The following is a 112,449-nucleotide window of genomic DNA, read 5'->3' on the forward strand; positions in this document are numbered from 1 at the left end:
ACCGGGTTTCCACGTTAGGTCAGCCTAACCGCCAGGGGGCGTGGGGCCGCTCACAATGGGGTGGCAGGTATCCTGGGTGAGGTCCGCGTGTGACCAGAGCCGGTCACGGATGCCTGAACGGCTTGCGCGGCCACCCACCCCTTGAAGTTCAGGAGTTCTCGCGTGCCCGCAGCCAGCGCTACCGTCGAAACCGGCCGGCCGACCGGTAAGACCCGGCCCGACCTGCGCAACGTCGCGATCGTCGCCCACGTCGACCACGGCAAGACCACGCTCGTGGACGCGATGCTGCGCCAGTCCGGCGCCTTCGCCGAGCGGGCCGAGGTCGTCGACCGCGTCATGGACTCCGGTGAGCTCGAGCGGGAAAAGGGCATCACCATCCTCGCGAAGAACACCTCGATCCACCGCCAGACGCCCGAGGGCCAGGTGACGATCAACGTCATCGACACCCCCGGCCACGCCGACTTCGGCGGCGAGGTCGAGCGCGGCCTGGCCATGGTCGACGGCGTCGTCCTGCTGGTCGACGCGTCCGAGGGCCCGCTCCCGCAGACCCGTTTCGTACTGCGTAAGACGCTCGAGGCCGGCCTGCCGGTGATCCTGCTGGTCAACAAGACCGACCGCCCGGACGCCCGGATCGCCGAGGTCGTCGAGGAGACCCACGACCTGCTGCTCGAGCTGGCCAGCGACATCGAGGACGCCGACCACGACGCGATCCTCGACCTCCCGGTCGTCTACGCCTCCGCGCGCGCCGGCAAGGCGAGCCTGGAGCAGCCCGCCGACGGCGAGATCCCCGAGAGCGAGAACCTCGACCCGCTGTTCGACACGCTGCTGCGCCACGTCCCGCCGCCCGCGGCCGACCTCGACGCGCCGCTGCAGGCGCTGGTCACCAACCTCGACGCGTCGAACTTCCTCGGCCGCATCGCGCTGATCCGCATCCACGCCGGCAAGCTGCGCAAGGGCCAGACCGTCGCCTGGATGCGCGAAGACGGCACGACGCAGAACGTCCGCATCTCCGAGCTGCTGGTCACCGAGGCGCTCACCCGCGTCCCGGCGACCGAGGCCAGCGCGGGCGAGCTCGTCGCCATCGCCGGCATCCCGGACATCACGATCGGCGACACCCTCGCCGACTCCGACAACCCGGTGGCGCTGCCCCGGATCACCGTCGACGAGCCCGCGATCTCGATGACCATCGGCGTCAACACCTCGCCGCTCGCCGGGCGCAACGGCGGCGACAAGGTCACCGCGCGGCTGGTCAAGGCCCGCCTCGACCAGGAGCTGATCGGTAACGTCAGCATCCGCGTCCTGCCGACCGAGCGCCCCGACACGTGGGAGGTCCAGGGCCGCGGCGAGCTGGCGCTGGCCATCCTCGTCGAGCAGATGCGCCGCGAGGGCTTCGAGCTGACCGTCGGCAAGCCGCAGGTGGTCCTGCGCACGATCGACGGCAAGCTGCACGAGCCGTTCGAGCGCCTCTACATCGACTCGCCGGAGGAACACCTCGGCGCGATCACCCAGCTCCTGGCCGCCCGCAAGGGCCGCATGGAGGACATGAGCGGCAACGGCACCGGCCGGATCAAGCTGGAGTACGTGCTCCCGTCGCGCGGCCTGATCAGCTTCCGCACCGACTTCCTCACCGAGACCCGCGGCACCGGCATCGCGAACCACGTGTTCGAGGGCTACTTCCCGTGGGCGGGCGAGATCCGCACCCGCCACAGCGGCTCCTTGGTCGCCGACCGCACCGGCCCGGTCACCGCGTACGCGATGATCCAGCTGGCCGACCGCGGCACGTTCTTCGTCGAGCCGGGCGCCGAGGTGTACGAGGGCATGGTCGTGGGCGAGAACCCGCGCTTCGAGGACCTCGACATCAACATCACCAAGGAGAAGAAGCTGACCAACATGCGTCAGTCCTCCGCCGACGTGATGGAGACGCTGGCCCGCCCGCGCAAGATGGGCCTCGAAGAGGCGCTGGAGTTCTGCTCCGTCGACGAGTGCGTCGAGGTCGCGCCGGAGGTCGTCCGCGTCCGGAAGGTGACTTTGGACGTCAATACCCGTGCGAAGGAGCGTTCGCGCGCGAAGAGCCGCGACAACGCCTGACCGTCGAATAGCGTAAGAACCTCCCGGTGTTCCCCACCGGGAGGTTTTTTCGTTGCCCATCCGTCACGGTGGGTGGAGAATAGGCCGACGGGACGTCACGAATTCCGCCGTTCTTCTCCTTATATCTTTATAGGGGTCGGGGGCTGGTGTTCACCACCGCGTGAATCCCGGACCGTGTCCGGCGCGTGTTCGTTCCGCCGTTCCGGAACGGTCCGGGAACCCGGACGGTGCTCCGCGCGTCCTTTCCCATAGCGGCACCCAGGGGTGCCGGACCCGGCCGATCCGGGTGTGGGAATCTCGGTTCCGGCCGCGGACGCGGCCGTGGGAGCATGGCTGACCCGATCGGCGGAATCTGGGGAGGAACGGGGCGTGCGGGTGAATCGCAAGGCGGTGCCGGTGCTGGCGCTCGCGACCGTGCTGGTCACCGCCTGCTCGAACACCCCGCCGCCACCGGTGGTGTCGTCGTCGGTGCCGCCGGCCTCGACCACCGGCAAGACGCCGTCGCAGATCGTCGTCGGGGTCGACGACGTGCTCGGCGGGTACAACCCGCACAACCTGGCCGACTCCTCGCAGGTCACCTCGGCGCTGTCGCAGCTGCTGCTGCCCTCGGTGTTCCGCCAGAAGGACGACGGCAGCACCCAGCTCGACAAGAACCTGATGAAGTCCGCCGAGGTGGTCTCCCAGCAGCCGTTCGTGGTCGCCTACGAGATCCGGCCGGACGCGTCCTGGTCCGACGGCGCGCCCATCGCCGCGGAGGACTTCGACTACCTGCGCACCCAGATGCGCGACCAGCCCGGCGTGATCGAGCCCGCCGGCTACCGGCAGATCACCGACCTGCAGTCCCGCGAAGGCGGCAAGCGCGTCGAGGTCACCTTCGCCAAGCCGTACCCCGGCTGGCAGACGCTGTTCTCCGACCTGCTGCCCGCCCACCTGCTCAAGGACGCGCCCGACGGCTGGCGCGGGGCGCTCGCGTCGAACTTCCCGGCCATCGCCGGCCCGTTCTCGATCAAGAGCCTCGACACCGCCCGCGGCGAAGTCATCCTCGAGCGCAACGAGCGCTACTGGGAGAAGCCCGCCGCGATCGACCGGATCGTGCTGCGCCGCTCGGACCCGCAGACCCTGCTGGCCGCGCTGCAGAGCGGCAACGACCAGTTCGCGCTGGCCAGGACGACCGGCGACCAGCTCAAGCGGCTCGGCGACCTCGGCCCGGCCGTCAAGCTGCACACCGTGGCCCGGCCGCTGGTCGCCGACGTGCTGCTGCGCCCGGTCAGCGCCACCCTGCAGGACGCCCAGGTGCGGGCCGGGATCGCCGCGCTGATCGACCGGACCAAGCTGATCACCGAAGGCGTCAACGGCGGCCCGTCGTCGCAGCTGCATGCCGACGCGCAGGTGACGGCGCCGTCGGTGAAGGGCTACGCGGCCACCATCCCGCCCGGCCCGCCGACCGCGCCCGACGTCGCGAAGGCCGAGCAGTCGCTGACGGCGGCGGGCTACGCCAAGACCGCGGGCACCTGGCGCAAGAACGGCAAGGCGCTCTCGCTGGTCGTCGCCTCGCCGGGCACCCAGGAGCCGTACGCGACGATCGCCAAGGAGCTCACCGGCCAGCTGGCCGCGCAGGGCGTCGAGGTCAACGCGATCACGCCGCAGCCGCGCGACCTGTTCAGCGGCCTGCTCGCGATGCCGGTCGTCTCCGGGGTCCAGCAGCCGACCGGCGACTCGGCGGGCAACGTCGGGGTCGACATCGCGGTCGTGCCGCAGGCGGTCGGCGGCGACACGGCGTCGGTGCTCGCCTCGACCTTCGGCTGCCGCCCCGAGCAGACCGCCACCGGCGTCGACCGGACGAAACCCGTCGTTCCGGGCAATTCGGCGGGTTTCTGCGATCCGGCGCTGCAGCCGTCGATCGACGCGGCGCTCTCCGGTTCGACGCCGATCACCGAGGCGCTCACCACCCTTGAGCCTGAACTTTGGCGGCAGAACGTGGTGATTCCGCTGTTCCAATCGGCTGACACCCTGGCGATCGGTTCGGGCATCTCGGGCGTGACACCCGGTCCACCGATGGTGGGCCCGTTCGGGTCGGCCGTGAACTGGACTCGCGGCCCGAAGTAATCGTTCGGGTACGCATTCAGTACTACCGGGTGATCTTGACGCACGCCTTCGAGTGGGACCCGATGAATCCGTGAGGTAACCGTCGTATTTCTGGATGTCGGCTGGAAGTCACCCTTTGGTCACGATCGACCCTGAACTGGTGACTGTCGGTGCTTTTCCTTTCTAGCGTGCACCCGCAGTGCGCCAGTTGAGTGTCGCTTGGCGTGTCGTAGGCTCCGGCACCAAACCGGAGCGGTGTGGGTCCTTGTCACAATTCAGGGACTCAGTGCTAGGAGGGCACACTTCATGAGGAGAACCAAAGCAGTCTCCGCCTTGTCGCTCGTCGCAGGCGCCTCGCTGCTGCTGAGCGCCTGCAGCGGTGGCGACTCGGGCTCGGGCAGCACCGACCAGAACGGGTCGTCGACCGACGTCAAGTCCATGGCGGTCGGCAAGGCCGAGCAGGGTGACACGTTCAAGCTCGCGGACGTCAAGGGCTGGGACGGCACGGTCACGGTCGGGATCGACGACGGGTACTCCGGGTACAACAACAACACCCCGGACACCAACAGCTCGTACAACACCTACATCTTGACCGCCGTCCTCGAAGACTCCTTCGTCCTCGACGGCAACAACAAGATCCTGCTCAACAAGGACATGTTCGACTCGGTCGACGTGACCTCCAAGGACCCGCAGGTCGTCACCTACAAGATCCGGCCGAACCTCAAGTGGTCGGACAACGAGGCCTTCGACTGCAAGGACCTGTACCTGAACTGGCTGTCGCAGAGCGGCCAGGCGAAGGGCACGGACGGCAAGAACCCGTTCAACGCCGCTTCGACCACCGGTTACGACAAGATCAAGACCGCGACCTGCAAGGACAACCTGACCTTCGAGACGGACTACAGCGAGCCGTACCTCGACTACAAGGGCCTGTTCTCCGGCGTCTCGATCCTGCCGGCGCACGTCCTCGAGAAGCAGACCGGCATCCCGGACATCACCAAGCTGGCGCCGACCGGCGACCCGGCCCTGCTGTCCAAGGCCGGCGACTTCTGGACGAACAAGTGGAAGGGCTTCGACAAGGCCCTCATGCCGGCTTCCGGGCCGTACATGATCGACTCGTTCGACGCCAACCAGAAGTCCGTCACGCTGGTGAAGAACCCGAACTGGGCGGGCGGCAAGGGCGGCCCGGCCAAGATCGTGGTCCGCGCCATGGAAGACACCAAGGCCATGGCGACCGCGCTGCAGAACGGTGAGATCGACGTCGCGGCGTCGACCCAGCCGGACGCCACCGCGGCCAACACGATGAAGGGCCTCTCGGCGCAGGGCGTGACCTACGGTTCGGCTCCGCAGTTGACCTACGAGCACCTCGACCTGCAGTTCAACCGCATGTTCAAAGACGACGCGCTCCGCAAGGCGTTCTTCGAGGTCGTCGACCGCAAGGCGATCACCGACAAGCTGCTCAAGGAAGTCCAGGCCGACGCGGCCCCGCTGAACTCGATCGTGTTCTTCCAGGGTGAAGAGGGCTACACCGACCTGTACGGCAGCAAGGCCGGCCTGGGTGCCGAGGCGGCGGCGAAGACGCTGACCGACGCGGGCTGGGCGAAGGGTGCCGACGGCATCTTCGCCAAGGGTGGCCAGCGGGCTTCGTTCAAGATCACGCACAACCAGAACGCCCGCCGCAGCCAGACCGTCGAGATCATCATCTCGCAGGCCAAGGCGGCCGGTATCGAGGTCAAGGACGAGACCGACGCCAACTTCCTCAAGGGTGGCCGCGTTTCGACCGGTGACTACGACATCGCGCTGTTCGGCTGGTCGTCGGCTCCGTACAAGTCGCAGTCGCGCTCGATCTACGTCTGCCCGACCAACGGTGGCGACCAGAACTACCAGAACCTGTGCGACCCGAAGATCGACGCGGCCTTCACCGAGGCCGTGAAGGCGACGGACGAGCAGGTCAAGCTCCAGAGCTACCAGGCCGCCGACAAGGCCATCGCGGACAAGTACGCGACGCTCCCGCTGTTCCAGACGCCGAGCATGTGGGCGTTCAAGGGCATCGACCGCGTGTACATGCAGTCCTACAACGGTGTCCTGTGGAACGCCGGCGAGTGGGAGCAGAAGAAGTAGGGCTCGCCCCGCGTCTTCTTTCCCCTCGTTCCAGATGACCTGGGAGGTACCGGGGTCCGGCCACGAGCCGGGCCCCGGTACCCACCGGAAGTAGCTGTTGACCGTAGGGTTACCCCCACTACGGTAGACAACCGGGTAGCGGTCCAGCGCACTTCTGACGACCAGGCCCGGATGAGGAGCAGTTCGTTGAACCTGGTGATCTACATCCTTCGCCGTCTGGCGATATCGATTCCCGTCCTGCTGGTCGGGACCTTTTTGTCGTTCGTGATGGTCGCCGCCACCGGTGACCCGCTCGGCGAGCTCCGCAACAACCCGCAGCTGAGCAAGGACGCGATCGACGCGCTCTCCCACAAGCTGGGCCTGGACCAGGGTGTCGTGCCGCGGTACTTCAGCTGGCTCGGGGACTTCCTCCAGGGCGACTGGGGCACGTCCATCGCGCAGGGCAACGCGCTGCAGCCGGTCGCGCCGAAGGTGATGGCGGCGTTCGGCGTCACGTTCAAGCTGGTCGTCGGAGCCGAGATCCTCGCGCTGATCATCGGCATCATCGTCGGCGTCCTCGCCGCGGTGAAGCAGTACTCGATCGTCGACTACCTGGCCACCACGCTGGCCTTCCTGCTGTTCTCGATGCCGATCTTCTGCATCGCGATCGTGCTGAAGAACTACGCGATCGAGATCAACGGCTGGGTCCGCGACCTCGGCCTGCAGGACGTCCTCGGCAATCCATGGCTACGCACGACGAGCCCGGAACAGCTGAAAACGGACGGCGTCGGGGACTTCATAACGAGCACCATCGGCGCCTACCTGCTCCCGACGCTGTCGATCATGGCGATCAGCTTCGCCGCGTACAGCCGGTTCCAGCGGGCGTCGATGCTCGAGGTGATGGGCTCGGACTACGTGCGCACCGCGCGGGCCAAGGGCCTCGCGAACGGCCGGGTCATCTTCCGGCACGCGTTCCGCAACGCCCTGATCCCCGTCACGACGCTGTTCTCGGTGAACTTCGGCTCGGTCCTCGCCGGCGCGATCATCACCGAGACGGTGTTCAACTGGCACGGTATGGGCACGTTGCTGGTGGAAGCCGTCAACAAGAACGACACTCAGGTGATGATGGGCTGGCTCGTGGTCATCGCCACCAGCGTGATCATCGCCAACCTGATCGCCGACCTGGTGTACGGCATCCTGGACCCGAGGATTCGCGTTGGCTGACTTGAACTCCCTCCTCGCGAGCGAAACCGCCACCAAGGACGGCACGCTCCCGCCGGAAGCGCTGCCCGAACCCCGGAGCCAGGGCAAGCTGGTGCTCCGGAAGTTCCTGCACCACAAGCTGGCCATGGCGTCGACCGCGGTGCTGGTGCTGATCGTGCTGCTCAGCATCATCCTGCCGATCTTCTGGAAGCACAGCTACGAGGACAGCTCCTTCCCGTCCTTCGCGAAGCCGAGCGGCGACTTCCCGCTGGGCACCACGCAGGTCGGCAAGGACATGGTGTCGCAGATCCTGCGCGGCACCCAGTTCTCGCTGCTCATCGCGCTCACGGTGTCGATCCTGTCGACCGTGGTCGGCGTCGTGCTGGGTGCGCTGGCGGGCTACCTGCGCAGCTTCACCGACTCGGCGGTCTCGCGGGTGACGGACCTGTTCCTGATCATCCCGCAGATCGCCGCGGCGGCGATCCTGGCGAAGGTGTTCGGGAGCGGCTCCTGGTACATCGTCGCGCTGGTGCTGGCGGCGTTCGGCTGGATGCAGATCGCCCGGATCACCCGCGCCGAAGCGATGTCGCTGTCCCAGCGCGAGTTCGTCGACGCGGCGCGCGCTTCGGGTGCCGGCACGTTCCGGATCATCTTCAAGCACCTGGTGCCGAACATGGTCGGCAGCATCACGGTCAACGCGACCCTCGCGGTCGCGCAGGCCGTGCTGGCGGAAGCCGCGCTGTCGTTCATCGGCCTGGGTGTCCAGCTGCCCGACACCTCGCTGGGCCGCGTCATCCTGGAGAACTACGCCCAGCTGCAGACGCGGCCGGCGTTGTTCTTCGGGCCGTTCATCGTGCTCGTGCTGATTTCACTGACGATCAACTTCATCGGTGACGGTCTTCGCGACGCCTTCGACCCGCGGCAGCGGAGAATGAAGGCCTGAACGCCGACGCGGGGGTGACCGGTTCCGGTCGCCCCCGCGTCCGTTTTCGCGCGTGGATCGCCGGACCTGGGGGTTTCGGATGAATCTCGTGCTCTACGTGCTCCGCAGGCTGGCCATCTCCGTCCCGGTCCTGCTGATCGGCACGTTCCTCTGCTTCGTCATGGTGGCCAACACCGGCGACCCGCTCGGCGAGCTGCGCAGCAAGCCGGGGATCAACCTCCAGGCGATCGCCGACACCGAGCACAGGCTCGGCCTGGACCAGGGCGTCGTCGCGCGGTACTTCACCTGGCTCGGCCACTTCCTCACGGGCGACTGGGGCATCTCGATCGCCCAGGGCAACGCGCTCCAGCCGGTGGCGCCGAAGGTGATGGCGGCCTTCAAGGTGACGCTCGAGCTGGTCCTCGCCGCGTCGATCCTGGCGTTGATCTTCGGGGTGCTGGTCGGGGTGCTCGCGGCCGTCAAGCAGTACTCGATCTGGGACTACCTGGCGACGACGCTGGCGTTCCTGATGTTCTCGATGCCGATCTTCTGCATCGCGATCGTCCTCAAGGGCTACGCGATCCGCCTGAACGGCTGGGTGCGCCAGCTGGGCCTGTCCGACGTCCTCGGAGACCCGTGGCTGCGCACGACGAGCCCGGAGAGCCTCACCGCGACCGGCGTGGGCGACGCGCTCGCGAAGTACGTCGGCGCGTTCCTGCTGCCGACGCTGTCGATCATGGCCATCACGTTCGCCGCGTACAGCCGGTTCCAGCGGGCGTCGATGCTGGAGGTCCTGGGCGCGGACTACGTCCGCACAGCGCGGGCGAAGGGCGTCTCGAACAGCCGCGTGATCTGGCGCCACGCGTTCCGCAACGCGCTGATCCCGGTGATGACGCTGTTCTCGGTCAACTTCGGCGCCACGGTGACGGGCGCGATCATCACGGAGACGGTCTTCAACTGGCACGGCATGGGCACGCTGCTGGTGGAGGCGGTCAACAAGAACGACCCCCAGGTGCTGATGGGCTGGCTGGTGGTGATCGCGGCGAGCGTGGTGATCGCGAACCTGGTGGCCGACTTGCTGTACGGCATCCTGGACCCCCGCATCCGCGTCGGCTGAAGGGCACCTTCGTCACGTCAGACGCAGCGAAGGGGCCCTTCCTCGCATCGGATGCGAGGAAGGGCCCCTTCAGCGCTTGTCAGTCGGCGACGGGGGCCAGCTTGCCGGCCTCCCAAGCCGCACGGCGCTCGGCCTGCAGCACCGGGTCCGCCACCGGGGCCGCCGACAGCAGGCGGCGCGTGTAGTCCTGCTGGGGCGAGTGCAGCACCTGGTCGCGCGTGCCGACCTCGACGAGCTTGCCGTGCTGCATCACCGCGACGCGGTCGGCCAGCAGGTCGACCACCGCGAGGTCGTGGCTGATGAACAGGCACGCGAACTGCAGCGACTGCTGCAGGTCCAGGAACAGGTCCAGCACGCGGGCCTGCACCGACACGTCCAGCGCCGACGTCGGCTCGTCCGCGATCAGCAGCGCCGGGTCGAGCGACAGGGCGCGGGCGATCGCCACGCGCTGGCGCTGGCCGCCGGACAGCTCGTGCGGGTAGCGGTTCATGTAGTGCCCGCCCAGCTCGACCTTGTCGAGCAGCGAGCGCACGCGCGCCGACAGCTCCTTGCCGGACAGCACCTTGTGCAGCACCATCGGCTCGGCGATCGACTCGCCGATCGTCATCTTCGGGTCCAGAGTGGACGCCGGGTCCTGGAACACGATGGAGAAGAACCGGCGAAGGGGGCGGATCTCCTTCGCGGACATCTTCGTGATGTCCTTGCCGGCGATCGCGATGGTGCCCTGGGTGGCCTGGAGCAGGCCGACCGCGCAACGCCCGACCGTCGTCTTGCCCGAGCCGGACTCGCCCACCAGGCCGACGATCTCGCCCTTGGCGATGGTCAGCGAGACGTCGTCGACCGCGCGGTTCTTGCCCTGACCGCGGCGGCCCGGGTACTCGAGCACCAGGTTCTTGATCTCGAGGGCCGGCGCGGCCTCCTCGATGACAGCCTCGAGCTCTTCGTCCGCCAGCCGGATCTCCTCGGCGATCTTGGCCGCCTCGGTGCTGTCGGTGGCGATCCCGGCGTCGTCGAGCAGGCGGCGGCCCTCGGGACGCTGGCCGAGCACCGGCACCGCGGCGAGCAGCCGCCGGGTGTAGTCCTCCTTCGGCGACGCGAACAGCTCGCGCACCGGCGCCTCTTCGACGATCTCGCCCTGGTACATCACGATGACGCGGTCGGCCATGTCGGCGACGACGCCCATGTCGTGCGTGATCAGCACGATCGCGGTGTCGAGGGTGTCGCGCAGCTTGCGCAGCAGGCCCAGGATCTCCGCCTGGACGGTGACGTCGAGCGCGGTGGTCGGCTCGTCGGCGATGATGACCTTCGGGTCGCAGGCGATCGCCATCGCGATGACGACGCGCTGGCGCAGCCCGCCCGAGAGCTGGTGCGGGTACTGCTTGAACCGCAGCGGCGGGTTCGGGATGCCGACCATGTCCAGCAGCTCGACCGCGCGCTTGTCCGCGGCGGCCTTGGAGATGTCCAGGTGCGAGCGCAGGGCCTCGCGCAGCTGCCAGCCGACCGTGTAGACCGGGTTCAGCGCCGTCATCGGCTCCTGGAAGATCATCGCGACCTGGTTGCCGCGGATCTTCTGCATGTCCTTCTCTTTGAGATCCGCCAGGTTGCGCTCGCCGAGGCGCAGCTCGCCGGCGATCTTGCTGGTCTTGGGCAGCAGGCCCAGCACCGACATCGACGTGACGGACTTGCCGGATCCCGATTCCCCGACCACGGCGACGATCTCGCCGGGCTTGACGTCGAAGCCGATGCCCTTGACGGCGTTCACGACGCCGTCTTCGGTCCGGAACGACACGCTGAGATCGGAGATCGACAGAACGGATCCGGACACGCCGGCGACGTCCGCCGAAGTTGCTTCAGTGCTCACCAAGATGCCCTTCGTGGGGGTACAGACGATCGCGACGCGGCGGTCGCGACTCGCGCGAGGATAACCGAGGGTGTCCCCGACGAAGGTCGGACCACGGGAATTACGCTCAACCCGTGATCTCCCCGGTACCGCGCAGGCTGCTGCTCGTCCACGCCCATCCCGACGACGAGAGCATCACCACCGGCGCCACGATCGCACGATACGCCGCCGAAGGCGCCGAGGTGACCGTGGTGACCTGCACGCTCGGTGAGGAGGGCGAGGTCATGGCCGGCCTGCCCGAGCTGGCGGGCCTTGGCGCCTGGGCGGCGGACCAGCTGGGCGGCTACCGCGTCGCCGAGCTGAAGGCCGCGTGCGCCGCGCTGGGGGTGTCACGACATCGTTATCTGGGCGGGATCGGCCGGTGGCGCGATTCGGGCATGGCGGGCACGCCGTCGGCGTCGCACCCGCGGGCCTTCACCGGCGGCAGCGCCGAGGAGCAGGCCGCGCAGCTGGCCGAGGTCCTCGACGAGGTCCGGCCCCAGGTCGTCGTCACCTACGACGCCTTCGGCGGCTACGGCCACCCCGACCACATCCGCGCCCACGAGATCACGATGGCCGCGGCGCCGCGGGCGGAGTCGGTGGCGCGGGTGTTCCACACGGTCACCTCGCGTGACGCCGTCCGCGCCGGACTGGCCGCGTTGCGTTCCCTCGGCGAGACGGTGTTCGCCGTGCCGCCGGACGACGAGCTGCCCACGACCCCGGACGACGAGATCACGACGACGCTCGACGTCGCCGCGTACGTCCCGGCGAAGCTGGCGGCGCTGCGCGCGCACGCGACGCAGCTGACCGTGGTCGACGGCGACGTCCCGTACTTCGCGTTGACGAACGAGGTCGCCCAGCCGATCCCGGCGCACGATTCCTTCGTCCTGGCGAACGGGCCGGCCGAGGGCGCGGCGGACGACCTGTTCGGCGGGCTGTGACCGTGCCGGACGCGTTGACCTGGGACCAGCGGCTGCTGCTGGCGCTGCTCGTCCTCGACACGGTGCTGCTGGCCGTGCTGGAGCTGTTCTTCCTGCCGCTGCGGATCGGCGCCGTGCCGCTGCCGGTGACGGTCGTCGTCGGCGCCGTCACCACGCCGTGGCTGGTGTCGACGACGGCGAAGCTGGTGCGGCCCGCGCTTTCGTGGGTACCCCTCGCGGTGTGGGTGGTCGTCGTGTTCGGGCTCGGCCTGCTGGGCCCGGGCGGCGACCTGGTGCTGATCCAGGACTGGCGGGCCCTGGTGCTGCTCGGCGCGAGCGCGCTGCCGGGCGCGCTGGTCCTCGGCGGCGGGCTGGGCCAGGCGGCGGGAAGGAAACCGGGACGTGGCTGAGGCGATCTCCGACAAGCAGGTCGTGGCGGTGCTGCGGCCGTTCGTGCGGGCGTGCGGGCCGATGCTCGACGCGCTGCGCGAGTCCGACCCGTTCGGCCTGCAGGCGCGGGCGAAGGAAGATCTCGCGGAGGTCGAGTCCGGCCTGAAGGCGAAGCTCATCCACGGCGTCACGTCGGTGAAGGTCCCCGGCACGGCGGCGTGGGCGCGGATGACGGGCTACGACCGGTCGAGCTGGTGGATGAACCGCGTCGGCCGCTTCACGGCGCTGCTGACGTCGATCCCCGGCCTGGGCGGCGCGCTGGCCGACCGGCTCCCGGTGCAGGACACGCTGGGGGCGGCGTCGCAGGGGCTGCTGCTGTGCGCGATCGCGGGCGAGTACGGCGTGACGGACGTCGGCACCCGGGTCCGGCTCATCGCGTGGGTGCTGTTCGAGCGCGACATCGACGCGGACCTCGCGGCGGGCAAGCACCCGGAGCACGACGAAGCGGCGGAGGCGGACGAAGCGGCTCGCCTGACCGAAGACCTGACGGCGTCGGAGAAGAAGCACGGCAAGGCGACGGTCAAGGCGGCGGGCCGGACGCTGTGGCGGCTGGGCCGGGGACTGCTGGGGATCACGGAAGAGCTGGAGAAGCGGCCGCGGGGAAACCTCTTCCACCGGGCGCTGGGCATGCTGCCGGTCGTGGGCGCGGCGGGGGACTACCTCGGCGAGCGGTCGGGGTTGCGGGAGGTCTGGAAACGGGCGCACGTCTGGCTGACCGAGCACCGCACGTGATCTTCCCGCGCGGTGCCCGGCCCAAACCTCAGTTCCAGAACTGGAAGACGCTGAACCCGATCTGCGCGCCGTCCACGTAGCCGCCGAAGGCGCCGAAGATCGAGTACGAGGCCTCCCACAGGGCCGTGTTCGCCGGGCGGAAGAACCACAGGATCGCGAACAGGATGATCGGCGCCCACGGACGCACCTTGGCGCCGATCTCGCGCGCCTGCGGGGGCAGGTACGGCTCGATCGCGCCCCAGCCGTCGAGGCCCGGGATCGGGAGGATGTTCAACAGGAACGTCACGATCTGCAGCAGCGCCAGGTACGACATCGCGATCACCAGGCCGCCCGCCATCGGGACCAGCGACACCACCAGCGCGAGCGCCGCGCCGACCGCGAGGTTGCTCAGCGGCCCGGCCAGCGACACCCACGACGACGTCGCGCGGTTGCGCAGCGCGCCGCGGTTGATCCAGACCGCGCCGCCCGGGAGCGGGATGCCGCCGATGATCAGGAAGATCAACGGCAGGATGATCGACAGGACCGGGTCGGTGTACTTCCGGACGTCGAGCGTCAGGTAACCCTTGTGGGCGACGCTGTAGTCACCGCCGCGGTAGGCGACCATCGCGTGGCCGAACTCGTGCAGCGACAGCGACGCCACCCAGCCGGCGGCGACGAAGATCACGACGCCGGCGATGAGCAGCGGATCGCGGTCGCGGACGAAAACGGTGTTGATGTCACCGAACGCGGCCATCGCACCGCCGGCGACGGTGAGCGCGAGGATGCCGAGGAAGACCGGGCTGGGACGCACTGCTGACTTCTGCACGCTTCCAGTCTTCCGTATGCCCGGTGTGAAGTTACCGGCGTGTCCCCTTGCGCGATCGGGCCCGAACGTCCCCCGAACTCGCTACTCCGCTTGACCTGACCGCACTACACGGGTGTAATCACAGTGATGTCATTCGCCGCCTAGAGGGGACGGCGGGTGTCGTTTCACCACCGCCAGCCTGGGGAGTGCTAGGGAGCGAGGAGGCGGACGTGCGGTTGGAAGCCGATGGGAAGGAATGGGGGCACGTCATGAGTTGGGGCGAGATCCCGGAGCAGGCTCTGGGAGATCTCACCGAGCTCATCGATGCCACCGAAGAAGAGCAGGATTGGCAGGAACGCGCCCTGTGCGCGCAGACGGACCCGGAGGCGTTCTTCCCCGAGAAGGGCGGTTCCACCCGCGAAGCCAAGCGGATCTGCCTGGGCTGCGAGGTCAAGGACGAGTGCCTTGAGTACGCGCTGGCCCACGACGAGCGCTTCGGCATCTGGGGCGGTCTGTCCGAGCGGGAGCGCCGGAAGCTCAAGAAACGAGCCATCTAGAGGGGGAGTCACCGGTGATGCGTGGCGTCACCGGTGATTCCACGTGGTGAACACGCGTGGGTTCACCACCGGGTGACGGACCGGGGCCGTAGGGTGGCCGCACCGACTCCCCGCCTGAACCGGAGTGTTCGTTGCCCCGCACCGCCGCGCCGCCCGTCCTGCGCACCGCGCCCGTTCTGGCCATTGTGGTCTGTCACAACGGCGAAAACTGGTTACCGCTGGCGCTTTCTTCGTTGCGCCGCAGCACGGTCCGGCCGCGGCACGTGCTCGCCGTCGACACCGGATCCACCGACGCCACCCCGCGGCTGCTCGCCGAAGCGGCCGACGATCCCGGCCCGGATTCTTCTCCCGTGCTCTCCGGGGTCATCACACTTTCGAGCGAAACCGGCTTCGCCGCCGCGATCGCCGAAGCCGTCGCGCACGCCACCGAGCGCTGGGGCGACCCCGGCTCGTGGCTCTGGCTGCTCCACGACGACTGCGCCCCCGAGCCCGACTGCCTCGACGAACTCCTGCGCGTCGCCACCAAAAACCCGTCCGCGACCGTGCTCGGCTCGCTCGGCCTCGACTGGACCGACCCGCGGCTGATCGTCGAAGCGGGCCTGTCCACCGACGCCTCCGGCCACCGCCAGCAGATCGCCGCCCTCGGCGAGGAACCCGCCGAGGTGCTCGCCGTGCCCAGCGCCGGCTCGCTCGTGCGCCGCGACGCCTGGGACGACCTCGGCGGCTTCGATCCCGAATTCCCGTTGCTGCGCGAGGATCTCGACTTCGGCTGGCGCGCGAACGCCGCCGGCGGGCTCGTCCTCTCCGTGCCGACCGCGCGGGTGCGGCACGCCCGCGCCGTCACCACCGGGCAGCGCGCGGCCGGCGCCGTCGCCACCCCGCTCGCGGCCGCGAACCGCGCCCACGGGCTGCGCGTGTTCCTCGTGAACTGCTCGCCGTTTTCCTTCTGGCTGGGCATGATCCGGCTCCCGCTGCTCTCCCTGCTGCGCGCGCTCGCGTTCGTCCTGCTGCGACGCACGGGCGAAGCACGCGCGGAGTTCGCCGCGGCGACGTACCTCCTCAGTGGACGCGGCGGATTGCGCGCCGCCCGCGCCCGGCGACGGCGGAATCCGCGGCCCGGCTCGGTTCGCGGGCTCTTCACCGGACGTTGGACGCGCTTGCGCAACGCCGTGCGCGCCGGCGTAGTCGGGTTGGTGCGCCGCGGTGTCGAGGAAGACGTCGCGCTCGGGCGTGTTCCCGAGACCGTCGAAACCGAGTCGGCGTGGGTGACGCCGGAAGCGCTCGACGCACGGGAGACCCGGCCGGTCGGGCCGGACGCACTGCCGGCGGGCGCGTTGCGCGGGCTCAGCTCGCGCGGGTCCGGGCTGCGCAAGCCGGGCACGCTCGTCGCCGTCGCGCTGCCGGAAACCCCGGCGCCCGAAGCGGCCGTCGAAACCGAAGACGCGCCGGCTGTCGCCGAAGAGCCCGAGATCGTCTTCGTCGAAGTGAACCGGCGGCGCGTGCTCGCGGCGACGATCTTCGCGCCGCCGGTCGTGCTGCTCGTCGTCCTGACCGCGCTGGGCCTGGTCGTCAACCGGGCCCGGCTCGGCCTCGACCTCTTCGGCGGCAAGCTGCTGCCGGTCGGCGGGCTGGGCGAACTGTGGACGTCGTACCTGACGCCGTGGCACGCGGTCGCGGGCGGCACGGGCGCGCCCGCGTCGGCGACGCTCCCGGTGCTCGGCGCGCTCGGCGCCGTGTTCGCACCCATCGGCGGGCCGGCCGCGCTCGTCGCGATCCTGCTCCTCGGGGACATCCCTCTATCGGCGATAGGGGCGTATGTCGCGACCCGGCGTCTGCGCGTGCGCCGGTGGGTCCGTGCGGTCGTCGCCGCGACGTACGCGCTGCTGCCCGCCGCGACCGCCGGTGTCGCGCAGGGCCGGCTCGACGTCGTCGTGGTGCACCTCGCGCTGCCGCTGGTGGCCGCGGGCATCGCCGGGCTGCTGGTCCGCGCGGACACGCGCTGGCTGCACGTCGCCGCTCTATCGGCGATAGGGGTGGCGGTGCTCGGCGCGTTCTCCCCGCTCGCGCACGGGCTCGCGCTCGCCGGGCTGCTGATCGGCTTCGTCGTGCTGCCGGCGCCGACCGGGCTCGCGCGGCGGATCGCGTCGGTCGGCATCGTGGTGCTGCTGCCGCTGGCGCTGCTGCTGCCGTGGCCGACGGTTCTGCTGCGGCACCCGGAACTGCTCGTGCAGGGACTCGGCGGCGCGGCCGCGACGGTGTCCGGCACCGACCTGGCCGGCCTCGACCCCGGCGGCCCGGGTGCGTGGCCGATCGGCGTCGCGGTGATCGCGGCGGCGCTGATCGCGATCGTCGTCCGCCCGACGAAGCTCGCCGCGGGCGGGCTCGCGCTGGCCGCGCTGGGCGCGGGCGGCCTGGTCCTGGTGCGGCTGGTGACGGCGACCCCGATGCAGGGTGGCTCGCCGGCGCACGGCTACGCGGGCGTGCCGCTGCTGATCGTCGGCGCCGGGCTGCTGTGGGTCGTGCTCGGTTCGTGGCAGCGCGGCGGCTCGGCTGGGGTGCCGTCGCCGTGGCTGCCGAAGGTGTTCGCGGTCGCGGGGGTCGTGGTGTTCCTCGCGCTGGCGGCGGGCGCGGTGGTGGTCGGCGGCCAGGGACCGCTGCGCGCCGGCGAACGTCCTTCGCTCGCGCCGGAGGTTTCGGCCGAGCTCGCGGCTTCCGGCCGGTCGATCCTCGACGTGGAGACCGACGCGACCCGCCAGATCGGCGGCCGCCTGCCCCACTACGGCGACGACGAGCTGGCCCCGACCCCCGGCACCCCGGCCCGCCTGGCGGCGTGGCGCCGTGACCTCGGCCAGGGCGACGCGGCGGCGGTCCAGGGCACGTTCGCCGCCGCGGCGGCCGCGGGGGTGCAGTTCGTGGTCCTCCCGGCAGGCGTCGACCCGCAGGCGTACCCACCGCTGGCGAAGGAGCTGGTCTCGGTGGCCGCACCGACATCGGACGGTCGCGGAGTGCTCCGGCTGCTCCCACCGGCCGGCCAGGTGATCCTGATCTCGCCGGAGCAGGCGAAGGCGGCGGTAACGGGCGGCGGCGCGCCTGGGAACGCGCCGGGCGTGGCGCCGGTCCAGGCGGGGCTGCCGGACGTCCGGGTCCGGGTGTCCGACGGCCCGACCGGCCGCCTGCTGGTCCTCGCGGCGGAGCAGGAGGCGGGCTGGAAGGCCTCGGTGGGCGGCAAGGGCGTGCCGATCGTGCCGGCGTGGGGGCACCAGGTGGCGGTGTCGGTGCCGCCGACGTCGTCGGAGGTGACGGTGGAGTTCCCGGGGACCGAGCGGAACTTGCTGCTGCTGGCCCAGCTGGCGGCGGTGCTGTTCACGCTGCTGACGGCGGTCCCGGCCCGGCGCCGCTTGCCCCAGTGACCGCTTGCCCCAGTGAAGGAGCGAGGTGGTCATCCCGTCGCCTGAGGCCGGTAAATCACTTTGAGCCGGGCCCGCAACCCACAGCGCAACGAGACACAACAACGCAACCTTGCGGGCCCGGCTCAAAGTGATAGGCCTCGTTCAGGCGACGGGATGACCACCCCGCGGCCCACTTACCAAGGTGAGGGGACAGCGGCGGCCATCCCAGAGCCTGCCCGTCCGGCGAGGACATTCTTTTTCTTCTAAGCCGTGGCAGACTTGCGACTTGACGTCCGAGGGGCAGAAGTCTTCCGCGGCTCAGCTCTTCCGCGGCTCAGCGGGTCCGACCTCCCCCGCCCCTCCGGTGGGATTTTCAGTCGGGGGGGGGGGGGGGGGGGGGGGGGGGGGGGGGGGGGGGCGGCCCCCCCCCCCCCCGCGGGGGGGGGGGGGGGGGGGGGGGGGGGGGGGGGGGGGGGGCGGGGGGGGTGGGTGTGGTGGGGGGGTGTGTGTCGCCGCCCGCCCGCCCGCCCCCCCCCCCCCCCCCCCCCCCCCCCGACTGAAGGGACGGCTGGGATGAGGGGCGGGGGAGGTCTGGTGACGTTGTTGGCCGGCTTGCGTTGCCGGCTGCCGGTTCGCAGCGAGTGGCCGGCTACTCGCCTTCGATGACGTCCGGCTCCACGCCGAGATACCCCGCCACCTGCTCCACCAGCACGTCGTGCACCAAATCCGCCAGCTCCGACGGATCCTTCGCCCGCGCCTCCAACGGCCGCCGGTACAGCACGATCCGGGCCCGCGTCGGCAACCCCGTCCGGTCCACCCCCGCCGGGACCAGGCGCGACAACGGCACCGCCCCGTCGTGCAGCACCCCGTCCGACGGCGCACGGCCGTTCTCGCGCACTTCCGGCACGTCGTCGACCGCCACGTCCAGCTTCGTCAGCTCGTGGCGCCAGCGGGCTTCGATCGGCTCCAGCGCGTCGAGCACCAGCGCGTCGAACCTCTCCGCGCGGCTCGCGGCGGCGGGCAGGGTCGCCGGGTACAGCGTTCCGCGCAGGCCCCGGCCGTGCCGGTCCCGTCGCGAACGCCGCCGCTGTCGGTAGTCACGAGCCGTCGCCACCCCGGAAGTCTATGCGGTCGGCGCGTCCCAGCGCGTGTCGCTCCTACTAGCTTGCGGCGACGCGCTATCGTTTCGGATCGTGCGGAACGTACGGAAGTGTTCGCGTACCGGCTGCCTCGAGCCGGCTGTGGCCACGCTGACGTATGCCTACAGCGACTCCACCGCCGTCGTCGGACCCCTGGCCACCGCTTCCGAGCCGCACTCCTACGACCTCTGCGAAGCCCACGCGCTGCGGCTGACCGTCCCCAAGGGTTGGGAAGTCGTCCGGCACGAGGGTGCCTTCGCCGCGCCGGACCCGTCTGCCGACGAGCTGACGGCGCTGGCCGAGGCCGTGCGCGAGGCCGGCCGCCCCGGCAAACCAGCCCCCGCGCCCGAGCCGGAGGGCCCGTCCGGGCGCCGCGGCCACCTCCGGGTCCTCCCCGGTCGCGCCTGAACGCGTAACCCACCCACCCCGCCGGTAGGCTTTCCGCGCGGCGCAGCGGGCGCCGGGACGACTATTCGCGGGGAGACGGCGTGCCAGACCTTTCGGGCATCGTGAAGGCCTACGACATTCGCGGCGTGGTCGGCGAGCAGCTCGACGCGGACCTCGTCCGCGACTTCGGCGCCGCGTTCGCCCTGCTCATCAAGCCGGAAGCGCCGGCCGTGGTGATCGGGCACGACATGCGGGACTCTTCGCCGGGGCTGTCGGCGGCCTTCGCCGAGGGCGTCACCTCGCAGGGCCTCGACGTCGTGAGCATCGGGCTGGCCAGCACCGACCAGCTCTACTTCGCCTCGGGTTCGCTGAACCTGCCGGGCGCGATGTTCACCGCCAGCCACAACCCGGCCAAGTACAACGGCATCAAGATGTGCCGCGCGGGCGCGTCCCCGGTCGGCCAGGACACCGGCCTCGCCGAGATCCGCGACACCGTCGAGCAGGGCGTGCCCGGCTTCGAGGGCCAGCGCGGCAGCGTGTCCGAGCGGGACGTCCTCGCCGACTACGCCGCCTACCTGCGCAACCTCGTCGACCTGTCGGGCAGCCGGCCGCTGAAGATCGTCGTCGACGCCGGCAACGGCATGGGCGGGCACACCGTCCCGACCGTTTTCGACGGGCTCCCGATCGACGTCGTCCCGATGTACTTCGAGCTCGACGGCAGCTTCCCGAACCACGAGGCCAACCCGCTGGACCCGGCCAACATCGTCGACCTGCAGGCGAAGGTGCGCGAGGTCGGCGCGGACGCCGGCGTCGCGTTCGACGGCGACGCCGACCGCTGCTTCATCGTCGACGAGCGCGGCGAGCCGGTTTCGCCGAGCGCGATCACGGCGCTGGTCGCCGTCCGCGAACTGGCCAAGGACCCGGGCGGCACGATCATCCACAACCTGATCACGTCCAAGGGCGTGCCGGAGATCGTCGCCGAGCACGGCGGCAAGCCGGTCCGCACCCGCGTCGGCCACTCGTTCATCAAGGCCGAGATGGCCCGCACCGGCGCCATCTTCGGCGGCGAGCACTCGGCGCACTACTACTTCCGCGACTTCTGGCGCGCCGACACCGGCATGCTGGCGGCGCTGCACGTCCTCGCCGCACTCGGCGAGCAGACCGGCCCGCTGAGCGAGCTGACCAGCGCGTACTCGCGCTACGCGGCCTCGGGTGAGATCAACTCCACGGTCGACGACCAGGTCGCCAAGATGATGGCCGTCAAGGACACCTTCGGCACCCGCTCCGGCGTCGAGCTCGACGAGCTGGACGGCCTGACCGTGCAGCTGCCGGGCGGCGCCTGGTTCAACCTGCGCCCCTCGAACACCGAACCGCTGCTCCGGCTGAACGTCGAAGCCGCGAACGACGAGGCCGTGCAGGGCCTGGTGGACGAAGTGCTCGCGATCATCCGCAACTGACCGTCCACGGTGAAGGCACCGCAACCGTGTCCGGAAGGTGCCCTTCACCACACCCCTCTGCGTGGTATGGAGGAACCATGGCCATCACGCTCGACGCCCAGCTCCTCGAGATCCTGGCGTGCCCGTCGCCCGATCACGCCCCGCTGCGTCCCGGATCGCCGGACGACGCCGAGGCCGACGCGCTGACGTGCACCGAATGCGGCCGGGTGTACCCGGTCCGCGACGGGATCCCGGTGCTGCTGCTCGACGAAGCCACCCTGCCCGGCGACACCGGAAACTCCGATGCCGACAGTGCTTGACGACTCGCTGCTGGACGACCCCGGGCGGCTGGCCGAGGCCGACAGCTCGGGGCTGCTCCGGGCCGCCGCGATGGCCGGCGCCCAGGTGCGGGCGACCGCCGAGAGCGCTGCCGAGCTGGAGCTCTCCGAACGGCTGGACATGGGCCGCCCGCGGGCGGTCGTGCTGATCGACCGGCCGGGCGTGAGCCGGACGCTCACCCGGCTGCTCGCGGCGCTGCTGACGCCGTCGTGCCCGGTCCCGGTCGTCGTCGCCGAGGTGGTGCCGAGCTGGATCGGCGCGCTCGACGTCGTGTTCGCGCACACCGACGACCCCGGCGACCGCGAACTCGCCGCCTCGCTGGAGCGCGCCGCGCGCTACGGCGCTTCGGTGGTGCTCTCGGCGCCGGCGGAAGGTCCGGTGGCGGCCGCCGTCGCGGGCAAGGGTGTGCTGCTCGCGCCGCGGATCCCGGTGCCGCCGGAGCTGGCGTTCCCGCGCGGCTTGGCCGCCGGGCTGCTCACCGCGAACGCGCTGGGCCTGCTGATCTCCGACGTCCAGGTGCTGGCCGACCAGCTCGACCTGGAGGCCGAGAAGGACTACCTGGCCCGCGAGTCGTTCGCGAACCCGGCCAAGGCGCTCGCGCTGCGGGTCGCCGACCGCGTGCCGCTGCTGTGGGGACTGGACCCGGTCGCCGTCGCCGTCGGCGAACACGCTGCGCACGCGTTCGCCGCCCACGCTGCTACCGTCTGTGACGTCGAGGACTATCGTCAGGCTCTTGCGCGTCCCGCCTTGCGCCGGGCCGCGCAATCGAGTGGCGCGGAGCGTGACATCTTCGCCGATCCGGACGATCCATCAGGTGACATCCCGACCCGGGTGCTGCTCCTCTCGGTGCGAACCGGTCCGGCCACGGACGCGGCGCGCTACCAAGCCGAGGATCTGCTCCCCGGGGCGGACGTCATCGCCCCGGCCGAGGAGATCGAGGCCGACGAAATCGTGCGGGCCGCGGTGCTGGCGCTGCGGTTCGAACTGGCGGCGGTCTATCTCGGGCTGGCGGCGGGCAGCATCGGCGGCGCGGGCCGCTTCGCGCCCGCGACGGCGTGAGACCCGCCGAAGGAGTGGAGTTGAGGTGACAGTGGAGCTGCTGCGCAACGCGGTGCGGCCCTACGCCTGGGGATCGCGCACGGCGATCCCCGAGCTGCTGGGCCGTCCGATCCCCGCGCCGCACCCCGAGGCCGAGCTGTGGATGGGCGCCCACCCGGGCGACCCGTCGCACGTCATCGGCCCCGACGGGACCGAGCGGAGCCTGCTGGAGCTGGTGGACGCCGACCCACTCGGCCAGCTGGGTGAACGCTGCGCGAAGCGGTGGGGCGGGCGGCTGCCGTTCCTGCTGAAGATCCTCGCGGCCGAGGAGCCGCTGTCGATGCAGGCGCACCCGTCGGCGGCGCAGGCCGCGGAGGGGCACGCCCGCGAGGAGAAGCTGGGCATCCCGCGTGACGCGGCGAACCGCAACTACCCGGACCCGACGGCGAAGCCGGAGCTGGTCTGCGCGCTGACGGAGTTCCACGCGCTGGCCGGGTTCCGCGCGCCGGACCGCACGGTGAAGCTGCTGAAGGCGATCGAGACGCCCGGGCTGGCGAAGTACACGGGCCTGCTCGAGGCGCAGCCGGACCCTTCGGGACTGCGGGCGCTGTTCACGACGTGGATCACGCTGCCGCAGCCGTCGCTGGACTCGCTGCTGCCGGAGGTGCTCGACGCGTGCGTTCGCCACGTCCAGGAGCACGGCGAGTTCGCGGTGGAGTGCCGGACGATCCTGGAGCTCGGCGAGGCGCACCCGCGTGACGCGGGCGTGCTGGCGGCGTTGCTGCTGAACCGGCTGACGCTGCGCGCGGGCGAGGCGATCTACCTGCCGGCCGGCAACCTGCACCTCTACCTGCACGGCACGGCCGTGGAGATCCTGGCGAACTCGGACAACATCCTGCGGTGCGGGCTGACGCCGAAGCACGTGGACGTGCCGGAGCTGCTGCGCGTGGTCGACTTCGCGTGCGGCGAGATGCCGGTCCAGTGCGGTGACGGCGGCGACCGCCTCTCGGTGTACCGGACGGACGCACCGGAGTTCGAGCTGTCGCGCGTCGAGTGGGCGGCGGGGCAGGACGACGAGATCTCGGTCGACAGCGTGGGCCCGCAGATCCTGCTGTGCACGGCGGGCGACCTGCTGGTGACGGCCGACGACGGCGAGAAGGTCGAACTGCGGCGCGGTCAGTCGGTGTGGCTGCCGGCGGCGGACCCGCCCGTCCACGTCCGCCCGTTGGGCGGCGAGCGGGCGCAGCTGTTCCGCGCGACGGCGGGAACCTGCGAGGACTGACTTCCGCGCGGTTCTGTGTGCGTTCCGTGTGGTGCTCTTCTCCACTATCGCTCGTAGGGGTGGTTGTTACGCCCCTTCGCGGCGATTTTCGAGGAGAGCGAGCTTGTGACTTCCCATCCCGATGCCGCGACCGGGCCTCCCCAGCCTGCCCCGGTCGCGGCGCCGTCCCGGCCCGGAGCGCTGCTCGCGCTGGCCGGGGTGGCCGTGCTGTCGGCGCTGGCGGCGATCGTCGACGGGGTCCTGTACTTCGCCGGCGGCCGTGACATGGCGCTGGACGTCTCGGCGCAGACGATCGCGTCGATCACGGGGACGTCCGCGGACTCGGTGAGGGCCGACGGCGGCGCCCTGCTGCAGGCGGCCGCGGACGAGGTGCAGAGCACGCTCCAGGTCCGTGGCGGGCTGGCGATCTTCTTCGGCGTGCTGTTGCTGGCGTGCGGACTGCTGGCGCTGCGGGGAGCGGCGTGGGTGCGGGTGCTGCTGACGCTGGCGGCGCTGGCCAACGCGGGGGTGGCGTTGCGGCTGGCGACGGACATCGAGGGCGGAACGGCGGCGATCCGCGGCGTGGCGTGGCTGGTCGTGGTGACGGGGCTGGTGGCCGTGGTGCTGTCGTGGCTGCCGCCGGTCAACCGGTACGCGAAGGTGCGCAAGAGCCAGTAGTCCTCTGGGGGTGACGCCGGTCGCGGGGCCCGGCGTCCGTGGGCTCGGGGTGGTGCCGCGAGGGGGCGGCACCACTCTGGCGAGACTGAGCGGATCGGCGCATGGCCGGGGAGGGACGGCGCCGGTCCGCTCGGGGTTCGCGCGGGTGGGGGCTCGCTGTGGGGCGCGCTGCGTTGGGGGGCGTTTCGGTGAGGACGAGGGGTGTTCACCGAAGGCCGCTCGGGCGTGGCTCACCAGCGGGGGAGCCCGGCGCGCGGGTGATCAGGCGGGCAAGGGCGAGGGCTTTCACCGAGGTGTGGCTCGCCGGAGCACCCGCCGCGTCTCAAGCGGGCTCGGTCAGCGCCACCAACGCCCGCCGCAACGCTGCCGCACTCGCGTCGCGCGGGTCCGCCAGCTCCTCCGCCTCCGCAGCCGCTTCCAACGCCCCCGCCGAATCACCCGCCGCTTCGCAGGCCCGGGACAGCACCAGCAACGTCAACCCCGTCGCCGAGCGGCCGCCCATCGACCGCAACTCCGCCAAGCACTCCCGCAACACCGGGATCGCCTCCCGTGCCCGCCCTTCGCCGATCCAGCTCGCCGCGATCGCCCGCGTGCACGACAGCTCCCGCGGCCGCTCGTCGAGTTCCCGCGCCAGTGACCGGGCCTCCGAGAACGCCGCCGTCGCGCGGGATCGGGCGCCCGTTGCCGCCGAGATGGCTCCCAACGTCCGCAACGACTTCGCCAACGCCGAGCGCGCCACCGTTGCGCGCAGCAGCTCCACCGACTCCGCGATCGCCGACGCCGCCTCGGCGTCCGATCCCGTCAGCAGCGACGACCACGCGAACCCGTGCAGTGCCATGCCGATCCGGCGCGGGTCGCCCGTCGCGCGGGCCGCCGCCAGCGCCAGCTCGTCGACTTCGTGCGCCTCCGCCACCCGGCCCAGCCGCAGCAGCGCCGCCGATTCCGCCGCCCGGACCAGGTGCGCCTCCCGCTGACCGTCCACAGTGAACAATTCGCGGGCCTCGGCCGCCGTCTGCAACGCCTCTTCCGCGCGGCCCAGCCCGATCAGGCAGTGCGCCAGGTTCGCCGCGACCCACGCGTGCGTCAGGCGGTCACCGCTGGCCTCGAGCTCCTTCGCGCACGCGCGATACGCCGACGCCGCCTCGAAGTACTGCCCGCGCGCGTGCCGCAGCAAAGCCAAGTTGGCCTCCGCGAGCACCGCCGTCGCGCGGTCGTCCGCGGCCGCCAGCACCGTTTCGTACGCCGCTCGCAGGTCCGCGTAGTGCCCGTGCAAGTACAAGTACACGCTCAGCTTGTCCAGCAGCAGCAACGCTTCCCGCGCGCCCAGCGAGCCGATCAGCCGCACCAGGTTCGCGCGCTCGGCCGCGAACCAATCCTCCGGACGCTCCAGCAACCGCGACACCAACGCGTCCGGCAGCGGCTGCGGCAACGGCGAGTGCGCCACCGCCGGCATCGGCACCGTGCGCGGCAGCCGGGCCGCGGCCGCGCCGGCGAGCGCGAGGGTCGCCGCCAGCACCGTCGACGAGCCACCTTCGACAGCGGGCCCTTCCGCCGCGTACAGCCGGACGAGGTCGTGCATCCGGTACCGGCCCTCGCCGGTCGCGTCCGGGCCGCGCGCCTCCAGCAAGCTCGCTTCGACGAGCTCTTCGACCGCCTCGTCGGCGTCCGGGGTGCCGATGAGCGTCGTGACCGCCCACGACGGCAGGTCGACCAGCCGGCACCGCCCCAGCAGCCCGAACGCGCGCCGCGCCGGCGGCCGCAACCCCTCGTGGCTCAGCGCGATGCTGCTCCGGACGGCCAGGTCGCTCACGGTCAGCTCGTCGAGGCGGCGGACCTCGTCCTCCAACCGGTCGGCCAGCTCGCCGAGCCGCAGGTGCGGGCGGATGGCCAGCCTGCTGCCCGCGATCCGCAGGGCCAGCGGCAGCCGCGCGCACGCGGCGATGATCCGGCCCGCGTCGGCGCGCTCGCGGGTCACGCGCGCCCCGGCCAGGCGGTTCAGCAGCTCGGCGGCTTCGTCGTCGGACAGCGGGCCGAGCGCCAGCCGGTGCGCGCCGGCCAGCCCGCTCAGCCGCTGCCTGCTGGTCACCAGCACCGCGCAGCCCGGCGTGCCCGGCAGCAGCGCGCGGACGTGCTCGGGGTCGACGGCGTCGTCGAGCACCACCAGCACCCGCCGGTCGGCCAGCCGGCCGCGGAACACCGCCGCGCGGGCGCGGACGTCGTCCGGCACCGCGGGACCGGGGACGCCGAGCGCGCGCAGCAGGTCGGCCAGCACCTCGCCGACGGCACGCCCCAGCGGCACGTACAGCTGGCCGTCCGGGAAGCGCGCCCGCAGCCGGTGCGCGGCGCGGACGGCCAGGGTGCTCTTGCCCGCGCCGGGTTCGCCGCTCAGCACGGCCACCGGGACGCCGGTGTCGCGGCCCAGGACGCCGGTCAGCTCGGCCAGTTCGGCGTCGCGGCCGGTGAAGTCCGCGATGTCCGGCGGCAGCTGGCACACCGGCCAGATCGGCGGCGGCAGGCGCGGCACCGGGTCCTCGCCCCGCAGGACGGCGGCGTGCACCCGGCGGGCTTCGGCGCCCGGTTCGACGCCCAGCTCTTCGATCAGCGTCGTCCGCAGCCGCCGGTAGATCTCCAGCGAGTCGCCCTGCCGCCCGGCCCGGTGCAGCGCGATCATCAGCTGCGCGGCCAGCCGCTCGCGCAGCGGGTGTTCGGTGATCATGGCCTGCAGCTCGCCGGTCAGCTCGCCGTGGCGCCCCGCGGTGAGCTCGGCGTCGACGCAGTCCTCGAACACGGCGAGCCGCTCGGACTCCAGCCGCGCGACGTCGGCGTCGAGCCGCGGGACGTGCAGCCCCGCCAGCACCGGCCCCCGCCACTGCGCGAGCGCCCGCCGGTAGTGCTTCGACGCGGCGACGGCGTCCCCGGCCCGCTGCCCGTCCGCGACGGCCGCCCGGAAGACGAGCAGGTCCAGCTCGTGGGGTTCGACGCACAGCCGGTAGCCGAGCGGCCCGTACTCGACGCGCAGGCCGTCGATCCGCTCGCGCAGCCGCGAGAGGTAGGTGTGCAGGTTGGAGGCGTAGGACTTGGGCGGCCGCTCCGGCCACAGCGCTTCGACCAGCACGTCGACGTGGACGTGCTGGTTGGCGTTGAGCAGCAGCACGGCCAGCAGGGTGCGCTGCCGATCGCCCCGCAGCGTGACCCAGTGCCCCGGCGCCCCCTCGACGGCGAGCGGCCCGAGCACACCGAAGCGAGCCATGTCCACCTTCCCCAGTGCCGGAGCGGTCACCGTAGCGAAGGGGTCCGACAGAAACCGGCGGTCCGCCCGTTACCCCGGGCGGGCACGGCCGCGGCCGCGGCGCCCCATTAGGCTCCACCCGGACATACAGGACCTACCAGGGGAGCGGTCGTGTCAGCTGGAGGCGGAACCAAGGCGATCATCGCCGCGCTCGGGGCGAACGCCGGGATCGCGGCCGCGAAGTTCGTCGGCTTCCTCGTCACCGGGTCGTCGTCGATGCTCGCGGAGTCCGTGCACTCGCTGGCCGACACCACGAACCAGGGCCTGCTGCTGCTCGGCCAGAAGACGTCCAAGCGGGCCGCGGACAAGGAGCACCCCTTCGGCTACGGCCGGGACCGGTACTTCTACTCCTTCATCGTCGCGCTGATGCTGTTCACGCTCGGGTCCGCCTTCGCGATCTACGAGGGCATCCACAAGGTCGGCCACCCCGAGCCGCTCGAGTCGCCGATCGTCGCCGTGATCATCCTGCTCGTCGCGGTCGGCTTGGAGGGCTACAGCTTCTACACCGCCGTCGGCGAGTCACGGAAGATCAAGGGCGACGCGACCTGGTGGGGCTTCATCCGCCAGGCCAAGGAGCCCGAGCTGCCGGTGGTCCTGCTGGAGGACGCCGGCGCGCTGATCGGCCTGATCCTCGCGCTGCTGGGCGTCGGGCTGTCGGTCGTCACCGGCGACCCGGTCTGGGACGGCGTCGGCACCCTCGGGATCGGCGTGCTGCTCGGGATCATCGCGATCATCCTCATCGTCGAGATGAAGAGCCTGCTCATCGGTGAGGGCGCGAACGAGGGCGTCCTCGCGACGATCGTCGACGAGCTCGCCGCCGGCAAGGTCGAGCGCGTCATCCACATCCGCACCCAGTACATGGGCCCGGACGAGCTGCTCGTCGCGGCGAAGCTCGCGATGGTGCCCGGCCTCGACACCGCCGAGCTGGCCACGGCCATCGACGACGCCGAAGCGCGCGTCCGCGCCAAGGTGCCCGTCGCGAAGCTCATCTACCTCGAACCGGACCTCGACCGCAGCCTCGCGAAGTAGCGCCCGGACTCGCTCGGCGAGCCGTCACGCGTCTGACCCGATAGGGTGACCTACCGCGATACACGCAGGCCAGCCGCAGGGAGGTCAACGGTGCCCGGAACGGGATTGTGGCGCACTAAATCCATCGAGCAGTCCATTTCGGACACCGATGAGCCGGATACCAAGCTCCGGCGGAACCTGAGCGCGTGGGACCTCACGGTGTTCGGCGTCGCGGTCGTCATCGGCGCCGGCATCTTCACGCTCACCGCGCGCACGGCCGGTGACTACGCCGGCCCGTCGGTCTCGCTGGCCTTCGTCTTCGCCGCGATCGCCTGCGCGCTGGCGGCGCTGTGCTACGCGGAGTTCGCCTCGACCGTGCCGGTCGCGGGCAGCGCGTACACGTTCTCCTACGCCACCTTCGGCGAGTTCATGGCGTGGATCATCGGCTGGGACCTGATCCTCGAGCTCGCCGTCGGCGCGGCCGCCGTGTCGAAGGGCTGGTCGGTCTACCTCGAGACGGTGCTGGGCTACCTCTTCGGCAAGGGCACCAAGACGACGTTCGACATCGGCAGCGTGACCGTCGACTGGGGCGCGCTGGTCGTCGTCGCGATCCTGACGATCCTGCTGGCCGTCGGCACGAAGCTGTCTTCGCGGGTCTCGATGGTGATCACCGGGATCAAGGTCGCCGTGGTGCTGTTCGTGATCATCCTCGGCATCTTCTACATCAAGGGCGCCAACTACACGCCGTACATCCCGCCGGGCGAGACCGGTGGTGCGGGCCAGACCGGCGTCGACCAGTCGCTGTTCTCGCTGATCGCGGGCGGCGCGAGCAGCTCGTTCGGCGTCTTCGGCCTGCTGGCCGGTGCGTCGCTGGTGTTCTTCGCGTTCATCGGCTTCGACATCGTCGCGACCACCGCCGAGGAGACGAAGAACCCGCAGAAGGCCGTCCCGCGCGGGATCATGGGCTCGCTGGCGATCGTCACCGTGCTGTACGTCGCGGTCTCGCTGGTGGTCGTCGGCATGACGTCGTACAAGGACCTGGCCACCTCGGCCGGCGACGGCAGCCACAAGACGCTCGCCACGGCGTTCGCCGCGAACGGCGTCGACTGGGCGGCCAACATCATCTCCTTCGGCGCGCTGGCCGGCCTGACCACCGTCGTCATGGTGCTGATGCTCGGCCAGGTCCGGATCATCTACGCGATGTCGCGCGACGGCCTGATGCCGCGTGGCCTGGCCAAGACCGGCGAGCACGGCACGCCGAAGCGCGCGACGCTGATCGTCGGCGGCCTGGTCGCGCTCGCGGCCGGCTTCTTCCCGGCGGACAAGCTCGAAGAGATGGTCAACGTCGGCACGCTGTTCGCCTTCGTGCTCGTCTCGGCGGGCGTGCTGATCCTGCGCCGGACGCGGCCCGACCTGCCCCGCGCGTTCAAGGTGCCGCTGGTGCCGCTGATCCCGATCCTGGCGATCCTCGCCTGCCTGTGGCTGATGCTGAACCTGACGGTGCTGACCTGGCTGCGGTTCGTCGCCTGGATGGTCGTCGGCGTGCTGATCTACTTCGCCTACAGTCGGCGGCACTCGCTGCTCGGCAAGCGGCAGTCCGACGGTCTCGAGGAGCCCGTCAAGGCACCGGAGTCCTGACCCCGGTTCACTCGTCCGTGCAGCCCCGCCCTCCTGCGTCCGCGCAGGTGGGCGGGGCTTTTTCGGTGGATTTCACATCGGGCGATCTTGCTGTTCGTACCTAAAAGGGGACCCCGTGTAGCGGGTCGAGTGACGTGCGATACCTTTCGATCCTTCGCGCACCACAGACGGGTGAATTACAGCAGCGTGATTCACACGCTCGGTGGCTTCGCGACCCCAGATTTCGCTAGTGCTCTCTCCCCGCCGGTTACAGGAGTTCTGAATGCGCAGACGTAGCATCCGTGGCGCCGTCGCGATCATGGCGCTGACCACCGCCGCCCTCATCGGCACCGCCGGCTCCGCGCTGGCCTGCCACAGCGACGACAACCGCCCGCACCCGACGCCGGGTCAGGCGACGCCGTGCGCCAAGGGCACCGACCTCAAGCAGAGCGACGTCGAGTTCAAGATCGTCAAGAACCGCCTCAACATCTCCGAGGTGCACGAGGGCGTCACGGTCACGCGCATCGTCGTCGTCGGTGGCGACGACGGCTTCAACGACTACACCCCGGGTGCCCGCGGCCTCGACAAGGCCGCGCCGTGGACCGACCTGCGCGCGCCGTTCAGCCGCAACGGCCGCCAGGCCGACATCGACCACTGGTACCTCTGCGGCAAGAAGACCGAGAAGCCGACCGAGACCAAGACCCCGCCGACCACCAAGCCGACCGAGACCACGAAGCCGAGCGCTCCGGCCTCCTCGGAGACCACGGTGGCGCCGACCAGCACCACGGGTGCGGCGGTCGTGCCGGCGGGCAACGAGTCCGGCACCGGTGGCGGCCTGGCCAACACCGGTTTCGACAACATGTGGCTCGTCTGGATCGCGGCCCTGCTGATCCTCGGCGGCGGCGGCCTGCTCGCGCTGCTGAAGTTCCGTCGCAAGGCTTCCGAGTGAAGCTGAGCTAGCTCGCGGTCGAAGGCCCCTCGCTCCGGCGAGGGGCCTTCACTGTTTCAAGGGGAAGTCCCCGAAGAGCAGTCCTTGCTCGCCGCCGGAGGGCTTGCCGAGGCCGGCCGCCATCGCGACGGCGTGGTCCCACTCCGCGTCGGCCACGTAGTCCTGGTGCTTGAGCACACCCGGCGCCCAGCGGTGCCGCCCGGTCGGGCCGCGCAGCGGGTCCGGCAGCCAGTGGTCGCCGCCGAGGATGAGGACGCCGTTCTCGTCGGCCCGCGCCTTCAGCGGCCCGGAGCCGCCCTCGGGCTGGAACCCGACGCCGAAGAGCTGCCGGTCGGAGACCTCGTGGCGCCACGTCGTCACGCCGCCGCCGAAGATGTCGGTGCCGCGGCAGAGGGCCCGCCACCGGCCGTCCAGGTCGGCGAAGAGCGTCTCGAGCGCTTCCTGGGGGAGCAGCGCGGGGAAAGCGCGCTGGTAGCCCCACTGCAAGGGGGAGCCGGCGGTGAGCACGCCGACGCGTTCGAGATCGGCTTCCGGCAGCTCGGCCGCGAGCCGCGCGGCGGCCATGACCGTCAGCAGGCTGCCGAGGTTGTAGCCCGACAGGACCACCCGCGTCCCCGGTTCGGCGAGGTGCTCGCGCGCCCGCGCGGCCAGCTCCGGGACGACCTTCAGCGCGTAGCACGGCGGCACGGTCGGGTGCGCGGCCCGCGGCCAGAAGCAGACGAGGTCGGCCAGCGCCCCGAGGTGCCGGCTGCGCTGCGGGGTCCGCGCGGCCGTGTAGACGACGCGCAGCAGGCCCGCGGCCAGCGCGCCGAGCGCGACCACGCCGATCGCGGACAGCGGCCCGAACCAGCCGGGGACCAGCCCGAACCCGAACCGCAGCACGAGCAGCGCCGCGCCGCCCGCGGACATCGCGCTCGCGACCGCCAGCGCCAGGTGGTGCAGGTGCCGCCGTTCCCACGCCGAGCGCGCCCACGCCGCCGCGGCCTGGGCTTCCTGGCGTTCGTCGTGCTCCATCAGCGTGACGATCTCCGGGACGCCGCGGCGCAGCCGGCGCAGCGGGACGGCGACCGCGAAGCCCAGCACGCCGAGCACCGCGGCCAGCGCGAGCCCGGCGCCCCACAACACGGTGACCAGCAGGTACGTGTCCGGGACCTTCAGGAGTTCCGCCCCGGACAGCCGCCGGACGGCTTCGGCGAGACCCGCGCCGAACCCGCCGCCGAGCAGCCCGGCCAGCGCGAGCACCGGCGCGGCGGCCCAGCCGCCGAGCCACGGCCGCAGCCGGCGCGGCTTGTGCTCCCAGCCGGGCCGGGCCAGCAGCGCGGCCGGGAGCAGGAACAGCGCGAACAGGACCGTGACGGCGACCAGGGCCGCGCCGAGCCCTTCGACGACGCCGTTGGTCCCCGGCAGCGGGCCGGCGCCGGGCCGCAACCTGACGGCGGCCACGACCACGAGCACGACAGCCAGCCCGATCACGGCGGGCCGCGCGAACCGCCCGGTGTCGACGCCGACCGCGGCGGCGACGATCGTCGCGACGACCAGCGCCAGCGTCACGATCCAGACGACCAGGTCGAAGCCCTCGCCCGGCGCCCGGAACGGCCCGCCGAGCAGCAGCAGGGCGACCGAGGCCAGCGCCGCGACGGTGTGCAGGCAGCGCAGCGCCGGCGTCTCCGGGTCGGCGCGCATCCGCAGCGGCCCGCCGGTCAGGTCGCCGTCGGCGTGCACCGCCCAGGTCGCGCTCGAGATCCGGTGCAGGACGAAGATCACGAGCAGCAGGGGCAGCACGCCGACCGCGATCCGCGCGGGCACCGAGCGGAGGACGTCGGGGACCGCGGGCAGGCAGCCCGACCCCGGCGCGAGACACTGCGCGGCGAACAGGTCGAGCGCGATGGCCGCGAGCTGGCCCATCAGCAGCATGGTCAGCAGCAGGGCGCCCACGCGCAGCAGGCCGCGGCACACGGCGCCGAGCCCGCCCGCGAGACGGCGTCCGGGCGGGACCGGCGGCAGCATCCAGAACGCGACGTTGGCCAGGGAGAACGGGAACAGCAGCGCCCAGGTCGCCTTCGCGGCGCCCCCGGACGTCATGCCGCTCCAGAGGTAGCCTTCGAGCGTCCGCGGGATCGACCGGCCCAGCGCCGGCAACACGGGCCCGGGCGCCGGCCGCCGCAGCCGGTCCGCCGGGCGGATCACACGGCCGAGCCCGTCGCCGGCGACGTCGACGGTCGCGACCGCGTCGAGCAGCGTCTCCCCGCTGGTGCCGACCAGGCCGGCGACGCGGATTTCGACGACGCGGGTGTCCGGGCCGGGCATGGGCACGGTAAAGGCCTCCTACGTGATCCTAGGGAAGGTCGAGCGGACAACGGTAGTGTTCGGACGTCATCGAGTCTTGGAGGAATCGCCACTATGACCCCCGAAAGCGTTGCCAAGCGGCACCAGACCCGCAACGGCATCGAGTTCGCCGTCGCCGACCTCGAGGCCGCCGAGTTCGGCCGCAAGGAGATCCGCCTCGCCGAGCACGAGATGCCCGGACTGATGGCGCTGCGGCGCGAATACGCGGAGGTCTACCCGCTGCGCGGCGCGCGCGTCTCCGGCTCGCTGCACATGACCGTGCAGACCGCGGTCCTGATCGAGACGCTGGTCGCGCTGGGTGCCGAGGTGCGCTGGGCGTCCTGCAACATCTTCTCGACGCAGGACCACGCGGCGGCCGCGGTCGTCGTCGGCCCGCACGGCACGGCCGAGGAGCCCAAGGGCGTCCCGGTCTTCGCGTGGAAGGGCGAGTCGCTCGAGGAGTACTGGTGGTGCACCGAGCGGATGCTCACCTGGGACGGCGAGGGCCCGAACATGATCCTCGACGACGGCGGCGACGCCACCATGCTGGTGCACAAGGGCACCGAGTTCGAGAAGTCGGGCGTCGTGCCGACGCCGGACGAGAACACCTCGGACGAGTTCCGCGTGTTCCTCGAGCTGCTGCGCGACTCGGTGGCGGCCGACAAGGACAAGTGGACGAAGATCGGCGCGGGCATCCGCGGCGTCACCGAGGAGACGACGACCGGCGTCCTGCGGCTCTACCAGCTCGCGGCGGCCGGTGAGCTGCTGTTCCCGGCGATCAACGTCAACGACGCGGTGACGAAGTCGAAGTTCGACAACCGCTACGGCATCCGCCACTCGCTGATCGACGGCATCAACCGCGGCACCGACGTCCTGATCGGCGGCAAGGTCGCGGTGGTCTGCGGTTACGGCGACGTCGGCAAGGGCGCGGCGGAGTCCCTGCGCGGCCAGGGCGCGCGCGTGATCGTGACGGAGATCGACCCGATCTGCGCGCTCCAGGCGGCGATGGACGGCTACCAGGTCCGCACGCTGGACAACGCGCTCCCGGAGGCCGACATCGTCATCACGACGACCGGCAACAAGGACGTCGTGCTGGTCGAGCACATGGCGAAGATGAAGCACCAGGCGATCCTGGGCAACATCGGCCACTTCGACAACGAGCTCGACATGGCGGGGCTGCAGCGCTACCCGGGCATCCGCCGCATCAACATCAAGCCCCAGGTCGACGAGTGGGTCTTCCCGAACGGCAACACGATCATCGTGCTGTCGGAGGGCCGCCTGCTCAACCTGGGCAACGCGACCGGGCACCCGTCGTTCGTGATGTCGAACAGCTTCTCCAACCAGGTGATCGCGCAGGTCGAGCTGTTCACCAAGCACGAGGAGTACGACAAGGAGGTCTTCCGGCTGCCCAAGAAGCTGGACGAGAAGGTCGCGAAGATCCACCTGCAGGCTCTCGGTGGCGAGCTGACGAAGCTGACCAAGGAGCAGGCCGAGTACATCGATGTCGATGTCGAGGGGCCGTTCAAGCCGGAGCACTACCGGTACTGAGGGTTTTTCGCTGATCAGGGCCGCCCCGAAAGTGTTCGGGGCGGCCCTTTGTTCTGCGTCCTGAACAGTGATAGCTCGAATGGGTGAAGTGATATCATGGTGCGGTGAAACAGTTGATCACGAGGATCGACGACGAGCTGCACGCCCGGCTGAAGGCGCGAGCCGAAGCCGAAGGGCGCAGCATGAACGACCTGGTCACGGAAGCGTTGAGGGGCGTTGTGGCGAAGACGGAAACCCGTGCGGAATGGAAGCGGCGGCTGATCGCCGAAGGCAAGGTCGTGCACGTGGAGCCACCGGCTCACGTGCCGACCCTGGACGAGATCGAAGACCTGTCCCGAGGCTGGGACACGGCTGTGAGCGAAGCGCTCGACTGGACCCGAGGGGAGTGGTGACCGTGCTGTACGTCGACACCAGCGCGCTGGTCACGGCTTACCTGTCGGACGAGCCAGAGCACGACAAGTTCCGCAAGCTGCTGCTCGAAGGCGATCGCCCAGTCGTCAGCAGCGACTTCACCCGCGTCGAGTTCGCCGGTGCCATGACGGCCGCCAAGCGGACCGGGCGGATTCCCGATCCCGCGGCGGTGCTGGCGCACTTCGACCACCTCGCTTCCCCGGAGGGGGACCTGGTGCTGATCCCGTTCAACCCGAGCCGGGTCCTCCCGGCCGCCCGGCGGCTGGTCACCGAGAACTACCCCGTGCGCACGCTCGACGCGATCCACATCGCCGTCGCCATGCACGACACCGCCGAACTCACCGGCGGTGAGCCGGTCACCTTCGTCACCCGGGACGAGCGGCAAGCCGACGCGGCCAAGGCGAACGGATTCGAGGTGGTGTGATGGTCGACCTCATGGCGGGTATCGCCGTGCGCGACTACGAAGCGGCGCTGGCCTGGTACGAGCGGTTCTTCGGCTCGCCGCCGACTTACGTGGTCAGCGACACCGAGGCCTTGTGGGAGGTCACCGAACACGGGGCCGTCTACGTCGAGCAGCGGCCCGAGCGGGCCACCGGGCACGCCATGCACACGCTCTTCGTGGGCGACCTCGACGAGCGGATCGCCGCCATCTCCGCGCGGGGCATCGAGCCCGCGGACGTCGAGACCTACGACAACGGCGTCCGCAAGTTCGTCTTCCACGACCCCGAAGGGAACGAGTTCGGCATCGGCGGCGGCCCCGGCTGAGCGCTAGTTCCACTCGACGGCGACGCCGGCCAAACCCGGCCCGGCGTCGCTGAAGAACGCGCTGCTCACGCCGCCCATGTCGCACGCCAGCTCCTCCGCCACCACCGGCAGGGCGTCGTCGCGCGCGCGGACCTGGCGCGTGCACCGCGCTGGCAGCGCGTTGCGGTCGAAGCGCAGCTGGACCAGGTAACTCGCGCACCGGTCGCGCAGCATCCGGTAGTACCCCGGTGACGCCGATCCGGAGTCGTCGCGGACCTCGAAGCAGAACACGTGGATGTCGCCCTCGGCGAGCTTGCGGTCGAACAACAGCTCCGTCGCCATCGTGTCCGCGTCCGGGTTGCGGCGCATCCGTCCTACCCGGCAGCCCTCGTCGGTGATCAGCTCGACGTCGTCGATGCGGCAGCCTGGATCGCCGTTGTACACCGTGAGGTAGCGGTCCGGGCCGTGCCGGCGGGCGCGCGTCACCAGCCGCGTGCGCAGGCTGACCTGGCGGTGTTCCGCGTCGAACGTGATCGTGTCGTGGACCGACAGCAGCTCGAGGTCGGCGTTGTAGTGGTTCGACGACGGGTACGCGCCGAGCTCGGCCAGCAGGTCCTCGACGATCGACCCCATGTCACCGGAACGCAGGTCGTGGAACGACGCCGCCGGCTGGTGGCCGCGGCGGACCAGTCGCGGGCCGATCAGCACCACCAGCGCGTCCGCGGGCAGCTGGAGGACCGATTCCAGGGCCCGGACCGCCGGCAGCGCCTTCGGCACCTCGGGCTGGCGCAGCCCGCGTTGCCAGTAGCTCAGCGTGGACTGTCCGATTTGGACGCCGCGCAGCGCGAGGTGCGCGCGCAGCCGGGCGAGGGAGAGGCCGCGGTAGGCGATCGCGAGTCTCAGTGCGTGGTGGAACTCGCCGGTGCGGAGTGCCTCGGTCAGCTCTTTCGGCAGCTCGGCGACCGATGCCCGGGTCGTGCGGGCGCCATCGATGATCAGTGGGAGGTTCCCGTCTTGTGCCACCGCTCGTCCCTTCACCCGACCAGTGTGTGCGCTGGGCGTGAACACCGCGGAACGTTCACGTTAGCAGCGTAGAGTGCCCACGCCGACCCCCGTTCAGGGTGGTTGGCCTCGTTGTGGTGACTGTTCCGCGTTCCGGCTGTGCCCCGGAACGGTCCGTTCCGCCGGATGGCGTTCTTGCTCCTTGTGACCGCGTTGTTCACCGTTGTGACCACCGCTGGTTCGCCCACGTTCGAGCAGGAGGCCGTCCGTGCTGGTGAAGTCGAGTCGGGTGCACGCCGTACTGGCCGTGAGCCTGATGTTGTGCCTGGTCGCCCCGGTCACCGCCGGAGCCGCGCCCGGAGTGCCGTCGACCTACCGGACCCAGATCACCATCCAGGCGCAGCAGCGGACCCAGTGGTGCTGGGCCGCCGCCGGCGCCGCCATCGCGGCCGCCCAGGGCGTCCCCGTCAGCCAAGCGAAGTTCTGTCAGCTCGCTCACAGTGGGAACGGTGGGGCCGGAACGGACTGCGCGAACCTGCCCGGCACCCTCGCCGGCCCGCAGCGCGCCTTCGCCGAGCTCGGGTTTGCCTCGCCCGGCCGCTACCTCGACCGCCGCGTCTCCTACGCCGACGTCCGGACGCAGACCGCGGCGAACCGGCCGGTCGAGACCCGCGTCGGCTACCGCTCGGGCGGCGGCCACGCGCACGTCCTCTACGGCTACGACACCCGCGGGAACTGGGTGTTCTGGGGTGATCCGGGGCCGGCCAAGCGCTACAACTGGTCGACCTACGGCTACTACACCCACAACTCGTCGTTCACCTGGACGCACACGCTCACCGGGATCGCCCGATGAGCAGGCGGGTGCTGGCGCTCGCCGTGCTGACCGGCGCGGCGCTGCTGATGACGGCTCCGGTGTCAGGCGCGGCCCAGGCCGCCGGCATCAGCAGCGCCGACGCCGTGGCCGCGCACACCGCGGCCACCGGTCTCCAGGACACCCTCGTGCGGTTCTTCGCGCAGGCGCCGGACGCGAACGGCCCGGTGACGGTCGAGATCACCCCGGACGCGTACCCGGTCTACGAGCTCTCGCCGGACTTCGTCGCGGGCAAACCGGGCGCGGCTCCGGGCGACTTCGCCTACTTCGCCGTTCCCGTTCGCGCGTCCGACGGCCGGACCGCGACGCTCTGGTCGGTCCGCGGCGACGACGGCGCCTGGCAGGTCGGGAACATCGCCTCGGGCGACGTCGAAGGCACCTACGCCCGGACGCTTCCCGCCGGTGCCCAGCTGTTGCACGAGCCGCAGGTCGACGCTTGGTACGCCGTAAGGGACGGCCGGCTCACGTCCCTGTCCGAGCTAACGACTGTTAACTTCGCCGACTACCAGCGCACGGTCTCGCAGCGGTACGCCGACAAGCTCCCCGGCTCGGAGTACGCCCGCCAAGGCGAGGCCGGGGGCTACGACGCGACGTCGCAGGTGATGCCCCGCGGCGACGGCGGCCCGGCCCCGTCCGGCCACGACACCGGCTGGGTGCCGCTGCTGATCCTGGCCGGCGTCCTGGCGGTCAGCGGCCTCGGCTACGTGCTGCACCTGCGGCGGATCTCCGCCTGAAGACGAACCGGCGGGCTCGGCGTCGATCCCCTTCCACCGAGCCCGCCGGTCCACCAACGGCACCGTTACTGTGACGACCGTGGGTCGACTGGTGGTCATCGAAGGGCTCGACGGCGCGGGCAAGCGCACGCTCGCCGACGGGCTGACGGCGCAACTGCGCGCGAAGGGTGCGAGCGTCGCGTCGCTGGCGTTCCCGCGCTACGGCAAGAGCGTGCACGCCGACCTGGTCAAGGAAGCGCTGCACCGCGGGCACGGCGACCTCGCCGATTCGGTGTACGGCATGGCCGTGCTCTACGCGCTGGACCGCAGCGGCGCGGCGGACGACATCCGCGCACTGCGGGACGCGCACGACGTCGTCCTGCTCGACCGCTACGTCGCGTCCAATGCGGCGTATGCGGCCGCGCGGCTTAGGCAGGACGCGAGCGGCGAAGTCGTGAAGTGGGTGTGGGAGCTGGAGGTCGACCGCTTCGGCCTGCCGCGGCCGGACGCGCACCTGCTGCTGCGGGTCGCGCCCGCGGTGGCGGCCGAGCGGGCCGAGCGCCGCGCGGAGGCGGAGACCGACCGCGAGCGCGACGCCTTCGAGACCGACGACGGCCTGCAGCGGCGGTGCGCGGCGGTGTACGACGAGCTGGCGGCGTCGGGCTGGCTGGCGCCGTGGCACGTCCTCGACGGTGTCGCGGGTGTCGACCTCGAAGCCCTCGCGACGACGTTGCTAGGCCAGTAGCCGGGCCGGGTCGAACCGCGCGATCGGGTACTTCGTCGTCCCGTCGACGACCAGGTCCGCGAGGATTTCGCCGATCACCGGCACGAACTTGAAGCCGTGGCCGGAGAACCCGCACGCCAGCACCACCCGCTCCTCGCCCGGGTGCGGTGCCACGACGAAGCTCTCGTCGGCCGTGTCGGTGTACATGCACGTCGCCGCGCGCAGGAACGCGCCCGGCAGCGTCGGCAGGTGGCGCTTCACGACGGACGCGATCTCGTGGACCTCGTCGGCGGCCACCGTCCGGTCGATGCCGTCCGGGGTGCACGGGTGGCCGCCGGTGTGGAACGCGACTTTCACGCCGTCCGCCGCCGCGTTGTGCGCGGGGAAGCCGTAGAACGTGTAGCCGTCGCCCTCCCAGAGGTACACGGGATGCTGCCGGAACGGTTCGACGCCGCCCGAAGGCGCGAACCAGTGCTGCACCTTACGTCGTACGGTGAATTCGACGCCGAAGCCGCGCAGCAGTTCGCCCGCCCACGCGCCGGGGCACAGGACGAGGCGGCCGGCCGTGTAGTAGCTGTGCGACGTCCCGACGCGCACGCCATCGGTCGTCGCGCTCCAGGTGAACACCTTCTCCTCGTGGTGCAGCTCGGCGCCGCACCGCGCGGCGAGCTGCAGGTGCGCGGCGACACTGCCTTCGGGCGACACCAGCCCGGCGCCCGGCTCGTGCAGCGCGACCTCGCCGTCGGACGGCGTCATCGTGGGGAACCGGCGCCGGATCTCGCCCGCGTCCAGCAGCTCGTGCGGGATGTCGAAGGCGCGCGCCGACGCGAGGCTGCCGGTGATCGTCCGCGAACCGGCCGCGCCGACCATGAGCCCGCCGCAGCGGGTGAACAGCCGCCGTCCGCTGTCGCGCTCGAGACCGGCCCACAGTTCGTGCGCGCGCAGCAGGAGCGGCACGTACTCGGGTCCTTCGAGGTAGGCCTGGCGCGTGATCCGCGAACCGCCGTGGCTCGACCCGCGGTTGTGCACCGGCGCGAACTGGTCGACGCCGAGGACCCGTTGACCGCGTTGCGCGAGCCGGTAGGCCGCGGCGCTGCCCATCCCGCCGAGGCCGAGCACGATCACGTCGTAGTGCGTCATGCGACCCTCCCGGCCACGCGCGTGCCGAAGTGTTCGATCTCTATCAGTGTTCGGGAAACGCTGTGCTCCACGGGAAGCCAGGCGAACGCGAGGGCTCGACCCAGGGTGTGGCCGTAGCCCGCGCTGGTGACGTACCCGGCGTGGCGACCCTCGACGTAGACCGGTTCCTTACCTTGTAAGGCGGACTCGGTCGTCAGCCGGGTCAGCCGCCGGCTCACGGTCGCCGCGGACCGCCCCGCCAGCGCGTCGCGGCCGAGGAAGTAGCCCTTGTCCATCCGGACGGCGGCCCCGAGCCCGGCCTCGTAGGGATCGTGCTCGGTGGTGAAGTCGACGCCCGCGACCGGAACGCCGGCTTCCAGCCGCAAACTGGTCAACGCTTGATAACCCGCGACGGCGATGTCCCGAGAGCGCAAGGTGTCCCACAGGCGCCGGCCCAGGTCCGCCGTCGTGTGCAGCTCCCAGCCGGGCTCGCCCACAGTGGACAGTCGCAACGCGACGACCGGGACGTCGCCGACGTACGTCTCCTCGGCCGAAAAGTCCGTTGTGGACAGTTCGGGCAAGATCTCCGCACTGCCCGGGCCCCACACACCGACGCAGCAAGTACCGGGCGTGGTCTCGTGGAGCTGCACCGAGCCGTCGCCGGGCAGGTGCCGCCGCAGCCAGGCGAAGTCGAGGCGCCCGCCCGCGCCGACGTGGAACCGCTCGGGACCCAGCCGGGCCACGGTCAGCTGTCCCCGCACGCCGCCGTCCTCACCGAGCAGCAAAGCGGACACCACCGTGCCCGGTTCCGCCGGATCGCCGGTCGTCATGGCCCGCAGGAACGGCAGCGCGCCGGGCCCGGTGACGGCCAGCCGCGGCACGGACGTCAGGTCGAACATCGCGACGCGCTCCCGAGCGGCGCGCGCCTCCGCGCCGGCGTCGGGCCCGTACCGCTCCGGCCGCGCCCAGCCGTCCGCGGCACCGAAGTGCGCGCCCAGCGCGAGCTGCCGTTCGTGGAAGGGACTCGTCCGCACCGGTGCCGCGGCGAACCGGGCCGACGGCGCGAACCGGGCGAGGTCGCAGCCGTGCAGGGCGAGCGACGGCTGCCCGTCGACGAGCCAGCGCGCCAGCTCGCGCGCGACACCCGCGGAGTGTTCGGGCCGGACCTCTTCGGCCACCCAGAAGCCGTCGAGGTCCGGGTGCTCGCCGAGCAGCGGCCGCCCGTCCGGGGTGCCGGGGAGCACCACCGTCGTGGTGGTTTCGAAGCGGGCGCCGTGAAGTGCGGGGAGCAGCTCAGCCGCGGTCACGCCGACGCCCAGCCGGTCGACGTGCTCGCGGACGTACATCCCGGACTCGAGGTGGCGCAGCACGGGTTTGCCCGCCTGCACGTGTTCGTCGTTGTCCCCGGCCAGTTCCGGCAGCGGCGCGGTGATCGAGTACTCGTGCGTCACCGGCACCCGCGGCACGTTCAGGTCGGCGAGACCGCCCGTGCACGACACGACGACGTCGGCGCGGTACCGCCCGGCCGCAGTGACGACGCCGGTCACCCGCCCGCCCGACCGGTCGACCGCCACGACGTCTTCGGCGGCGAACCGCGCGCCCCGGGCTTTCGCCCGCCGGGCCTGCGCTTCCGCCGCGCGCCGCGCGTGCAGCAGGCCGTCGCCGGGGACGTGCAGCCCGCCCAGCACCCGGGTTTCGTCGAGGAGCGGGTGCAGGTCGGCGCACTCGCGGGGCGTGCGCGGGTAAGCGCGCACACCCCACGACGTCGCCCAGCCGTGACGCTGCTTCAGCTCCTCGAGGCGCTCAGGAGTGGTCGCCACTTCGAGGCTGCCCACCGGGTTGAAGCACCACGGGCCGTCGAGGCCGCTGTACTTCTCGACGGTGTACTTCGCGAACTCCGTCAGCGTGCGGTCCGCGTCGCCCCGGAACACCAGCCCCGGGTGGTCGTCCGCCTCGCCGCCGCCCAGCACGGTGACGTCGGTCCACCCGCGTTCGGTCAGCTCGTCGGCCAGCGCGCAGCCGAGCAGGCCGGCGCCGACGACGACCACCCGGGGCCGTCCTGCCATGCGTTCCCTCCGGGCGACGAAGTTGCGTCTTCGGCAACAACGTGCGTGATGCGCGACGCGGTGTCAAGCGCCCGAAAAGGTGCCCGCTCAGGCGCGGGCGAACTCCATGACCCAGTTGGCTTCCCAGGTCTGGCCGCCGTCGGCGGAGAACTCCTGCTCCCAGCGCGGGGTGGCCGTCTCGATGCCGGTCCAGGCGTAGTGCACCTTGATCGGCGCGCCTTCGTGGGTGTCGTCGCCGTAGAAGTCGCCGCGGCCGCCGGCGAAGGTGCCGGCGACCGGCGGCTGGAGCACCCCGGTCCGGCTGTTGGCCCAGTACAGCGACCACTCCTCGCGCTCGACGTCGAAGAGGCGGAAGGTGCAGCCCCGGCTGCCGAGGGTCGGGAAGACGATCTCGTCGACGTTGCCGCCGCCCTCGAAGAGCGACCAGCAGGTCGAAGTGCCGGGGAAGACGTCCCAGTCGTCGCTGCCGGTGAGCGGCTTGGCGAGCCGGCGGTTCGTCACGGTCCAGGAGCCGATGAAGAAGTCGAAGTCGTTCATGTCGTCGATCCTGGGACGCCACCACTGACATCTTTTGTCAGTGGTTGCTGGCAGACTCCGCCGGGTGCGTGCGAGCCGGCTGGTGTCCCTGCTCCTGCTGCTGCAGAACCGCGGGCGGATGAGCGCGGCGAAGCTGGCGGCGGAACTCGGCGTGACCGCGCGAACCGTGTACCGGGACGTCGAAGCGCTCACGGCGGCGGGCGTGCCGATCTACGCGGAAACCGGTCCGGACGGCGGTTACCAGCTGGTGGACGGCTACCGGACCCGGCTGACCGGGCTCACCGCAGGGGAGGCCGGCTCGCTGTTCCTCACCGGCCTGCCGCAGCCGGCCGCCGAGCTGGGCCTCGGCGCGCAGGTGGCCGCGGCCGAGCTGAAGCTGATGGCGGCGCTGCCGACGCCGTACCGGGACGCGTCGGTGCGCATCCGGCAGCGCTTCCACCTCGACGCGCCCGGCTGGTACCGCGAAGCCGACCCGGTGCCGCAGCTGCTCGCGGCGGCGGAAGCGCTGTGGCAGGACCAAGTCGTCGAAGTCTCCTACCGCCGCTGGTCGCCGACGCCGGGGGTGGTGACGCGGCGGCTGCACCCGCTCGGCCTGGTCCTCAAGGCCGGCGTCTGGTACCTCGTCGCGGGCCCGCGCGTGCGCACTTACCGCGTCGGGAACATCGAAGAACTGCGGACGCTCGACGAGCACTTCACCCGGCCCGACGGGTTCGACCTGGCGGACTTCTGGCGCGTGAACGTCGAAAGCTACGAAGACGGCGACGTCGGCGAGACCGCGCTCGTGCGGCTGTCGCCGGCGGGAATCGAGGCCCTGCCGGACATCCTGGGCCCGCGAGCCGCCCGGCTGGTCGCCCGCACGCTCGAACCGGCGGACTTCGAAGGGTGGCAACGCGCCCGCGTGCCGATGGAAAGCGTGCCCCACGCGGCCGCCGGATTGCTGCGCCTTGGCGCGGACGCACAGGTGCTCGAACCGCCGGAACTGGTGGCACACATGGGAAACACGATCCGCACGATGGCGCGGCTGTACCCCTAGGCGTGCGGCTCCGCCTGGCACCGGCGCACTTCGCCGACGAGCTGGTCGAGAGCGTCGAGGGCACCGGCCGGGACGTCGAGGCGGTAGACCCGCTGCGCGCCCGCGCGGCTGACCGCCAGCAGGTGCGCGTCCAGCAGGATCCGCAGGTGGCGCGACACCGTGGACTGCGGCAGCCCGAGTGCCGCCTGGACCTCGCCGACCGTCGCGGCGCCGTCGCGCTCGAGGAGCACGCCGATGATCTGCACGCGGGTCTCTTCACCGAGGGCCCGCAGCACCGGCAACGCGGTCGTGAGCGCGTCGTGGATCATTCGGCCACCGCCGAGGGGAGCAGCGCTTCGAGTTCGTTCACCGGGAGATCGTGCCGCCGTCCCAGCTCGACCCAGTCGCGCACCATGCGGACTGTCTGCGCGCTGTGCCCGCCGAAGTGGCTTCGCAGGTATTCCGGCACGTCGAAGGGCGCGAGGCGCGGCAACACCGTCAGCGCGGCACGGACAGCGGCCGGGCGCACGGCTTTCGGCCGCCGGACCCCGAACTCCGCCGCGACCGCCGCGCGGGCTTGGCTTGCGGCGATCGCGAGGGGCCGCGAAGCCCGGCGAGCCGCCGCGAGGTCGAAATCCGCGGCCTGGAGCCCGGCCACCACCGGCATCATGCTCGCGGCGGAAACCAGTGGTGCGGCCGGAGATGCGGCGCGCGACCGGGCGAACAGGGAGCGCAGGGACGCGGGACCGGTGGTCGTGAACCGGAACCGTCCCGGCTGCCACCACCAGTCGTCCGCGGCGAAGAACCCGGGCACCACCAGCCCCCACGGCCGATCGCCCGCCAGCTCACGCAGCCGCGTCACCTCCGACGGCACCTGCGTGACCGCGGCGACGACCGCGGCGGACCCGCCGAGGAGCCGGGCCACCGCGGGTTCGGCGGGCGAGGCCGTGCTGATCACCACGTCCCAGTCCTGAGCCGGGCCGTCGACCGGTGTCACGCCGACCCGCCGCTCGACGCGCCGCGCCCCGCGCAGCCGGTTGGTCGTGACGACCAGGGAATCCGCCGCCGGCTCGCGGACCGCGAGCGTGACGTCGTGGGCCGGCGCCATCGACGTCACCAGCACCCGGGCCACCGGGCCGCGCCTGATCACGAGAACACGCATGCCGCCAATATATCCGGATATCCGGATGTGCGGCTACTCCCGGAAGTAACCCAGCTGCGCGGAAAGCTCGTCCGCCGCGTCGGTCATCGGCCGCACGATCTGCTTGACCCGCTGCTTCGAAAGCCGGTACGACGGACCGGAAGCGCTCATCGCCGCGACGACGTCGCCGCCGGGGCCGTGGATCGGCACCGCGACCGCGTGCATGCCGAGCTCGAGTTCTTCGTAGCAGGCGGCGAAACCGTCTTCGAGCACCCGGTCGAGCTCGGTCATCAGCTCGTCCGGCTCGACCGTCGTGCGCGGGGTGTACTGCTCCAGCTTCCGCTTGAGCACCCGCTTGCGCTCGGTGTCGCCCATGTGCGCCAGCAGGATCTTGCCGCTGGACGTCGCGTGCAGCGGCGTCCGCTGGCCGGTCCAGTTCTGCGTCGTGATCGCCGCCGAACCGCGGGCCTGGCTGATGTTGATCGCGACGCCGTCGTCGGCGATGGCGATGTTCACCGTCTCGCCCAGCTCTTCGGCGAGCGACAGGCAGCTGGCGCGGCCCAGCTTGGCCAGGTCCATCCGGCCGGTAGCGGCGCCGGCCAGCCGTACGATGCCGAACCCGATCGCGTACTTCCCGCGTTCGCCGAGCTGCTCGACCAGGCCTCTCGCCTCCAGGACGCTGAGCAGCCGCGACGCCGTCGACTTGTGGACGCCCAGCTCGCCCGCGATCTCGGTGATGCCGGTTTCGCCGTTGCGGGCGAGCAGCTCCAGCACGCTGATCGCCCGGTCGACCGACTGCACCTGGCTTTGAGTTGCGTTGCCCGAGTCCTGGTTCCGCATAGCGCAACAGTATCCGTTTCGCGCCGTTCCTATCGGCTGAGTGGGCGAATCTCTTGACGCGGGTGCCGCCGGAGCCGGATTGTTGCGCGGTGGGCACGGAGGCGCGCAATGCGCAACTTTCACGCACTGCCGAGCCAACCGGCCAGCCGTTTCCCCCGAACTCGCCCCGCAGGTCCGCGGAGGCCGCGCCGGAAACCCGCGCGGCCTCCGCGGACCGTCCAAAGCCGCCGGTGGGGGCACCCGGATGGAGCAGGCGCGCGTGCCGATCTTGATCTTTCTGGTGGTCAAACACGCGGGTCGTGCGTGCGGGCGCCGGAACTAGTGCGAATATGTGGACATGAAGGCACGTGTTCTCGTGGTCGACGACGACCCCGCACTCGCGGAGATGCTCACCATCGTGCTCCGCGGGGAGGGGTTCGACACGGCCGTGGTCGCCGACGGTTCCCGCGCGCTGCCCGCGCTGCGCGAGCTGAAACCCGACCTCGTCCTGCTCGACCTGATGCTGCCCGGGATGAACGGGATCGACGTCTGCAAGGCGATCCGCGCCGAGTCCGGGGTGCCGATCGTCATGCTGACCGCCAAGAGCGACACCGTCGACATCGTGCTCGGCCTGGAGTCCGGCGCCGACGACTACGTCGTGAAGCCGTTCAAGCCGAAGGAGCTGGTCGCCCGGGTCCGCGCCCGGATGCGCCGCACCGAGGCCGAGCCGGCGGAGTCGCTCACCATCGGCGACCTGGCGATCGACGTGCCGGGCCACGAGGTCACGCGCGAAGGCAAGGCCATCCCGCTGACCCCGCTGGAGTTCGACCTGCTGGTGGCGCTGGCCCGCAAGCCGCGTCAGGTGTTCACCCGCGAGGTGCTGCTCGAGCAGGTGTGGGGCTACCGGCACGCGGCCGACACCCGGCTGGTGAACGTGCACGTCCAGCGCCTGCGTTCCAAGGTGGAGAAGGACCCGGAGCACCCCGAGGTGGTGTTGACCGTTCGCGGTGTCGGGTACAAGGCCGGCCCGCCGTGATGAGTCGATGACCTCGGAGACTCCCAGAGGGCTCCCCGCGTTCGCGCGTTCGACGGCACGCCTGGTGCGGCGTGTCGTCGTTTTCGCGCGCCGGCGCGCGGTCGCGTTCAACGAGCTGTGGAAGCACTCGCTGCAGTTCCGCGTCACCGTCTCGACGCTCGCGCTGTCCTCGGCCGTCGTGTTCGTGCTGGGCATGGTCCTGCAGAACCAGATCACCGAGCGGCTGCTGGACACCAAGCGCGAAGCCGCGATCGCGCAGACCCGCGCGGCCGCCGACACCGCCGCCGGTGAGCTGGTCGGCCTCGGCGGCGAGACGCCGGAAGCGCTGAGCAACCGCCTCCAGAACGCGCTGAAGAAGATCGCGATCACGCCGACCAGCCAGGACGCGGCGGGCTCGGCGGCGGGCACGTTCGTCCCGGTGCTCGCCAGCGGTGGCCGAGACCAGTCCGGCGAAGACCCGTCGTCCGCCGGGCCGTACGACAGCGTGCCGCCGCGGCTGCGCCAGTTCGTCGAAGCCAACGAGATGAGCTGGCTCGAGCACACGGTCACCGACCCCGACGGCGGCCGCACGACGTACCTGATCGTCGGCACGCCGCTCAACACCGTCGCCAGCCCGCTGCAGCTGTACTTGCTGTTCCCGCTGACGACCGAGCAGAACACCGTCGCGACCGTGCAGAACACGCTGCTCGTCGGCGGGCTCGTGCTGCTGCTCCTGCTGGCCGGCATCACGAACCTGGTGACGCGGCAGGTGGTCCGGCCGGTCCGGCAGGCCGCCGCGGCGGCCGAGCAGTTCGCCGGCGGCGACCTCGACCAGCGCCTCACCGTGCTCGGCGAGGACGACCTGGCGAAGCTCGCGGTGTCCTACAACGGGATGGCCGCCAGCATCCAGCGTCAGATCCGCCAGCTCGAGGACTTCGGCGGGCTGCAGCGCCGGTTCACTTCCGACGTCTCGCACGAGCTGCGCACGCCGCTGACCACCGTCCGGATGGCCGCGGACGTGCTGCACGCGTCGCGCGAGCAGTTCCCGGCCGGGCTCGCGCGCTCGACCGAGCTGCTGGTCGACGAGCTCGACCGGTTCGAGTCGCTGCTCGGCGACCTGCTGGAGATCAGCCGTCTCGACGCCGGCGTCGAAGAGCTGTCCGCGGAGTTCATCGACGTCCGTCCGATCGCGACCCGCGCGGTCGAGCAGGTGCGGGTGATCGCCGGCAACGCGGGCAGCTCGGTGGAGCTCGTGCTGCCCGACGAGGAGATCATCGCCGAGGTCGACGCCCGGCGCGTCGAGCGGATCCTGCGCAACCTGCTGGGCAACGCCGTCGACCACAGCGAGGGCAAGCCGGTGGTGCTCACGGTCGCGGCCAACGAGACCGCGGTCGCGGTGACCGTCCGGGACCACGGCGTCGGTCTGCGCCCCGGCGAGGCCGACCTGGTGTTCAACCGGTTCTGGCGCGCCGACCCGTCGCGCAACCGGCGCACCGGCGGCACCGGGCTCGGCCTGGCGATCAGCCAGGAGGACGCGCGCCTGCACGGCGGCGGGCTCGACGCGTGGGGCGAGCTGGGACAGGGCGCGTGCTTCCGGCTCGTGCTGCCGCGCCGCCAGGAGGTGCCGGCCGGCGACCCGCCGCTCGTGCTGCCGCCGCCCGACCGCATCGCCGCCGAGGTGCCGCTCGGGCTGATCGAGATCACGCCGGCGCCGGAGGCGATCTTCGCCGAACGTGAGGAAATCGGGCAGTGAAACGGCTTCTGATTGCGGTGTTGTGCCTGCTCCTGGTGGCGGGGTGCGCGAACGTCCCGCTCGAATCGCAGCCGGTCGTCGTCTCGGGTGAACGTCAGGGCCAGGGCTCGGGAGACGTCGTCCCCGAGCCGGACAAGGACATCGACCCGCTGACGCTGGTCCGCGGCTTCATCGGCGCGACGCTCAAGCCGGGCCAGAACAACGCGGCCGCCCGCGCCTACCTGGACGACCAGAGCCGCGCGGCCTGGCGGCCCAACCGCAGCCTGACGATCATCCAGAACACCTTCGGCACGGTCTACGACCCGGCTCCGCAGCCCGACCCGAACACGCTGGTCGTCAACGTGCGCGGGTTCGACGTCGGCACGCTCGACCAGAGCAGCGCGTTCGTCCCGGACTACAGCGCGGCGGCGCTGCGGATCAAGGTGCGCAAGCAGGCGAACGGCCAGTGGCGGATCACCGACCCGCCGCCCGACCTCTACGCGACCGAGTCCGACTTCAGCGAGAACTACACCGCGGTGCCGGTGAACTTCTACTCGGAGCAGTCGGCCACGTTCGTCCCCGACCGCCGCTACGTCGTCGCGAAGCCGCAGTCCGGGCTGCCGAGCCGAGTGGTGAACCTGCTGGTCAGCGGGCCCTCGACCAGCCTGGCCGGCTCGGTGAAGAACCTGCTCGCCGAGCCGATCGAGGTCGACACGAACGTCAAGAGCCTCGACGACGGGACGCTGGTGGTGCCGCTGACCGGCCTGTCCGGGGCCGCCGACGACATCCGGAACCTGATCGCCGCGCAGATCGTCCTCACGCTGCAGTACGTGACGTCGGCGCGGATCCGGATCCTCGCCGACGGCGCCCCGCTGGTCGCCAACCACCCGGACTGGCGGGCGAACGAGCTGCCCGCGTACGACGCGACGCTGTCCCCGCGCCGGGAGCTGCCGGGCCTGATGACGGTCGGCGGCCGGGTCCGGTCCCTCGAAGACGGCGCGCCGGTCGGCGGCCCGGCGGGCAACGGCGGCTACGACGTCGTGAGCGCGGCCCAGTCGATCGACGGCAAGCGGCTGGCGGTGGTCGAGCGTGACGGCGACAAGGTCCGCCTGCGGATCGGCGACCTCGGCCACGACCTGGCGCTGGTCAACCTGGGCGGCACGACGCTGAGCCGCCCGACGTGGCGGCCGGGCACCGGCGAGGTCTGGACGGTGGTCGACCAGACGTCGATCGGCCGCATGGTGGTCAACCAGAACAACCAGTGGACGGCGCTGTCGGTCAACGCGACGGACCTGATCCAGCAGGGCGACATCACGGAGCTGCGGTTTTCGCGCGACGGCGCCCGCGTGGCGGCGGTGGTGAACGGCCAGCTGTGGGTGGCGTCGGTGACCGGCAGCGGCGATTCGGTGGCCCTGCGCGAGCCGAGGCTGCTGCAGCCGCACGACCTCAAGGACGTCGTCGACGTGGACTGGCTGGCCCAGGACCTGCTGGTGGCGGCGACGAAGTCGACGTCCCAGCCGGTGGTCCGCGTGACGGTGGACGGCCAGCGGATGGACGCGTTCAACAGCTCCAACCTGACGCCCCAGGTCCACGGAGTGACGGCGGCGCCCAGCCGCCCGATCGTGGTGGCGGACGCGAGCGGCCTGTGGACGGCGTCGGTGCTGGGTGAGGTGTGGCGGCCGCAGAACCACTCGATGAAGGACGCGGATCCCTTCTACCCGGGCTAGTTCCCGAAACTGTCGGTGGTGGCGGGGACACTGTCCGTGTGGTGCTGCTCGATTTGCTGATCCCCGCCCGGTGCGCCGGCTGCGGGGCCCGTGGGACGCCGTGTTGCGAGCGGTGTGCGGCGGTGTGGGGTTCGGTGTCCGAGGTCGTCCGGGTGCCGGTGGCGGGGCTGGTGCGCGTGTTCGCGCTGTCCCGGTACCGCGGGGTCGGACGCCGGTTGCTGATCGCGTTCAAGGAGCGCGGGCGGCGGGATTTGGCTGCGTCGCTGGGGTTGGCGTTGGCGCGGGCGTTGGTGGTGCTGCCGGTTCGTGGGTCCGCTTTGTGTCTGGTGCCGGCGCCGAGCCGCCGGTCGGCTGCGCGGCTTCGAGGTGGTCCGCACGTGGAGCTGCTGGCTGCTGCGGCGGCTTCGGTGCTGGCCGGGTGGGGGTTCGAGGTCGCGGTGGCTCCGGCGGTGGAGCTGGCGGGTGGCGCGCGGGACGCGGTCGGGTTGGACCGCGCGGCGCGAGTGGCGAACCTGGCCGGGCGGTTGCGGTTCCGCGAGGCGGGGCGGCCGCCGCCGGGGATGCCGGTGGTGGTGCTGGACGACGTGATCACGACGGGAGCCACGGCCGCGGCCTGCGTGCGGGCTTTGCGGGCGGAGGGGGTGGAGGTGGCGGCGGTTTTGACGTTGCTCGCGGCCGGGTGAATTCCGGGCGCGCTGGGGCTGCGCGGCCCTGGCCCGGCTGGGGCCGGCCCGTCGCGGTTGGCGGGCTGCGCTGACGCCCGTCGCGGACGGCGGGCTGCGCTCGCGCCCGCCGCGGTTAGTGGCGCGGGCGCACGCTCGCCCCGTTCGCCGACGTCATGAACGACCCGTTCAGCGCGTCCGACGACATGAAAGGGTCGTTCATGACATCGCGGCACCGCCCGCGCTTCCGGCCATGATCACCGCATACCCGCCCAACCCTCACTTCACCCGCCCCCGGGTGAACCGGCACGTCACCTACACGAGTGACATCCGCGGGGAACGCACCCGACCTCCCGGCCGTTGTCCCGGCATGAGGGTGTCGATCAAGACCACCTGGCCGCCACACCACTCCACCGGAGTGGCGGCTGCCGGAGACCTGGCCGTCACCCTCGGCTTCCACCAGCGGCCGGTGCTGCGCCGTCCGTGTGATGTGACGCTCCGGAGCGGGCGTCCGACCAGCGGGTGTTTTCTGGTGTTCACCCTCCGCTCACTGCGCGGGGTGACGGAGTCTCATTCCTCGACATCCCCCGGCTCGGGGGCTGTTGCTCCGGGCGTGAGGAAGCTAACGTGCTCCGCAATCAGCAATCCCCGCAGGCAGGGAGGTGACGAGCCCATGTCCCTGGCGCCGGAGGTGCGCTGAGTCCGCGCTCGGGCTTCCGGCACGAGACGTCGTGAACCGCTCCCGAGTTCCTTCTCAGCCCGCGATCCGGGCTTACGTCCCCGCAATACCGGCGCCGTGTGTGAACTCAACAGCTCGCAGTCATCGAAGCGAGGGAGGTCGTGTATGGATATCGTCGTCAAGGGCCGCAACGTGGAGGTGCCCGACCACTACCGGGCGCTTGTCAGCGAAAAGCTGGCCCGGCTCGAGCGCTACGACAGGAAAGTCATCCGGTACGACGTGGAGCTGTTCCACGAACCCAACCGGCGCCAGGCCAAGAGCTGCCAGCGCGTCGAAATCACCGGAAAGGGGCGGGGCCCGGCCGTACGCGCTGAAGCGTGTGCCGCCGACTTCTACGCAGCGCTCGATTCCGCAGTCACCAAGCTGGAAAACCGGCTGCGGAGGACACACGACCGGCGGCGCGTGCACTACGGCCGCAGCCGCCCGGAATCGGTCGCCGAAGCGACCTCGGCACTGCCGGGTGGCGCATCCCCGGCCGCGGCCGCACCCGTCGCGGGAACCGCGGTGCTCGAAGCACCGGAACCGCAGGCGAACGGCTTCGCGAGTGCCGAAGAGATCCACTTGCCCCAGCAGCAGAGCTGGGCCGACGACGACCTGGGTCACCAGCCCGGTCGCGTCGTTCGCGAAAAGCAGCACACCGCGGAACCGATGACGGTGGACCAGGCTCTCTACGAGATGGAGCTGGTCGGCCACGACTTCTACCTCTTCAACGACTCGGAGGCGGGCCGGCCCAGCGTGGTCTACCGGCGGAAAGGCTTCGACTACGGCGTGATCCGGCTCGGCTGAGCCGGTCCTAAGGAGGCCCGCCGGATGGCCCGCACGCGGCTCGCGTGCGGGCCATCCGCATGTCAGAACCTTATTCTGGTTAGGTCGGCGCTACGGACCGCAGGCCCCCGCCCGCGGTGACATTCGCGCCGGCCGACGGCTGAATAAGGTTCTCAGGACGTACGGCGTGTGCACACGACGGCCACCGTTCCCTACGATGGGGGTGGGAAGGTGGCGCCGAACACGGCCGCCACCGCGGGAGAACCTGCCCGGGACCGGCCTGGGCGTGCTCATATTCAGCTAGTGAGGTCGACCGGATGGTGCTGAACCGCCTGCTCCGCGCGGGTGAGGGCAAGATGGTGAAGCGGCTGCGCAACATCGCCGATCACATCAACACCCTCGAAGACGACGTCAAGGACCTGACCGACGCCGAGCTGCGGGCCAAGACCGAGGAGTTCCGCAAGCGGAACGGCGACGGCGAATCCCTCGACGAGCTGCTGCCGGAGGCCTTCGCGGTCGTCCGGGAAGCGGCCAAGCGGGTGCTCGGCCAGCGCCACTTCGACGTCCAGCTGATGGGCGGCGCGGCGCTGCACCTCGGCCAGGTCGCCGAGATGAAGACCGGTGAGGGCAAGACGCTCACCTGCGTCCTCCCGGCCTACCTGAACGCCATCCCCGGCAAGGGCGTCCACGTCGTCACGACGAACGACTACCTGGCCAAGCGCGACTCGGAGTGGATGGGCCGCATCCACCGCTTCCTCGGCCTCGAGGTCGGCGTGATCCTGTCGGAGCAGCAGCCGGACGTGCGGCGCGCCCAGTACAACGCCGACATCACCTACGGCACGAACAACGAGTTCGGCTTCGACTACCTGCGCGACAACATGGCGTGGAGCCTCGACGACTGCGTGCAGCGCGGGCACAACTTCGCCGTGGTCGACGAGGTGGACTCGATCCTCATCGACGAGGCCCGGACGCCGCTGATCATCTCGGGCCCGGCGGACCAGTCGTCGCGCTGGTACGTCGAGTTCGCCCGGCTCGCGCCGCTGATGAACGGCATCGACACCACGACGATGGGGTCGCGCGAGCGCACCGAGAAGACGAACCTGATCAACTCGAAGTACCACTACGAGGTCGACGTCCGGAAGCGCACTGTCGCCGTCACCGAGAAGGGCGTCCGGTTCGTCGAGGACCAGCTCGGCATCGAGAACCTCTACGAGGCCGCGAACACGCCGCTGGTCGGCTACCTGAACAACGCGCTGAAGGTCCAGGAGCTCTTCCACAAGGACAAGGACTACATCGTCCGCAACGGCGAAGTCATGATCGTCGACGAGTTCACCGGCCGCATCCTGGTCGGCCGCCGCTACAACGAGGGCATGCACCAGGCGATCGAGGCCAAGGAAAAGGTCGAGATCAAGGCCGAGAACCAGACCCTCGCCACGATCACGCTGCAGAACTACTTCCGCCTCTACGAGAAGCTGTCCGGCATGACCGGTACGGCCGAGACCGAGGCCGCGGAGTTCCACCAGACCTACAAGCTGGGTGTGGTGCCGATCCCGACGAACCGGCCGATGATCCGCGTCGACCAGGCGGACCTGATCTACAAGACCGAAGAGGCGAAGTACGAGGCCGTCGCCGAGGACATCGCCGAGCGGCACGAGAAGGGCCAGCCGGTCCTGGTCGGCACGACGAGCGTCGAGAAGTCCGAGCGGCTGTCGAAGCTGCTGGTCAAGCTGAGCGTCCCGCACGAGGTGCTGAACGCGAAGCACCACGACCGGGAGGCGCTGATCGTCGCGCGCGCGGGCCAGAAGGGCGCCGTCACGGTCGCCACGAACATGGCCGGCCGCGGTACCGACATCGTGCTCGGCGGCAACCCCGACCTGATCGCCGACCAGGTGCTGCGCGAGCGCGGCCTGGACCCGGTCGAGCACTCCGAGGAGTACGAGGCCGCGTGGCCCGAGGTCCTCGAGCAGGTCAAGGCGGAGTCGAAGGCCGAGGGCGAAGAGGTCCGCGAGGCGGGCGGCCTGTACGTGCTGGGCACCGAGCGCCACGAGTCGCGCCGCATCGACAACCAGCTGCGCGGTCGCTCCGGCCGTCAGGGCGACCCGGGCGAGTCCCGCTTCTACCTGTCGCTCGGTGACGAGCTCATGCGCCGCTTCAACGCGACGATGGTCGAGCGCGTCATGACGACCATGCGGCTGCCCGACGACGTGCCGATCGAGCACAAGATGGTCTCCAAGGCCATCAAGAGCGCGCAGACCCAGGTCGAGCAGATCAACATGGAGCAGCGCAAGGACGTCCTCAAGTACGACGAGGTCATGAACGAGCAGCGCAAGGTGATCTACGCCGAGCGCCACCGCGTCCTCGCCGGCGAGAACCTCCGCGAGCAGATCGAGGGCATGCTCGTGGACGTCGTCAACGCCTATGTGGACGGTGCGACCGCCAACGGCTACGCCGAGGACTGGGACCACGAAAAGCTCTGGACCGCGTTGAAGCAGCTCTACCCGGTCAGCGTCGAGTGGGACGACCTGATGGAGGACGGCGACCTCGACGAGCACACCCTCCGCGAGGCGCTCGTCCAGGACGCGCGCGACGCCTACGACAAGCGCGAGGCGGAGATCAACGCGCTGGTCGGCCCGGAGGGCATGCGGACCCTGGAGCACCAGGTGATGCTGACGGTCCTCGACCGCAAGTGGCGCGAGCACCTCTACGAGATGGACTACCTCAAGCAGGGCATCGGCATGCGGGCGCTCGCGCAGCGCGACCCGCTGATCGAGTACCAGCGCGAGGGCTTCGACATGTTCCGCGCGATGCTCGACTCGTTGAAGGAGGAGGCCGTCGGCTTCCTGTTCAACCTGCAGGTCGAGCGGGCCGAGGCGCCGCCGGCGGAGGCCGCGGCCGCGGTGCCGACGGGCGTCGCTTCGGGCAACGGCCAGGCCGCGGAGGGTCGGCACGCGCGGCCGGCGCCGCCGCAGCCGCCGACGACCGACACCGAGTCCGTCCCGGCCGCACTGCGCGGCAAGGGCCTCGGCGGCGGTGGCCAGCAGGGCATGACGCTGTCGGGTCCGGGCGAGGACGGCGAGGTCGAGTCGCACGCCGAGGGCGGGGCGCAGGCCGCGGGCGGTGGCGCCGGCGGTACCCGCCGGGACCGTCGCGCCGCCCAGCGCGACGCCCAGAAGAAGGGCAAGAAGGGCCCGCGTCGCTGACGTTGGTTTCCAGGACCGGGGTGCGTGCTTTCGCGCGCACCCCGGTTCTTCCATGAGGGGACGAGAAAGTGGATCCGCAGGAGTTCTTCGCGCTGTTCGCCGCCGAGCGGCGCCCGGACCCGTACCCGGCGTACCGGGATTGGCGCGAGCGGTTCCCGGTGGCGCGGTTGTCCGAGCAGATGTTCGCGGTCAGCGGTTTCGCCGAGGCCACGAAGGTGCTGCGCGACCCGGCGTTCGGCCACCCGGAACCGGAGTACCTGGATCCCGCGGACCGCCTTCCGGACCAGCCGGTCGACGAGTCGGGACGCGTGGTCCGGGCGTTCCTGTCGCTGAACCCACCCGACCACACACGCCTGCGGCGGCTGGTGGCGAAGGCGTTCACCCCGCGCATGGTCTCGCTGTTGGCGCCGCGGATCGAGAAAATCACGGCGTCGCTCATCGACGGCTTGCACGGGCCCTTCGACCTGATGACGTCGCTGGCGAAGCCGTTGCCGGTGGAGGTGATCGCCGAACTGCTGGGCGTGCCGCTGGACGACCGCGAGAGGTTCGCGGAGTGGTCGCACGCGATGGCGCGGGCGCTGGACCCGCCGTTCCTGCAGCACCCGGACACGATCGAGCCGGCGGTCCGGGCGCGGCAGTCGTTCGTGGCGTACTTCCGTGCGCTGGCGGAGGAGCGCCGCCGCTCGCCGGGGGAGGACCTGCTGTCGGCGCTGGTGGCGGTGTCGGACGCGGGCGACGTCCTGACCGAGGGCGAGCTGCTGGTGACGTTGACGTTGCTCCTGATCGCCGGCCACGAGACGACGACGAACCTGATCGGCAACGGAGTGCTGGCGCTGCTGCGCAACGGCGGCTTGACTGCGGCGGATCCCTCGTCGGTGGTGGAGGAAGTGCTGCGGTACGACTCCCCGGTCCAGCTGACGGCCCGCACAGCGTTGCGGGACACGGAGTTGGGCTCGTTCGCGGTGCCGGAGGGCAGCCAGGTGATCGTCCTGATCGGAGCGGCCAACCGCGACCCGGCAACGGGCCCGGAGTCCTTCGACCCATCGCGGCCGGCCGGACGGCACCTGGCGTTCGGCCAGGGAATCCACTTCTGTCTGGGTGCGCCGCTGGCGCGCTTGGAGGGCAGGATCGTGTTCCGCGAGCTGGCGAGCAGGTTGCCGGGGTTGCGGTTGGCAGGCGACCCGAGCTGGAACGCAACAACAACTTTGCGCGGCTTGGCATCGCTGCCGGTCGTGAGTGACAGGTAGGACTCCCGACCAGGCGCCAACGCGCGGCTTGGCCCGCGGAGCAAGCGCCCCAAGGCGGCCTTGGTTGCGTGAGACGCACCGAAGGCCGCCTTGGGTGCGTCTTACGCACCGAAGGCCACATTGGGACGCTCGGCCCCGGCGGTGCGCGAGCCGCGTTTCACGCCGCGCCAGGCGATGTATCCACTGGGCGGCCGCCGTGCCGGAGTGGGCGGTGCGCCGGTCTGTCGGGTGCGGGAACCCCGACCGGCGCACCACCGCCAGCCGCCAGGGGCCGGCGGTGAGCGGGCGCGTTTCACGCCGCCGCCTGGCGGTGGCGCGCTGGGGTCGGATCGCCTGGCGTCAACGGCGCGAGCCGCAGGCATGGCCGCCGTGCCGGACTGGGCGGCGCGCCGATCTGTCGGGTGCGGGAATCCCGGCCGGCGCACCGCCGCGAGTCGTCGTTGCCGGTGGCGGGCGTGCTTGGTGTGCCTGCCGCACCCTGCGGCCAGGTGGTGCGCCGGTCTGTCGGGGTGCGGGAACCCCCACCAGCGCACCACCGCCAACCGTCGGGGGCCGGCGGTGCGCGGGCTGAGCGGGCGCGTCTCACGCCGCCGCCTGCCGTGGCGTCCGCTGGGCCGGACCGCTCGGCTTCAACAGCGCGAACCGCACGCACTGCCACCCCGCCGGGGTGCGCGTGAAGCGGGCCGCCAGTGCGAACGACCGGCCGTCCGCCTCCACGCGGGTGCACGCCTCGATCACCTCCGGCGCCGGCGTGCACGTGTGGACCCGGCACAACCGGTGCCGTGGCCGCGTCCACCGTGGCCCGCTCAGGCTCGCGTACACCTCCGGTGCCACCAGCCCGCGGATCTGCGGCACCGGGCGGCGACCGTCGTACGCCTCCAGCAGCATGGCCAGCAGCCGGCCCACCTCACTCGCCTCGAGCTGCCGGGGCGCCGGCCACCGGGCGTCGCCCCCGCGGTTTTCGTGCGGGGGCACCGCCGGCGGCCGCTCGGCCCGGCGCGGTACTTCGGCGTGGATCAGCGTTCTCACGCGGTGTTCCTCGGACATTTCCTCCCCTCCCGGACGCGGCATTTCGCCGTCGCCACCGCTTAGAGTGCGGAACCGGCCGGAAAGGCGCCGGGAATCGCCCGATTCGGCAAAGAACCGCCGAAGCTGTGGATTCGCGCGAGCACGTGCGGTAAGCGCCGTGTCGCGTTGTTGCGCTATGCGAGACAACGCGTCGCCGCCCCGGCTATGGTGTGCCGGGTGCTGAAGGGGTTATTGGTCGATTTCGCCGGAGTTCTCACGGATCCCGACGCCGGCCGCTTCTACGACTACCTGGCCGCGGCGCGCGAGCGAGGCGTCCGCACCGCGCTGCTGTCCAACGCCCCCGGGGCGTCGGCCGAGGTCAAGAACACGATGTTCGACTATTTCGACGCCCTCGTGTTTTCCGGCGAGGTCGGGGTGGCCAAACCGGATCCCGCGGTCTACCTCATCGCGGCCGAGCGCCTCGGCCTGCCCGCCGTGCGCTGCGCGTTCGTCGACGACTCCGCCGCGAACATCCGCGGCGCCGTCCAGGTGGGCATGGTCGGCGTACACCACCGGTCGGTCGGGGAAACGCTCACCGAGCTCGGCGTTCTTTTCCCGGATCGGTGAGGCGTCAACGGGCGCGGCGGACCAGTTCGAACGACAGGACCGCCGCCGCGGCTGAGACATTCAGCGACTCGACGTCACCCGGCATGGGAATCGACACCCATTCCGTGACGAGCTCGCCGACTTCGGCGCCGACCCCGGCCGTCTCGCCGCCGAGCACGAACGCGGCGCGCTGCGGCAGGTCGACGTCGAACACGGTCGTGCGCGCCGACGCGCCCAGCGCGTAAAGGCCGTAACCGGCTTCGCTGAGCATTTCGGCGGCTTCGCGCGCGGAGCCGCACCGCAGCACCGGCGCCCGGAAGGCGACGCCGGCCGAAGCCTTGACGACCAGCGGGTCCAGTGCCGCGACGCCCCGCCGCGGCACGATCACGCCGTCGAGCCCGGCGGCGGTCGCCGTCCGCAGGATCATGCCGACGTTCGCGGGTGTGGTGATGCCGTCGAGCAGCAGCACCCGCGACGGCGGCCGCCGGTCGGCCAGCGCCGCCGAAAGCGCGCGCATCCGCGGCGCGACGACGTCGGCGAGCACGCCCTGGTCCTGCTTGCCGTTGCCGGCGAGCACCTTGACCCGGTGCGCGCTGGCGCGCTGCACCGGCACGCCGGCGTCCTTCGCGGCGCGCTGGATCTCCGCGGCGCCGGGGCCGCGGGCGGTGTCGGCGAGGATCACCTTGTCCACGCGCAGGCCGTCGTCGGCCAGCGCTTCGAGCACCGGCTTCCGGCCGTACACCGTAAGAAAGCGATCCTTCGGCGAGATCGTCGACTCATCACCCACACCCGGCAGTCTCGCACTGTGCAACGATCGGCTCATGCCCGACCGCCTTTCCGCGCTGGACGCCTCGTTCCTCTACGTCGAGGACCACGCGACGCCGATGCACGTCGGCGGGGTGGCGATCTTCGAGCGCCCGCGGTCGGGGTTCAGCTACGCGCAGCTGCTCGACCTAGTCGGTGCGCGCCTGGCGTACCTGCCGCGCTACCGCCAGCGCGTGGCGGAGGTGCCGGGTCACCTGGCGCGCCCGGTCTGGGTGGACGACGTCGACTTCGACCTGAACTACCACGTCCGGCGTTCGGCGCTGCCCCAGCCGGGCAGCGACGAGCAGCTGTTCGACCTGGTCGCGCGCCTGATGTCGCGGCGGCTGGCGCCGGAGCGGCCGCTCTGGGAGGCGTACTTCATCGAGGGCCTGGCCGGCGACCGCGTCGCGTTGGTGACGAAGACGCACCAGTCCGTTGTGGACGGCGTCGGCACGATCGAGCTCGGCCAGCTCATCCTCGACCCGACGCCGGCCGAGCCGGAGCCGTTCGAGGACCTCTGGACGCCGCGGCGCGAGCCGAGCCGCACGCAGCTGGTGCTGGACGCGGTCAGCGAGGGCGTCCAGCGGCCGGGCGAGGTGGTCGAGAACGTCCGGTCGGCGGCGAACGACGCGTTCGCGGCGGCGGGCAAGTTCGCCGAGACCGTCGGCGGGGTGGCGTCGACGCTGCGCACGCTGGTGAAGCCGGCGCCGGTGGGGCCGCTGAACGTCCGGGTGTCCGGCGGCCGCGTGTTCTCGGTGGTCCGCACGCGGCTGGAGGACTTCCGCAAGATCCGCGCGGCGCACGGCGGCACGGTCAACGACGTCGTCCTCGCGGCGATCACGGGCGCGCTGCGCGAGTGGCTGCTTTCGCGCGAGGAGCAGCTGACGCCGGAGACGACGGTCCGCGCGCTGGTGCCGCTGGCGGTCCGCGACGCGGAGACGGCGGAGTACTCGACCCCGGCGCTGGTCGGCAACCAGGTGGCGGCGTACCTGGTGGACCTGCCGGTCGGCGAGCCGAACGCGGTGCTGCGCCTGCAGCACATCGGGCACGCGATGGCCGAGCACCTGGATTCGGGCCGCCCGGTGGCGGCGCGCGGGCTGCTGAAGGTGGGCGGCTTCGCCCCGGCGACGCTCCATTCGCTCGGTGCGCGGGCGGCGGGGTCGCTGTCCGGGCGCATCTTCAATGTCATGGTGACCAATTCGCCGGGCCCGCAGGTGCCGATGTACGCGGGAGAGGCCAGACTGGTCGAGATGTTCCCGGTCATGCCGCTGATGCGCACCCAGGCGCTGGCGATCGGGGTGACGTCCTACCACGGTGGCGTCTACTTCGGACTGAACGGCGACCGCAAGGCCGCGTTCGACGTGGACCTCGTGGCCGGGATGATCGAAGAGTCACTGGAAGAGCTGAAGGGTGCGCACTGGTGAGGGTTTATCTGCCTGCGACCATCGCGATGCTTCGCGACCTCGAAGCCTCGGGGGAGTTCCGCGCCCGCAGCGGAACGGCGTTCGCGTTGACGCCGGCGTTGCGCGAGGCGTACGTGAGCGGTTCGGACGAGGAGCTGGAGTACGCGGCGCTGCTGGACGCGGCCCGGGCATCGTTGCGCTTGATCGCGGCGGAGGAGAAGGGCGAGCCGCGCCGGGTGGTGGTGTCGGCGGACGTCGCGGGGGTGACGTTGCGCCCGGATCTGGACGCCCCGGTGGTCCGGATCGGCGGACCGATCCCGCTGTCGGCGGTGGCGGCGATCCACGTGGACGCGGCCGAGGCGGCCGACGCGGTGGCGGCGGCCGCCGCGGTGATCGATGCGGCGGACCTGGGGGATCCGGACGCGGAATTCACTTTGGGGGACGCCGAGGACCACGAATTGGCTTGGTACGCGCCCCAGGAATTGCCTTTCTTGCTGGAGTTGCTCTGAGTTGTCCACAGGTGGGTCGACCTGTGGACAACCCGGCTTGGGTCGGGGTTCGCGTCGGGGGTGGCCGATAGACTGGGACCGGGGACGCCCCCCGGGAAGGGCGGGGGCTGTCCGGTGGGGTCTGAGGGGCTGCCTCGCAGGCGCACTTTGCTGCTTTGACCGGCGGTGATGATCGCCGCCGGTGCTGGGGCAACGTCGCGTCCTTCGCTACCGGAGTTGTTGCGTGTCGGCCCTCTCTATCGGTGATCGAGAGATCTGCGTCGCAGCAGTCTTGGGGAGACCACGGGACTTCGTGTCGGCCGTCGGTTCGCGATGCCGGCTGCTGCGGGCTGGCGTCTCAACGCCGCTGTGAACAGTCCCGGACGTCCCTATCGATGATCGAGGAACCGCTCGGCAACCTCGGCCAGTCCGCATCAGTCCTCCGTGAACCAGTCCGGTCCCGGCGTCGGCCGTTCGCACTTCCACCCGGTCGCCGCCATCAGCTTCCCCGAGTCCACCCGCTGCGAACGCCCCATCGGCTCGGCCAGCGGGATCCGCGAAACCAGCCACTTCGGCAGCGCCCGGGCGTGCCGCACGCCGGCCGCTGAAGCCAGCGCCGCTCCCAAGTCACCCTTCAGAACCGGCGGTGCCCCCACGTTGTAAACCCCCGAGGGCGCCTCCAAAGCCGCCACCGCCGCCGCGGCCGCGTCTGATGGGTGGATCGCCGTCGTCCAATCCGAACGCGAGCCCAAGATCAACGGCCCTCCTCGCCGCGCCGCCGCCAGCAACGCCGATGTCATCGCGTCGGGACCCACCAGCGTTCCGATTCGCAGCCGCACCACCGTGCGGTCCGTCAACGCCGCCACGTTCGCGTGCGCCGTCACCGAGGATGCCGTCACCCTGCCCGGACGCAGCGGTGCGTCCTCCGTCAGAAGCGCCGCACCCCCGTCCGCGTACACGAACGAGATCCCCTCCTGGACCACCGTCCGCACGGAGTCGACTTGCCGGACCGCCGCCGCCAGCGCCGCGCTCCCCGAAACTCGGACCTGGTCGTTGGCAGCCCACGCGGACGCGCGAGTCATCTTCTGCGGGATCCGCGTCGCCAGGTTCAGCACCGCGTCATGCCCGCGCAACGCCGTGACCAGCGAAGACGTCGAGAACAAATCGCCCGCGACCGGCTCGGCGCCGGTCGCGCGCACCGCCTCCAGCCGCGGCTCGGACCGCGCCAGGCCGCTCACCGAATACCCCGCGTCCAACAGCCGGGCCACCGCCGGCCGCCCCAGCACGCCCGTTGCCCCGATCACCATCACTCGCTTGCTCATACGGCCTGGACGAGACCGCGAACCCAAACGTGACTAGCCGACCTCGCCCGGGGGCGGCGGCTGGACGTCGACGGGCACGCCCCAGTCCGAATACCGCGTCGTGATGCGGGCGTCAGCGCCCTGCAGGATCGGGGAAAGGTCCAGCACGATCTGCAACGGCCGGTGCGAGTCGTCGAGCCACAGTTCCACCGGGAACTTGCCGAGCCGCCCGGCCGAGTCCGCCGGCAGACCCGCGGGCAGGTCCGCACCCAGGCGCGCCAGGTCCAGTTCGACGCGGTAGTGCTCCGCCGTGACGCCGTCCAGCTGCCCGCGCTCGGCCGACACGATCGAGCCCGCCGTGCGGATCTCGCCCAGCGTGTGCGCCGGGTCGTTCTGGGCCGCCAGCTGGGCCAAGCTGCCGCCGAGGACCTGGGAAAACGGGTCCGTGCCGTCCGCCGCGACCGTCACCCACGGCTTGCCCGCGCCGACCTCGTCGCGCGATCCCTCCGGCACCTTCGCGTACAGCTTGCCGTCGACCTGCCGCAGCTCCATCGGCTCGCCGATGAAGTCGGTCGTCAGCACCTGCGCCGTCCCGCCCGCGCCGAACCGCGCCTGGCCCTGGCTCTTGGACCGGACCTGGCCGACCGCGACGTCCGTGCCGAACTTCGCCGAGCCGCCGCTCGTGGTCGCCGCCGTGGCGGCGTCGGCCAGCGCCCGCGCGTCGGTGAACGCGGGTGGCGGGGACGGCGGGCCGGAGCAGCCGGTGAGCAGGACGAGCAGCAGCACGACGGCGGCTTTGCGCATGACGCAACAAAAACACAGCGGCTCCCCCGAACCCGTTCGGGGGAGCCGCTTTTACTCAGAGTCTCAGCGACCGGCCTTCTTCATCAGCTCGCCGAGGTCGACGACCTGGTCGGCCGGCGGGGCCGCCACGTCGACCGTGGTGCCCCAGTCGCTGTACTTCATCGTGAACTTCGCGTCCCCGGCCGGCGCGCCCAGCGCCTGCATCATCGGGCCCTGGTCCATGGTGACCTGCACCGGCAGGTTGTCCTTGTCCAGCCACAGCTCGGCCGGGATCTTGACGTCCTTGCCCTTGAGCATCTCGGTCAGCTTGTCGCGCGAGGCCGCCGGCAGCGAACCGGTGAACTGGTCGACCGCCTTGGCGACGTCCAGCTCGACCTTGTAGTGGTTGACCTTCTCGCCGTTCAGCTCGGTCTGGTCGGAGGAGATGATCCGGCCGGTCTTCGAGATCTGGTCGAGCATCTTGCTCGGGTCGCTCTGCTCGGCCGACTGCGACAGCGAGCTGCCCAGCGCCTGCGAGATCGGGTCGTCGCCCTCGGCCGAGATCTTGGCCCACGACTTGTCGGTGCCCATCTGCTTCTGCTGCTCGGCGGGCAGCTTGATGTACATGACCTTGTCGACCATGCGCATCTCGGTGGTCTCGCCGGCCGCGGTGCTCGTCATCGAGAACTTCGTGTTCGCGCCGTCGATGGCCATCGCGCCGGTGGCGCTGATGGTCTGGCCGGCGGCCGAACCCTCCATGGTGAACTTCGCCGACTTGGACTTCTCGGTGCCCTGCTTGGACGCCGAGGCCAGCTGGATCGCGTCGGTGAACGGCGAGGCGAGGAGGCCGCCGCTCCCGGCCTGGGTCTGGCTGCCGGCGGCGGCCGGCTCAGCCGTGCCGGAGTTGCCACTGCACGCCGTCAGCGTCAGCGCCAGGACGGCGGCGCTCGCGGCGACCAGGGTGGTCTTGCGCATCGAATTCCCCTCAGAGTCGGATGGGTCCGCTCGGCATATCGCCCGAACGGGCGAATAATTACATCTCTGACGGTGACGATCCGCAGCCGGTTCCCGGTTGTCTCAGGATTCTGTGGTGCGGGTCACCTCGTGGCCGCCGCGGGAGGCCAGCAGGCGTCGTAGCGACGCGAGCCGTTCAGCGCCTGCTCGGCCTTCGGTGACGACGTCGTCGAGCGCGCAGTCCGGGTCTTCGGGCGGCCCGAGGTGCCCGCAGCCCGACGGGCACTCCTCGGCGGCTTCGGCGAACTCCTCGAAGGCGTCGACGATGTCGTCCGCGGTGACGTGCGCCAGCCCGAACGACCGGACGCCGGGCGTGTCGATCACCCAGCCGCCGTCCGGCAGCGGCAGCGCGACCGCGGCCACGGAAGTGTGGCGGCCCTTGCCGACCGCGCTCACCACGCCGACGGCCAGCTCGGCGTCCGGCACCAGCCGGTTGACCAATGTCGACTTACCGACTCCGGAGTGGCCGACGAGCGCCGTGAGACGGTCTTTCAGCAGCTCGTCCAGGCCTTCGGGCTGTTCGTCGTACCGGCTGACGATCACCGGGATGTCGAGACCCGCGTAGCCCGCCAGGAGCTCGTCCGGGCTGGCCAGGTCGGCCTTCGTCAGGCACAGCACCGGCTCGACGCCCCCGGCGTAGCAGGCGACCAGGCAGCGGTCGATGAAGCCGGTTCGCGGCGGCGGGTCGGCGAGCGCGGTGACGATCAGCAGGCGCTCGGCGTTGGCGACGACCAGCCGCTCGTACGGGTCGGTGTCGTCGGCCGTGCGCAGCAGCGAGCTGGTGCGCTCGTCGACGCGGACGATCCGGGCGAGGGTGTCCGGCTTGCCCGAGACGTCGCCGACGATCCCGACCCGGTCGCCGACGACCACCGGGGTGCGGCCCATCTCCCGGGCCCGCATCGCCGTGATGACCCGCTGCGGATCGGCGTCGATCGCGCAGGTCCAGCGGCCGCGGTCCTTGCCGATGACCATGGCCGTGACGGCGTCGGCGTGCTCGGGACGGCGCTTGCTGCGGGGACGGGTGCCCTTGCCCGGACGCACGCGGACGTCGGACTCGTCCAGCTTGCTCCAGTCGTTGCGCGCCAAACCCTCGTCCTCTCGTGCGCCGGTGCCACCCGAATGATCCCACGTCGCTCGCCACGGCCCTGGCCTGCGTGTAACGATGGCGTCCCGGACGTATCCGGCACTAGGAGGTTGGTCATGTGCGGGCGCTACGCCGCCACGAAGGACCCGGCGAAGCTCATCGAGGAGTTCGAGGCGATCGACCTCACCGAGGGGCACGCGCGCGCCGACCACAACGTCGCGCCGACGAAGAACGTGGTCACCGTCGTGCAGCGGCACCCCCGTGACGAAGACGGCCAGGTCCTCGAGGACGAGCCTGCTGAGCGCTCGCTGCGGATGATGAAGTGGGGCCTGGTGCCGTTCTGGGCGAAGGACCCGTCCGTCGGCTCGCGGATGATCAACACGCGCGCCGAGACGGCCGCCGAGAAGCCCGCCTTCCGCCGCGCACTGGTGTCCCGCCGCTGCCTGGTGCCCGCCGACGGCTGGTTCGAGTGGCGCCGCACCGGCAAGGAGAAGGAGCCGTTCTACATGACGGAGCCGGACGGCTCCTCGATCGCGTTCGGCGGCATCTGGGAGACCTGGCACCCGAAGGACGACAAGGACGCGGCGCCGCTGATCACGTTCTCGATCATCACGACCGACGCGGCGGGCCAGCTCACCGACGTCCACCACCGGATGCCGCTGATCGTGCCGCGCTCCCATTGGGACGGCTGGCTCGACCCGGACCGCGAAGACGTCAAGGACCTGCTGGTCCCGACGCCGGACGACATCGTCGCGTCGCTGGAGCTGCGGCCGATCTCGAGCAAGGTCAACAACGTCCGCAACAACGGGCCCGAGCTGCTGGAACGCGTCGACCCGGCGAACGAGGACGCTCTGTTCGACGTGCCGAAGTCATGACGGCCGTCTCGGTCGATACAGCGTATGGCCCAGCGCGGGTGTACCTGCACTGCGCGGAGGAGGGCGACGCGGTGCTGATGCTGGGCCACGGCGCAGGCGGCGGCCTCGGGGCGAAGGACCTGGTGGCGGTTACGCGCGCAGCCCAGGCGGCGGGCGTTCACGTGGCGCTGGTCGAGCAGCCGTACCGGGTGGCGGGCCGCCGCGCGCCGGCCCCGGCGAACCAGCTGGACACGGCGTGGCTGACGGTCGCCGACGAGCTGTCGGAACGCTTCGACTCCCTGCCGCTGGTGTTCGGCGGCCGGTCGTCGGGAGCGCGGGTGGCCTGCCGGACAGCCGCGGCCGGGCAGGCGGTGGCGGTGTTGTGCCTGGCGTTCCCGGAGCACCCGCCGGGCAAGCCGGAGAAGACGCGGCAGCCGGAGCTGGACGCCGTCGAGGTGCCGGTTCTGGTGGTGCAGGGGGAGCGGGACCCGTTCGGCCGGCCGGCCGCGGGGCCGCACCACGAGATCGTGGTGGTCGACGGGGACCACAGCCTGTCGAAGGACCTGGAGACGGTGTCGCGCGCGGCTACGGAGTGGTTGTCCCGGGTGCTGCGCCCGCTGGCCTGACTCAAGCAGCGATCGGGGCCACCACGGCGCCGCTCAGCCGGATCAGGTCCGCCGGTGCCAGCTCGACCTCCAGCCCGCGACGGCCGGCCGAGCAATACACCGTATCGAACTTAGACGCCGTATCGTCGATCACCACCGGCAGCCTGCTCCGGTGGCCCAGCGGCGAAATCCCGCCCAGCACGTACCCGGTGGCCCGCTGCGCCGCCGCCGGGTCCGCCATCTTCGCCTTCTTGCCGCCCGCCGCGGCCGCCAGCGCCTTCAGGTCCAGCTGGCCGGTGACCGGGACCACGCCCACCACCAGCCGGCCGTCGACCTCCGCGACCAGCGTCTTGAACACCCGGGCGCGGTCCAGGCCCAGCGCCTCCACCGCCTCCAGCCCGTACGACTCCGCGCGCGGGTCGTGGTCGTACGCGTGCAGCGTGTGCGCCACCTTCTGCTTCCCCAGCAACGCCGTCGCCGGGGTGCCCTTGCCTGCCATGCGGCGGAGTCTAGGGAATGCCCGCGTGACCCGATCGGTTGTACGGGGCGTGACCACAACGCTCGCTACCACACGCTCTCGCAGCCGCCGCCGCCCCGAGGCACCGGCGAACCGCGGTGTGCCCGGCCCCCGCGTAAACTCGGGTCCGCCGTATGCGCGTACGCGCATCGACGCCGAGCGGGAAGGGAACGGTTTGCCGAGCACGCAGAACTCAGCGCCGGAAGAAGCGACCGAAGCCGAGCGCGCCGAGCGCTTCGAGCGGGACGCCATGCCGCTGCTCGACCAGCTGTACTCGGCCGCGATGCGGATGACCCGCAACCCCGCCGATGCCGAGGACCTGGTCCAGGAGACCTACCTGAAGGCGTACGCGGCTTTCGCCTCCTTCAAGGCGGGCACGAACCTCAAGGCGTGGATGTACCGCATCCTCACGAACACCTACATCAACGGCTACCGCAAGCGGCAGCGGCAGCCGGTGCAGCAGCCCACCGAGGAGATCACCGACTGGCAGATCGCCAAGGCGGAGAGCCACACGTCCAGCGGGCTGCGTTCGGCCGAGGTCGAGGCGATGGACAACCTGCCCGACACCGACGTCAAGGCCGCACTGCAGAAGCTGCCCGAGGAGTTCCGGCTGGCCGTCTACCTGGCCGACGTCGAGGGCTTCGCGTACAAGGAGATCGCCGAGATCATGGACACGCCCATCGGCACCGTGATGTCCCGCCTGCATCGCGGCCGCGCGCAGCTGCGCGACCTGCTCGCCGACGTCGCCCGCGAACGCGGCTTCATCCGGGGTGCCAAGGAGGAGGTGGCGGGGCGATGAACGACATGTGCGAGGGCGCGTCCGACAAGGTCCGCTGCGAAGAGGCGCTCGCCGACATCTACCTGCTCCTCGACCGCGAGTGCAGCCCCGAGCGCGACGCCGCACTGCGCGCCCACATCGACGACTGCCCGCCGTGCCTCGAGGAGTACGGCATCGACGAGCACATCAAGCAGCTGCTGGCCCGCAAGTGCGGCGGCGACCACGCCCCGGCCGAGCTGAAGAGCCGGCTGCGCGCGTCGATCCGGCAGACCGTCGCCACGCGCGGCGGCGTCACCGTCGAACGCACCGAGATCACCCTCGAGCAGCGTTCCGAGTAGCGCCTGAGCACGACGAAGGCCCCCACCCGCTCGGGGTGGGGGCCTTCGTCATGCCGGACGCCGGATCAGGCGTTGGGCTTCTTGCCGTGGTTCGCGCCGTTCTTCTTCCGGTCGCGACGCTTGCGGGCGCGCTTCGACATGCTCACTCCTCGTCGTCAAAGCTGGTCAACCTCTCAAGTGTGTCATGACGTCCCGTTCTGGTTGGATGGGGTGGTCGGGCGAGCGCGAGGAGGGTGTCGATGGCGGAGATCAGGGCCGAGATGGTCGGCACCGTGCTCGCGGTCGTCGCGGAGCCGGGCGCCGCGCTGAACGCCGGGGACACCGTGCTGATCCTGGAGTCGATGAAGATGGAGCTGCCCGCCGTGAGCGAGCGGGCCGGCACGCTGACCAGCCTCGTCGTGGCGAAGGGCGACCGGGTCCAGCAGGGTGACGTCCTCGGGACGGTCGAGTAACCCGTGTCGACGCTCGCCGAACTGCTCGCCGACAACACCGGCCTCCCCGGTGAGGCGGCGGACCACCTGCAGACCGTCGTCGCCGAGTGGCAGCTGCTGGCCGACCTGTCCTTCGCCGACTTCCTGCTCTGGGTCCCGGTGACCGAGGAACTGCAGCCGGACGGCGGCGACTTCGTCTGCGTCGCGCACGCGCGCCCGACGACGGCACCGACCGCGCACCCCGAAGACGTCGTCGGCACCCGGTTCACGGTGGAGGAGCACCCGCAGCTGGCGAAGGCCATGCGCGAGGTGCGGATCTGCCGCGAAGAGGACCCGCACTGGTACCGCGACCTGCCGATGCGGCGCGAGGCGATCCCGGTGCGCTTCCACGACCAGGTGATCGCCGTGATGAGCCGCGAGACGAACCTGGCCGCGCCGCGCGTGCCGTCGCCGCTGGAGATCGCGTACCTGGGCAGCGCCGGCGACCTGTGCCAGATGATCGTCGACGGCACGTTCCCGCCGAACGGCAGCAACGCGACGGACACGCACACGTCGCCGCGGGTCGGCGACGGCCTGATCCGGCTCGACTCGAGCGGCACGGTGGTGTTCGCGAGCCCGAACGGGTTGTCCGCCTACCACCGGATGGGGCACGAGTCGGACCTGGTCGGGACGCGCTTGGCGCCGTTGACGCGGTCGCTGATCCGCGACCCGTTCGACGCGACCGAGGTGTCGCACCGGATCATCGAAGCCTTGGACGGGAAGCCGTCGAGCCGCACGGAGGCCGACTCGCGGCGCGGCGCGGTGGTGCTGTTCCGCGCGCTGCCGCTGCGGCCGGCGGGGCAGGCGGCGGGCGCGCTGGTGCTGGTCCGCGACGTCACCGAGGTGAAACGCCGTGACCGCGCGCTGCTGTCGAAGGACGCGACGATCCGCGAGATCCACCACCGGGTGAAGAACAACCTCCAGACGGTGGCGGCGCTGCTGAGGCTGCAGTCCCGCCGGACGTCGTCGGAGGAAGCGCGGCTCGCGCTGGCGGAGTCGGTCCGCCGGGTTACGTCGATCGCGCTGGTCCACGAGGCGCTGTCCATCTCGGTGGACGAGCGCGTCGACCTCGACAAGCTGCTCGATAACGTGCTGCCCATGGTCGGCGAAGTCGCCACGGCGGAGTCGCAGGTCGGCCTGACCCGCACGGGCTCGTTCGGGGTGGTGGTCGCGGAGATCGCGACGCCGCTGGTGATGGTGCTGGCCGAGCTGGTGCAGAACGCCATCGAGCACGCGTTCCCGGCGGGCCGGTCGGGCAAGGTCGAGCTGATCGTGGAACGCTCGGCGCGCTGGCTGGACGTGGTCATCCGCGACAACGGGCGCGGGCTGCCGTCGGGCTTCTCGCTGGAGCGCTCGGACGGGCTGGGCCTGCAGATCGTGCGGACGCTGGTGGAGTCCGAGCTGCGGGGGTCGCTTTCGCTGCGGAAGGTGCGGACGGAAACGTCGTCGACCCGGGTGACGGGAACGGAAGCCGCGCTGCGCATCCCGCTGTCCCGGCGGCTGTAGTCCCTCTTTCGAGGCTGCGCCGGACTGTCGCGTTTGGACTCGATCACCGCCGGGCATATCCGTTGCGGCGGAAGCGATCGGGTGCGGGTCGCGGGAGGGACACACGCTGAAGGCCCGGCACCTGGTGCGTGGTGCCGGGCCGTTCAACGTTTTGCGGAGGACTTGAAGTCCTGGTGAGGTTTCAGCACACCCGTCGTCAGGTGGTTTCGCCTCGGTTGTTAAGCTCGAACCGGGTAGGTATCGCCCCAGACGACGTGGGCACAACAGTGCTCCGCCGGGAGAATTCCTGTGCGGTTCGGGTGGTGCGGGAGAAACGTCAGGCGTTGGTACGCGTGCCGATGTGCGTACGGCGGCGCTTGAGCGCGCGTCGCTCGTCTTCGCTCATGCCGCCCCACACGCCGGCGTCCTGGCCGCTGGCCAAAGCCCAGGCCAAGCAGTCGGAAGCGGAGGGGCAGCGGTGGCACACGGCCTTCGCCTGAGCTACCTGCGACAGAGCCGGACCGCTGGTTCCCACCGGGAAGAACAGCTCGGGGTCCTCGTCTCGGCAGGCCGCGTCGTGGCGCCAGTCCATGTTCGTGAGCTCCTTACACATGGCGCGGGAGGGCCGCGCCACAGTCGTCAATGGCGGTCGTGTTCTTGGGTGCTTGTGAATGCTTTCACGAAGCACCGCGTTCGACAAGGGTTTCCGGAAGATCGGTGAGTCAGCTCACCCGGCCGAGCGACACGTCTGACCTGCGGTTTCTCTCCGAAACAGCCACTCGAAGGGAAGGCTGATGCGGTGAGTGGAGCTTCTGCGTCGACGAACGGCAGATTGCACTTTGCCGCAGGCGATCAGCGGTCCCGTCGTCACACGATTACCGTGAGTGCGTTCGGGACGCTGAAGAACTCCACCCTGGTCCGCTGGCCGACGAGGTCGCCGTCCACCTGGAAGTTTACCGGTTCAGCTGCGTCGATGCGGATCATCGGCACGTCGTCGTGACGCACGAGACGTTTGCCTTTTTGGTTGCTCTTCGTAGCCAAAGCGCGGCGTACATGCTTGAACACCGTCGGCAACCCGAGACCGTTCAGCGCGAACAGGCCCAATCCCGTCTCGAACGAGCAACCCGGGTTGAGGTGGACCGGACGCTCGCCCAGGTAGCTCCACGGATCGGTGTTCGACACGAAAGCGGTCAACGCCTCGGCGGGTTCCTCGCCAGGGACGCGGATGGTGAGGGCGGGCCGGCCCAGCGGCGGCCGGAAGTAGGAGCGGACGGCGGCCCGCATGTAGAGGCCGGCGGTCGTCTGCTTGCCGCGGCGCTTCGCCACCCGGCCGACGACGTCGGCGTCCCAGCCGAGGCCGGAGTTGAAGGTGAACCAGTGGCCGTCGGCCAGGCCGAGCCCGACCCGGCGCGAGCGGTCGTTCTCCAGCGCGTGCAGCAGCTGGTGGGTCGCTTCGACGGGGTCCGACGAGATGCCGAGGGCGCGGGCGAACACGTTGGCCGAACCGCCGGGCACAACGCCAAGGGCGGGCACTCGCCCGATCTGGGTGGGATCTCCGTCGGCGTCGGCGAGGAGGCCGTTGACGACCTCGTTGACCGTGCCGTCGCCGCCGTGCGCCACGACCAGGTCGATGCCGTCCCGCGCCGCCGAGCGCGCGACCGCCATGGCGTGCCCGCGGTAGTCCGTTTCGACCACGTCGAGCTTCACCTGGCTGGCCAGCGCGTGCGCCAGGACGTCCCGGCCACCGGCGGTGGTCGAGGTGGCCTGGGGGTTCACGACGAGGATTGCGCGCACCACCGCAGGGTAGGTGACTTCCGGCGGCCCGAGAACCTTCCGGACCCGCATGGTGACGGGCGCAACCCTGACCAACAGCACCTTCGGACCCTGTGCCGGGCGGCCCTCCTTCACGTGCGGGTGTCCGCTCGTCGTGACAAGTGCACCCGGGCCGACCGCCCGCTCATCGACGACTCCTGAATTCTCAGCGCCCGGGCGGTCCCGCGAAAACGGCCGACCGGGTGGCATACGATCGAATCAGCTCACGCACGGTGACTCGCCCTGGTCGAGTCCACTGTGCTCCCGCAAAGGACCCCCGGAAGGCCCCGCCGTGAAGCTCTCGCCCGCTCCCCGTGAGGTCCGCTGGGCCGGCGCGGTCACCGCGGTGCCGTCGCTCGCCCTGCTGGTGTTCGGGGTGGTCGTGCTGGTGAACGGGCTGGGTTCGCCCGCGCAGCCGGGCAACAACGTCTACGTCGAGTCGGGCACGTTCATCGTGGTCGCGCTGGCGTTCCTGGCCGCGTCGGCGGGGCTGGTCCTCGGCCAGACGTGGGCGCGCTCGCCGGGTGTGGTGATCGCGCTGATCGTGATCGGCCTCGGCTGGTACCTGCTCGGCCCGTCGGGCGAGCCGCTGTGGGGCGTGCCGGTGGCGTTGCTCGGCATCGTCGCGCTGGTGCTGCTGTTCCGCGCGCCGTCGCGGGCGTGGGCGCTGGGCCTGCGCGAAGGCGAGACGGAGACGGAAGCCGCCGAACGCGGCGGCCTGGCCGGCCGCCGCGCCGAGCGCGAAGGGCACGAAGAGGACTAAGCCTGCGCGGCCAGGGCCTTCAGCGGCTCGTCCGTCAGCCGGTTGACCGTCCACTCGTCCATCGGGACCGCGCCGAGGGCCTTGTAGAACTCCGTCGCCGGGTTCCAGTCCAGCACCGACCACTCGAGCCGCGCGTAGCCCTTCTCGACGCACTCCGCCGCCAGCGCCGCCAGCAGCGCCTTGCCCAGGCCGGAGCCGCGGTGGGACGGCAGGACGAAGAGGTCCTCCAAGTAGATCCCGTGCACCCCGCGCCAGGTCGAGTAGTTGAGGAACCACACGGCGAAGCCGGCGATCTCGCCGTCCACTTCGGCCACGTGCCCGAACAGCTTCGGCGCCTCGCCGAACAGCGCCTCTTGTAGCTGTGCGACCGTCAGGTGGCACTCGTCCGGGGCGCGCTCGTAGTCGGCCAGCGCGTACGCCAGGCCGACGGCGGCCTCGACGTCGTCGGGGCGGATCCGGCGGATGCGGTCGTCGGGCACGTCAGTCCTCCAGGGCGGGCGGCAGGTTGAGGTGTTCGATCTGGGGTTCGCCGCGCTCGTCGCCGAGCACCGCGATGCCGGCCGCGTCGAGTCCGAAGTGGACGCCGGACGTCGCGGGCAGCCCGAGCCACCGGGCCACCAGCACACGGCTGAAGTGCCCGTGGCCGACCAGGATCACGTCGCCGGCCTCGATGTCGCCGCGGGCGCGCGTCAGCACGCGGTCCGCGCGGTCGGACACCTGCGAAGCGCTTTCGCCGCCGGGGATCGGGTGGGTCCAGACGGTCCAGCCCGGCACGGTCTTGCGGATGTCCGGGGTGGTGACGCCTTCGTATTCGCCGTAGTCCCACTCGGAAAGGTCCTCGGTGACCTCGTCGACGCGCAGGCCGGCCAGCGCGGCCGTCCGCAGCGCCCGGGTCCGCGGGCTGGACAGCACCAGCGACGGCCCGCCGACCAGGCTCCGGAGCGTGCCGCCGGCGGCGAGCGCCTGCCCTTCGCCGGCCGGCGTCAGCGGGATGTCGGTGCGGCCGGTGTGCCGCCCGTTCACCGACCATTCGGTTTGGCCGTGCCTTAGGAGGAAGAGACGGTTCGCCACACGGGCGAATATATCCGGCGGTTTGCCCGGCGGCCGGTCGTCTGCTTAGCTACTGAACAGTAGCTTAGTTCGAGGAGACGCCGATGCCCGAGACGCCGACGTTCGCGCTGTGGCACAAGCTGGCCGCCAAGCCGGGCGGGAAGCAGCTGTTCAGCGCCGCGATGTGCCTGCGCGTGCCGTACTTCCGCACGGTGCTGCCGTCGGTGCGCGAGCTGCGGCCCGGCCACTGCGAAGTCACCGCGCCGAAGTGGTGGGGTGTCCACAACCACATCGGCACGTTCCACGCGATCGCCGCGTGCAACCTCGCCGAGATCGCGATGGGCATGCTCGCCGAAGCGACGGTCCCCGGCACGCACCGCTGGCTGCCGAAGGGCATGGACGTCCAGTACGTCGCCAAGGCCGGGACGGGCCTGCGTGCCGTGGCCGCGCTGCCCGAGCTGCCGGAGTTCGGCGACGAGGGCTTCGAGCTGGGTGTCCCGGTGACCATTTCGGACACGAGCGGCAAGCCGGTGGTCACCGGGACGATCACGATCTGGGTGACGCCGAAGAAGCGTTAGAGCGGCTTGTACTGCACGTACGTCGTCTGGTGGAACGTGTTCTCGCCGGCCGGCGACGGCAGGCCCAGCCGGTGGTCGACGAGCTTGCCGAGCACGCCGCAGCCGGTGGTCGCCGGCAGGGCCACATCCGGGTCGACGACGCCGAAGTACGCCGTCCGCGGGTTGTCGGAGATGATCCGCGGCGGCACGGCCGGGTCGTCGTGGACGATCGTGTGCAGCGGCTCGGCAGGCGTGCCGATCCGGCAGTCCTTACGCAGTAAGGGGTGCCGGACCACGGCGTAGACGTCGAGTGCGCCCCGTCGCTCGGCGGTGCTCAGGAAGTCCGAGTAGCCGCCGTAGCGCAACTGGATCGTCGCGCCGGGAATGCCCGGCAGAGGCGCCGGCTCGTGCCGCAGCGCGCCGAAGACCTGCGCGTACTGGCCGTTCACCTTGCCTTCGCTGAAGGTCAGCCGCATCTCGCCGAGCGGGACCTCCCGGTCGTGGATGGTCAGTTTTCCTTGCGAGACAAAGGCTTCACAGCGCCACGTGCCCGGGTCGGCGTTCGGGGCGGTGCCGGGCAGTCGGTGAAGTCGAATGCCGGCAGCTCGTCCGCGGACGCCGTCCCGGGCACGACCCCCAGTGCGGCCACGGCGGCCGCGGCCGCCCCCAGTGCGAGAAGTTTCATGCCGGTGAGCTTGCTCGCGCCGCCGGGAGCGGACATCCGGGATCGCCCCCAGGGGAAGGCCGGAATTTCCCTCGACCGGGTGAAACACGTTCTGAATAGTTAACGCCGTTTACCAAGATCGGGCATGCTCGGGCCCATGTCTGCCTTCTCCCGCCGCCGGTTCCTCGGCCTCGCCGCCCTGAACTCCGCCGCCGCCCTCGGGCTGACCACGATCTCGACGCGGCCCGCGACCGCGTCACCGCTCCCGGAGTACTCGCCGGCGGTGGTGGTCGGCACCGGTTATGGCGCCGCCGTCACGGCGTTGCGGCTCGGAGAGGCCGGGATCCCGACGCTGATGCTCGAGATGGGCAAGCTCTGGAACACGCCCGGCGCCGACGGCAAGGTGTTCTGCTCGATGCTCGCGCCGGACGAGCGGGCGATGTGGTTCAAGGACCGCACCGAGGCGCCGCTCGCGTCGTTCCTCTGGCTCGACCTGGCCAACCGCGACATCAAGCGGCACGCCGGCGTGCTCGACCGGGTGAACTTCGGCGACATGGCGGTGTACCTCGGCCGCGGCGTCGGCGGTGGATCGCTGGTCAACGGCGCGATGGCCGTGACGCCGAAGCGGTCGTACTTCGAGGAGATCCTGCCACGCGTCGACGCCGGCGAGATGTACGGCAAGTACTTCCCGCGGGCGAACGCGCAGCTCGGCGTGAACGTCGTCGACCCGGACTGGTTCGAGACGTGCCGGTCGTACCAGTACGCGCGCGTCTCCCGGAAGGCCGCGCGCAAGGCGGGCTTCGAGACGGTGTTCGTGCCCAGCGTCTACGACCGGGACTACCTGCGCCGCGAGGAAGCCGGGGAGGTGCCGCGCTCGGCGGACGCGTCCGAGGTCATCTACGGCAACAACCACGGGAAGCGCTCGCTGGACCAGTCCTACCTGGCCGCCGCGCTCGGCACCGGCACCGTGACCATCGAGACGCTGCGGGAGGTCCGCGAGATCCTCCACCAGCCCGACGGGACGTACACGGTGGTCGTCCGCGAAATCGACGAGCACGGCACCGTCCTGGGCACGCGGCACGTGAACACGAAGTACCTGTTCCTCGGCGCGGGCAGCGTCGGCTCGACCGAGCTGCTGGTGCGCGCCCGCGAGACCGGACGGCTCCCCGAACTGAACGACGCGGTCGGGCAGGGCTGGGGCACGAACGGGAACGTCATGTGCGGCCGCGCGAACCACGTCTGGGACACCACGGGCAGCCTGCAGTCGGGCATGCCGGCGCTCGGCATCGACAACTGGGCGGACCCGGTGCATCCCGCGTTCGCCGAGATCGCGCCGGTGCCGGCCGGGCTCGAGACGTGGGTGAGCCTGTACCTGGCGATCACGAGGAACCCCGAACGCGGGCACTTCACCTACGACGCCGCGAGCGACTCGGCGAAGCTGCACTGGACGGCGTCGCAGGGACAGCCGTCGATCGACGCCGCGAAGGCGCTGTTCGACAAGGTCAACCGGGCGAACAAGACGATCTACCGCTACGACCTGTTCGGCGACACGCGCACGTTCGAAAACCGCTTCACCTACCACCCGCTGGGCGGCCTGGTGCTCGGCGAGGCGACCGACGGCTACGGCCGGGTGAAGGGCTACCGCAACCTGTACGTCACGGACGGCTCGCTCATCCCGGGCAGCACCGGCGTCAACCCGTTCGTGACGATCACGGCGCTGGCCGAGCGCAACATCGAGCGGGTCATCGCCGAAGACGTCAGGGGCTGAGTCTCGCGAGCGAGTCGGTGAAGTCGTCGCCGACGCCGGCGAAGAAGGACGCGTCGGCGGCTTCGACGTCCTTCAGCGCCTTCGCGACCAGCTCCAGGCCGTCCGCGGTGATCCGGAGGCGCTTGGCACGGGCGTCCGCCGGGTCGTCGGCGCGGGCCAGCAGACCCCGGTCGGCCAGCTTGCGGACGACCTGGCTGGTCATCATCGTGTCGGTGCCTGCCTGTTCGGCCAGTTGCCGCTGGGTCGGGAGCTCGCCCGCGCGGGTGAGCCACCACGTGGTCGTGAGCAGCACGAACTGGACGTGCGTGAGGTCGTGCGGGGCCAGCGCGGCCCGCATCGCCCGCTGCCAGGCCAGCGTCACCCGCCACAGCAGGAAGCCGGGGCTGCGGTCCGGGCCGGGCAGGCGGGACTTCGGCGCTGTCATACCCGCAAGCTTGCTGTGTCAAGCGGGGCTTCGCCCCGGCCGGGGGCTTCGCCACCCGGACCCCCGGAGGATGCCTCGGCGAGCCGGGCCAGCGCGCGCACGGCGTCCGGGGTGTCCTCGGTGACCTGCGGGCCGAAGCCCTCCGGCCCGTCGATCGTGACGCGGTAGGTGATCCGCGTGCCGCTGTCGACGTCGGCCAGGACGTGCTCGAACCGCAGGAACGCGTCCGGCAGCCGGGTCTCGTCGGTGAAGCTCCGGCCCTCGGTGACCTCGGTGAGGGTGAACGGGATCGGCGGCATCCCGTCCATCGTCATGGTGCCGCTGGTGCCGGCCGCGAAGGGACCGTCGACGACCACCGAGCGGACGCCCGCGTCCCACTCGGGCCAGCGGCCGGTGTCGGCCCAGAGCGGCCAGATCGCGGCGGCGGGGGCGGTCGAAGTCTCGCGGTGCTCGTACTCGTAAAGTGACATGCGCGCATACTATATGTGCGCTGCCTATCGGCGCTAGAGCCTCTATCGGTGATCAGTGCGTGGAGCGCAGCTTGTCGTAGTACGCGACGCAGTCGTCGTACGACGGCAGCAAGTCCTGCTCCAGGGCCTCGGCCAGCGTCGGAGCGGTGCGGTCCTTCTCGGACAGGATCGGCTCGATGTCCGCCGGCCACGGCAGGCCGAGCGCCGGGTCGAGCGGGGTGATGCCGTGCTCGCCCGTCGGGTTGTACCCCTCGGAGCACAGGTAGGCCATCACCGTGTCGTCCTCGAGGGCGATGAAGCCGTGCCCGAGCCCCTCGGCGAGGTAGGCGGCGTTGAACCGGCGCGAGTCGAGCTGGACGGCGTCCCAGGTGCCGAAGGTCGGCGACCCGACGCGGATGTCGACGACGACGTCGAGCAGCGAACCGCGCGCGCAGTAGATGTACTTCGCCTGACCGGGAGGCGTGTCGGCGAAGTGGATGCCGCGGATGGCACCCCGCCGGGACACGCTGTGGTTCGCCTGCGCCAGCCGCAGCGGGTGGCCGGTCGCCTCGCGCAGGACCTCCTCCTGGAAGGGGGCGACGAACAGGCCTCGCTCGTCGGGGAACGCCCGGGGGGAGAACTCGAAGGCGTCCGGGACGCTCAGCCGGCGGAATTCCATGGCGTCACCTTATCGGGCGGCTTAAAAACCGAACGGACGTCTTGGCAATTGCCGGAATAGGGGTCCGGTGTGACATCAGCCGCACCGAGGGGTCCCCTTCCGGACCGGACCTGTCACAATGAGTGGACCGCCGCGTCCGCGGCCATCGCCAGACCCACGGCACCGATGGCCGACGTGACGCCTCGCCGACAGGCCGGCGCTACCGCGCTGGGCTGCCGTGCCGGAGGAACAAACCACGGGTTTCCCCTGTAGCCGTGGTCCCCCGCTCGCATGCCCAGGAGAAATTCCAGTGACCCAAGTCCGATCCGCGAGTTCCGTCATTCCCACTGGGGGAATGACGGAAACGACGACAGGAATCCCCATGAGCGACCCCACCGGTGCCGGAGCACCGGTCACCGACGAAGAGATCTTCACCGGGCACGAGGGCGGCAAGCTCTCGGTGGCGGCCACCCGCCCGATTTCCAGCCCGCGTGACCTTTCGATCGCGTACACCCCGGGTGTGGCGAAGGTGAGCCGCGCGATCGCCGAGGACGCCGCGAAGGCCAAGCGGTACACGTGGGCGGACCGGCTCGTCGTCGTGGTGAGCGACGGGACGGCGGTGCTCGGCCTCGGCGACATCGGCGCGAGCGCGTCGCTGCCGGTCATGGAGGGCAAGTCGGTCCTGTTCAAGACCTTCGGCGGGCTCGACTCGATCCCGCTGGTGCTGGACACCACCGACGTCGACGAGATCGTCGAGACGCTGGTGCGGCTGCGGCCGTCCTACGGGGCCGTCAACCTGGAGGACGTCTCCGCGCCGCGGTGCTTCGAGCTGGAGGACAAGCTCAAGGAGGCGCTCGACTGCCCCGTCATGCACGACGACCAGCACGGCACGGCGATCGTCACGCTGGCCGCCCTGCGCGGCGCCAACCTGGTCCTCGACCGGGCGATCGCCGACCAGCGCGTCGTCGTCTCCGGCGCCGGCGCGGCCGGGGTCGCGTGCGCCCGGATCCTGCAGGAGGCCGGCATCGGGGACGTCACCGTCCTCGACTCGCGCGGCATCATCCACGCCGGCCGCGACGGCCTGAACCCGGTCAAGGAACGCCTGGCCGCGACGACGAACAAGGCCGGCCTGAAGGGCGGCCTGGCCGAGGCGCTCGAGGGCGCGGACGTGTTCCTCGGCCTGTCCGGCGCGACGATCGACGAGTCCCTGCTCGGCCGGATGGCGGGCGGCGGCATCGTGTTCGCACTGTCCAACCCGGACCCGGAAGTTCACCCGGACGTGGCCGCGCGGTACGCGTCGATCGTGGCCACCGGGCGCAGCGACTTCCCGAACCAGATCAACAACGTGCTGGCGTTCCCCGGCGTGTTCCGCGGCGCGCTGGACTCCGGCGCGCGGGCGATCACCGAGGGCATGAAGCTGGCGGCCGCCGAGGCGATCGTGTCGGTGGCGATGGACGACCTGGGCCCGGACCGGATCGTCCCCTCGCCGCTCGACCCGCGCGTGGCCCCCGAGGTCGCGGCGGCGGTGGCGAAGGCGGCGGAAGCCGACGGCGTCACGGCCTGACGCCGGTCCGAAAGCGGCACTTTCACGTGAAAGTGCCGCTTTCGGCGTCTCAGAAGAGTTCCGCCAGGCGGTGGCGGGGGACGTCGACCAGACGCAGGTTCGTCAGGTCCTCGGGGACGTCCAGCGAGACGTTCGCCAGCCGGGCGTGAGCGCGGGTGAGGACCTCGTCCTGGTGCTCGACCGCGTCCGCGACCACCACCGCGTGCCGGTTGTCCGGCGTGCTCCGCAGGTACCGCAGCGTGTACTTCCCCCGGATGAGGGACGCCAGCGCCTCCTGCGACGCCTGGTCCGCCAGGTCCGGGTGCGCGTTCGGGACGAGCAGCGCGAGCCGGCGCGCGTTCGTACCCAGTAAGGTGCGCAGCAGCCACGGTCCCGGGTCGGCCGAAAGGTCCATCGCGACCGCGTCCCCCTCCGGTCCGGAGATCGACCAGTCGACCGGCCGCGACTCCAGCGCGAGCCCGCCGGCTCCCGCGATCTCCTTCAGCTTCTCCAGCAGCGCCGGCTTCGTCCCGGCCGCCTCCACGGACTGCGGCCCGTGCGTGTAGATCGCCTTGCCGGCGCGGACCTTCTTGGCCTTCGCCGTCGGCTGGCAGACGTACAGGTCCGCCGCGCTGCCGATCGCCTGCGCGCCGAAGTAGCGGTTGAAGTCCGGCAGGATCGCCTCGAACGTCAGCCCGAGCGTGGCCAGCGACCGCTGCACCTGCGCGCCCAGCGCCGGGTGGCGGGGGCTGTAGCCGTACGCGAACAGCAGCCGTCCCTCGCTCGGGTTCCGCAGCGCCTGCACCCCGCGCGCCGCGAACAGGCCCATGCCCTCCGGTGTGTACGGCGGATCGCTGAAGACCAGGTCGAACCCGCCGGTGACGGCCGGTGGGAGGCCGACGCGCAGGTCCGTGTGGGCGGTGGCGATTTCGCGGCCGCCGCGGTCGTCGAGGTAGGCCAGCACGCGCTCGTCGAGGTCGACGACCGTCAGCGACGCCGCCGGGCAGACCGCCCGCACGGCCAGCGACGTCAGGTCGTGGTCGCCGAGGAACAGCAGCCGCGCGGACGCGAGGTCGTACCGGGCGTCCAGCCAGAGCGCGCGGCGCAGCACCGTCTCCGGCGTCGCCTGCACGTGGTCGAGCGCGGCCAGCGGCGGCGGCACCTCGGCGACCCATTCGGCGACTTCGGGCAGCAATTCGTGGTTCGCGACGGCTTCGTCGAGCGGATCCGCGTACCGGGGCGCGCTGTACTGCAGGTAGGACGCGGCGACGCCGGGGGAGATCCGCAGCCGGTCACCGCTGCGGTCGAGGTCGTCGCCGAGCGCGGCGAGGACGTCTTCGACGCTGCGGCGCGGCGCCGTGGACAGCCGCACCAGCTCGCCGAGGTCGTGGTCGCCGGTGCGCAGCAGGTCGATGACGCGGTACAGCGGGCGGACGCCGACGCCGTGCGCGGCGAGGACGTCGTCGAGTGCCTTCACGGGCTCTCAGCGTAGTCACCACCCTGCGGAACACCGTGCCAACGGCCGCCGACTCGGCTACGGTCGGTTGCACCGGACTTGGGGAGTGGGCAGTGACCATCGAATTCCGCGACGTGACCAAGCAGTATCCCGATGGGACGGTCGCCGTCGACAAGCTGAACCTGACGGTCGAGGACGGCACGATCACCGTGTTCGTCGGCCCGTCCGGCTGCGGGAAGACGACGTCGCTGCGGATGATCAACCGGATGATCGAGCCCACCGGCGGCCAGGTGCTGCTCGACGGCAAGGACGTCGCCGAGGGCGACCCGGCGCTGCTGCGCCGCGGCATCGGCTACGTCATCCAGCACGCCGGTCTCTTTCCACACAGGACGGTGCTGGACAACATCGCCACCGTGCCCCTGCTGTCGGGGTGGGACAAGGCGAAGGCGCGCAAGCGGGCCGCCGAGCTGCTGGAGACCATCGGCCTGCCGGTCGAGGTCGGCAAGCGGTACCCGGCCCAGCTTTCGGGCGGCCAGCAGCAGCGCGTCGGCGTCGCCCGCGCGCTCGCCGCGGACTCACCGGTGCTGCTGATGGACGAGCCGTTCTCCGCCGTCGACCCGATCGTGCGCGAGGACCTGCAGAACGAGCTGCTGCGCCTGCAGTCGCAGCTGGGCAAGACGATCGTGTTCGTAACCCACGACATCGACGAGGCCGTCCGGCTCGGCGACAAGGTCGCGGTGATGCGCGTCGGCGGCAAGCTCGCCCAGTACGGCACGCCCGCCGACGTGCTGCGCCACCCGGTGGACGACTTCGTGGCGTCGTTCGTCGGCCGCGACCGCGGCTACCGCGGCCTGTCGTTCCTCTCCGCCGACGGCGTCGAGGTCAAGGAGATCGAGCTCGTCGAGATCGGCTCGCCGGTGTCCGCGAGCGACGGCTGGCGGCTCGCGGTCAACGCGGACAAGCAGCCGCGCGGCTGGCTGCCGCCGAACTCCACTGTGGACGGTTCACTGTCCGAAGACGACTTGGTGGCCGGCGGTTCGCTGTGGATCCACGGCACGCCGATCCGGGGTGCGCTCGACGCGGCGCTGTCGTCGCCGGCCAGCCTCGGCGTGGTCGTCGACGAAGACCACCGCGTGCTCGGCGGGGTCGTCGCGAGGCAAGTGCTGGACGTGATCGAGGCGACGCCCCAGGCGTCATGAGCTTCTTCGACGAGCTCGGCCGCTACCTGAGCAGCGGGAACACGCGCGCCGAGGTCCTCGGTGACCTGGGCGACCACGTCTACCTGGCGCTGCTCCCGCTGGTCATCGGCATCGTGCTCGCGATCGCGGCGGGCTGGCTCGGCCACCGCTGGCGGCCGGCCCGGCAGGTGCTGACGGTGCTCGCCAACCTGCTCTACACGATCCCGTCGCTCGCGCTGTTCGTCGTCATCCCCGGCCTGATCGGGTCGAAGATCCTGGACAGCGTCAACGTCGTCGTCGCGCTGACGATCTACACCACGGCGCTGCTGGTCCGCCCGGTGCTCGACGCGCTGGACGCCGTGCCGCCGCCGGTGACCGCCGCCGCGACCGCCGTCGGGTACAAGCCGGTGCGCCGGTTCTTCGCCGTCGAGCTGCCGCTGTCCGTGCCGGTGCTGGCGGCCGGTGTCCGGGTGGCGTCGGTCAGCAACATCAGCCTGGTCAGCGTCGGCGCGCTGATCGGCACCGGCGGCCTCGGCGTGCTGTTCACCGACGGCTTCCAGCGCGAGTACTTCTCGCCGATCGTCGTCGGCATCGTGCTGACGCTGCTGCTCGCGCTGGTCGTCGACCTGCTGCTGGTCTTGCTGCGCAACGTCTTGACGCCGTGGGAACGGGTGACCACCGCATGATCAGCGACCTCTTCCACTGGTTCGGCGACCCGGCGCACTGGTCGGGCCCGGACGGCGTTCCGCAGCGGCTGCTGGAACACCTCGGGTACACGTTCCTGTCGCTGGTGATCGCGCTGGTCATCGCCGTCCCGTTAGGACTGTTCGTCGGCCACACCGGACGCGGCGGCGTCGCGCTGGTGAGTGCGGGCAACGCGATCCGCGCGCTGCCGACGCTGGGACTCGTGACGTTCCTGTTCCTGCTCTTCACCGAAAGCGTCACTTCGACGGTCATCGGGCTCGTCGTGCTGGCCGTGCCGCCGATCCTGGCCGGGACGTACGCCGGGCTGCAGGCGACCGACCACGGCGTGGTCGACGCCGCTCAGGGCATCGGGATGACCGGCTGGCAGCGGCTGTGGAAGGTCGAAGTGCCGATCTCGCTGCCGCTCGTGCTGGGCGGCATCCGCAACGCCGTGCTGCAGCTGGTCGCGACCGCCGCGGTGGCCGCGTACGTCGGACTCGGTGGCCTGGGCCGGTTCCTGCTCGACGGACTGGCCATTTTGGACTATTCCGAGGTGATCGCGGGCGCGTTGCTGACGACGTTGCTCGCGATCGTCCTGGACCTGCTCTTCGCGTTGCTGAACCGCGCTTTGGTACCGCGCGGCGTCCGGCTCGCGGCGGCCGTGAAGAAGGTGACGGCGTGAAACGGCTGGCTGCTTTTGTTGCCGTGGTGCTGCTGGCCGCGGGCTGCGGCAACCCGCTGGCGGGCGGCGGCGAGGGCGGGACGTCCGGCGACATCATCATCGGCGCGTCCGACGTCGGGGAAAGCCTGCTGCTGGCCCAGATCTACGCTGGGGCGCTCCGCAATGCGGGCGCTTCGAACGTGACGGTCCGGCCGCCGGTGGGGAGCCGCGAGGTCGTCGTCAAGGCGTTGCAAGACAAGTCGCTGTCGGTGGTGCCGGACTACAGCGGGAACCTGTTGCGGTACTTCGACAAGGACACGACCGCGACGACGTCCCAGGACGTCTACGCGCAGCTGCGTCAGAAGGTCCCGGCCGGGTTCGAGGTGCTCGACCAGGCGCCCGCCGAGGACAAGGACCTGCTGGTGGTCGGGCCGCAGCTGGCCTCCTCGGGCGTCAAGACGTTCTCGGACCTGGGGCCGCGCTGCCGTGACCTGGTGTTCGGCGGACCGGGCCAGTGGAGCAGCCGCTGGAAGGACAAGATCAAGACGCTCTACGGCTGCGAGTTCAAGGAGATCCGCACGACGGACACGGGCGGCCCGGTGACGGTGGCGGCCCTGAAGTCGGGCGACGTCCAGGTCGCGGACCTGTTCAGCACGTCGTCGACGATCGCGGCGAACGGGTTCGTGCCGCTGGTCGACGACAAGAACATGTTCCCGGCGCAGAACATCGTGCCACTGGTGGCGCGCGGGACGTTGTCGCCCGCCGAAGTGGCCGCGCTGAACCGGGTTTCGGCCGCGCTGGACACTTCGCAGCTCACTCAGCTGAACGTCGAGTTCACCGAGCAGAAGCGCAACCCGCTGGACATCGCCGAGGACTTCTTGGCGCGCAACAACTTGAAGTCCTAGTCGAGGGCGAGTTTCACGCCGAGCCCGATGAAGACGCCCCCGGTGGCGACCTCGATGCGGCGCTGGTTCTTCTTCCGCCGGACCCACCCGCCGACGCGCCCGGCGAGGACGCCGACCGCACCGTCGACGAGGAACTCGAACACGATCATGATCGCGCCGAGGACCGCGAACTGCAGCCACACGTGCCCGCGCGCCGGGTCGATGAACTGCGGGAGGAAGGCGATGGTGAAGGTGACCATCTTCGGGTTGAGCAGGTTGGTGAGCAGGCCGCTGAGGTAGGCGCGGTCGGATTTCCGTTCGACGAGCGGCTTCCGGTTCCGGATGGCTTGGACGCCGAGGTAGATGAGATAGGCGGCACCGGCAACGCGCACGACGGTGAAGGCAACGGGAACGGCGGCGAAGAGGGCAGCCAGCCCGGCCGCGGCCACGGCGACGTGGATGGCCTCACTGGTGGCGACCCCGGCGGTGGCGAGCAGCCCGGCCTTCGGCCCGCCGCGCATGCCGCAGCCGAGGATGAAGAGCACGTCCGGACCAGGGGTGATCATCGCGATCATGGTGGTGACGACGAAGGCGACGAGGAGGTGCGGGTCGACCGGCATGGGCCGATCCTGACACGCGGGTGGGCCGGGGCGAAGTGCTTTTCGGCGGGGTTCACGACATGCCCGGAGCCCTCAGCGGGCTTTGGGTAGCGGCCGCGCCGGACAGCGCCCACCCGGGGGCCCCGGACAGCGCCCGCAGCCTCGGCCAGTGCCCGCCTCGGCCAGCGCCCGCCGGGAGTAGTGCACGCTCCGGATAGTGCCCGCGCCGGACAGCTCCACCCCAGGGGCGCCCCGGACGGCGCCCGCAGCCTCGGCCAGCGCCCGTCCCGGCCAATGCCTGCCGCGCCCGCCCTGAGCAGTGCTCGCTCCGGCCAGTGCCCGTCTCGGCCAGCGCCCGCCGCCCCGAGCAGCGCCCGCCCTCCCAGGGGGACCGTCCCGGTTCCAGCGTATCGAGTGCGCCCGACGAAACGGCCTGGGATGACCGCCGCGCGGCCGGGTTGTCCACATGTCGGCCGGGCTGTGGACAACGCTCCCCGGCGATGTCAGCCCGGTTGCGGACAATGCTCTTGGTCCGGTCGGCCGGGCGGATGGACATTGCTCTTGGCGCGGTCAGTCCGGTTGCGGACCACGCTCTCGGCTCGGTCACCCCGGCCGTGGACAACGCTCCCTGCGCGGTCAGCTCGGCTGGAAGAACTCGAGCAACCGCTGCGCGGCGTCCGGTGACCTCAGCAGCTCCTGCATGCCGGCGGACATCTTGGCCGCCGCGCTGGTGCGGGCGAACATCTCGCGTTCGTACTCCTCGATCGCCGCGGGGTAGTCGTCCGGGTGCGCGGCCAGCGCCCGGCCGAGCGACGCGCCGTCGAGCAGGGCCTGGTTCGCGCCTTCCCCCACCGCCGGCATCAGGTGTGCAGCGTCGCCGAGCAGCGTCACGTCCGGCTTCGACGGCCACGTCAACCCGATCGGAAGCGTTGTCATCGACCGGCGCGCGACCGTGTCGTCGCAGGCCTCGATCAGCGCCGCGAACCGGGCGTCCCAGCCGGGGAGCAGGTCGATCAGCCGCGCCCGGGCGGCGGCCGGGTCGTCGAACGGGATCCCGCTCGTCGCGAACCAGTCCTCGGCGGTGTCGTAGAAGCTGATGCCGATGCGGACGCGGCCGTCGCCGTTGCGCTGCGCCGCCAGGGACCGGCCGCCGCCGATCGCCCAGTACGTGCCGCGGCCGACCATCGCCGCGAGCTCCGGGTGCGTGCGGTCGACGTCCGGGATGCCGACCTCGACGACGTTCTGGCCGGTGTGCTCCGGGCGGGCGTCGGTGACCAGCGGGCGGACCCTGGACTGCGCGCCGTCCGCGCCGACCAGCAGTTCGTACGTTGTACTGCTGCCGTCGGCGAAGCGCACGACGCCGTTTTCCGCGGACTCGAACGCACGCCCCCACCGGACCGTGCCGGCCGGGAGCGAGTCCAGCAGCAGGTCGCGCAGGTCGGCGCGGTCCACCTCGGGACGCAGGAGCGGAGCGTCGTCCGGCGTGTCCTCCTGGAGCAGCAGGGTGCCGTCCGGCTCGAGGAGCCGCATGTCCTGGCCTTCGCCGCGCGCGATCGCGAAGAAGTCGTCGAGCAGGCCGGCCTCGCGCAGCGCGCGTTGGCCGGAGTGGATGTCGAGCATGCCGCCCTGCCCGCGCGCGTCCCGTGACGTCTCGCGTTCGTACACGACGGATTCGAAGCCGTGGACGTGCAGCACCCGGGCCAGTGCCAGGCCGCCCGGTCCGGCTCCGATGATGGCGATGGTCATGGGGCGTCTCCTTCGATACACCGTATTTTTCGATACAGCGTATCGCACCAGGCGCTGTATGGTCATCCGCGTGACGGTGTGGGAGCGGCCGAAGCCGCCGGAGAGGCCGACCCCGGCTCCGCTGAGCCGGGAGCTGATCGTCCGCGCGGCGATCCGGCTGGCGGACGCGGACGGCCTGGCGGCGGTGTCGCTGCGGAAGGTCGCCGGCGTGCTGGACGTCGGGCCGATGCGGCTGTACGGCTACATCGACACCAAGGAAGAGCTGCTCGACCTGATGGTCGACGACGTGTACGCCGCGATCCGGCCGGCCGGCGACGGCTGGCGGGAGGTGCTGCGCTCCCTGGCCGAGACCACCCGGCGGGCCGCGCACCGGCACGAGTGGTTCGCGGACCTGCTCGGCGGCAGGCCCCAGCTCGGGCCGCACGCGCTGGCCAGGGGAGAGGCCGTCCTCGCCGGGTTGACCGGTATCGACGTGGACGACGTGATGCCGGTGGTCAAGGCCGTCAACGCGTACGTGGTCGGTGCCGTGCGCCGGGAGATCACCGAGCGGCGTGCCGAGCGGGCCACCGGGATGAACGAGTCGGAGTGGCAGCGCACCCACGGGCCCTACCTGGAGCGGACCTTCGCCACGGGCCGCTACCCGGCGCTGGAGAAGGTCATCCGCGACGCCGTCCACCTGGACGTCGACGAGACTTTCCAGCTCGGTCTCGAATTCCTCCTCGACGGCATCGAAGCCCGCCTCTCGCGCTGACGGTCAGGCGCGCAGGGCGGCCGCGACCTTGCCGGCGTCCTCGATGCCGCGCTCCGGCGGCTCTTCCGGCAGCGGGAGCAGGACGACCGAACCGCTCCCGGCCGCGTGCAGCGCGCGGACCGAAGCCACGCACTGGTCGAGATCGCCGCAGATCGCGAGCCGGTCGAGCCACTCCGGCCGCAGACCTGCCGCCAGCTCGTCCACTGTGGACGCCGAGTCGACCAGCGCCAGCAGCTCCGAGGCGAACGGCAGGTCCTCGACCTGCACCCGCGCGCCCGGCGTGAGGGATTCGGCCACGGTGAGCCGCGCGCGTTCGCGGTCGCCCAGCGCCAGCCAGTTGTACGTGACCAAGGCGTGCGCGGTGGGCCGGCCGGCGGCGATGCCCGCCAGCGCCGTCCGCACGAACTCCGGCGGGGACGGCTCGGCGAGGATAGTGCCGTCCGCCGAGGAACCGGCCACCGCCAGCGACTTCGGACGCCGGACGCCCGCGAGCACCGGCGGCACCGAAGCGGGCGGGAACACCAGCTCGACCTCGTCCAGCTGCACGTGCCGGCCGCGCATCGAAACCCGCTCGCCCGCCAGCAGGCGGCGGACCGCCACGAGCGTCTCGTCCAGCGCCGCCAGCGGCGACGCCGGGTACGCACCGATCTGGCGCATCCACGAGGCGACGCCGTGGCCGAGGCCGCCGATGAGCCGTCCCGGGTGCAGCTCCGCCAGCGCGGCCAGCTCCATCGCGGCGATCGCCGGGTTGCGGGCCACCGCCGGCAGCACGCCGATGCCGACCTTGATCGTCGACGTCACCGCGAGCGCCGTCGCGACCGTGGCGATCCCGGCGGCCCAGAAGCAGTCTTCGACCAGCCAGACTTCGTCGAGACCCGCGTCCTCCGCCTGCCGCGCGAGGTCCACCAGCTTCGACGGGTGCTGTTCGCGGTTGATGCGGACGCCGACGGACGAGCTCGGTGCGTACATGCCAGCTCCTCAGATCCGGGAGAACGCCGGCGCGTACTCGAACGCGCCCGCTTGCGTGGGTTTGTAGCCGGTGAGCGTGCGGGCCTGGAAGTGCTTGCCCCAGGCGGGCTCCCTAGCGGTGATCGAGAGCGTCGACGCCGTGACGAAGCCGAACCGCGAGTAGTAGCCCGGGCTGCCGAGCAGGACGACGAGGCCGTAGCCGAGCGCGTCCGCGGCGCCGAGCACCGCGTGCACGAGCGCCGAGCCGACGCCGCTCCCCTGGTGCGCCGGGAGTACGCCGAGCGGGCCCAACCCGACGGCGGACGTCATGTCGTCGCCGATGCGGGCCCGGCTGCAGCAGACGTGTCCGACGACTTCGCCGTCGCGCACGGTCACCAGCGAGAGCGCGTCGATCAGGTCGCCGTCCGCACGCAGCTCGTCCACCAGTGGCGCTTCGACCGGGGTGACGCCGGGTTCGCGCCGGAAGGCTTTGCTGTGGATCGTGTGCACGGCGCTGCGGTCGGCGGGCGTCTCGCGGCGGATCAGCATGGTCGTCACCTTGCCGCGAACCGGCGGCCGCGGGCAAACAGGTTTGGGCTGCGCCCCCGACTGCCACGCTACCGGGCCACACCGACAGTTCCGGGGCCAGAGACGACGAAGGCCCCCTCGCCGGCGAACCGGGAGGGGGCCTTCGGCGTGCTCACGCGATCAGTCGAACGCCTTCGAGATCAGCGCCTTCTGCTCGACCTCGTGGACCTTCGACGAACCCGCCGACGGGGCCGCCATCGGGCGGCGCGACACCACTTCCAGCTTCGAGAACAGCTCCGGGAACTTCCGCGGCAGGTTGAGCCCGAAGAACGGCCACGCGCCCTGGTTCTCCGGCTCCTCCTGGACCCACGCCACCTGCGAAGCGTTCGTGTAGCGCTCGAGCGCCGCCACCAGCTTCTTCTTCGGGAGCGGGTAGTACTGCTCGATCCGCACGATCGCGACGTCGTCCGCCTCGCGCTTCGTCCGCTCGGCCACCAGCTCCCAGTACAGCTTGCCCGAGGTCAGCAGCACCTTGCGGATCTTCGCCGGGTCCGGGGTCGTGTCGTCGATGACCGACATGAAGCGGCTTTCGCCGGTGAAGTCCGCGGTGGCCGACGTCGCGGCCTTGTTGCGCAGCATCGACTTCGGCGTGAAGACGATCAGCGGACGCTGGATGCCGTCCAGTGCGTGGCGGCGCAGCAGGTGGAAGTAGTTCGCCGGGGTGGACGGCACCGCCACCGTCATCGAGCCCTCCGCGCACAGCGAGAGGAAGCGCTCGATGCGGCCGGACGTGTGGTCCGGGCCCTGGCCCTCGTGGCCGTGCGGCAGCAGCAGCACGACGTCGGAGCGCTGGCCCCACTTGGCCTCGCCCGAGGAGATGTACTCGTCGATGACGGTCTGCGCGCCGTTGACGAAGTCGCCGAACTGCGCTTCCCACATCACCAGCGACTCGGGGTTGGCCACCGAGTAGCCGTACTCGAAGCCGACCGCCGCGTACTCCGACAGCGCCGAGTCGTAGATCATCACGCGGCCCTGGCCGTCGGCCAGGTTCTGCAGCGGCGAGTACTCCTGGCCGGTCTTGCGGTCGATGAACACCGAGTGCCGCTGGGTGAACGTGCCACGGCGGGAGTCCTGGCCCGACAGCCGGACGAGCCGGTTCTCCATCGCCAGCGACCCGAACGCGAGCAGCTCGCCGAACGCCCAGTCGATGTCGCCTTCGCGCGACATCTTGTGGCGGCGCTCCATGACCGGCTTGACGCGCGGGTGCGGCGTGAAGCCCTCCGGGACGTTCACGAACGCGTCGCCGATGTGCTCGAGCGTCTCGCGGGTGATCGCCGTCGGCACCTTGGCCGGCATCGGCTGCTCTTCCTCGACCGAGGGGCTGGCCTTAGCCGGGTGCTTCTCCAGCTCGCGGACCTCGTTGAAGACGTGCTCCAGCTGGCTCGAGAAGTCGCGCAGCGCGGCCTCGGCCTCCTCGACGGAGATGTCGCCGCGCCCGATCAGCGACTCGGTGTAGGTCTTCCGCACCGAGCGCTTCGTGTCGATGATGTCGTACATCGCCGGCTGGGTCATCGACGGGTCGTCGCCCTCGTTGTGCCCGCGGCGGCGGTAGCAGATGAGGTCGATGACGACGTCCTTGTGGAACGCCTGCCGGTACTCGACGGCCAGCTTGGCCACCCAGTGCGCGGCCTCCGGGTCGTCGCCGTTCACGTGGAAGATCGGCGAACCGATCATCTTGGCGACGTCGGTCGCGTACTGCGACGAGCGCGAGTGCTCCGGCGCGGTCGTGAAGCCGACCTGGTTGTTGACGATGACGTGCACGGTGCCGCCGGTGCGGTACCCGCGCAGCAGCGCCAGGTTCAGCGTCTCGGCGACGACGCCCTGGCCCGCGAAGGCCGCGTCGCCGTGCATCAGGACCGGCAGCACGGTGTAGCCCTCGCCGCCCTTGTCCAGGAGGTCCTGCTTCGCGCGGACGATGCCCTCGAGCACCGGGTCCACGGTCTCCAGGTGCGACGGGTTCGCCGTCAGCGACACCTTCGTCTCGCCGTCGCCGAACATCCGGAAGTACTTGCCCTCGGCGCCGAGGTGGTACTTCACGTCACCGGAGCCGTGCGCCTGGCCCGGGTCGAGGTTGCCCTCGAACTCCTGGAAGATCTGGCTGATCGGCTTGCCGACGATGTTGGCCAGCACGTTCAGGCGGCCGCGGTGCGGCATGCCGATGACGACCTCGTCGAGCTCGTGCTCGGCGGCCTTGTCCAGCAGCGTGTCGAGCAGCGGGATCGCCGTCTCGCCGCCCTCGAGCGAGAACCGCTTCTGGCCGACGTACTTGGTCTGCAGGAACGTCTCGAACGCCTCGGCGGCGTTCAGCTTCGAGAGCACGTACTTCTGGACCGCGGGGTCCGGCTTCTCGTGCGGGATCTCGACGCGCTCCTGGATCCAGCGCCGCTCCTCGGGGTCGAGGATGTGCGTGTACTCGATGCCGACCGTGCGGCAGTACGAGTTGCGCAGCACGCCCAGGATGTCGCGCAGCTTCATCCGCTCCTGGCCGGCGAAGCCGCCGACCGGGAACTCGCGGTCGAGGTCCCAGAGCGTCAGGCCGTGGGACAGGACGTCCAGGTCGGCGTGGCTGCGCTGGCGGTAGTTCAGCGGGTCGGTGTCGGCCATCAGGTGGCCGCGCATCCGGAACGCGTCGATCAGCTCGATCACGCGGGCGGTCTTGTCGACCGGGCCGTCCGGGATGTCGGCGACCCAGCGGATCGGCTCGTACGGCAGGCGGAGGCTGGTGAAGACGTCGTCGTAGAAGCCGTCTTCGCCGAGCAGCAGCTGGTGGATGCGCTTGAGGAACTCGCCGGACTCCGCGCCCTGGATGATGCGGTGGTCGTACGTCGAGGTCAGCGTCATGATCTTGCTGATGCCGAGGTCGACCAGCGTCTTCTCGCTGGTGCCCTCGAACGCCGCCGGGTACTGCATGGCGCCGACACCGATGATGGCGCCCTGGCCGGCCTGCAGGCGCGGCACCGAGTGGTTGGTGCCGATGCCGCCCGGGTTGGTCAGCGAGATCGTGGTGCCGGAGAAGTCGTCGGCCGTCAGCTTGTTGTTGCGGGCCTTCTTGACGATGTCCTCGTAGGCCTGCCAGAACTGCAGGAACGTCATGTCCTCGACCGACTTCACCGAAGCCACGACGAGGTTGCGCGAGCCGTCCTTGCCCTTCATGTCGATCGCGAGCCCGAAGTTGACGTGCTCCGGCGTGATCGCGAACGGCTTGCCGTCGATCTGCTGGTAGTGCCGGTTCATGTTCGGGTAGTTCTTCAGCGCCCGCACCATGGCGTAGCCGATGAGGTGCGTGAAGGAGATCTTGCCGCCGCGCGTGCGCTTGAGGTGGTTGTTGATGACGATGCGGTTGTCGGCCATCAGCTTGGCCGGGACCGCGCGCACGCTGGTCGCGGTCGGGACGCTCAGCGAGGCGTCCATGTTCTTCGCGATGGCGGCCGCGGCGCCGCGCAGCTGCTTCGACTCCGGCTCGTCCTTCTTGGCGTCGGCCTTCGGCTCCGCCTTGACGGCCGGCTTGGGTGCCGCCTTCGGCTCCGGCTTCGGCGCCGCCTTCTGCTCCGCCTTCGCGGGGGCGGCCTGCTTGGCCGCCGACTCCGCGTTCCGCACGGCCGAGGCCGACGGCTGTGCCGCCTGGCCGTTGGTGGCCGGCTTGGCCTCGGCCTGCTGCCGGGCCGTGTCCGCCTTGGCCTGCGCGTTCTGCGTCGGCTTGAAGTCCGCGAAGAAGTCGTGCCAGGCGGCATCGACTGAGGAAGGGTCTGCGAGGAACTGGTCGTACATCTCTTCGACCAGCCACTCGTTGGGGCCGAACTGTGACGCAGGGCTGCTGCTGGACACGGCTTGGGCTCGCCTCTATCCGTCTCGATCTCGATCATGAATCCGCTGATGCGCCTACCAGGCTAACCCCCTCGGTGACCGCGATGTGATGGAACCGGCCTGTGTGAGGCGTGGCGCACTAGGGGATCGGTCACTGACTCGATCAAGATGTGCTAAGGGAACCTTAAGCGCTGGACCCGGTACAGGGTTCGCGGTCTCTTCTGTCGGGCTTCTCCCGGCGGCCGTCGGGCGTTCACCGCGGCGGGTTCCACTGGGGGGATGTGGCTGGTCGAATGTCCTTCGTTCTGGGACCAGGGCCTGGTGCGGCCGCTGGTGACGGAGTCCGGCACGGTCGTGCTGACGTGTGATTCGTGCTCGGCCGTGTGGCCGACGCTCGCGGACTTCGAAGAGATGGAGTGGGTCGAGCCGGACGAGCCGGATTGGCTGGTCGGCGCCGGGGTGCACGTCCGCCCGGGGACGGTCCGGTGGGCCTCGCGCCCGGACGTCGAGGCGGCGGGCATGGGCTCGCTGAAGTGGCGGGTGCTGCCTTAGGAGGCGCCGATCGCCTTCGCGACGTCGGCGGGCAGTTCGTACGGCGGCTCGTGGGGGACGAGCTTCACGGCCTTGTGGAGCTGGTCGGTCGCCAGGAGCCCGGAGATGTCGCGCATCACGGACGTGACATCGGTGACGTCGGTGATCCACCCGGTCACGTAGTGGTCGAGGGCTTCGCCGGTGAGGCCGATGCGGACGGCCTGGAAGTTCAGCGGCGTGTGGTCGAGATCTCGCTCGGCGTCCCACTGGATGAGCACGGGACCCGGGTGGGCCAGCGCCCATTCGAAGCCGTCGCGGCTGAGGTCGACGGCCAGGATGCGTTCGCGGCCGGGCTTGCTGCCGTTGCCGCTGTGGTAGGCGGCGGCGCGGAAGGACGGGTCGAGCCAGGTGGTGCCGGTGCGCTCGAAGGTCTGCTTCTCGAGCGCGGTGTCGGCGACCGAGGGCGGGCAGGCCTGGTAGACGCGGACGGTCGTATCGGTCCGCGCCGCGCGGACCTGCCGGTCGGGGACCCGCTTCTCTTCGAACATGCCAGCCATGGTTCCAGTGGCTCGGCCGGCGGGCCACGAACTTTCGGTGTTCAGGTGAGGCCCTCCTCAGCCCAGCGCCCACAGGCGGGCGTACAGGCCCTCGGCCGCCAGCAGCTCCTCGTGGGTGCCCGTCTCCGCGATGCGGCCGTGGTCCAGGACCACGATGCGGTCCGCCCTCGCCGCCGTCGCCAGGCGGTGCGCCACCACGAACGTCGTCCTCCGGCGGGCCACCGTCTCCGTCGCCCGCAGCACCGCCGCCTCCGTGGACGGGTCCAAGGCCGCCGTTGCCTCGTCCAGCAGCAGGACGTCCGGGTCCACCAGTTCGGCCCGGGCCAGCGCCACCAGCTGGCGCTGGCCCGCCGACAGCGAGCGGCCGCGCTCGCCCACCGGCTGCAGGAACCCCGCCGGCAACGCCGCCACCCCGTCGAACGCCCCCACCGCGCGGACCGCCGCCTCGACCTCCGCGTCCGACGCCGCCGGGCGGCCGTAGCGGACGTTGTCCGCCACCGTGCCCGAGAACAAGTGCGCCTCCTGGGGCACCACGCCCATCCGGCGCCGCAGGCCGGCCAGCTCGTACTCGCGGACGTCCGTGCCGTCGATGCGGACCTCGCCGCCGGTGACGTCGTAGTAGCGCGCCACCAGCTTCACCGCCGTCGACTTGCCCGCGCCCGTCGCGCCGACCAGTGCGATCGTCTCGCCCGCCGCGACGTCCAGCGAGAACTCCGCCAGCGCCGGTGCGTCCGTGCCGGCGTAGGCGAAGTCGACCTCCTTGAACGAGACCTCGCCGCGCAGTCGCGGAGGCACCGCCACGGCGTTCTCCGCCGCCGGTACGGACGTCGGCGTCCGCAGCAGGTCGCCGATCCGGTTCAGGCCGACGCGGGCCTGCTGGTAGCCGTCGAACACCGACGACAGCTGCTGGATCGGCGAGAAGAACTGCTGCAGGTACAGCAGGAACGCGAGCAGCACGCCGGCCGACAGCGTCCCGGCCGAGACGCGGTTCGCGCCCGCGACCAGCACGGTCGTGGTCGCCAGGTCGGACAGCAGCGCCACCAGCGGGAAGTACGTCGCGACGTACCGCTGGGCCCGCAGCCGCGAGCGCCGGTAGTCGTCGCTGCGCGAAGCGAACGCCTCCGCGGAGCGGTCCTCGCGCGTGTAAGCCTGGGCGACGCGCAGGCCGCTCACGTTCTCCTGCATGTCCGCGTTGACGACGCTGACCCGCTCGCGGGCCTCGTTGTAGGCCTTCGACGCCGCTCGCCGGAAGATCACCGTGGCCACCGCCAGCACCGGCACCATGGCCAGCGCGAACAGCGCCAGCCCGGCGTCGGTGACCAGCAGCGCCGCCGTGATGCCCGCCAGCGTCAGCGCGCTGACCACCGCGGTGGCCAGGCCGGTCTGCAGGAACGTCGACAGCGCGTCGACGTCCGTCGTCATCCGGGTCATGATCTTCCCGGACAGCTCCCGCTCGTAGTAGTCGAGCCCGAGCCGCTGCAGGTGCGCGTAGCTGCGGACGCGCAGCGCGTACAGCACCGTTTCGCCGACCCGCGAGGTCAGCCGCGTCTGCGCGAACACGACCAGCCAGTCGGCCGCGATCACCAGCGCGCCGATCCCGGCGGCGAGCCAGATCATCCACTCGACGCCCGGCCGCACGCCGTGGTCGACGCCGAACTGGTACAGCCCCGGGAGCGCGATCGAGGCGAGCGCGTCCGCCGCGACCAGCCCGATCACCAGAGTTAGGGGCCAGCGAACGGGCCGCAGCAGCCGGGCCAGCTTGAACCCCGGGTCGGGCGCGGTGACGTCCACATCGGACATCCGTGGCTCGTCGGCAGCGGCCGGGAGCTTGCGCACGCCTTCGATCAGCTCCGGCGTCGGCGGCACGTCGAGGCCGCCGCCCCCGCCGACGAACCCGCTGCTGTTCGGGTCGCCGCTGCGCGAGCGCGCCGCGTCCGCCAGGTCGTCGACCTCGTCACGGCTTTCGTCCCGCGGCCACAGCGCCGGGGTGACGCCGTCCTGGCCGCAGTCGAGGCCCTCGCAGCGGTGCTTCTCCTCGACGTCGTCGCCCGGGCCCGCGACCAGTTCGCGGAACAGCGGGCAGCGCTCCACCAGCTCGGCCTCGGTGCCGACGTCGACGACGCGGCCCTCGTCCAGCACCGCGATCCGGTCGGCCAGTGCCAGCGTCGAGCGGCGGTGCGCGATCAGCAGCGTCGTGCGGCTCGCCGTAACCGAGCGCAGGGTCTCGTGGATCGCCGCCTCGGTGACGGTGTCGATGGCCGACGTCGCGTCGTCGAGGACCAGGATCCGCGGATCGGTGATCAGCGCGCGGGCCAGCCCGAGCCGCTGGCGCTGGCCACCTGACAGCGTAAGGCCGCGCTCGCCCACCAGCGTGTCGTAGCCGTCCGGGAGGGCGCGGATGAACTCGTCGGCCTCGGCCGCGCGCGCCGCCGCGACGATTTCCTCCTCGCTCGCGTCCGGCCGGCCGTAGGCGATGTTCTCCCGGATCGAGGAGGAGAACAGGAACGCCTCCTCGAACACGACCCCGATCGCCTGGCGCAGCTGCCGCAGGGGCACGTCACGGACGTCGAGACCGCCGACCCGCACCGCGCCCGCGTGCACGTCGTAGAACCGGGGCAGCAGCAGGGAGATCGTCGACTTCCCGGAGCCCGCGGTGCCGACCAGCGCGAGGGTCTCGCCCGGGTTCGCGGCGACCGACAGGCCGGCCAGCACCGGCTCGGTGCGCGTGTAGCCGAAGCGGACGTCGTCGAGTTCGACCCCGAGCGGCCCCGAGAGCAGCGGCCGCGCGTCGGGGGAGTCGACGACCTCCGGTTGCGCGTCGATCAGCTCGTAGACGCGCTCGGCGCCCGCGCGGGTCAGCTGGGCCTGCACGACCAGGCCGGACAGCATCCGGGCCGGCCCGATCAGCGTCGCGAGGTAGGTCGCGAAGGCGAGGAACGTGCCGAGCGTGATCGAGCCGTTCAGCGCGAGGACGCCGCCGATGCCGAGCACGGCGACCTGGCCGGCGGCGGGCAGGGCCGCGGTCGTCGCCGTCGGCACCGCCGACAGCTTCGCCGCGCGAAGCCGCTCCGCGAACAGCTTGCGCGCGGTCCCCTCGAGCTTCGAGACCTCTCGCGCCTCCTGGCCGAAGCCCTTGACCACCCGGACGCCGGTGACGGTCTCCTCGACCTGCTGCGCGACGTCCGCCGCGCGCTGCTGCGCCGACCACGTGGCCGGGAACAGCCGCTTGCGGCTGCGGGCGATGACGATGCCGACGGCGGGCGTCACGACCAGCGCGATCAGCGTCAGCACCGGGGACATCCACAGCATCGCGGCGAACGACAGCAGGGCGAAGATCACCGAGCCGAACGAGAGCGGGATCTGCATGAGGATCCCGACGACCAGCTGCAGGTCCGAGATCGCGCGCGAGACGACCTGGCCGGTGCGCAGCGCGTCCTGCTTGCCGCCGTCCAGCCGCGAGACGGCGTTGAAGACGCGCTGGCGCAGGTCGTGCTGGACGTCGAGGGCGAGCTTCCCGCCGAAGTACCGGCGCAGGAAGGCGGTGGCGAACGCGACCAGCTGCAGCGCCACCAGGAAGACGGCGATCCCGGGCAGCGCGCCGGTGCGGCCCGCCACGGCGTCGTCCACCGCCGAGCGCACCAGCAGCGGGCTCGCGGCCTGCACGCCGACGCTGAAGACGGCGGCGAGCAGCGACAGCACGACGATGGCGCGGTGCTCCCAGGCCGCGGCGGACAGCCGGCGGACCCAGCCGGCGGTCTCAGCGGGTGGGAGCTCTTGACGGGAGCGGGGCGGAGCGGTGGTCACGTTGCAACACTAAGTGCCGCCACCGACAAAATATTTCCCGGAAAGCCGTGAAGGCCGTCTCGAAGACATCGAGACGACCTTCACGGACGGGTGAACCTACGTGATGTCGCGCTTCTGGTTGCCCGCCCAGCCCAGGCCGAAGAAGAGCATCGTCCAGCCGAAGAAGATCAACGCCGACGCCCACCACGAGAGCACGCCCGGCGCCGCGGCCGTGTACTGCAGCAGCAACTGCGCACCCGAGGTGACGTCGTCGGGCAGGTTCAACGAGTTGAACCCGAACGCGTCCGCCGCGATCCCGCCGACGATCCCGTTCGCGGTGCCGTTGGGCAGGATCCCGCCGAGGATGCGGACGTCGCCCCAGCCCCAGAACATGATCACCAGGACGTTCTCGATGATCAGGAACCACACCAGGAACAGCACCACCGCCAGCGGCACGCTGCGCAGCACCGCGCCGAACCCGATGCCGAACAACGTCACCAGCACCGCGGCCAGCACCGTCCCGCCGAGCGCGGCCAGCCACTGGCCCGCCGACGGCCAGCGGCCGGAGTCGACCGACGACATGACGGCGATCGCCGAGACGCCGAAGCTGACCAGACCGTAGATCGCGCCCCACGCGACGTAGGTGAGCATCTTCGCCGTCAGCGCCGAGATCCGGTTCGGCGCGGTCAGGAACGTGGTCGTGATCGTCTTGCTGCGGTACTCGCCGGCCAGCGCGAAGATGCCGAACAGCCCGGGGACGAGCTGCGCGATGTTCACGCCGTGCGCCAGCGCCAGCAGCCCCACCGGGACCTGGCTCGGGTCCAGGCCGATCAGCCGGGTGACCTGCCGGGCGTCGCTGTCGCTGCTCAGGAAGTCCGCGAAGTCGTTGGTGATCTTGCCCCACGCGAACGTCAGCCAGAACGCCACGAGCGCCAGCGGGATCAGCAGCACCCACCACGTCTTGAGCGAGAGCGTCTTGCGGAACTCCGCCTTGATCAGGTTGCCCATCACCGCTGCGGTCCTCCCCAGTGCTGCTGCTGTTGCGGGCCCGACGGCGGGTAGCCGGGCGGCGGCGGACCCTGGCACTGCGGCTGCGGCGGGTAACCGGGTGCGCCGCCGGTGAACTGACCCTGCGTCAGCTGGAAGAACATCCGCTCCAGGTCGGCGTGGTCCTCTTGCATCCCGTAGACGGCGATCCCGGCCTTCGCGGCGATGTCCCCGATCTGCTGGACGCTCGACCCGGCGACGGCGACCCGGCCGTCCGGCGTCGGCGAAACGGCGGTGATGCCGTTGTCCTGCAACGCTTTCACCAGCGCCGACGGGTCCGCCGGCTGCACCAGCACGCGCGACTGCTGGCTCTTGCGCAGCTGGTCCAGCGAACCGTAGTAGCGCGTGACGCCCTGGCTGATGATGACGACCTGGTCGATCAGCTGCTCGACCTCGTTGAGCAGGTGGCTCGACACGAGGACGGTCCGGCGCTGCTCACGCGCGTAGGAGCGCAGGAAGTTCCGCAGCCAGAGGATGCCTTCCGGGTCGAGGCCGTTCGTCGGCTCGTCCAGCACGAGGACCTGCGGGTCACCGAGCAACGCCGTCGCCAGCGCCAGCCGCTGCCGCATGCCGAGCGAGAACCCGCCCGCCTTCCGGTCCGCGGCGCTGCCCAGGCCCACCAGGCCCAGCACCTCGTCCGCGCGCCGGTCCGGCACCCCGATCGCCGCCGCGTAGACGCGGAGGTGGTTGCGCGCGGTCCGGCTCGGGTGGAAACCCTCGTTCTCCAGCACCGAACCCACCACCCGCGCCGGGTTGCCCAGCTGCGAGTGCGGACGCCCGTTGATCGTCGCCTGCCCCGCCGTCGGCGTCACCAGCCCGAGCAGCATCCGCAACGTCGTCGTCTTGCCGGCACCGTTCGGACCGAGGAAACCCGTCACCGAACCCGGCTCGACCGTGAAACTGAGGTTCTGCACGGCGTTCACCGCACCGAACTGCTTGCTCAGGTTCTGCACCACAATCCGGCCACTGCCGTCGTGCATACCGACCCCTTCCGCTGATGCGGCGTCATCCTGCCCTACCCGCGCGGCCCGCGCGCACGGAACGCCGGAACCCGCGCGAAGCGACGTTCGTCACGTTCCGCAACCGGGGCGAACGGGTCGCGGTGTCCTGACCTGAGTGTTTCCCGGTCCGGTCAGATCAACTTGGTAAAGAATTCGTGTGACTTGCCGACCCGGTGCAGCGCTGAGCGTCAGACACCTCTAAGCTAGGTATCGGCGGCCCGCTCCCAGTGACCCCCAGGCTGGTTGAGCGGGTCGCCCCTTCGTCTCTGCTTCGGGCTTCGCTCCTTCGCTCGGCTCATCCCGTTTCTCCCGGGGGCCGAGCCCCCGGACCCCCACGGTGCCTCCCCCGCGGCCTGGCGGGGTGGTTTGTGGGTCGTGGTTGCGTTGTGGGCCTTGGTTGCGTTGTGGGGTTGGCTATCTTTGGCCGGTGCGGATCTTGCTCGTCGAAGACGAACGGCGGCTTGCCGAGGCTCTGCGGGCCGGGCTGGGTGCCGAGGGCTATGCCGTCGATGTGGCCCACAACGGGCGGGATGCGCTCTGGCTCGCCGGGGAACACCCTTACTCCGCCATCGTTCTCGACATCATGCTGCCCGGGCTGAACGGCTACCGCGTCTGCCGCAGGCTGCGGGAGCGGGGCGATGCCACCCCGATCCTCATGCTCACCGCCAAGGACGGCGAGGACGACGAGATCGAGGCCCTCGACACCGGTGCCGACGACTTCCTGCCCAAGCCCTTTTCCTACGGTGTCCTGCTTTCGCGGCTGCGCGCGCTCATCCGGCGTGGCGGTGCCACCCGGGCGGGGGTCCTCAAACTGGGTGACCTCGAACTTGACCAGGCCGGGCGGACCTGCCGGCGCGGCTCCGCCGACATCACCCTCACCGGCAAGGAGTTCGCCCTCCTCGCCTACCTCATGCAACGGCCGGGGCAGGTCGTCACCAAGGCCGAACTGCTCGACAACCTCTGGGACTTCGCCGCGTCCGCGACCGCCAACCTCGTCGAGGTCCACGTCAGTGCCTTACGACGTAAGATCGATGTCCCCTTCGGCGTCGAGACCCTCCGGACCGTCCGCGGCGCCGGGTACCACGTGACGAGCGCCTGAACGAGGAAGAGCGGGCCCCTGCCGGCGGACGGCAGGGACCCGCTCGGGGGAGAAAGGTCAGGCGAGCACCGTCTCCAGCGCCGTGTGGGGCAGGTCGTGGGCCACCGCGACCGGGCCGTTCGTCAGCGCGCCCGCGTGGGTGTTGAGGCCCTTCGCCAGCGCCGCGTCCGCCTGCAGCGCGGCCTTCCAGCCGTGCTCGGCCAGCTGTACGGCGTAAGGCAGCGTCACGTTCGTCAGGCCGTAGGTCGACGTCCGGGGCACCGCGCCCGGCATGTTCGCGACGCAGTAGAAGACGGACTCGTGCACGGTGTAAGTCGGGTCGTCGTGCGTGGTCGGGCGCGAGTCGGCGAAGCAGCCGCCCTGGTCGATCGCGATGTCGACGAGCACGCTGCCCGGCTTCATGCGGGCGACGAGCTCGTTCGAGACCAGCTTCGGCGCCTTCGCGCCGGGGACCAGCACCGCGCCGATGACCAGGTCGGCCTGCAGCACGGACTCCTCGACCGACAGCCGGTTCGACGTCACCGTGCGGATGCGGCCGCCGAAGTCGTTGTCGATCTGGCGGAGGCGGTCGACGTTGGTGTCCAGGATCTCGACGTCCGAGCCGAGGCCCAGCGCGACGCGGGCGGCGTTCAGGCCGGCGACCCCGCCGCCGATGACGACGACGCGCGCCGGGTGCACGCCGGGGATGCCGCCGGGCAGCACTCCGCGGCCGCCGCTCGGCTTCATCAGCGAGAACGCGCCGACCTGCGGGGCCAGCCGGCCCGCGACCTCGGACATCGGGGCGAGCAGCGGGAGCGCGCCGTTCGCGGTCTGCACCGTCTCGTACGCGATCGCGGTCGTGCCGGCGTCCAGCAGCGCGTCGGTCAGCGGGCGGTCGGCGGCGATGTGCAGGTAGGTGAAGAGGACCTGGTCGGCGCGCAGCCGGGGGTACTCCTCGGCGATCGGCTCCTTGACCTTGAGGACGAGCTCGCCCTCGGCCCACGTCTCGTCGGCGGTCGCGAGGATCTTCGCGCCGGCGGCGACGTACTCCTCGTCGGTGATGGACGAACCGATGCCGGCGCCCGTCTCGACGAAGACGTCGTGCCCGCGGCCGACCAGCTCGTGGACCCCGGCCGGGGTCAGCGCGACCCGGTATTCGTGCTTCTTGATTTCACGGGGAACGGCGATACGCACGGTCGGCCTCCTGGGTCGGTCTGCGTCCGGGTGCAAGGCGGTGTTGCCACTCACGGTGAACCACCCGGACGGCGGTGTCATCGTGCTGAGCGGACATTTCTTCGCGGGTTTCGTGGTGCCCGGCGGACAAGTGCGTTGACTTCGACCTCACTGGAGGTTGCAGCGTGACCGCATGAGAGCTGTGTGGTTGCGGGAGTTCGGCGGGCCGGAAGTGCTGGTCCCGGGAGACGCGCCCGACCCCGTCCCCGGACCCGGTCAGGTGCTGGTCGAAGTGGCGTTCGCGAACACCACGTTCGTCGAGACGCAGTTCCGGGCGGGCGCTCCGGGGCCGTTCCGCGCGGAGCTGCCGCTGATCCCGGGCAACGGCGTCGGCGGCGTGATCAGCGCGGTCGGCGACGGCGTCGATCCGGGCCTGGCCGGGCAGCGGGTGGTGACGTCGACCGGCGGGTCCGGCGGGTACGCCCAGCGCGTGGCGGTGGACGCGGCGGCGGTGTTCCCGGTCCCGCCCGCCCTCGACCTCGACGCGGCGGTGGCGCTGCTCGCGGACGGCCGCACCGCGACCGGCTTGGTGCATGCGACCAGGGTGCGCCCGGGCGATCGAGTCCTGGTCGAGGCGGCGGCCGGTGGTGTCGGCGGCTTGGTGGTGCAGTTGGCTCACGCGGCGGGCGCGTTCGTGATCGGCGCGGCGGGCGGGCCGGCGAAGGTGGCCCACGTCGAGGGAGCTGATGCCGTCGTCGACTACCTGGAGCCGGACTGGGCCGCGCGCGCCGGCGAGGTGGACGTCGTGTTCGACGGCGTGGGCGGGGAAATCGGCACGACGGCGTTCGGGCTGCTGCGCCCGGGCGGCCGGATGGCGGTGTACGGCCTGGCGGGCGGCTCGTGGGCGGAAGTGTCCGATGTGGACGCCGCGGCGCGCGAGGTCACGCTGGTGCGCTCGATCGGCAGCCCGGCGGAAATGAGGGCGTTCACGGAGTCGGCGTTGGCGGAGGCGGCCGCGGGCCGGCTGGTCCCGGTGATCGGCCAGCGGTACCCGCTGGAGAAAGCGGCGGACGCGCACGCGGCGATCGAATCACGCGCGACGGTGGGCAAGACGTTGCTGGTGGCGTAACGGGGTTCTCGCTTTTTCAGGCCGGCGGAGGCGGAACACCGCGCCCCACCCATCCCTGGGGGACGAGCCCCGCTCAGTCTATCGGTGGCCGGTGACAGTTTCGCCGATTTGCCGGGTGTACGGCCGGACTTGTCCACATTCGCCGGGGGCTGTGGACAAGTCATTTGCCAGCGTGCCGCCGGGTGGCGACGAGGCCGCCGGGCGGTGTCTCGCGCCGCCGGGTGGCGACAACGCCGCCGGTGGCGACAACGCCACCGGGCGGTGATCCGCGCCGCCAGCAGTGACCGCGCCGGGCGGCGACTGCGCTGAGCACTGGCCGCGCCGCCGGGCGGTGATCGCGATGAGCGGCGACAGCGCGGCCGAGCGGCGAAATGCCCAAGACAGTGAGGTTCCGCGCGTACCGGCTCAACCACGACGACTCGCAACGACTGCACAACGTCGCGAAGGACCTCGCCATGAAGGGCACCCCATGGACACAAAGACCATCAAGGTGCCCTTCACGGACCGAACATCAAGCGCGATAAGCCGACCAAGAGCTGTTCATCCGCGTGGCCTGGCCGGCGGTGAACTCGTACATGCAGCTGTCATAGCTGTAGTCCATGAAGTTGTGCACCGGGTCCTTGCCCGTCGACGTGCACGTGTCCTTGCTCGCCGGGCAGCCCGACGTCGCCGTCTTCTCGGCCGGTGTGTCCGACACGTAGTCGCCCGAACCGGAGCAGCCGCCCTGGAACGTGTGGTACAGCCCCATCCAGTGGCCGACCTCGTGCGTTGCCGTGTCGCCCTCGTTGTAGTTCGTCGCCGAGCGGCCCGGGAGGGACTCGTCGAGGATGACCACGCCGTCCAGCTTGGGCTGCGAGCTGTAGTTCCAGGGGAACGTCGCCCAGCCGAGGAGGTCGTCGCCGAGGTTGGCGGTGTAGATGTTCAGCGCGTTCTTGCCGCCCTTGCGCAGCGCGTTCTTCATGTTGCGCTCGGCCGACGTGCCGTCGGTGATGCCGTTGTACCAGGTGGCGTTGTTCGTGTAGTCGGTGCTGACCAGCGAGAAGCTGTAGCCGCTGGAGGCGTACGCGCTGTTGAGCACCGAGATCTGCTTGGTGATCGTCGACGCCGGGAGGTTGCCCGTCGAGCCGCTCGTGATCACGTGGAAGTACACCGGGATCGAGACGGCGGCGGCCGCGAACACCGTGCGCTTGCCGGCGAGCTTGCTCTGCATGTCCGCCTCGACGCGGGCCGCTTCGGCCGGGGACAGGCTGTCGGCGTGACCGTCCTTGCTCCGGTCCGCGGACTGGGTCGGGGTGAAGCAGTCGCCCGACGGCGCCGCGACGGCGCTGCCGGTCGTGGTGCCCGGGACGACCAGGGCGACCAGGGAAAGCGCCGACACCGCGCCCAGCTTGACGGCCCTGCGGAACCGCTCCGAACTGCTCATGGAGACTCCTCTGCGACGACCCGGCCACCCCGGGTGCTGCGAAGAAGGTGCGCCAGGCGATCGTCGGAATCCACCACCTTTCGGCTGGAAAAGACAAGGGGAACGTTCGGCGCGATCCATGCGGAGTAGTGCATACGACGCGCGTTGGGCCGAACGGCCTAGCTCCAGCGCAGCGCCACCAGCTGGGTGATCAGGGCTAGCCGGACGTCCGGGTCGTCGAGGTCCAGCGGGACCAGTTCGAGGAGCTTGCGCATCCGGTACCGCAGGGTGTTCGGGTGGATCCGCAGCTCCCGCGCCGCCGCGCGCGGGTCGCCGGGATGGCGTAGCCACTCATACAGCGTCTCGACGTAACCGGCCTTGCCCGACTCGTCGTATGCGCGCAGCGCACCCAGCGGGCCGAGCTCCGCGACCTTCGCCCCGGCCGCCGCCGTCGCGCCGCGGTGCAGCGTCAACGCCGTCCATGCCTCGTCGAACGTGATCACGCGCTCGCCGAGCAGCTCGGCGCGCAGCAGACCGAGTGCTTCGTCGGCCTGGAGGCGCGACACGGACAGATCACCGATCTCGCCGGGCGCGCCGGCCGCGGCTCGCGGGGCGCCGCCGCGCCGGGACGACGTCGTCGACAACGCGTCGCGCAGCTCCGCCCACCCGCCGGGGCCCGGCCGGTCGGGGACCACGGCGTAAAGCAGACCGCCCAGCTCGGTCGCCACCGGGCGGTGGCCGATGCCCTGGGAAATCCGTTCGAGCAGGGCGAGCCGCAGGCCCTCGGCGTCGCGCCCGTCGCCGCCGGTGACCTCGATGACGACCACGCGGTGCGGCTCGTCGGACAGGTCCAGCTCGGCCATCGCCTTGCGCGGGTTCGCGCGGCCTTCGAGCACGCCGCGCAGCAGTTCGGCCGACGCGCGGCGTTGCGCGTCCGTGTGCGCGCGGCGGCGCAGCAGGTGCAGCGCGACGACCGGGGCGGCGTCGGCGAACGCGGCCGCGCGCTCGTCGGACACCGGCCCGGCGACCACCGCCCACATCGACCCGAGCAGCTCGCCGCCCATCCGGATCGGCACGATCAGCCGCGGCAGCGTGCCGTCGCGCTGGGCGGGGACGAAGATCGTCTGCCGGCCGCGGGACAGCTCGCGGAATACGCCACGCGACCGGAACCGCGCGAGGACGTCGTCCGGGATGCGCCGGCCCATGATCGTCGCGACGCGCGCGGGGTCGGTCAGGTCCTGGCGCGCGGAGTAGGCGAGCACGCGGGAGTTGGTGTCCTCGATGGTCACCGGCGCGTCCACAACGGACGCGACGGCATCGGCCAGCCGGAACAGGTCGCCGGAGCCCGGGTCGAGGTCTTCGGACTCGTCGGCGAGCGCGTCGAGGACCGTCCGCAGCAGCCACACCAGCTGCGCCCACGACGTCGCGGCGTGCACCTGGACGAGCGCGATCCCGTTGGCCTTCGCGGCGCGCTTGACGGCCGGTTTCGCGGCGAGCGGCGGTTTCAGCAACACGGCGGCAGCGCCCTGCTCGGCACTCTGCTTCACCAACTGGGCGGCGTCTTCGGGGCCGGTGGTGGCGACGCCGAGCACGAGGTCCCCGGCGGCCACGGCGCCGCCGGGCTCGGCGATCACGACGTCGGCGACGGCGGGCGGGTCGTCGGGCACCTGGAGCGCGTGGAGCAGCGTCGGCCCCACCCGGTCGACCACGCTGCGCACCGACACCACGGGCTCATTCTGGCCGAGAAACCACTGGACGGCTCGGTAGGGTCGAAACGGTGAGCGACCCGCGGAAGATCGTCGAATCCGGTTACGACAGCTCGGCGGAGCGGTACCTCGAGTGGAGCGCCCGGATCGCGGACGATCCCCGGCTGCGCTTCCTGGGCGAGCTGACCGACCGCCTCGCCGACGGCTCCGACGTGCTCGACCTCGGCTGCGGCGCGGGCGTGCCGTGCACGAAGCTGCTCGCCGAACGCCACGACGTCCTCGGCGTCGACGTGTCCGCGGCGCAGCTCGACCTCGCGCGGCGCAACGTCCCCGGGGCGCGGTTCGAGAAGGCCGACATGGCCGCGGTGTCCTTTCCGGACGGGAGCTTCGACGCCGTCACGGCGTTCTACTCGGTGCTGCACGTCCCGCGCGAGGAGCAGGGCGCGCTCTTCACGCGGATCGCGCGCTGGCTGCGGCCCGGCGGCTGGTTCCTGGCCGCGCTGGGGTGCAGCGAAGCGAACGGCGTCGAGGACGACTGGCTCGGCACCCCCATGTTCTTCAGCAGCCACGCCCCGGACGGCAACCGGCGCCTGCTGGCCGACGCCGGGTTCACGCTCGTCGTCGACGAAACCGTGACCATGCACGAACCCGAGGGCCCGGCGACGTTCCACTGGGTGCTCGCGCGCTGCTAGACGTCGTGCGGTTTGCGGGCGTCGATGTCCTCCGGGGTGTACTGCTCCCGCTTGGTCGTCAACGCCCAGCGGTGCCCGTCGGGGTCGACGACCCGGCCGTAGCGCTCGCCGAAGAACATCTCCGTCACCGGGGCTTCCACCGTCGCGCCCGCGAAGACGGCCCGCCGCGCGAGGTCGTCCGGGTCCGGCGTCTCCAGGGTCAGCAGCAGCGGGGTGCCGCCGATCGTCGACGGCGCCAGCGCGTCCAGCGACGCGATCTCCTGGCTCACCAGCAGCCGCGCTTCGCCGACCGCCAGCTCGACGAACAGGACCGTGCCGTCCGGCAGCACCGTGCGGAACAGCTCGACCGCGCCGAACGCCCTGCCGTAGAAGGAAAGCGCCGTCTCGACGTCCTTGACGAACAGGTGCGGCACCAGGCCGAGCGGGCGGCTCACGCCGACTCCGGGCGGGCCAGCAGGCCCGCGTCGCCGGCCGCGTCGACGAGCCGGCGCAACGACGTCGCCTCACGTGCGGCGGCGACGCGGCCGGCCGGCGTGATCCGGTAGTAGCGGCGGCGCGAGTCCTCGCCGGGGAGTTCTTCGGCCAGGCCGTCGGCGGCCAGCCGGGTCAGCGTCCGGTAGAGCGTGCCCGGGCCGAGCTGGACTTCGCCGCCGGTGACGTCGGCGACGAACCCCATGATCCCGTAGCCGTGCGCGCGCCCGCCGGGCCCGGCGGCCAGGGCCAGGAGCACCTGGAACGCCGCGGGGGTGAGCGGGTTGCCGTCGGCCATGGGGGCAGCCTACACTCCGCCCTGGTTATATCCATGGTGGATATAGAGAGGCGGGGTCATGCCCATCCAAGGGGTCAGCAAGGTCGTTGTCGGGGTCGAGGACCAGGCGCGCGCGAAGGAGTTCTGGTCCGAGACGGTCGGTTTCGCGGTGACGACCGACGTGCCCTACGACGACGAGGGCCGGCGCTGGGTGGAGGTGACCGCGCCGAACGGGACCATCCTCGTGCTCAGCGAGTCGCCCGAGGACCGGCGCCGCTTCGGCGACAACGACCAGCTGCCGACGTCGAACTTCTTCTTGGTGGCCGACGATCTCGAGAAGACTTACGGGGAACTGTCGGCGAAGGGCGTGGAGTTCCCCGCGAAGCCGGAGAAACAGCCGTGGGGCTGGTGGTCGATGTTCACCGACTCCGAGGGGAACCGCTTCGCCCTGCAGCAGCGCGACTAGCGCGACAACACGGCCGTCAGCACCCGCCACAGCTCGCCGGCGGGGTCGTCGACCGGCTCCTTCGCCCGCCACGCGACGACGCCGTCCGGGCGCACGAGTGACGCGCCGCCCGTCGAAAGGCCGTAGCGGGACGCGATGTCGTCGAGCGCGTGGCACTCGAGGCGGACGCCGGTCTCGGCCGCGATGTCCGCCGCGGCCGGGGCCCACCGCGTGCCGTCGCCCGCGCAGAGCAGCACCCACGACCGCCCGAGCAGGTCCACAGTGGATGCGAGGCCGGGCGCCCGGAAGCCGGGCCGCCCGGTCGGTGCGTGGACGTCCTCGACGCGCGCGCCGTCGTCCGGCTCTTCGGGCAGCACGGCCGTCGAGCGGTAGCGGAACCCGAGGATGGCGTTCAGCGCGTCCTCCGGCTCGCCGATGCCCGAGACGTCGAGGTCCGGGTGCATGCGCTGCTTCATGTTGTGCAGCGACGTGTCGATGATCATCCGCGCGATCGGCTTGCGCTCGGCTTCGTAGGTGTCGAGCAGGGCGGGGCCCGCTTCGCCGCGCAGGACGGCGGCGAGCTTCCACGCGACGTCCGCGGCGTCGCCGACCGCCGTGTTGCCGCCCTGGCCGCCGGTCGGCGGGGTCACCTTCGCGGCGTCGCCGACCAGGAACACCCGGCCCTCCCGGAACCGGTCGGCCAGCCGGGCCGCGACCTCCCACGAGCCGGTCCAGACGATCTCCGGCTCCAGGTCCGGCAGGTCGGTGGCCGCGCGGATCATCGAGACCAGCCGGTCGTGGGTGAAGTCCGCCGGGCTTTCGCCGCGTGAAGGGAAGTAGTCCGGCGCGAAGACGTACCGGTTCGGGACGTCGGTGTTGACCAGCCCGGCGGTGAAATCGCCGTGCTGCAGGTAGAACAGGTCCGTCACACCGGCCTGGACGCGGTCGCCGAGGTCGGCGTCGAACACGACGCCGAGGCAGTGGCTCAGCGCGTCCAGACCGGTGGTCCCGATGCCGAGGCGGGCCCGGATGCCGCTGCGGCCGCCGTCGGCGGCGACGACGTAGTCCGCGCGCACCACCGTCTCCTCGGCGGAGTCGCGGTGGCGCAAGGTCGCGGTGACGCCGTCGTCGTCCTGGGCCAGGTCGACCAGTTCGGTGCGGAACCGGACCCGTGCGCCCGCCTTTTCCGCGTGCGCCAGCAAGATCGGCTCGACGACGTCCTGCCCGGCCATGCCGGCCGGCATCGTCGTCGACGCCGAGATGTCGAACTCGCTGCCGTCCTCGACGAGCCGGTGCAGGACGCGGCCGGCCAGGCTGGTCGCGACGGTGATCCGCAGCCCCTGCGACGCCCGCGGGCTCACTTCCAGGACCTCGCGGTCGATTCCTGCCCAGTGGAACAGATCCATCGTGCGCCAGTTCTGCCCGGCGGCTCTTGAGTGGACCGACGTTCCGGCGTGCCGCTCGACGGTCAGCACGTCCACTCCCGCCTGCGCCAGGAACAGTGACGCCGACAGTCCCCCCAGCCCGGCCCCCACGACCAGCACCTGCACCCGCTCCGTCATGACTTCCTCCCAGTTCATGAATCTCTCTATGTGAATATCTTAGCTACAAAGAGATTAGATTGACAAGGAGACCGGTCTCCCAGGGCGTGGGAACGGTTGGGTACTCCGTTCGGCCCAAGTAGCTTCGGACCAACAGACCCCTTGAGCCGCAAGGAGAAACCGATGAGCGCGGACGACACCTCGGCATGGTCCTTCGAGACCAGGCAGATCCACGCGGGCGCCGCGCCGGATCCGGCCACCGGCGCGCGGGCGACGCCGATCTACCAGACGACGTCGTACGTCTTCCGCGACAGCCAGCACGGCGCCGACCTGTTCAGCCTCGCCGAGCCCGGCAACATCTACACGCGGATCATGAACCCGACCCAGGACGTGCTGGAGCAGCGCGTCGCCTCGCTGGAAGGCGGGGTCGCGGCGCTGGCGTTCGCGTCCGGCTCGGCGGCGACCACCGCGGCGATCCTCAACCTGGCGGGTGCGGGCGACCACTTCGTCTCGAGCCAGTCGCTCTACGGCGGCACCTACAACCTCTTCCACTACACGCTGCCGAAGCTCGGCATCGAGGTCACGTTCATCGACGACCAGGACGACCTCGAGCAGTGGCGCGCCGCCGTCCGGCCGAACACGAAGTTCTTCTTCGCCGAGACGCTCGCCAACCCGGGCAGCAACGTCCTCGACATCCGCGGCGTCGCCGATGTCGCGCACGAGGCCGGCGTCCCGCTGCTGGTCGACAACACCATCCCGACGCCTTACCTCGTAAGGCCGATCGAGCACGGCGCCGACGTCGTGATCCACTCGGCCACCAAGTACCTCGGCGGCCACGGCACGACGATCGCCGGCGTCCTGGTCGACGGCGGCGCGTTCGACTTCGGCAAGGACCCGGCGAAGTTCCCGGGCTTCACCGAGCCCGACCCGAGCTACCACGGCCTGAAGTACTGGGAGGCGCTCGGCCCGGGCGCGTTCGCGGCGAAGGCGCGCGTGCAGCTCCTGCGTGATACCGGCGCGGCGATCGCCCCGTTGAACAGCTTCCTCATCCTGCAGGGCATCGAGACACTGTCTCTGCGCATCGAGCGGCACGTGCAGAACGCGCAGGCGCTCGCGGAGTGGCTCGAACAGCGTGACGAGGTCGATACGGTGTATTACGCGGGACTGCCGTCCAGCCCGTACCACGCGGCGGCGCAGAAGTACCTGCCGCGCGGCGCGGGCGCGGTCCTGTCGTTCGAGCTGCGCGGCGGCGTCGAGGCGGGCCGGAAGTTCGTCGACGGCACCGAGCTGCACAGCCAGCTGGTCAACCTCGGCGACGTCCGCAGCCTGATCGTGCACCCGGCGTCGACCACCCACAGCCAGCTCGCGCCGCAGGAGCAGCTCGCCAGCGGCGTCACGCCGGGCCTGGTCCGGATCGCCGTCGGGTTGGAGGGGATCGAGGACCTCAAGGCCGACCTGGAAGCCGGCTTCCGGGCGGCCAAGGCGGAACTGTGACCGTTACCGGCGCTTGGCGGATCGGTGATCCGCCGGGCCGCCGTCAGTTCGTCACCGGCCCCGGCGCGCTCGCGCTGGAGGCCGGTGGCGTGCTGCCGTCCTTCACGATCGCGT

At 71.1% G+C, this 112,449-nt stretch carries 104 protein-coding genes (1 of these 104 cut by a window edge); 60 read left to right on the forward strand and 44 right to left on the reverse strand.

What is annotated here, in order from left to right; all coding sequences use genetic code 11:
• Positions 1–162: 162 nt before the first annotated feature.
• The 6 genes from typA (at position 163) to ACIQWX_RS12535 (ending at position 9,512) form a co-directional block, all read left to right on the forward strand.
• A complete protein-coding gene (gene typA / locus ACIQWX_RS12510) occupies positions 163–2,088 on the forward strand; it encodes a translational GTPase TypA (protein WP_400868723.1) in 1,926 nt (641 codons plus the stop codon).
• A gap of 369 nt (positions 2,089–2,457) precedes the next feature.
• The gene (locus tag ACIQWX_RS12515; protein ID WP_400868725.1) at positions 2,458–4,194 is read left to right on the forward strand and encodes an ABC transporter family substrate-binding protein; all 1,737 of its coding nucleotides are present in this window, start codon (positions 2,458–2,460) and stop codon (positions 4,192–4,194) included.
• A 285-nt stretch (positions 4,195–4,479) separates the two neighbouring features.
• The gene (locus ACIQWX_RS12520; protein ID WP_400868726.1) at positions 4,480–6,291 is read left to right on the forward strand and encodes an ABC transporter family substrate-binding protein; all 1,812 of its coding nucleotides are present in this window, start codon (positions 4,480–4,482) and stop codon (positions 6,289–6,291) included.
• Between the two features lie 186 nt (positions 6,292–6,477).
• A complete protein-coding gene (locus ACIQWX_RS12525) occupies positions 6,478–7,494 on the forward strand; it encodes an ABC transporter permease (protein WP_400868728.1) in 1,017 nt (338 codons plus the stop codon).
• Positions 7,487–8,416, forward strand: coding sequence for an ABC transporter permease (locus ACIQWX_RS12530; protein WP_400868730.1), 930 nt, complete (start codon positions 7,487–7,489; stop codon positions 8,414–8,416). Before ACIQWX_RS12525 ends, ACIQWX_RS12530 begins: the two co-directional genes overlap by 8 nt.
• Before the next feature lie 79 nt (positions 8,417–8,495).
• Positions 8,496–9,512 (forward strand): ABC transporter permease, encoded by a 1,017-nt coding sequence (locus ACIQWX_RS12535; RefSeq protein WP_400868732.1) that lies wholly within the window; start codon positions 8,496–8,498, stop codon positions 9,510–9,512.
• Between the two features lie 79 nt (positions 9,513–9,591).
• On the opposite strand, the gene ACIQWX_RS12540 is transcribed toward ACIQWX_RS12535, so the two are convergent.
• On the reverse strand, positions 9,592–11,373 hold the full coding sequence (locus ACIQWX_RS12540; protein ID WP_400868734.1) for an ABC transporter ATP-binding protein: 1,782 nt from the start codon (positions 11,371–11,373) through the stop codon (positions 9,592–9,594).
• Positions 11,374–11,486: 113 nt separating this feature from the next.
• On the opposite strand from ACIQWX_RS12540, the gene mshB reads away from it, so the two are divergent.
• The 3 genes from mshB to ACIQWX_RS12555 are packed head-to-tail and all read left to right on the forward strand — an operon-like array spanning position 11,487 to position 13,493.
• Positions 11,487–12,332: an N-acetyl-1-D-myo-inositol-2-amino-2-deoxy-alpha-D-glucopyranoside deacetylase gene (mshB, locus tag ACIQWX_RS12545; RefSeq protein WP_400868736.1), complete on the forward strand. Its 846-nt coding sequence runs from the start codon at positions 11,487–11,489 to the stop codon at positions 12,330–12,332.
• Positions 12,329–12,721 (forward strand): hypothetical protein, encoded by a 393-nt coding sequence (locus ACIQWX_RS12550; protein WP_400868738.1) that lies wholly within the window; start codon positions 12,329–12,331, stop codon positions 12,719–12,721. Before mshB ends, ACIQWX_RS12550 begins: the two co-directional genes overlap by 4 nt.
• Positions 12,714–13,493: a hypothetical protein gene (locus ACIQWX_RS12555; protein WP_400868740.1), complete on the forward strand. Its 780-nt coding sequence runs from the start codon at positions 12,714–12,716 to the stop codon at positions 13,491–13,493. Before ACIQWX_RS12550 ends, ACIQWX_RS12555 begins: the two co-directional genes overlap by 8 nt.
• Positions 13,494–13,521: 28 nt before the next feature.
• Here the strand turns inward: ACIQWX_RS12555 and ACIQWX_RS12560 are convergent, their stop codons facing one another.
• Entirely contained in the window at positions 13,522–14,283 is a 762-nt protein-coding gene (locus ACIQWX_RS12560; RefSeq protein ID WP_400869566.1) for a site-2 protease family protein, read from the reverse strand.
• Between the two features lie 263 nt (positions 14,284–14,546).
• On the opposite strand from ACIQWX_RS12560, the gene ACIQWX_RS12565 reads away from it, so the two are divergent.
• Together ACIQWX_RS12565 and ACIQWX_RS12570 are read left to right on the forward strand one after the other, a co-directional pair.
• Complete coding sequence (locus ACIQWX_RS12565; RefSeq protein WP_167379630.1) at positions 14,547–14,834, forward strand: WhiB family transcriptional regulator; 288 nt, start codon at positions 14,547–14,549, stop codon at positions 14,832–14,834.
• A gap of 131 nt (positions 14,835–14,965) precedes the next feature.
• On the forward strand, positions 14,966–18,244 hold the full coding sequence (locus ACIQWX_RS12570; protein ID WP_400868742.1) for a glycosyltransferase: 3,279 nt from the start codon (positions 14,966–14,968) through the stop codon (positions 18,242–18,244).
• Between the two features lie 628 nt (positions 18,245–18,872).
• On the opposite strand, the gene ACIQWX_RS12575 is transcribed toward ACIQWX_RS12570, so the two are convergent.
• Positions 18,873–19,337 carry a metallopeptidase family protein gene (locus ACIQWX_RS12575; RefSeq protein ID WP_364384953.1) on the reverse strand — a complete coding sequence of 155 codons (465 nt, stop codon included), beginning with the start codon at positions 19,335–19,337 and terminating at the stop codon, positions 18,873–18,875.
• A gap of 79 nt (positions 19,338–19,416) precedes the next feature.
• Here ACIQWX_RS12575 and ACIQWX_RS12580 point away from each other — a divergent pair, with 79 nt between their 5' ends.
• The 6 genes from ACIQWX_RS12580 to ACIQWX_RS12605 all read left to right on the forward strand — a co-directional run bounded on the left by ACIQWX_RS12580 (position 19,417) and on the right by ACIQWX_RS12605 (position 24,501).
• The gene (locus ACIQWX_RS12580) at positions 19,417–19,770 is read left to right on the forward strand and encodes a DUF3499 domain-containing protein (protein WP_086677666.1); all 354 of its coding nucleotides are present in this window, start codon (positions 19,417–19,419) and stop codon (positions 19,768–19,770) included.
• An 80-nt stretch (positions 19,771–19,850) separates the two neighbouring features.
• On the forward strand, positions 19,851–21,206 hold the full coding sequence (locus ACIQWX_RS12585) for a phosphomannomutase/phosphoglucomutase (RefSeq protein WP_400868745.1): 1,356 nt from the start codon (positions 19,851–19,853) through the stop codon (positions 21,204–21,206).
• A 77-nt stretch (positions 21,207–21,283) separates the two neighbouring features.
• Positions 21,284–21,505: a Trm112 family protein gene (locus ACIQWX_RS12590; RefSeq protein WP_400868747.1), complete on the forward strand. Its 222-nt coding sequence runs from the start codon at positions 21,284–21,286 to the stop codon at positions 21,503–21,505.
• Entirely contained in the window at positions 21,489–22,583 is a 1,095-nt protein-coding gene (locus tag ACIQWX_RS12595) for a hypothetical protein (RefSeq protein ID WP_400868749.1), read from the forward strand. The genes ACIQWX_RS12590 and ACIQWX_RS12595 overlap by 17 nt, the downstream gene beginning before the upstream one ends.
• 31 nt (positions 22,584–22,614) lie before the next feature.
• Entirely contained in the window at positions 22,615–23,844 is a 1,230-nt protein-coding gene (gene manA, locus ACIQWX_RS12600) for a mannose-6-phosphate isomerase, class I (RefSeq protein ID WP_400869570.1), read from the forward strand.
• Between the two features lie 105 nt (positions 23,845–23,949).
• On the forward strand, positions 23,950–24,501 hold the full coding sequence (locus ACIQWX_RS12605; RefSeq protein ID WP_400868751.1) for a hypothetical protein: 552 nt from the start codon (positions 23,950–23,952) through the stop codon (positions 24,499–24,501).
• Positions 24,502–24,823: 322 nt separating this feature from the next.
• Here the strand turns inward: ACIQWX_RS12605 and ACIQWX_RS12610 are convergent, their stop codons facing one another.
• Entirely contained in the window at positions 24,824–27,751 is a 2,928-nt protein-coding gene (locus tag ACIQWX_RS12610) for a BTAD domain-containing putative transcriptional regulator (RefSeq protein WP_400868753.1), read from the reverse strand.
• A 150-nt stretch (positions 27,752–27,901) separates the two neighbouring features.
• Between ACIQWX_RS12610 and ACIQWX_RS12615 the strand changes: the two genes are divergently transcribed.
• From ACIQWX_RS12615 to ACIQWX_RS12625, 3 genes are all read left to right on the forward strand, one after another.
• Positions 27,902–28,819, forward strand: a complete 918-nt coding sequence (locus ACIQWX_RS12615) for a cation diffusion facilitator family transporter (protein WP_400868755.1) — start codon at positions 27,902–27,904, stop codon at positions 28,817–28,819.
• Positions 28,820–28,909: 90 nt separating this feature from the next.
• A complete protein-coding gene (locus ACIQWX_RS12620; RefSeq protein WP_400868757.1) occupies positions 28,910–30,436 on the forward strand; it encodes an amino acid permease in 1,527 nt (508 codons plus the stop codon).
• Positions 30,437–30,698: 262 nt separating this feature from the next.
• The gene (locus ACIQWX_RS12625; protein WP_400868759.1) at positions 30,699–31,364 is read left to right on the forward strand and encodes an LPXTG cell wall anchor domain-containing protein; all 666 of its coding nucleotides are present in this window, start codon (positions 30,699–30,701) and stop codon (positions 31,362–31,364) included.
• Between the two features lie 48 nt (positions 31,365–31,412).
• On the opposite strand, the gene ACIQWX_RS12630 is transcribed toward ACIQWX_RS12625, so the two are convergent.
• The gene (locus tag ACIQWX_RS12630; RefSeq protein ID WP_400869573.1) at positions 31,413–33,671 is read right to left on the reverse strand and encodes a hypothetical protein; all 2,259 of its coding nucleotides are present in this window, start codon (positions 33,669–33,671) and stop codon (positions 31,413–31,415) included.
• A gap of 93 nt (positions 33,672–33,764) precedes the next feature.
• Between ACIQWX_RS12630 and ahcY the strand changes: the two genes are divergently transcribed.
• The 4 genes from ahcY to ACIQWX_RS12650 all read left to right on the forward strand — a co-directional run bounded on the left by ahcY (position 33,765) and on the right by ACIQWX_RS12650 (position 36,413).
• Positions 33,765–35,237, forward strand: a complete 1,473-nt coding sequence (gene ahcY / locus ACIQWX_RS12635) for an adenosylhomocysteinase (protein WP_400868761.1) — start codon at positions 33,765–33,767, stop codon at positions 35,235–35,237.
• A 104-nt stretch (positions 35,238–35,341) separates the two neighbouring features.
• Positions 35,342–35,629, forward strand: coding sequence for a FitA-like ribbon-helix-helix domain-containing protein (locus tag ACIQWX_RS12640; protein ID WP_400868763.1), 288 nt, complete (start codon positions 35,342–35,344; stop codon positions 35,627–35,629).
• On the forward strand, positions 35,623–36,072 hold the full coding sequence (locus tag ACIQWX_RS12645) for a type II toxin-antitoxin system VapC family toxin (protein ID WP_400868765.1): 450 nt from the start codon (positions 35,623–35,625) through the stop codon (positions 36,070–36,072). The genes ACIQWX_RS12640 and ACIQWX_RS12645 overlap by 7 nt, the downstream gene beginning before the upstream one ends.
• On the forward strand, positions 36,072–36,413 hold the full coding sequence (locus ACIQWX_RS12650; RefSeq protein WP_400868767.1) for a VOC family protein: 342 nt from the start codon (positions 36,072–36,074) through the stop codon (positions 36,411–36,413). The genes ACIQWX_RS12645 and ACIQWX_RS12650 overlap by 1 nt, the downstream gene beginning before the upstream one ends.
• Positions 36,414–36,416: 3 nt before the next feature.
• Here ACIQWX_RS12650 and ACIQWX_RS12655 read toward each other — a convergent pair whose 3' ends face one another.
• Positions 36,417–37,415, reverse strand: coding sequence for a hypothetical protein (locus ACIQWX_RS12655; protein WP_003085563.1), 999 nt, complete (start codon positions 37,413–37,415; stop codon positions 36,417–36,419).
• 247 nt (positions 37,416–37,662) lie between these two features.
• Here ACIQWX_RS12655 and ACIQWX_RS12660 point away from each other — a divergent pair, with 247 nt between their 5' ends.
• The 3 genes from ACIQWX_RS12660 (at position 37,663) to ACIQWX_RS12670 (ending at position 39,723) form a co-directional block, all read left to right on the forward strand.
• Positions 37,663–38,247 carry a papain-like cysteine protease family protein gene (locus tag ACIQWX_RS12660; RefSeq protein WP_400868769.1) on the forward strand — a complete coding sequence of 195 codons (585 nt, stop codon included), beginning with the start codon at positions 37,663–37,665 and terminating at the stop codon, positions 38,245–38,247.
• Complete coding sequence (locus ACIQWX_RS12665) at positions 38,244–38,999, forward strand: hypothetical protein (protein ID WP_400868771.1); 756 nt, start codon at positions 38,244–38,246, stop codon at positions 38,997–38,999. Before ACIQWX_RS12660 ends, ACIQWX_RS12665 begins: the two co-directional genes overlap by 4 nt.
• A gap of 70 nt (positions 39,000–39,069) precedes the next feature.
• Complete coding sequence (locus tag ACIQWX_RS12670) at positions 39,070–39,723, forward strand: dTMP kinase (protein WP_400868773.1); 654 nt, start codon at positions 39,070–39,072, stop codon at positions 39,721–39,723.
• Here ACIQWX_RS12670 and solA read toward each other — a convergent pair.
• The 3 genes from solA to ACIQWX_RS12685 form a co-directional block, all read right to left on the reverse strand.
• Positions 39,712–40,842 (reverse strand): N-methyl-L-tryptophan oxidase, encoded by a 1,131-nt coding sequence (gene solA / locus ACIQWX_RS12675; RefSeq protein ID WP_400868775.1) that lies wholly within the window; start codon positions 40,840–40,842, stop codon positions 39,712–39,714. The genes ACIQWX_RS12670 and solA overlap by 12 nt on opposite strands.
• On the reverse strand, positions 40,839–42,887 hold the full coding sequence (locus tag ACIQWX_RS12680; protein ID WP_400868777.1) for an FAD-dependent oxidoreductase: 2,049 nt from the start codon (positions 42,885–42,887) through the stop codon (positions 40,839–40,841). Before ACIQWX_RS12680 ends, solA begins: the two co-directional genes overlap by 4 nt.
• 87 nt (positions 42,888–42,974) lie before the next feature.
• The gene (locus tag ACIQWX_RS12685; RefSeq protein WP_400868779.1) at positions 42,975–43,424 is read right to left on the reverse strand and encodes a hypothetical protein; all 450 of its coding nucleotides are present in this window, start codon (positions 43,422–43,424) and stop codon (positions 42,975–42,977) included.
• A 64-nt stretch (positions 43,425–43,488) separates the two neighbouring features.
• Here ACIQWX_RS12685 and ACIQWX_RS12690 point away from each other — a divergent pair, with 64 nt between their 5' ends.
• Positions 43,489–44,457 (forward strand): helix-turn-helix transcriptional regulator, encoded by a 969-nt coding sequence (locus ACIQWX_RS12690; RefSeq protein ID WP_400868781.1) that lies wholly within the window; start codon positions 43,489–43,491, stop codon positions 44,455–44,457.
• Here the strand turns inward: ACIQWX_RS12690 and ACIQWX_RS12695 are convergent.
• Genes ACIQWX_RS12695 through ACIQWX_RS12705 form a run of 3 tightly spaced genes read right to left on the reverse strand, consistent with a single transcriptional unit; the run spans position 44,454 to position 46,417 of the window.
• Positions 44,454–44,765, reverse strand: a complete 312-nt coding sequence (locus ACIQWX_RS12695) for an ArsR/SmtB family transcription factor (protein ID WP_400868783.1) — start codon at positions 44,763–44,765, stop codon at positions 44,454–44,456. The genes ACIQWX_RS12690 and ACIQWX_RS12695 overlap by 4 nt on opposite strands.
• A complete protein-coding gene (locus ACIQWX_RS12700) occupies positions 44,762–45,598 on the reverse strand; it encodes a hypothetical protein (RefSeq protein ID WP_400868784.1) in 837 nt (278 codons plus the stop codon). Before ACIQWX_RS12700 ends, ACIQWX_RS12695 begins: the two co-directional genes overlap by 4 nt.
• 33 nt (positions 45,599–45,631) lie before the next feature.
• A complete protein-coding gene (locus tag ACIQWX_RS12705) occupies positions 45,632–46,417 on the reverse strand; it encodes an IclR family transcriptional regulator (protein WP_400868786.1) in 786 nt (261 codons plus the stop codon).
• A gap of 337 nt (positions 46,418–46,754) precedes the next feature.
• On the opposite strand from ACIQWX_RS12705, the gene mtrA reads away from it, so the two are divergent.
• The 7 genes from mtrA to ACIQWX_RS12740 all read left to right on the forward strand — a co-directional run bounded on the left by mtrA (position 46,755) and on the right by ACIQWX_RS12740 (position 57,483).
• A complete protein-coding gene (gene mtrA / locus ACIQWX_RS12710) occupies positions 46,755–47,432 on the forward strand; it encodes an MtrAB system response regulator MtrA (RefSeq protein WP_005150760.1) in 678 nt (225 codons plus the stop codon).
• Positions 47,433–47,439: 7 nt separating this feature from the next.
• Positions 47,440–49,164, forward strand: coding sequence for an MtrAB system histidine kinase MtrB (mtrB, locus tag ACIQWX_RS12715; RefSeq protein ID WP_400868788.1), 1,725 nt, complete (start codon positions 47,440–47,442; stop codon positions 49,162–49,164).
• Positions 49,161–50,870: an LpqB family beta-propeller domain-containing protein gene (locus tag ACIQWX_RS12720; RefSeq protein ID WP_400868790.1), complete on the forward strand. Its 1,710-nt coding sequence runs from the start codon at positions 49,161–49,163 to the stop codon at positions 50,868–50,870. Before mtrB ends, ACIQWX_RS12720 begins: the two co-directional genes overlap by 4 nt.
• A 134-nt stretch (positions 50,871–51,004) precedes the next feature.
• Positions 51,005–51,553 (forward strand): ComF family protein, encoded by a 549-nt coding sequence (locus ACIQWX_RS12725; protein ID WP_400868792.1) that lies wholly within the window; start codon positions 51,005–51,007, stop codon positions 51,551–51,553.
• A gap of 823 nt (positions 51,554–52,376) precedes the next feature.
• Positions 52,377–53,057, forward strand: coding sequence for a ribosome hibernation-promoting factor, HPF/YfiA family (hpf, locus tag ACIQWX_RS12730; RefSeq protein ID WP_400868794.1), 681 nt, complete (start codon positions 52,377–52,379; stop codon positions 53,055–53,057).
• Positions 53,058–53,353: 296 nt separating this feature from the next.
• Positions 53,354–56,236, forward strand: a complete 2,883-nt coding sequence (gene secA, locus ACIQWX_RS12735) for a preprotein translocase subunit SecA (protein WP_400868796.1) — start codon at positions 53,354–53,356, stop codon at positions 56,234–56,236.
• Positions 56,237–56,304: 68 nt separating this feature from the next.
• The gene (locus tag ACIQWX_RS12740; protein ID WP_400868798.1) at positions 56,305–57,483 is read left to right on the forward strand and encodes a cytochrome P450; all 1,179 of its coding nucleotides are present in this window, start codon (positions 56,305–56,307) and stop codon (positions 57,481–57,483) included.
• 582 nt (positions 57,484–58,065) lie between these two features.
• Here the strand turns inward: ACIQWX_RS12740 and ACIQWX_RS12745 are convergent.
• On the reverse strand, positions 58,066–58,512 hold the full coding sequence (locus ACIQWX_RS12745) for an Rv3235 family protein (RefSeq protein ID WP_400868800.1): 447 nt from the start codon (positions 58,510–58,512) through the stop codon (positions 58,066–58,068).
• A 231-nt stretch (positions 58,513–58,743) separates the two neighbouring features.
• Here ACIQWX_RS12745 and ACIQWX_RS12750 point away from each other — a divergent pair, with 231 nt between their 5' ends.
• Positions 58,744–59,118, forward strand: a complete 375-nt coding sequence (locus tag ACIQWX_RS12750; RefSeq protein ID WP_400869576.1) for an HAD-IA family hydrolase — start codon at positions 58,744–58,746, stop codon at positions 59,116–59,118.
• Positions 59,119–59,122: 4 nt separating this feature from the next.
• Here the strand turns inward: ACIQWX_RS12750 and ACIQWX_RS12755 are convergent, their stop codons facing one another.
• On the reverse strand, positions 59,123–59,884 hold the full coding sequence (locus ACIQWX_RS12755; RefSeq protein ID WP_400868802.1) for a TrmH family RNA methyltransferase: 762 nt from the start codon (positions 59,882–59,884) through the stop codon (positions 59,123–59,125).
• Positions 59,885–59,918: 34 nt separating this feature from the next.
• Between ACIQWX_RS12755 and ACIQWX_RS12760 the strand changes: the two genes are divergently transcribed.
• Positions 59,919–61,325, forward strand: a complete 1,407-nt coding sequence (locus ACIQWX_RS12760) for a wax ester/triacylglycerol synthase family O-acyltransferase (protein ID WP_400868804.1) — start codon at positions 59,919–59,921, stop codon at positions 61,323–61,325.
• Positions 61,322–61,813 (forward strand): DUF6912 family protein, encoded by a 492-nt coding sequence (locus ACIQWX_RS12765; RefSeq protein ID WP_400868806.1) that lies wholly within the window; start codon positions 61,322–61,324, stop codon positions 61,811–61,813. The genes ACIQWX_RS12760 and ACIQWX_RS12765 overlap by 4 nt, the downstream gene beginning before the upstream one ends.
• Positions 61,814–62,226: 413 nt before the next feature.
• Here the strand turns inward: ACIQWX_RS12765 and ACIQWX_RS12770 are convergent, their stop codons facing one another.
• From ACIQWX_RS12770 to rsgA, 4 genes are all read right to left on the reverse strand, one after another.
• Positions 62,227–63,114, reverse strand: coding sequence for an NAD-dependent epimerase/dehydratase family protein (locus ACIQWX_RS12770; RefSeq protein WP_400868808.1), 888 nt, complete (start codon positions 63,112–63,114; stop codon positions 62,227–62,229).
• 33 nt (positions 63,115–63,147) lie between these two features.
• Positions 63,148–63,897, reverse strand: coding sequence for a hypothetical protein (locus ACIQWX_RS12775; RefSeq protein ID WP_400868810.1), 750 nt, complete (start codon positions 63,895–63,897; stop codon positions 63,148–63,150).
• Positions 63,898–63,960: 63 nt separating this feature from the next.
• Positions 63,961–64,851 carry a hypothetical protein gene (locus ACIQWX_RS12780; protein ID WP_400868812.1) on the reverse strand — a complete coding sequence of 297 codons (891 nt, stop codon included), beginning with the start codon at positions 64,849–64,851 and terminating at the stop codon, positions 63,961–63,963.
• A gap of 102 nt (positions 64,852–64,953) precedes the next feature.
• On the reverse strand, positions 64,954–65,976 hold the full coding sequence (rsgA, locus tag ACIQWX_RS12785) for a ribosome small subunit-dependent GTPase A (protein ID WP_400868814.1): 1,023 nt from the start codon (positions 65,974–65,976) through the stop codon (positions 64,954–64,956).
• 114 nt (positions 65,977–66,090) lie between these two features.
• Here rsgA and ACIQWX_RS12790 point away from each other — a divergent pair, with 114 nt between their 5' ends.
• Together ACIQWX_RS12790 and ACIQWX_RS12795 are read left to right on the forward strand one after the other, a co-directional pair.
• Positions 66,091–66,849: an SOS response-associated peptidase gene (locus tag ACIQWX_RS12790; RefSeq protein ID WP_400868816.1), complete on the forward strand. Its 759-nt coding sequence runs from the start codon at positions 66,091–66,093 to the stop codon at positions 66,847–66,849.
• Positions 66,846–67,454, forward strand: a complete 609-nt coding sequence (locus tag ACIQWX_RS12795) for an alpha/beta family hydrolase (RefSeq protein WP_400868817.1) — start codon at positions 66,846–66,848, stop codon at positions 67,452–67,454. Before ACIQWX_RS12790 ends, ACIQWX_RS12795 begins: the two co-directional genes overlap by 4 nt.
• 1 nt (position 67,455) lies before the next feature.
• Here ACIQWX_RS12795 and ybaK read toward each other — a convergent pair whose 3' ends face one another.
• Positions 67,456–67,932 carry a Cys-tRNA(Pro) deacylase gene (gene ybaK / locus ACIQWX_RS12800; RefSeq protein WP_400868819.1) on the reverse strand — a complete coding sequence of 159 codons (477 nt, stop codon included), beginning with the start codon at positions 67,930–67,932 and terminating at the stop codon, positions 67,456–67,458.
• Between the two features lie 193 nt (positions 67,933–68,125).
• Here ybaK and ACIQWX_RS12805 point away from each other — a divergent pair, with 193 nt between their 5' ends.
• Positions 68,126–68,749 (forward strand): sigma-70 family RNA polymerase sigma factor, encoded by a 624-nt coding sequence (locus tag ACIQWX_RS12805; protein ID WP_125312718.1) that lies wholly within the window; start codon positions 68,126–68,128, stop codon positions 68,747–68,749.
• Complete coding sequence (gene rsrA / locus ACIQWX_RS12810) at positions 68,746–69,066, forward strand: mycothiol system anti-sigma-R factor (protein WP_257918242.1); 321 nt, start codon at positions 68,746–68,748, stop codon at positions 69,064–69,066. Before ACIQWX_RS12805 ends, rsrA begins: the two co-directional genes overlap by 4 nt.
• A 65-nt stretch (positions 69,067–69,131) precedes the next feature.
• On the opposite strand, the gene ACIQWX_RS12815 is transcribed toward rsrA, so the two are convergent.
• On the reverse strand, positions 69,132–69,206 hold the full coding sequence (locus ACIQWX_RS12815; protein ID WP_098515123.1) for a 50S ribosomal protein bL37: 75 nt from the start codon (positions 69,204–69,206) through the stop codon (positions 69,132–69,134).
• A gap of 99 nt (positions 69,207–69,305) precedes the next feature.
• Here ACIQWX_RS12815 and ACIQWX_RS12820 point away from each other — a divergent pair, with 99 nt between their 5' ends.
• Complete coding sequence (locus ACIQWX_RS12820) at positions 69,306–69,518, forward strand: biotin/lipoyl-binding carrier protein (RefSeq protein ID WP_400868822.1); 213 nt, start codon at positions 69,306–69,308, stop codon at positions 69,516–69,518.
• 3 nt (positions 69,519–69,521) lie between these two features.
• Positions 69,522–71,042 carry a sensor histidine kinase gene (locus ACIQWX_RS12825; RefSeq protein WP_400868824.1) on the forward strand — a complete coding sequence of 507 codons (1,521 nt, stop codon included), beginning with the start codon at positions 69,522–69,524 and terminating at the stop codon, positions 71,040–71,042.
• Between the two features lie 316 nt (positions 71,043–71,358).
• Here the strand turns inward: ACIQWX_RS12825 and ACIQWX_RS12830 are convergent, their stop codons facing one another.
• Together ACIQWX_RS12830 and ACIQWX_RS12835 are read right to left on the reverse strand one after the other, a co-directional pair.
• Positions 71,359–71,613, reverse strand: coding sequence for a WhiB family transcriptional regulator (locus ACIQWX_RS12830; RefSeq protein ID WP_043777259.1), 255 nt, complete (start codon positions 71,611–71,613; stop codon positions 71,359–71,361).
• 275 nt (positions 71,614–71,888) lie between these two features.
• Entirely contained in the window at positions 71,889–72,815 is a 927-nt protein-coding gene (locus tag ACIQWX_RS12835) for a diacylglycerol/lipid kinase family protein (protein ID WP_400868826.1), read from the reverse strand.
• Between the two features lie 310 nt (positions 72,816–73,125).
• Here ACIQWX_RS12835 and ACIQWX_RS12840 point away from each other — a divergent pair, with 310 nt between their 5' ends.
• Positions 73,126–73,596 carry a hypothetical protein gene (locus ACIQWX_RS12840; RefSeq protein WP_400868828.1) on the forward strand — a complete coding sequence of 157 codons (471 nt, stop codon included), beginning with the start codon at positions 73,126–73,128 and terminating at the stop codon, positions 73,594–73,596.
• Here the strand turns inward: ACIQWX_RS12840 and ACIQWX_RS12845 are convergent.
• Both ACIQWX_RS12845 and ACIQWX_RS12850 read right to left on the reverse strand, forming a co-directional pair.
• Positions 73,593–74,075 (reverse strand): GNAT family N-acetyltransferase, encoded by a 483-nt coding sequence (locus tag ACIQWX_RS12845; protein WP_400868830.1) that lies wholly within the window; start codon positions 74,073–74,075, stop codon positions 73,593–73,595. The genes ACIQWX_RS12840 and ACIQWX_RS12845 overlap by 4 nt on opposite strands.
• A 1-nt stretch (position 74,076) precedes the next feature.
• Positions 74,077–74,667: an acid phosphatase gene (locus tag ACIQWX_RS12850; protein WP_400868832.1), complete on the reverse strand. Its 591-nt coding sequence runs from the start codon at positions 74,665–74,667 to the stop codon at positions 74,077–74,079.
• Between the two features lie 83 nt (positions 74,668–74,750).
• Here ACIQWX_RS12850 and ACIQWX_RS12855 point away from each other — a divergent pair, with 83 nt between their 5' ends.
• Positions 74,751–75,224, forward strand: coding sequence for a hotdog fold domain-containing protein (locus tag ACIQWX_RS12855; protein ID WP_400868834.1), 474 nt, complete (start codon positions 74,751–74,753; stop codon positions 75,222–75,224).
• Here ACIQWX_RS12855 and ACIQWX_RS12860 read toward each other — a convergent pair.
• Positions 75,221–75,679 carry a hypothetical protein gene (locus ACIQWX_RS12860; RefSeq protein WP_400868836.1) on the reverse strand — a complete coding sequence of 153 codons (459 nt, stop codon included), beginning with the start codon at positions 75,677–75,679 and terminating at the stop codon, positions 75,221–75,223. The two genes, ACIQWX_RS12855 and ACIQWX_RS12860, sit on opposite strands and share 4 nt — an antisense overlap.
• Before the next feature lie 345 nt (positions 75,680–76,024).
• Here ACIQWX_RS12860 and ACIQWX_RS12865 point away from each other — a divergent pair, with 345 nt between their 5' ends.
• Positions 76,025–77,635, forward strand: a complete 1,611-nt coding sequence (locus ACIQWX_RS12865; RefSeq protein WP_400868838.1) for a GMC oxidoreductase — start codon at positions 76,025–76,027, stop codon at positions 77,633–77,635.
• Here ACIQWX_RS12865 and ACIQWX_RS12870 read toward each other — a convergent pair.
• The 3 genes from ACIQWX_RS12870 to ACIQWX_RS12880 are packed head-to-tail and all read right to left on the reverse strand — an operon-like array spanning position 77,625 to position 79,187.
• Positions 77,625–78,059 (reverse strand): MarR family winged helix-turn-helix transcriptional regulator, encoded by a 435-nt coding sequence (locus ACIQWX_RS12870; protein WP_400868840.1) that lies wholly within the window; start codon positions 78,057–78,059, stop codon positions 77,625–77,627. The two genes, ACIQWX_RS12865 and ACIQWX_RS12870, sit on opposite strands and share 11 nt — an antisense overlap.
• Positions 78,056–78,529 carry an SRPBCC family protein gene (locus ACIQWX_RS12875; protein WP_400868842.1) on the reverse strand — a complete coding sequence of 158 codons (474 nt, stop codon included), beginning with the start codon at positions 78,527–78,529 and terminating at the stop codon, positions 78,056–78,058. The genes ACIQWX_RS12870 and ACIQWX_RS12875 overlap by 4 nt, the downstream gene beginning before the upstream one ends.
• A 52-nt stretch (positions 78,530–78,581) precedes the next feature.
• Entirely contained in the window at positions 78,582–79,187 is a 606-nt protein-coding gene (locus tag ACIQWX_RS12880) for a dTDP-4-dehydrorhamnose 3,5-epimerase family protein (RefSeq protein WP_400868844.1), read from the reverse strand.
• A 361-nt stretch (positions 79,188–79,548) separates the two neighbouring features.
• Between ACIQWX_RS12880 and ACIQWX_RS12885 the strand changes: the two genes are divergently transcribed.
• Positions 79,549–80,730, forward strand: coding sequence for an NADP-dependent malic enzyme (locus ACIQWX_RS12885; protein WP_372663977.1), 1,182 nt, complete (start codon positions 79,549–79,551; stop codon positions 80,728–80,730).
• A 49-nt stretch (positions 80,731–80,779) separates the two neighbouring features.
• Here ACIQWX_RS12885 and ACIQWX_RS12890 read toward each other — a convergent pair whose 3' ends face one another.
• Complete coding sequence (locus tag ACIQWX_RS12890) at positions 80,780–82,186, reverse strand: bis-aminopropyl spermidine synthase family protein (RefSeq protein ID WP_400868847.1); 1,407 nt, start codon at positions 82,184–82,186, stop codon at positions 80,780–80,782.
• A 92-nt stretch (positions 82,187–82,278) separates the two neighbouring features.
• On the opposite strand from ACIQWX_RS12890, the gene ACIQWX_RS12895 reads away from it, so the two are divergent.
• Genes ACIQWX_RS12895 through ACIQWX_RS12910 form a run of 4 tightly spaced genes read left to right on the forward strand, consistent with a single transcriptional unit; the run spans position 82,279 to position 85,593 of the window.
• Positions 82,279–83,364 carry an ABC transporter ATP-binding protein gene (locus ACIQWX_RS12895; RefSeq protein WP_400868849.1) on the forward strand — a complete coding sequence of 362 codons (1,086 nt, stop codon included), beginning with the start codon at positions 82,279–82,281 and terminating at the stop codon, positions 83,362–83,364.
• A complete protein-coding gene (locus tag ACIQWX_RS12900) occupies positions 83,361–84,029 on the forward strand; it encodes an ABC transporter permease (RefSeq protein ID WP_400868851.1) in 669 nt (222 codons plus the stop codon). The genes ACIQWX_RS12895 and ACIQWX_RS12900 overlap by 4 nt, the downstream gene beginning before the upstream one ends.
• Positions 84,026–84,709 carry an ABC transporter permease gene (locus ACIQWX_RS12905; RefSeq protein ID WP_400868853.1) on the forward strand — a complete coding sequence of 228 codons (684 nt, stop codon included), beginning with the start codon at positions 84,026–84,028 and terminating at the stop codon, positions 84,707–84,709. The genes ACIQWX_RS12900 and ACIQWX_RS12905 overlap by 4 nt, the downstream gene beginning before the upstream one ends.
• The gene (locus ACIQWX_RS12910; RefSeq protein WP_400868855.1) at positions 84,706–85,593 is read left to right on the forward strand and encodes an ABC transporter substrate-binding protein; all 888 of its coding nucleotides are present in this window, start codon (positions 84,706–84,708) and stop codon (positions 85,591–85,593) included. The genes ACIQWX_RS12905 and ACIQWX_RS12910 overlap by 4 nt, the downstream gene beginning before the upstream one ends.
• On the opposite strand, the gene ACIQWX_RS12915 is transcribed toward ACIQWX_RS12910, so the two are convergent.
• Both ACIQWX_RS12915 and ACIQWX_RS12920 read right to left on the reverse strand, forming a co-directional pair.
• Positions 85,590–86,192: a LysE family translocator gene (locus ACIQWX_RS12915; RefSeq protein WP_400868857.1), complete on the reverse strand. Its 603-nt coding sequence runs from the start codon at positions 86,190–86,192 to the stop codon at positions 85,590–85,592. The genes ACIQWX_RS12910 and ACIQWX_RS12915 overlap by 4 nt on opposite strands.
• A gap of 615 nt (positions 86,193–86,807) precedes the next feature.
• Positions 86,808–87,917, reverse strand: coding sequence for an FAD-dependent oxidoreductase (locus ACIQWX_RS12920; RefSeq protein WP_400868859.1), 1,110 nt, complete (start codon positions 87,915–87,917; stop codon positions 86,808–86,810).
• 70 nt (positions 87,918–87,987) lie between these two features.
• Here ACIQWX_RS12920 and ACIQWX_RS12925 point away from each other — a divergent pair, with 70 nt between their 5' ends.
• On the forward strand, positions 87,988–88,668 hold the full coding sequence (locus ACIQWX_RS12925) for a TetR/AcrR family transcriptional regulator (protein ID WP_400868861.1): 681 nt from the start codon (positions 87,988–87,990) through the stop codon (positions 88,666–88,668).
• A 3-nt stretch (positions 88,669–88,671) separates the two neighbouring features.
• On the opposite strand, the gene ACIQWX_RS12930 is transcribed toward ACIQWX_RS12925, so the two are convergent.
• The 3 genes from ACIQWX_RS12930 to ACIQWX_RS12940 all read right to left on the reverse strand — a co-directional run bounded on the left by ACIQWX_RS12930 (position 88,672) and on the right by ACIQWX_RS12940 (position 94,029).
• A complete protein-coding gene (locus ACIQWX_RS12930; protein ID WP_400868863.1) occupies positions 88,672–89,637 on the reverse strand; it encodes an LLM class flavin-dependent oxidoreductase in 966 nt (321 codons plus the stop codon).
• Between the two features lie 9 nt (positions 89,638–89,646).
• Positions 89,647–90,165 carry a GNAT family N-acetyltransferase gene (locus tag ACIQWX_RS12935; protein WP_400868865.1) on the reverse strand — a complete coding sequence of 173 codons (519 nt, stop codon included), beginning with the start codon at positions 90,163–90,165 and terminating at the stop codon, positions 89,647–89,649.
• Between the two features lie 159 nt (positions 90,166–90,324).
• A complete protein-coding gene (locus ACIQWX_RS12940; RefSeq protein ID WP_400868867.1) occupies positions 90,325–94,029 on the reverse strand; it encodes a multifunctional oxoglutarate decarboxylase/oxoglutarate dehydrogenase thiamine pyrophosphate-binding subunit/dihydrolipoyllysine-residue succinyltransferase subunit in 3,705 nt (1,234 codons plus the stop codon).
• Positions 94,030–94,287: 258 nt separating this feature from the next.
• Here ACIQWX_RS12940 and ACIQWX_RS12945 point away from each other — a divergent pair, with 258 nt between their 5' ends.
• The gene (locus tag ACIQWX_RS12945) at positions 94,288–94,560 is read left to right on the forward strand and encodes a hypothetical protein (RefSeq protein WP_400868869.1); all 273 of its coding nucleotides are present in this window, start codon (positions 94,288–94,290) and stop codon (positions 94,558–94,560) included.
• Here ACIQWX_RS12945 and ACIQWX_RS12950 read toward each other — a convergent pair.
• The 4 genes from ACIQWX_RS12950 to ACIQWX_RS12965 all read right to left on the reverse strand — a co-directional run bounded on the left by ACIQWX_RS12950 (position 94,557) and on the right by ACIQWX_RS12965 (position 100,906).
• Positions 94,557–95,087, reverse strand: a complete 531-nt coding sequence (locus ACIQWX_RS12950; RefSeq protein ID WP_400868871.1) for a DUF4291 family protein — start codon at positions 95,085–95,087, stop codon at positions 94,557–94,559. The genes ACIQWX_RS12945 and ACIQWX_RS12950 overlap by 4 nt on opposite strands.
• 66 nt (positions 95,088–95,153) lie before the next feature.
• A complete protein-coding gene (locus ACIQWX_RS12955) occupies positions 95,154–98,900 on the reverse strand; it encodes an ABC transporter ATP-binding protein (RefSeq protein ID WP_400868873.1) in 3,747 nt (1,248 codons plus the stop codon).
• 96 nt (positions 98,901–98,996) lie between these two features.
• Positions 98,997–99,887, reverse strand: coding sequence for an ABC transporter permease subunit (locus ACIQWX_RS12960; RefSeq protein WP_400868875.1), 891 nt, complete (start codon positions 99,885–99,887; stop codon positions 98,997–98,999).
• Positions 99,887–100,906 carry an ABC transporter ATP-binding protein gene (locus tag ACIQWX_RS12965; RefSeq protein ID WP_400868877.1) on the reverse strand — a complete coding sequence of 340 codons (1,020 nt, stop codon included), beginning with the start codon at positions 100,904–100,906 and terminating at the stop codon, positions 99,887–99,889. Before ACIQWX_RS12965 ends, ACIQWX_RS12960 begins: the two co-directional genes overlap by 1 nt.
• Before the next feature lie 448 nt (positions 100,907–101,354).
• Between ACIQWX_RS12965 and ACIQWX_RS12970 the strand changes: the two genes are divergently transcribed.
• Positions 101,355–102,026, forward strand: a complete 672-nt coding sequence (locus ACIQWX_RS12970) for a response regulator transcription factor (RefSeq protein ID WP_400868879.1) — start codon at positions 101,355–101,357, stop codon at positions 102,024–102,026.
• Positions 102,027–102,083: 57 nt separating this feature from the next.
• On the opposite strand, the gene ald is transcribed toward ACIQWX_RS12970, so the two are convergent.
• On the reverse strand, positions 102,084–103,199 hold the full coding sequence (gene ald, locus ACIQWX_RS12975) for an alanine dehydrogenase (protein WP_400868881.1): 1,116 nt from the start codon (positions 103,197–103,199) through the stop codon (positions 102,084–102,086).
• Between the two features lie 172 nt (positions 103,200–103,371).
• Between ald and ACIQWX_RS12980 the strand changes: the two genes are divergently transcribed.
• Positions 103,372–104,307 (forward strand): zinc-binding dehydrogenase, encoded by a 936-nt coding sequence (locus ACIQWX_RS12980; RefSeq protein ID WP_400868883.1) that lies wholly within the window; start codon positions 103,372–103,374, stop codon positions 104,305–104,307.
• A gap of 511 nt (positions 104,308–104,818) precedes the next feature.
• Here the strand turns inward: ACIQWX_RS12980 and ACIQWX_RS12985 are convergent.
• Complete coding sequence (locus tag ACIQWX_RS12985) at positions 104,819–105,730, reverse strand: zinc metalloprotease (protein ID WP_400868885.1); 912 nt, start codon at positions 105,728–105,730, stop codon at positions 104,819–104,821.
• Between the two features lie 158 nt (positions 105,731–105,888).
• Positions 105,889–107,436, reverse strand: a complete 1,548-nt coding sequence (locus tag ACIQWX_RS12990; RefSeq protein ID WP_400868887.1) for a PucR family transcriptional regulator — start codon at positions 107,434–107,436, stop codon at positions 105,889–105,891.
• Between the two features lie 50 nt (positions 107,437–107,486).
• Here ACIQWX_RS12990 and ACIQWX_RS12995 point away from each other — a divergent pair, with 50 nt between their 5' ends.
• Complete coding sequence (locus ACIQWX_RS12995) at positions 107,487–108,107, forward strand: class I SAM-dependent methyltransferase (protein ID WP_400868889.1); 621 nt, start codon at positions 107,487–107,489, stop codon at positions 108,105–108,107.
• Here ACIQWX_RS12995 and ACIQWX_RS13000 read toward each other — a convergent pair.
• Entirely contained in the window at positions 108,104–108,541 is a 438-nt protein-coding gene (locus tag ACIQWX_RS13000) for a VOC family protein (RefSeq protein ID WP_400868891.1), read from the reverse strand. The genes ACIQWX_RS12995 and ACIQWX_RS13000 overlap by 4 nt on opposite strands.
• Entirely contained in the window at positions 108,538–108,876 is a 339-nt protein-coding gene (locus tag ACIQWX_RS13005) for a PadR family transcriptional regulator (RefSeq protein WP_400868893.1), read from the reverse strand. Before ACIQWX_RS13005 ends, ACIQWX_RS13000 begins: the two co-directional genes overlap by 4 nt.
• A gap of 58 nt (positions 108,877–108,934) precedes the next feature.
• On the opposite strand from ACIQWX_RS13005, the gene ACIQWX_RS13010 reads away from it, so the two are divergent.
• Positions 108,935–109,321, forward strand: coding sequence for a VOC family protein (locus ACIQWX_RS13010; RefSeq protein ID WP_400868895.1), 387 nt, complete (start codon positions 108,935–108,937; stop codon positions 109,319–109,321).
• Here the strand turns inward: ACIQWX_RS13010 and rdmE are convergent.
• Positions 109,318–110,880 (reverse strand): aklavinone 12-hydroxylase RdmE, encoded by a 1,563-nt coding sequence (gene rdmE / locus ACIQWX_RS13015; protein WP_400868897.1) that lies wholly within the window; start codon positions 110,878–110,880, stop codon positions 109,318–109,320. The genes ACIQWX_RS13010 and rdmE overlap by 4 nt on opposite strands.
• Before the next feature lie 144 nt (positions 110,881–111,024).
• On the opposite strand from rdmE, the gene ACIQWX_RS13020 reads away from it, so the two are divergent.
• On the forward strand, positions 111,025–112,335 hold the full coding sequence (locus tag ACIQWX_RS13020; RefSeq protein ID WP_400868899.1) for a bifunctional o-acetylhomoserine/o-acetylserine sulfhydrylase: 1,311 nt from the start codon (positions 111,025–111,027) through the stop codon (positions 112,333–112,335).
• Positions 112,332–112,449: the beginning of a homoserine O-acetyltransferase gene (locus ACIQWX_RS13025; RefSeq protein ID WP_400868901.1), read on the forward strand. It continues 989 nt past the right edge of the window; only the first 118 of its 1,107 coding nucleotides appear in the window; it begins with the start codon at positions 112,332–112,334; its stop codon lies beyond the right edge, outside the window. The genes ACIQWX_RS13020 and ACIQWX_RS13025 overlap by 4 nt, the downstream gene beginning before the upstream one ends.

The sequence above is a fragment of the Amycolatopsis sp. NPDC098790 genome (assembly GCF_044759945.1).
GTDB lineage: Bacteria > Actinomycetota > Actinomycetes > Mycobacteriales > Pseudonocardiaceae > Amycolatopsis.

What these genes read in the sequence shown, in the direction of transcription:
- ACIQWX_RS12610 (WP_400868753.1), bottom strand. Translation starts at nt 27,751, where the DNA reads ATGGCTCGCTTCGGTGTGCTCGGGCCGCTCGCCGTCGAGGGGGCGCCG.
- ACIQWX_RS12980 (WP_400868883.1), top strand. Translation starts at nt 103,372, where the DNA reads ATGAGAGCTGTGTGGTTGCGGGAGTTCGGCGGGCCGGAAGTGCTGGTC.
- ACIQWX_RS12900 (WP_400868851.1), top strand. Translation starts at nt 83,361, where the DNA reads ATGAGCTTCTTCGACGAGCTCGGCCGCTACCTGAGCAGCGGGAACACG.
- ACIQWX_RS12830 (WP_043777259.1), bottom strand. Translation starts at nt 71,613, where the DNA reads ATGGACTGGCGCCACGACGCGGCCTGCCGAGACGAGGACCCCGAGCTG.
- ACIQWX_RS12965 (WP_400868877.1), bottom strand. Translation starts at nt 100,906, where the DNA reads ATGCACGACGGCAGTGGCCGGATTGTGGTGCAGAACCTGAGCAAGCAG.
- ACIQWX_RS12685 (WP_400868779.1), bottom strand. Translation starts at nt 43,424, where the DNA reads ATGAACGACTTCGACTTCTTCATCGGCTCCTGGACCGTGACGAACCGC.
- ACIQWX_RS12790 (WP_400868816.1), top strand. Translation starts at nt 66,091, where the DNA reads ATGTGCGGGCGCTACGCCGCCACGAAGGACCCGGCGAAGCTCATCGAG.
- ACIQWX_RS12985 (WP_400868885.1), bottom strand. Translation starts at nt 105,730, where the DNA reads ATGAGCAGTTCGGAGCGGTTCCGCAGGGCCGTCAAGCTGGGCGCGGTG.
- ahcY (WP_400868761.1), top strand. Translation starts at nt 33,765, where the DNA reads ATGACCCCCGAAAGCGTTGCCAAGCGGCACCAGACCCGCAACGGCATC.
- ACIQWX_RS12775 (WP_400868810.1), bottom strand. Translation starts at nt 63,897, where the DNA reads ATGCGCAAAGCCGCCGTCGTGCTGCTGCTCGTCCTGCTCACCGGCTGC.
- ACIQWX_RS13005 (WP_400868893.1), bottom strand. Translation starts at nt 108,876, where the DNA reads ATGGCCGACGGCAACCCGCTCACCCCCGCGGCGTTCCAGGTGCTCCTG.
- ACIQWX_RS12705 (WP_400868786.1), bottom strand. Translation starts at nt 46,417, where the DNA reads ATGCGGAACCAGGACTCGGGCAACGCAACTCAAAGCCAGGTGCAGTCG.
- ACIQWX_RS12680 (WP_400868777.1), bottom strand. Translation starts at nt 42,887, where the DNA reads ATGGCAGGACGGCCCCGGGTGGTCGTCGTCGGCGCCGGCCTGCTCGGC.
- secA (WP_400868796.1), top strand. Translation starts at nt 53,354, where the DNA reads ATGGTGCTGAACCGCCTGCTCCGCGCGGGTGAGGGCAAGATGGTGAAG.
- ACIQWX_RS13010 (WP_400868895.1), top strand. Translation starts at nt 108,935, where the DNA reads ATGCCCATCCAAGGGGTCAGCAAGGTCGTTGTCGGGGTCGAGGACCAG.
- ACIQWX_RS12770 (WP_400868808.1), bottom strand. Translation starts at nt 63,114, where the DNA reads ATGAGCAAGCGAGTGATGGTGATCGGGGCAACGGGCGTGCTGGGGCGG.
- ACIQWX_RS12820 (WP_400868822.1), top strand. Translation starts at nt 69,306, where the DNA reads ATGGCGGAGATCAGGGCCGAGATGGTCGGCACCGTGCTCGCGGTCGTC.
- ACIQWX_RS13020 (WP_400868899.1), top strand. Translation starts at nt 111,025, where the DNA reads ATGAGCGCGGACGACACCTCGGCATGGTCCTTCGAGACCAGGCAGATC.
- ACIQWX_RS12920 (WP_400868859.1), bottom strand. Translation starts at nt 87,917, where the DNA reads ATGACCATCGCCATCATCGGAGCCGGACCGGGCGGCCTGGCACTGGCC.
- ACIQWX_RS12855 (WP_400868834.1), top strand. Translation starts at nt 74,751, where the DNA reads ATGCCCGAGACGCCGACGTTCGCGCTGTGGCACAAGCTGGCCGCCAAG.
- ACIQWX_RS12945 (WP_400868869.1), top strand. Translation starts at nt 94,288, where the DNA reads ATGTGGCTGGTCGAATGTCCTTCGTTCTGGGACCAGGGCCTGGTGCGG.
- hpf (WP_400868794.1), top strand. Translation starts at nt 52,377, where the DNA reads ATGGATATCGTCGTCAAGGGCCGCAACGTGGAGGTGCCCGACCACTAC.
- ACIQWX_RS12535 (WP_400868732.1), top strand. Translation starts at nt 8,496, where the DNA reads ATGAATCTCGTGCTCTACGTGCTCCGCAGGCTGGCCATCTCCGTCCCG.
- ACIQWX_RS12960 (WP_400868875.1), bottom strand. Translation starts at nt 99,887, where the DNA reads ATGGGCAACCTGATCAAGGCGGAGTTCCGCAAGACGCTCTCGCTCAAG.
- ACIQWX_RS12880 (WP_400868844.1), bottom strand. Translation starts at nt 79,187, where the DNA reads ATGGAATTCCGCCGGCTGAGCGTCCCGGACGCCTTCGAGTTCTCCCCC.
- rdmE (WP_400868897.1), bottom strand. Translation starts at nt 110,880, where the DNA reads ATGAACTGGGAGGAAGTCATGACGGAGCGGGTGCAGGTGCTGGTCGTG.
- ACIQWX_RS12915 (WP_400868857.1), bottom strand. Translation starts at nt 86,192, where the DNA reads ATGCCGGTCGACCCGCACCTCCTCGTCGCCTTCGTCGTCACCACCATG.
- mtrA (WP_005150760.1), top strand. Translation starts at nt 46,755, where the DNA reads ATGAAGGCACGTGTTCTCGTGGTCGACGACGACCCCGCACTCGCGGAG.
- ACIQWX_RS12590 (WP_400868747.1), top strand. Translation starts at nt 21,284, where the DNA reads ATGGCCATCACGCTCGACGCCCAGCTCCTCGAGATCCTGGCGTGCCCG.
- ACIQWX_RS12760 (WP_400868804.1), top strand. Translation starts at nt 59,919, where the DNA reads ATGCCCGACCGCCTTTCCGCGCTGGACGCCTCGTTCCTCTACGTCGAG.
- ACIQWX_RS12520 (WP_400868726.1), top strand. Translation starts at nt 4,480, where the DNA reads ATGAGGAGAACCAAAGCAGTCTCCGCCTTGTCGCTCGTCGCAGGCGCC.
- ACIQWX_RS12650 (WP_400868767.1), top strand. Translation starts at nt 36,072, where the DNA reads ATGGTCGACCTCATGGCGGGTATCGCCGTGCGCGACTACGAAGCGGCG.
- ACIQWX_RS12865 (WP_400868838.1), top strand. Translation starts at nt 76,025, where the DNA reads ATGTCTGCCTTCTCCCGCCGCCGGTTCCTCGGCCTCGCCGCCCTGAAC.
- ACIQWX_RS12875 (WP_400868842.1), bottom strand. Translation starts at nt 78,529, where the DNA reads ATGTCACTTTACGAGTACGAGCACCGCGAGACTTCGACCGCCCCCGCC.
- ACIQWX_RS12885 (WP_372663977.1), top strand. Translation starts at nt 79,549, where the DNA reads ATGAGCGACCCCACCGGTGCCGGAGCACCGGTCACCGACGAAGAGATC.
- ACIQWX_RS12905 (WP_400868853.1), top strand. Translation starts at nt 84,026, where the DNA reads ATGATCAGCGACCTCTTCCACTGGTTCGGCGACCCGGCGCACTGGTCG.
- ACIQWX_RS12935 (WP_400868865.1), bottom strand. Translation starts at nt 90,165, where the DNA reads ATGCTGATCCGCCGCGAGACGCCCGCCGACCGCAGCGCCGTGCACACG.
- ACIQWX_RS12565 (WP_167379630.1), top strand. Translation starts at nt 14,547, where the DNA reads ATGAGTTGGGGCGAGATCCCGGAGCAGGCTCTGGGAGATCTCACCGAG.
- ACIQWX_RS12695 (WP_400868783.1), bottom strand. Translation starts at nt 44,765, where the DNA reads ATGATCCACGACGCGCTCACGACCGCGTTGCCGGTGCTGCGGGCCCTC.
- ACIQWX_RS12700 (WP_400868784.1), bottom strand. Translation starts at nt 45,598, where the DNA reads ATGCGTGTTCTCGTGATCAGGCGCGGCCCGGTGGCCCGGGTGCTGGTG.
- ACIQWX_RS12795 (WP_400868817.1), top strand. Translation starts at nt 66,846, where the DNA reads ATGACGGCCGTCTCGGTCGATACAGCGTATGGCCCAGCGCGGGTGTAC.
- solA (WP_400868775.1), bottom strand. Translation starts at nt 40,842, where the DNA reads ATGACGCACTACGACGTGATCGTGCTCGGCCTCGGCGGGATGGGCAGC.
- ACIQWX_RS12950 (WP_400868871.1), bottom strand. Translation starts at nt 95,087, where the DNA reads ATGTTCGAAGAGAAGCGGGTCCCCGACCGGCAGGTCCGCGCGGCGCGG.
- ybaK (WP_400868819.1), bottom strand. Translation starts at nt 67,932, where the DNA reads ATGGCAGGCAAGGGCACCCCGGCGACGGCGTTGCTGGGGAAGCAGAAG.
- ACIQWX_RS12665 (WP_400868771.1), top strand. Translation starts at nt 38,244, where the DNA reads ATGAGCAGGCGGGTGCTGGCGCTCGCCGTGCTGACCGGCGCGGCGCTG.
- ACIQWX_RS12860 (WP_400868836.1), bottom strand. Translation starts at nt 75,679, where the DNA reads ATGCGGCTGACCTTCAGCGAAGGCAAGGTGAACGGCCAGTACGCGCAG.
- ACIQWX_RS12595 (WP_400868749.1), top strand. Translation starts at nt 21,489, where the DNA reads ATGCCGACAGTGCTTGACGACTCGCTGCTGGACGACCCCGGGCGGCTG.
- rsrA (WP_257918242.1), top strand. Translation starts at nt 68,746, where the DNA reads ATGAACGACATGTGCGAGGGCGCGTCCGACAAGGTCCGCTGCGAAGAG.
- ACIQWX_RS12780 (WP_400868812.1), bottom strand. Translation starts at nt 64,851, where the DNA reads ATGCGCAAGACCACCCTGGTCGCCGCGAGCGCCGCCGTCCTGGCGCTG.
- ACIQWX_RS12870 (WP_400868840.1), bottom strand. Translation starts at nt 78,059, where the DNA reads ATGACAGCGCCGAAGTCCCGCCTGCCCGGCCCGGACCGCAGCCCCGGC.
- ACIQWX_RS12630 (WP_400869573.1), bottom strand. Translation starts at nt 33,671, where the DNA reads ATGCCCGGCCCGGACACCCGCGTCGTCGAAATCCGCGTCGCCGGCCTG.
- mtrB (WP_400868788.1), top strand. Translation starts at nt 47,440, where the DNA reads ATGACCTCGGAGACTCCCAGAGGGCTCCCCGCGTTCGCGCGTTCGACG.
- ACIQWX_RS12625 (WP_400868759.1), top strand. Translation starts at nt 30,699, where the DNA reads ATGCGCAGACGTAGCATCCGTGGCGCCGTCGCGATCATGGCGCTGACC.
- ACIQWX_RS12930 (WP_400868863.1), bottom strand. Translation starts at nt 89,637, where the DNA reads ATGTACGCACCGAGCTCGTCCGTCGGCGTCCGCATCAACCGCGAACAG.